This is a genomic window from Leifsonia sp. YAF41, from assembly GCF_052113185.1.
Lineage (GTDB): Bacteria > Actinomycetota > Actinomycetes > Actinomycetales > Microbacteriaceae > Cryobacterium.
On sequence record NZ_JBFRCS010000009.1, the window covers coordinates 57106 to 169740 of the forward strand.

Consider the following 112635-nt stretch of genomic DNA (forward strand, 5'->3'; position numbering starts at 1 on the left):
CTTCGAGAGTTGCCATGATCATTCGATCCTGCCCTATTTGGCCGCGCTTCTCCCGCCGACCCCCGAAAACCGGTCGGTTACGATTGACAGAGGCGACGCGTATGCTGCGTCGCATCGGTCAGAATCTGGCCGGCACCTAGTCACCTCGGCGTCGACTCGGCTCACAGCTCGCCGGACTCACGTCAGAACTACCGAGAGGAACCTGATGATTTACGGATTCCTCATCATCGACATCCTGCTGATTCTTGTGCTCATCGCAGCGTTCTTCAGCGGCTACCGCAACGGCCTGCTCCGCAGCATCAGCGGACTCATCGGCCTCGTGCTCGGCGCCTTCGCCGCCTATCTCGTCGTGCCCTGGGTGGGCTTGTGGGTGCCCGCCGTCGAATGGCGTGCTGCGGCCACGCTCGCCGCCGCCATCCTGCTCGTGTTCGGCGGCTTGTCACTCGGGCTCTCGATCGGCCGCCGCATCGGCGGGCGCGCCCGACGCACCGTGCTCGGCTGGCTCGATCGCTTGCTCGGCGCGGCGTTCACCGTAGTGGCGACGGCACTCGCGATATCGATGCTGGCGTTCAGCCTCGGAACCCTCGGCATCCCCGGCCTCTCGACAACACTCGCCTCCTCCGGCGTCGTGCGCGCAATCAACGCGATCACTCCCGACCCGGTTCAGACCTGGCTCGCCCAGTTGCGGTCGGTGGCGGTGGCCGAGGGCCTGCCTTTGATCACGGATGTCTTCGACGGCCCGGCGCCCGTGCTGCCCGACCAGGCGATCGACAACCCGGCCATCGAAACGGCGGTGCAATCGGTGGTGCGCATCACCGGCAACGCCTTCGACTGCGGCCAGAACCAGTCGGGCAGCGGATTCGTCGCCTCGCCCGGACGAGTCGTCACCAATGCGCATGTCGTGTCGGGAGTCACCGAGCCGGTCGTCGAGTCGCCGAGCGGTGACGTCGTGCAGGGAACCGTCGTCTACTTCGACCCCACCATCGACTTGGCCGTCATCTCGGTGCCTGGCCTCGACACACCCGCGCTGCAGCTGGGCGACAACCTGAAGCCGGGCGGGGTCGGTGTGGCCGCCGGCTATCCCTTCGGCGGGCCGTTCGTCGCCGACCCGGCCACCGTGATCGCACGCGGCCCGCTGATGTTGCAGGAGACGACGGCACAGTCGCTCAGCACACGCGAGGTCTACACGCTGGCTTCGGACATCCAGCAGGGCGAGTCGGGTGGCCCGCTGCTCTCCGACACCGGACACGTGGTCGGGGTCGTCTTCGCGAAATCGGCGCACACCGCCAACGTCGGCTACGCCCTCGGGATGCAGGAGGTCTCCTCGGTCGTCGACCGGGCTCCCGGGTTGAGCGTCCCGGTGTCGACCGGCGCCTGCGTGCGCGGCTGATCGCGTCCGCTGAAGCAGACGACTGCGGGCGCAGACAACTGCCAGACTTGAGGTGACCCTGCACCGGGGTCACAAGTGAGAGGTTCGCATGACAATCACCGCTGCCGCCGACGGTTCGGCTCTTGGCAACCCCGGTCCGGCCGGGTGGGCTTGGTACGTCGATGATTCCTGCTGGGCTGCGGGCGGCTGGAAGCACGCCACGAACAATCAGGGCGAGCTCAAGGCTGTGCTCGAGCTGTTTCGCGCAACCGCCCACCTCGACGACGACCTCCTGGTGCTCTGCGACAGCCAGTACGTGATCAACTCGGTGACCAAGTGGATGCCCGGGTGGAAGAAGAAGGGCTGGCGCAAGGCCGACGGAAAACCGGTCATGAATCTCGAACTCCTGCAGGAGATCGATGAGGCCTTGGTCGGGCGCAAATACCGTTTCGAGTGGGTCAAGGGGCACGCCAACCACCCGCTCAATGAGGCAGCCGACTCCCGCGCGCGCGCCGTGTCGGAGGCGTTCCAGCGGAACGCCCCGATTCCGGAAGGCCCGGGTTGGACGAAGGGCGGCACTCCGGCGAATCGCCCCGCCGCGTCGGGTTCCGCTGCGTCGGGTTCTGCTGCGTCGGGTTCTGCTGCTCGGCCAGCCGTGAAGGCGGCGACGAAGCCGGCGGCTGCCGCGTCACAGCCCACCGCGTCACATCCCGGCTTGTTCGACTTCGACGACCTGGGTTCCGCTGAATCACAAGCGCCGGAGCACACTCTCACACTGAAACTCAACGCCGACGAGTTCACCGCATTGACTCGAAAGGCTGCCGCGCGTGGCCTGACCAGCGAAGACTTTCTGCGTGGCCTGATCTAGGTCTACACCGTGCGCGCGCAGCGAAAGCCGATGTGCGTGGTCGAGGTGTCTTCGGCCTGCGGTGACCGCGCAGCCGGCCGGTAGCGCAGGCAATATTCGGGCGCGCAGAGGTGGGAGCCACCCTTCAACACCCGGCGCGGAATGGTCGACCCCGGCTCGGCACTGGCCGCCGCGGCTGCGCGCGAGTTGGAATCGGATGGCCCGCAGGCGCAGCTGGGTCCGCATCCGCCGGCGTTGGCCGGGTCGCCGGAGCCCTCGGACTCAGTTGCCGGCTTGGCCGAAGAATCGGCCAACAGATTCAGTCCAACCGGCGCCGTCAGGCCAGTAGCGACAGCCGGTGCCACCGGCCGGTGACTCGGCGTGTAGAAGTCACTCGTCCATTCCCAGGTGTTGCCGCACATGTCGACCAGGCCGAAGCCGTTGGGCTCGAATGTTCCGACCGGCGAGGTCCCCACCCAGCCACGGGCGCCGGTGTTGCGGAACGGAAAGTCTCCTTGCCAGGAGTTGGCCCGGAGATTCAGTGGGTCCTGCGGCTCATCGCCCCAACTGTAGGTGCGGCCCTCCAGGCCGCCGCGCGCGGCATACTCCCACTCCGTCTCGGTCGGCAGGCGCTTGCCGGCCCACGCCGCGTACGTCGTCGCATCCTCGTAGGCGATCTGCACGACCGGGTGATCGTCTTTGTCCGTGATCGAACTAGCGCCCCCATACGGATGCCGCCAGGTCGCGCCCGGCACCCAGTCCCACCACTGACGCCAATCCCCCAGGTTCACCGGGCCGGGCGTTCCCGCGAACACCAGTGCGCCGGGCACGAGGTCGGCCGGGTTCGCGCCGGGATAGTCGGCGGGGTCCGGCATCCGCTCGGCGACCGTGATGTAGCCCGTGTCGGCGACGAATCGAGAGAACTGACGGTTGGAGACCGGGGCGCGATCCAGTTCGAACGGAGCGACCTCGACCAGCATCACCGGCCCTTCTTCGGGATAGAACTCGGTGGACCCGCGCTGATAGCTCCCACCGGGTAACGCGATCATCCCGGTCGGGACGGTGGGTCGTGCTTCGGCGGTTGAGTCAGTCATCGATTCCAGGTCCCGTCGTCAGGTGCTCACATTCGATCTCGATCTCAATCTAGATCGTGCGTGCGATCACAGCCGGATTCCGCCCCACAAAAAGAGTGTCGCCAATACGCCAAGCAAGAGGGTCGAGGCCGCCATCGCGGCAATCGGCCATGCACTGACCGAATGCAACGCATCCGCCGGCGTCGGCTTCTGGGCCATCGGCGCCTGGGTCGTCGGTTCCTGGGCTGTCGGCGCCTGGTTCGTCGGCGTTTGCGCGGCCTGAGTCAGCGCCAGGTGCGTACGCCGGTACCTAAAGCGCGCGCCGACGTACGCGGCGAGCGCGAGCCCCATGCCGCCGATGCCGGCGACGACCGCCACCGCGCCGAAATGCGGAGCGGTGAACCGAACGGCAACCGCGCAGGAGACACCGAGCGCGAGCACGGTGCGCTGCCAAGCGAGAAATGTGCGTTCAGGTTGAAGCCCCTGATCGAACACCTTCTCGGTGTTTGGCGGGCTCATCCGAGAAGCATTCCCACCGCGATCAGCAGGGCCGCGACCACAATGCCGACGGCCAGGATGCCCGACAGAGCCGGGGCGGGCAACGGTCGGCTCTCACGCATGGCGCGTTCGGTGCGCATCCAGCTGAACCACGCATGGACGGGTGCGGCCAGGCCGAGAAGGATGAAGATCCCGGCCGAGTAGAGACGAAAGTCCTCCCGGATCGGGAGCTGCAGCGCCTCCAGCGCGACACCGGCGGCGATCAAGGCCAGTGAGGTGCGAATCCAGGCGAGAAAGGTGCGCTCATTGGCGAGACTGAACCGGGGGTCGGGTTCCTCTCCGTGCCGGTAGACAGCCTGGGGAAAGCGCCGAAGGGTCATCTCGTCCTCTCCGAGCCCGCGGACGCCTGTGCCCGCGGATGTCTGTGCCCGCGAACCCAGATTACGCGGTCGGGCTGTCTGCGGTCGGTAGCGGCCTACCGACCACTACGCTCGTGCCATGGCTCCCCTCGGTTTCGCTTCTGATCTGTTGCGGCCGCAGCGCGGCAACGATGCGCACCGGGTCACCTTCATTGAGCTGTTCTTCGACCTGGTTTTCGTGTTCGCCGTCACGCAGGTGTCGCATGTCTTGCTCACCCATCAGAGCGTCATCGATCTCGTGCAGACGGTCATCATGGCGGCCGTGGTCTGGTTTGCCTGGATCAACACAACGTGGACGACGAACTGGCTGAATCCCGAGCGCGGTTGGGTGCGCGGGATGCTGATCACTCTCATGCTGGTCGGGATGCTGATGGCGAGCGCCATCCCGGAGGCGTTCACCGACAAGGCACTCCTCTTCGCCATCGCGCTCGTCACGATGCAGCTGGGACGCAGCGTGTTCACGGCCCTCGCCTTCGCCCGATCCCGACCTGCCCACGCCATGAACTTCGTGCGCATCGGCATCTGGGAGGCAGCGACTGCCGTGCTCTGGATTGGCGGCGCCCTGGCGCCGGAGGAGGCACGTCTCTGGATCTGGCTGGCCGCTGTGCTCATCGACTTCTCGGGCCCGCGCGCCCGATTCTGGGTTCCGGGACTCGGCAGGTCGGGGCTTCACACCTGGAACATCACCGGAGAGCATATGTCGGAACGGGTGAGCCTGTTCTTCATTATCGTGCTGGGCGAATCAATCATCGTCACCGGGTCGACCTTCGCTGCCGCTCCGCTCGAGGGGCCGTACCTGCTCGCATTCCTCTCGGCGTTCGTCGGCACGGTGCTTCTCTGGTTGCTGTACTTCAACCACGGACAGCAGGGCGGCAGCGAATTCATCAGCCACGCCAATGAGAAGGAACGCGGGCTGATCGCCCAGGTGGCCTATACCTACATTCCGCTGCTCATGGTGCTCGGCATCGTGCTCACCGCCGTCGGCGACGGCCTGGTTCTGCGTGAGCCGGACGAGCCGACCGATCCCTGGGCCGCCGGCCTGCTCTGTGGGGCTGCAGCACTGTACCTGCTCGGAAACGCCTTCTTCCGCCGCGCCGTCGGCGGGCCCTGGCTGGTCGGGCATCTCGTCGGCGCGATCGTTCTCGCCGGCCTTTTAGCGCTCTACCCGCTGCTTCCGTCGCTTGCCCTGGCCTGGCTGGTCAACCTGGTCTTGCTGCTGGTCGTGATCGCCGACGAATGGGTGTGGCGTCGCCTCGTGGCTCGCGACGGTCGCGACCCCCGACGGAGAGGCTCGGCATCGCCGCTGCTCTAATCGGATGAGTCTCGACCGCGATGCTTCTCAGAGTGGATGCTGCGCAGAACGGATGCTGCGCGCATCGCGTGCACGCAGCATCCCACCGTCAGTGTGCCGTACCCCTGCCTGAGCGACGCACGGCAGCAACACCCGCGCCCGCCATCAATAAGAGCGCGGCCAGAGCGGCGAGTCGAGCGGCGTCGACGCCGGTCAGCGTCAGCGCCGATCCGAACAACGCGGGCGACCGCGGCTCCGACCCGCTTCCCGGAAGTCCGCCGGTTCCCGACCCGTCAGGGTCAACGCCCGGCGTGACAACGGGGGGAACGACCGCGGGCACCCCGATGCTGACTGCGGCAAAGTCGACGCTGGTCAGAAACACGTCCCCGGCCCCCGAGTTCTTGGCGCCTGCGACCTGTCCTGCCGTCAGGCCTTGAATCCAGGTTGATCCGTTTCCGCCTGAGAGGTAGAGGTTCGCCTCGTCGTACTCGTCGGCGCCGTCACGCTCGACAGAGCCGAACTGCGAACGATCAATAACGGTTCCCGCCGGGTCGATGGTCAGTGTGAAGACGTCGACGCCACCGGCACCGGCGCTGATGCGCCCGTTGGTGTGGCCGCCGACCAGGATCCGGCCCGCCGCATCCGTGGCAATCGCAGCCCCGCGATCATCACCAGCTGAACCCGTCTGCGTCGTCCACTGCGTTGAACCGTCGGCGCCCAACGCGATGATGAACGCGTCATTTTCTCCGGCTGCGGCCGCGCCGAGCGTGCCACGGGTGAATCCAGTAGCCACCACGCCGGATGCCGTTGCGACAAGCGCAGAGACCTGGTCGCTGGCTGCCGTGCCGACCGGGGTCAGCCATTCGCGCGTGCCATCGGCGGTGAACTTCGCGATCCAACCGTCGGATCCCCCCGCCGCAGTCGTGCCGGGCATCGCGCCGCCACCCACCCCGCCCACGTACACGCCGCCGTCGGCACTCGCAGCAACCGCGAATCCCTTGTCTTCACCGGTGCTTCCGAACTGAGTCGCGAAAAGCACAGTCCCCGCCGCATCGACGTGGGCGACGATCGCATCCTTGTCGCCGGCGCTCGTGCCGCCCGGGAGTGTGCCCGATGTGTATCCGGTGAGAAAGGCTCCGCCCTTCGTGTCGGAGGCGACACCGTAGACGCGGTCGGCCGCCGATTCGGAACCGAACGTTGTGCGCCAGAGTTCAGTTCCGTCAGCATCGAGCTTGACGGTCAACGCGTCGTCATTTGATCCGCCGTTGTGGTTCTGTCTCATGAACCCCGCGATGATTGCCGACCCGTTTCCGCCGTCGACGACCCCGTAGGAGCGTTCGTTCAGGGCGGTCGCGATGGGGGTGACCCAAACTTGTTTCCCTGTCGAATCGAGCTTCTGCACCACAACGTCGAAGCCGCCCAGGGCGTTCTGTCCGAGCAGCGAGTCAGCGGCGTTCACCGCGTGGATAACGCTGCCGTCGGCCAGACCGAGCACTCCACCCGCCCTGTCGTCGCCGACCGAACCGAACTGTGCGCCGGTGAACGGAGCGGCAGGCTCGCTCTGCAGGTATCCGGCGAGGTCGACAATTCCCTCTCGAAACCCCGCGTCCCAGACTCCCCATTCGTGGCCTCCGTCGTAGACGCGCAACTCGGCGCTCACTCCGGGCACCCGCTTGGCCTGGTTGTACAGGGTTGCCGCTTCGTAGTCGAGGTCGTGAATTGCGTCTTCCGGCTTCGGGTTTGCGTATTCGTCGTCACCGACACCGATGAACAGGTGCACAGGAAGTGCCGGGTTCAGCGCAGCGAATGAAGCCGGGTAATTGAGCGCCTGATACCGGGCTTCGTCGTAGAGTGCGCTGCCGACACCATAGGCGCCGAACTCGCGCGTCGACGAGTCAACCGGAGTCGATGGGGCGTAGACGGCAGGGCTCAACACGAGTCCGGCCGAGAAGAGATCCTGATGCACCGTCGCGTAGCGGAGCGCCCCTGCACCACCCATCGAGTAGCCGCCGACGGCCCGAGCCGCCCGGTCGGCGAGTGTGCGATAGTTCGCATCGATGTAGCCGACAAGGTCGGTGGTGAATGCCGTCTCGACTTTCACCCCCGGCGTCGTGCCCGAGCCGGTGCCCGTGTACTCGGAGTCAACGTAGTAGCTGCCGCCGTTGCTCCACGGGGCGTCGGGCATCACCACGATCATCGGCGGGATGGCACCGGATGCGATGAGCTCGTCGAGCGCGCCGGCCTCCTGCTGCCAGGCAGCCTGCGTATCGCCGCGACCGTGAAGGAGGTAGAGCGACGGATAGGTTGTCGCCGCGTTCGCGTCGTAGCCGGCAGGGAGATACACGGTGAAGTCGACGGCGCCGCCGACGGCACTGCTCGGCGCGCTGTCGGCAACCAGCTGGCTGCCGGCAGCGTAGGCGGGATCCGCACCGATGACGGTTGAGGTCGCGAAAAGTCCGAGCGACAGTGTCACTCCGATGGTCTTTATCCACATCATTGTGGTTCCCTTTCTCGGGGTTACGTCAGGTCGAGCTGGTTGTGGGGTGGTCAGTTGAGGGTGGGCGAGCTCGGGCTCGGCGAGGCGTCGAACCGAGTCGCGAGCCCGAGGATCGAGCGGGCCCGGCCGAGCATGGCCGGGTCGACCATCTCCCCGCTGGCCAGGGTCGAGACTCCGCCGGCCTGAATCGAAGCCACGACCGCCGTCGCCCAGGCCACGGCGTCACTGCCCGGGCGAAAGACGTCGGCGATCACCGCCAATTGGGTCGGGTGCACGGCGGTTCGGCCGACCCAGCCGAGCGCACGCCCGCGCTCGGTATCGGCGCGCAGCGCCTCGACATTGCGGATGTCGGTGAACGCGGAGAGCATCGGGGCCGGCAACTCTGCAGCCCGCGCCGCAAACAAGACCCGAACCCGGGCATAGTCCATGGCCGCAGGGTCCGCCGTTCCGAGATCACTCGCCAGATCGGATTCCCCGAGCGCCAACCGAACGACGGACTTGTGTTGCGCGATGAGCAGGGCGTTCTCGACGCCGCGCGCGGTCTCGATCAGTGCGGCAAGGGGGCGGCCGGGAGCGAGCGCGACGACAGCATCGAGGTCTTCGGCAGTCTCGACCTTGGAAACGCGCAGTTCGAACGAGGCCCGCACCGGGGCAAGCGCGGTCAGGTCGGCTCGAAAATCGGCACCGTGATCGTCGCCGTTGTGTGCGTTGATCCGCACCTGAATCACCGGTCCGGTCGTACTCTGGCCGCGCGCGCTCAGCCACCGCACCACGGCGACACGGGCGGTCGCCTTCTGATCGGGGGCGACGGCATCCTCAAGATCGAGAATCACGAGATCGGCGCCCGTCGCGACGGCCTTGTCGAAGCGGTCGGGCCGGTCCCCTGGCACATACAGCCCGGTCACGAGCGTCGAACCATCTGGCCCGCTCGGTTCGGTCGTCGCGGCCGCAGTGAATCCCTGCTCGGTCATACGATCCCCCGTTCACGCAGTGCCTCAAGTTGGGCCTGACTCACGCCGATCTCGTCGAGTACGGCAGCGGTGTCGTGGCCGTGCCGACGGCCCGCCCAGCGGATACCTCCCGGCGTGCCGGAGAGGCGGAACAGCACATTCTGCATTTTCAGCGGTCCCAACTCGTCATCCTCCACACTCTGCACAGTGCCCAGGGCGGCATACTGCGGGTCGGTCAGGATTCCGCGCACGTCGTACACGGGCGCAACGGCGGCCTGGGCTTGCTCAAATGCCTCAAGAACCTCCGTCGTCGGGCGCTTCCGAATCCATGAGGAGACGGCGTCGTCGAGGATGTCGGAGTGCAGCGCGCGCTCATGCCCCGACGCGAACCAGGGTTCGGCCACAAGTTCGGGGCGCCCCACCAGGTGCATGACACGTTCGGCGATCGACTGGGAGCTTGTCGACACGGCAACCCACTCGTCGTCGGCGGTGAGGTAGACGTTGCGCGGTGCGTTGTTGACCGACCGGTTCCCGGTTCGTTGCTGCACCGTCCCGAGCTGATCGAAGGCCGTGATCTGGCCACCGAGCAGCATCAGAATAGGTTCGATGATGGCCATGTCGACGACCTGGCCAATGCCGGTTCCTTGCTCGACGCCGCGCAGCGCGACCATGATCGCATAGCTCGTGGCCAAGGCCGCGATTCCGTCGGCGAGGCCGAACGGCGGCAGAGTGGGCGGGCCGTCTGGCTCACCGGTCAGCGCCGCAAATCCGCTCATGGCTTCTGCCAGGCTCCCGAATCCCGGGCGGGCGGAGTACGGGCCGAACTGACCGAACGCGGTCACCCTGGCGATCACCAGACGCGGATTCACCGCGTGCAACGCGGCCGGGCTGAGTCCCCAACGCTCCAGCGTGCCTGGCCGAAAGTTCTCGACGAGTACATCGGCATCCGCGACAAGTTTGAGCAGCAGTGCTGCACCGTCCGGCGCACCGAGGTTGATCGTGACGGTGCGTTTGTTGCGCCCCAATGTCTTCCACCACAGGTTCACGCCGTCTTTGGCGGGGCCGTGCCCCCGGGCCGCGTCGGGTTTGGCCGGGTGCTCGACCTTGATGACATCGGCACCGAAATCGCCGAGGAACGTCGCCGCCAACGGGCCGGCGAAGAGCGTCGAAACGTCAAGGACACGGATGCCGGTCAGCGGGCCGCCCGATGCCACTGGTTCAGTCATCGGTCGCCTCAGCTCCCGCCGGCGCCTGGTCCCACGCCAGCCGGAAACCGATGTTGGAGGATCGTTCGATGCCGAGACCGGCGACCAGCAGCTTGAGGCTGAAGTCCGCGGATTTCGGCCCGCCATCGACATACCAATCGGAGCCGAGCGACTGGTGGTCACTCCCGCCCTTGAGCATGACGAACCGGGTCACTCCGTCGCTGTGTTCGCTCTCGGTCAGGTTCCACACGACCGGACTCGAACGGTGGAATCCGGGGTCGGCCGCAGCGACCTGCCATTCGAACTCGGTGGGCAGGCGGGCGCCGGCCCAGGCGGCGTAGGCACGGGCATCGGCCAAGTTGACACGGGTCGCCGGCGCGTCGACCGACGACGCGGCATCCGCGGTGAAGAACCGGTTCGCACTGACCGGGGTGTAGCCGCTGTCAACCAGGAACGCGATGAACTGACCAACGGTCACTTCGTGGCTGGCCACGGCGACGTCGCCGAGGGTGGCCTCGACCGTGTCGAGGCGCGCATCGTGCAGGCGGGGCGGAAGCGGCTTCCACTCCTCCTGATAGGGAGCCCCCTGGTACATGCCGGATTCGCGCCGGCGATGGGCAACGGGCAACACGCGGGTGCCCGCGGCGACGCCGACGGCATCGGCGGGCGGGGTCGCGCTCTCGCTCGGCACGACGTCGACCCGGTGTGCAAACCGGGCGGGGAACGTCGTATCCGCATGCGCGGCACCGGTCAGCGCAGGGTCGGCCAGGTCGGCCGCGGCGGCAGCGAGCAGGTCGGCCAGCCAGTCGGGCCGCTCGCCCCGAACCGCCAGGATTCCAGCGACGCCCCTGGCGGGAACCGTGGTGGCCCCATCGGGCAGCGGCTGCCCCGTCGTCACGTCGATGAGGAGGCCATGAATGGCGTTCTGCTGCAGCACCGCCCCGACGTAGTCGGTTGTTTCGCGGTTGATGATCGTCCAGAGTGTGAGGTCGCCGAGCTCGAACCGCGACGCATAGACGCCGGCGGCCAGTGCCTCGGGCCTGGCGTCGGTGAGCGGGGTCCACTCGCCCTCGACCAAGACCGGGTTCAACGCCCGCTGCACGCGCAACATCCGTCGCAACGTGCCCTTGTCACGTGCGTTCCAGCCGACCCAGACGCCGAAGACGGCGTCCCAGACCAGCATCCCCGTGCCATTCATCCAGGCCGACTGCAGCTCGGCGCTGTGGTCGTGGTTCCACCGTCGGGTGGAGTGCATCATGTGCCGGCGCTCGTACCAATGTGCACGCATCACACCGGGTGCGTCGCTGTCGGCAAACCACTGGGCCCAGCTCAGCTGATGGTCTTCGATGCGCTGATTGGGAACCCGCGACTCTCCCTCAAGCACCTGCGGGGGCTCGGCGTTCAGGAGGGCAGCGATGAGACCCGCGTCCCCCTCTTTCATGGTGTCGAGAAAGACACCGTCTACGCCGAGTTCACCCACGATCAGGGCCAATTCCGCCGGGTCGTCATGCGCCGCTCGGCGGGTGCCCGTGTCCCACGGGTTGTAGTCAATGAAGACTTTGAGGCCGCGGTTCTGAAACTCGGCGATCAGGTCGGCGAGGCCGGGCACATCGCGATAGAAATCGAACTGGTTGCGGTCGTCGATGCCGATAATCGGGTAGGCGTGCCAGAGCACGATGCCATCGAATCCACCGTGATCGCCGGTCGACTCCAGGTAGGCGTCAACGGTGAATCGTTGACTGGCGTGATCGAAGAGACGCTCGTCGAACAGCCAGGTCAATGCGACGCTGTAGCAGGCTCTGGTCCACCGGGAGTGATCGAGTTCGTAGATCGCCCCGCTGTAGTCGAGGCGTTCCCGCGCCGAGTCGCGCCAGGCCTGCATCGCTGCACGCCAGGCCGGCCAGTCGGCCGGGTTTGCGGGYGCGGCAAAGATCTTGGCGATGTCACCGACGGCCGGATCGAGAAGACCATCGGCCGGCAAAACGGTGGGCAGGTCGATCGACCGGGGCACCAACGGGTTGATCTCGTTGGTGTTCGTTTCGTCGGGGTCGCTGTGGTGCAGCAGCGTGCTCATCGGGTCTCCCCCAGGGCGAGGACGACGGTGCGCTCGGCCAGCTCGTCGAAGGGCGACTCGTTGAATCCCGGAATGCTCGAGGTGAGCGTATTGTGCAAGGGGTCAATCCAGGTCGGCGGCAGAGCGGATGCCCCGGCCAACGCCCCACAGATCGAGCCGACTGTTGCACCGGTCGAGTCGGTGTCCCACCCACCCGTCACGGCGAGCGTAATGGCTGTGGCAAAATCGCCACCGCTGCGGGTGAGTGCGAAGGCGAGCAGTGCCGAGTTGTTGAGCACGTGCACCCAGTGCAGCCGACCGTATTCGGCGTAGATCGCATCGAGCGCGGCCTCGGTGTCAAGCGTCGACTCGGCGACGGTGACGCCGAAACGGATGGCTGCGGCATAGCGGCTTTCGGCCGGTACGACGCTCAATCCCGCTTCGATCACCTCACCGATGCTGCCGGCGACGAGGGCTGCAGAGCAGGCGGCGGCAGCGAACAGTGCGCCGTAGAGGCCGCTCCGTGCGTGGCTGAGTCTGGCGTCGGTGAAGGCCATCGCCGCGGCGCGCCGGGCGTCGCCCGGCGAGACCCAGCCGTAGACATCCGTGCGAATCTGGGCGCCGATCCAGTCCCGGAACGGGTTCTGCACGGCTCCGGCATCGGCCGGCTCATAGCCGTCGAGCAGGTTGCGGTAGACGATCCGTTCGGCGGTAAAGACGCGTCCGCCGGGAAGATTGGCGAGCCAGGATTGCGCGACATCGTCGGTGGTGAACTCGGTGCCGAGCCGTTCGAGCAGATCGAGCGCGATCAGCGGAAAGTTGAGGTCGTCGTCTTCGGGCATGCCATCGATGTTCTCGACCAGGCTGGTCGGGCGGCTGCGACGATTCCACGGGTAGGCCGCGGCGACGTCCGGGTCGAGACCGACCTCAGTGAAATACGAGGCGACCGGCCAGTTGCCGGTCGATTCGGCGATGGCCCGGATGCCCTCTCGCGAGATCTTCTCCACGGGTTTGCCGAGCAGACAGCCCGAAGCGCGGCCCAACCAGGCGCCGAGCACGCGGTCGGACAGTTCGTCGGCCGAGACCGCCGGAAAAGTGGGAGACGCCGGCGCCAGTGCCAGAATCTCGGCCAACTGCTCTGGTTCGCGAACGCGCAACGCCCGGGGAACCGCGAGCTCGTCAATCTCGCGCAGCAGTGTGCGGGCCAGAGACCGGAGCAGCGGGGCGGCGGGGACCGGTGTCGCGCCGTTGACCGCGGCGACGTCGGTTCCCCCGGCGCTGACCCAGCGCCGGCGGATCTCGCCGACCTCGACCCCGTCGAGGTCGGCGGCGACGAGCGCGTGTGGCAGCAGGTCTTCGGGTTGGGTCCAGCTGAGGCGCAGCACTACTTGGCGCCCGCTGCGACTGCGATGCCGGCCGGTACGGCGGCGGATGCGGCCAGCGCGCCCATCGCGCCGGCGCGGCTATCGAATCGTCGCTGGTCGGCCGCCCAGACATCGCGGGCCACGGCGGCCATGGTCGGGCCTGTCGCGAAGATGTCCATCCGGCTTCCCTCGTTGACGCCGTCGACCCATTCGCGCGGAAGGCTGGCCGTGCCGCCGAGTGCACCGGCGATCGAGCCCGCCATCACGGCGATGGAATCGGAGTCACGCCCGTAGTTGATTGAGCCGAGAACTGATTCCGAATAGTCTCCGCGAGCGGCGACGAGCATGCCGAGCGCGATCGGAAGTTCTTCGATCGACTTGGTGCGGCTCGGAATCCGCGCGTCACGGGCGGGAGCCCGGTAGTTGGGGCCGACCGTGTCGAACGGTTCGACGGCCTTGCGCAGGGTGGCCAGACCACTTCGCCAGTCGGTGACGGATACGGCGGCCTCAACGACTGCTTCGATTGCGTCGCGGGTGCCGTCTTTGGCGAGGCGCAGGGCGACAGCGATGACCTGGTCTACCGACGAGTCGACACGCAAGGCTTCGGCCACTGCCGCGGCATAGACCCCGGCCGCTTCGCGTCCGTAGCTCGATTGATGTGCGCCGGCGACGTCGATCGCTTCGGCGTACGCGCCATCCGGCGATCCGGCGTTGACGATTCCGATCGGGGCGACGTACATCGTCGCGCCGCAGTTGACGATGTTTCCGACGCCGGCCTCGCGGGGATCGATGTGGCCGTACTGAAGCCGGGTGACCAGCCATTTCTCAGCCAGGAAGATGCGGTGCAAGAGTAGCGATTCGGTCTCGAGCTCCGGAATCCAGCGCTTCTCGCTCGAGAGCAGGGGAACCAGGTGTGCGGCGATGTCGAAGGCGTCGAGGTGATCGCGCACGGTGTCGTAGACCTCGACGAGAACGTTGGTCATCAGGGTGTCGTCGGTGATGTGCCCATCGCCCTTGTGGTACGGCGAGATTGGGCGAGCATTCTTCCAATCCGAGAGGAACGGCGGCACGATTCCCGTGATGAATCCGTCGTAGCGTTCCTGGATCGCCTCCGGAGTGTTGCCTTCCGCCGCACCTCCGAGCGCATCGCCAATGGCCGCACCGGCGAGTGCTCCGGTTGCCTTGTCCTCGAGCAGGTCCATCAGATTTCTCCTTGATGCTGTGATGATCGGGTGGTGATGTGTGTGTTGCGGTGATGCAGTCACGCGATGGTGCGGTGACTCTCGAAGCTGGAGTCCGAACCGGGCGACACTCTCGTCTCGCCCGATTCGACATCCTGCTTCGATGGTTCTGATCCGGCTATCCGCCGATCGAGGTCCAGCCGTCGGTGAGCTGCTTGGCCAGGTCCTCGCTTGAAATGGAGTTCGCGAAGTACTGCTGCAGCCCGGGGGTCGCGTACTGGTCCTTCCACTGCGGGTAGTTCGTGGTCTTCTGGAAGGGGGCGCCGGCGAGGTTCTCACCCGTGGCCAGCATCTCTTTCCATCCGGTCTGACCGGCGGTGGCGGCTTCGAGCTCGGCACGTGCCTCACTCGACGACGGAATCAACCAGTCACCTTCGCCGAGCTTGGCCTGGTTCGAGGCGCCCATGAAGTAGTTGATGAACTTCGCGGACTGCTCGACGTGCTTGCTCTCCGCGGCGACCGACATGGTCTGCGGGTTGGCGGCCTGCACGGTTCCGGCGCTGCCGGCCAGCGCGGGAAGCACCGTCCAGTTGAAGCCGTCCGGTGCCGATTCGGTGATCTGCTGCGCGAGGTAGTTGCCGCCGATGTACATGGCGTACTTTCCGCCCAGGAAGCCGGGAAGAACATCCGACCCGCTCTGCGTCAGGGTGACCGGGTCCATCGAACCGTCGTCGTATGCCATCGAGTGAATGCGGTTGGGCACCTCGAGCTCATTGGCGCCGACCGTGATCTTCGCAGTGTCGCCGGTGCCGGTGAAGAAGGTGCCATCGAAGCCGAGTGCGGTGTTCATCACGGCGGCGGTGGGCTGCTTGAGCCCCCAGCCGACGCCGTACTTGCCGTCGGCGGTGAGGCCCTTGGCGGCGGCGGCCAGGTTGTCCCAGGTCAGTTCGTCGCCGGTCGGAACCTCGACGCCCGCTGCAGCGAAAGCATCGGTGTTCGCGAAGACCACATAGGTCTGCAACAGCGTCGGAGCCGCAATGATCTTGTCGTCGTCGGTGGTCACGGTCGACCAGACGTCGTCAGAGACACTCTTCTTGACGTCATCGCTCAGGTACGGGCTCAGGTCGGCGAGATACCCCTGGTTGGCGAACCCGAGGATGTCCGAAGACTCGTCATGAATGACGTCGGGTGCGGTGCCGCCCTGGAACTGGGTGACCAGCTGGTCGTGAACGTTGTCCCAGCTGCCCTGGGTCAGTTTGACCTGGATGTCGGGGTTGTCAGCGTTCCAGGCGTCGACGATGTCCTTCGTCGCGGCAACGGTTGAATCCTGGTAGGCCAGGCTCTGGAAGGTGATCGTCACCGGTCCTTCGGAGGAGCCTCCGGCGGAGCTTCCTCCACCGCTTCCGAATGCGCAACCGGTCAAGACTCCGGCGACCACGATGGCGCCGGTGGCTAGTGCAGCCCGTCTTTTCATTGTCTGTACTCCTTTGTGTATATGCACTGCGTTGTGTGTATTCACTGCGTGTGACTGCGTTGAGGGTGTCGTGCGCTAACCCTTGACTGCCCCGCTCATCAGGCCGGAGGTGAGCCGGCGTTGAATGAGGGCGAAGAAGACAAGACTGGGGATGGTGGCCAGCAATGCTGCTGCCGCCAATTGGCCGAGCTGAACCTGCCCCTCTGCCCCGACGAATCGGGCGAGCGTGAGCGGCAAAGTCTGCAACTCCGGGTCTTGGATCAGCACGAGAGCGAAGAAGAATTCGTTCCAGCTCGAGATGAAGGTGAACAGGCTGGTGGCGACGAGTCCCGGCGCCAGCAGCGGCAGCACGATCGTGCGGAGGATAAGCAGCCGGGAGCCGCCGTCCATGGCTCCGGCCTCTTCGAGTTCGACCGGGATTCCGGCCACATAGCCCTGCAGCATCCACAGCGCGAACGGCAACGACCAGACCGTGTAGACCAGGATCAGCCCGAGCAGGTTGTTGACCAGGCCGATCTGCTTGAGCACCAGGAACAACGGGATGATGATCAGGATGAAGGGGAAGACCTGACTGAGCAAAATCCAGCCGGTGGCGATCCCCCGCATCTTGGTGCGGAACCGCGCCAGGGCGTAGGCCGCCGGCAGCGAGATGATGGTGACGATGATGGTGGTCGTCACGGCAACGATGAGACTGTTGCCGGCCGCCTGCACCAGGTTCGCCTTCTCGATGGCCGCGAAGAAGTTGTCGAAATTGAGACTGTTCGGCAAGAACGTCGGGTTCGGAGACTGCAATTCCTGCGGCGTTTTGAACGCCGTCGAAAGCAGGAAGAGCAGCGGGAAGCCCAAGAAGATGATGTAGGCGACGAGGGCCACGTATTGCAGCGGGCGGCCGATGCGACGGCCTGCCGCACTGGAGGGCATTCTGGTTGGTTTCGTAGACACGGCCTGGGTCATGACAGACGACTCCTTGCCTGGCTGCGGAGATAGACGAAGAGGAAGACAGCGATCACGATGACCATGACGTTGCCCATTGCCGCCGCGTAGCCGAAGTTGCCGTAGCGGAACGCCTCGTTGTAGGCGAACAGCATCGGCAGCATGGTTTGCCCACCGGGACCGCCCGCGGTCAAGACGAAGACGAGTGCGAACGAGTTGAAGTTCCAAATCAGGTCGAGCGTGGTGATCGCCACGATGATGGGCCGGAGCGCGGGAAGGGTGACATGCCAGAAGCGCTGCCAGACACCGGCCCCGTCGATCGACGCTGCTTCATGCAGTTCGGCCGGCACGTTTTGCAGTCCGGCCAGCAGAGTGATCGTCGTCTGCGGCATTCCAGCCCAGACACCGACAATGATGACGGCGGGAAGGGCGGTCGAGAAGTCGCCCAGCCAGTTGGTGTCGCCCGGAAGCCCGAGCGCACGGAGTGTTTCGTTGATGGGACCCGAGTTCGGGTTGAGCATGAGCCGCCACATGATCGCAATGACGACAGGGGGCATCGCCCACGGAACCAACGCCAGGGTGCGGGCCAACCAGCGCAGCTTCAGGTCGAGGTTGAGCAGCAGCGCGAGTCCGAGCGAGGCGAGAAACTGCAAGATGGTGACGCCGAATGCCCAGATCAGCCCGATCCGGAACGAGTTCCAGAACAGTTCGTTGCCGGCCAAACGCACGTAGTTGTCGATCCCGTTGAACGAGGTGACGACGCCGAGGCCGGCTTTGGCATCGGTGAACCCGAGAAGGATGCCCTGCACCAGCGGGTAGACGCTGAACAAGACGACCGGGATCATTGCGGGAAGCACAAGCAGCCACGCTTCACGACCACCCTGGCCCGGTGCGCCGCTCGCGCGCTTACGCTTCGGCTTCTCGGTGAGGGCGATCGGCCGGGAATCCACCGGCCGCGGCGGCGAAGTCAGTGTCGACGTCATGCGTCAACACCTCCCTCTCTGCCGGGGCCGGTCGGTGATGCGGTACCGGAAGCCACGACGGAGGACTCGCGGATGGTGAGCTTGGGTTCGATGACGATCTGTTTGATCGGGGCGTCGGGCTCGGTGAGGCGCCTGATCAGCAGCTTGGCCGCTGTGCGCGCACGCTTGACCGAGCCCAGGTTGACACTCGTGATCGACGGGGTGGTGAGTTCCGCGATGTCGGTGTCATCCATGCCGACAAGCGCCACGTCAGCGGGGACAGAGAATCCCCGACGCGTCAGCACCTTGAGTGCCGCCACGGCGAGCAGGTCATTTGCGCAGACAATTGCGTCGGGGGTCGCCTGGTCGAGAAGTGTTTCGGTGGCGACGAGGCCGGCCTTGAAGGTGAAGTCATCGGCATTGACCTGGAGGTCTCCGTGCATCGCGACGCCCCGCTTCGTCATCGCGATGGTGTAGCCGCTGAGTCGCGCGGCTCCCGGCACCGTGTCGACGGGGCCGTTGATGAAGGCGATGCGCTGGCGACCCTGCTTGGCCAGATGCTTGATCGCCAGGCCCATGCCGGCTGCCGAGTCGGCGCGCACACTGTCGAGTTCGACGCCGTCGGGAAGCGAACCGATCACGACGATGGGCAGGCGGCTTGAACGCAGGTGGCTGATCAGCGCCTCGGTGACACGGAGCGGGCTGAGAATGAGACCGTCGGCGAATCCGCGGTTCAGACTCGTCAGCAGTGTGATTTGGTCGTCGGGATCGCTGCCGGTCGAGGACACGACGAGTCGGTAGCCGGCGTCGGCGACCACCCGGGAGACTTCGTGCATCATCGCCACATAGACCGGGTTTCCGACGTCAGCGACAGCCAACGCGATCTGCTCGGTCTTGCCGACCTTGAGCGAACGCGCCGTCGCATCCGGCACGTAGCCCAGCTCATCGGCAGCCTGCCGCACACGGTCGGTGACGGCGGCGGATGCAGGCAGCCCGTTCAGAACTCGAGAGACAGAGGCGATCGACACCCCCGCACGCTCGGCCACGAGTACGAGCGTGGACTTCCTTGTCTCGGCCATCTGGCTCCCATGCAACGGTGAAGGGGGGTGTGTCATGTCTGTAAACGTTTACGAGAACGTTTACAGCGACTATAGGGTGCGCACGTGCGTCAGTGCAACTCGCAGCGGAACGTCACTCGAGAACGCACCGATCTAGCGCGCGTTGCGGTGGAGGCGTAGCGTCGAAGAAAGCATCGCCACGGGCATCCGTCAATGGAGAGGGGTTCCGACATGCAATACCTCGACGATCCAGACCAACTTCCGGCCCTTCCGGACCCCGGCCCGCGCGACGGGCGACACGGGGTCGATCGCGACGACGAGTACGACCCCTTTCCGGTGAACTCGGGATTGCACGGCGCAGCCACTGCATTGGTGATTCCGATCGACGAAGCGAAACGACATGTCTCGGTACTGATCGCACGCGCCGAATCAGGCCAGGAGGTCGTTGTGACGCGGCACGGGATTGCGATCGCCCGGATGGTGCCGCCTCGGCGCCGCGGCTCTCGTACGCGCCGGCCGGCGACACCGCTGACCGAAGACCTCGCGTGGCGGAACACACTGCTGCAACCGGGCGCGACCCTGTCGAAGCCTGCCTCCGCACCGAGAATCGCCTCGGTCACCCGCGTCGAGAGCCTCGCCATCGCCGAAGGCGCCGTCGTGGTCGGCGAGATCGTCGTCGATGCCAACGGCACATTGCGCGCCCTCGTTCTCGATGATCTCGATCAACTGCCTGCCCTGCCCGACCCCGGGCCGCGTGACGGCCGGCACGGTGTCGACCGTGAAACTGAAGCGAGTGAAACCTTGCGGCGCCCTCCCCGTCGGCCATCGAAGAGATCAACTCCGAGCAGCACCGGCTGACCTCACACCCGTCGCGAGCACCACCCCCGGGTGCGCGGAGCATCTACAGTTGCACAGTGCCCCAACACCCCGGCAAATCGCATGCCTCCCCCACCGTTCGTGCCACGCTGCGTAACCCGAAGCTGCTCAGCGTCGAAGTTCTCGCCGGAGTTGTCACCACGCTGGCGCTGATTCCCGAGGTGATCTCGTTCTCGGTGATCGCCGGCGTCGACCCCAAGGTCAGCCTGATCGCATCCGTTGTCTTGGCGATCTCAATGTCGATTCTCGGCGGCCGGCCCGCCATGATTACCGCGGCGGCCGGTGCGGTCGCCCTGGTCGTCGCGCCGCTGGTGAAGGAGCAGGGCGTCGAGTACCTCCTGCCGGCCGTGGTGCTGGCGGGTCTGGTGCAGATTCTGTTCGGAGTGACCGGCCTCGCGCGGCTGATGCGATTCGTCCCCCGGTCGGTGATGATCGGCTTCGTCAACGCTCTCGGCATTCTGATCTTCGTCGCTCAGGTGCCGCATCTGCTCGGTGTGCCCTGGTTGGTCTATCCGCTCTTCGTCGTGACCGTCGTGATCGTGCTCTTTCTGCCGCGCCTGACAACGGCGGTGCCCGCTCCGCTCGTCGCCATCGTCGTCGTCACGGCGATCACGATGGTCGCCCACCTGTCGGTGCCGACGGTCAGCGATCAGGGAGATGTCTCCGGCGGCTTGCCCGGCATCACGCCGCTGCTGGTTCCGCTGAACCTCGAGACGCTCGGCATCATCTGGCCGACCGCCCTGAGCGTCGCCTTTGTCGGCCTCATCGAAACCCTGCTCACGGCAAAACTCGTGGACGGGCTGACCAACACCACCTCGCCGAAGAGCCGGGAGTCCTGGGCGCTCGGTATCGCGAACATTCTCGCCGGGATGTATGGCGGAATCGCCGGCTGCGCCATGATTGGCCAAACACTCGTCAACGTGAAACTCGGGCGGGCCCGCACCCGCGTGTCGACATTCGTCGCCGGAGCCTTCCTCCTGCTGCTGGTCACCGCGCTCAGCGAGGTGATGGGAAAGATCCCGATGGTAGCCCTGGCCGCTGTCATGATGATCGTCGCGCTCACCACCATCAACTGGCACAGCATCGCGCCGTCCACTCTGAAACGGATGCCGCTGTCCGAGACGATCGTCATGCTCACGACTGTCGCCGTGGTCGTTGTCAGCCACAACCTTGCCCTGGGCGTGGCGGCGGGTGCGGTGCTCGCAATGGTGCTCTTCGCCCGACGTGTGTCGCATGTGGTGACGGTGGAGCGCACCCTTGCCGCCGACGAGCGTTCGGTGGCGTACGTCGTCACCGGGCCGCTCTTCTTCGGCAGCAGCAACGACCTCGTTGAGCAGTTCGACTACGCCGACGACCCGGCATCCGTCGTCGTCGATCTGAGCCGGGCACAGATCTGGGATGCGTCGACCGTCGCCGTGATGGACTCGGTCGAAACCACCTACCGCGGGCGTGGCGCCACCGTTACGTTCACGGGTCTCGACGAGCGCAGCACGGCGTTTCACCGCAAGTTGACCGGAAAACTCTAGGCCGCGAGCGGCACCACGGCCCGGCGAGCAGCCCGGCTACGCCCCCGCGAAGAAGGCTTTGATCGCCGCCGAGAGCGCAACCGGGTCGTTGACGTGGCAGAGTTCCCGCGCCGAGTGCATCGAGAGCAGCGGCACCCCGACGTCCAGTGTGCGGATACCGAGACGGGTTGCCGTCAGCGGACCGATCGTGCTCCCGCACGGCACCGTGTTGTTCGACACAAACTCCTGCGACGCCACGCCGGCCTGCTCGCAGGCGCGGGTCCACAGGGCCGAGCCGACGGCATCCGTCGCATAGCGCTGATTCGCGTTGATCTTCAGCAGCGGCCCTCCCCCGGCAACCGGCTGGTTGGCCGGGTCGTGGCGCTCGGAATAGTTCGGGTGCACGGAGTGCCCGGCATCGGCCGAGAGACACCACGATGAGGCATACGCCTGCAGCTGTTCCGACGGGGTCGCGCCGAGAGCGCCGCTGATGCGGGTGAGGATGTCGGCCAGCAGCGGTCCGCTGGCTCCCGAGCGCGACTCAGAGCCGAGTTCCTCATGGTCGAACGCGGCGAGCACGCTGATCTGTCGGCCCGCCGGCGCGTTGGGGGCGCCTTCCTCGCGCGCGGCCTCGGCCAGCAGCGCCACCATCCCGGCGTGCACGCTCGTCAGATTGTCCATACGCCCAGCGGCGAACAACGCGTTGTCCCGACCGAACCGTGTCGGCAGTGCGGTGTCGGCGGTCAGGATGTCGTACCCCGCGACATCCTCCGCGGCCACCCCGGCGAGCGCCGCCAGATGTCCGACGAGATCGGCGGCGGTGCCTCCGCCCACCCCGAACACCGGCGTCAGGTGCCGCTGCCGGTCGAGTTTCAGACCGTCATTGACTTCGCGGTCCAGGTGGATGGCCAACTGCGGGATGCGCAGATACGGCCCGGTGCGCACCAGGTGCGATTCACCGTCGCGGGTGACGAGACGCCCGGCGAGCTCGAGTTCGCGGTCGAGCCACGAGTTCAGCAGGGGCCCGCCGTAGACCTCGACGCCGGCCTGCAGCCAACCGTGGCTTTCGATCGTCGGCTTCGGCTTGAGTTTGAAGCCGGGCGAGTCGGTGTGTGCGCCCAGGATTCGAAACGGTGTCGTCGCCGTGCTTCCGTTCGGCTGAATCCAGGCGATGATTGCTCCGTCGCGCACGACGTAGCGGCGACCGGCGCCGGCTTGCCAGGCTGCTGATTCATCGAGACGGGTGAAGCCGGCGTCATCGAGTCGCCGCGCCACCTCCTCCGCTGCGTGATACGACGACGGCGATGCCGTGATGAATGCGGCGAGGTCGTCGATGTATCGATCGACCCGGTCAGCGGCCGGCGCAGCCGTGGTGGCGGCAGAGTGGGCGGTAAGGTCGGCAGCGCGGTCAGTCGAGGCATCCATGCCCTCAATCCAACCACTCGGCGCGGAGGGCGGTGCGCACGCGGGTTCACACCCGCCAGTAAGTGCACCCGGTCGGTGTGCTCAGTAGGTGGGCGCGGAAGGCAGTTCGAAGAATTCCTCGAGGGTCGACACTCCGGTGGAGTGAAGCTCGGTGCTCAGGTCGGTACCGAGGTAACGAAAGTGCCACGGTTCGAATTCATACCCCGTGACGGCCACTTTGTCGGCCGGGTAGCGCAGCAGATACCCGAAGCGCCAGGCGTTGGCGGCCAACCACTGCCCCTCAGCGGTGTCGGCGAAGCAGACGTTGAAACGGCAGGCGCCGTTCTCCGCACCGATGTCGATCGTCAAGCCGGTCTGGTGTTCGCTGGTCCCCGGTCGTGCCGTGCTGAGATCTGCGGCTGCGACTCCCGCCGACTTGACCTCGCTGGTGTACACCTCGACCTGGGAGGCGTACGACCGGAATGCACTGTTCGACTCCAGGCTGAGTCCCGCTTCGCTGGTCGCCGCGGCGAACATCGCCTCGACCGCGGTTGCGGCGTCGGCCCGCAGTAGGGGCGCCCAGGTGTGCGGCACTTTCACGGCGACGAGATCAGGCGGAGTGAAGTCGACCGGAACGATGGGGCGCTGCTTGTTGACCACGACCCACGGGCTTTCCGGGTCGTCGAGTGAGTGGGCGGCGCGGTCGAAACCGTTCACCGGATGCGCCGTGGCCGTGGGTTCGACAATCGCACCGGGGCCCGGGGCGGGCGTCGAGCCGTCGCCGGCGACGAGGAGATTGCCGATGACGACGCCCAGCACCACGACAACAATCAGAGCGAGCGACGCCCCGACGATGATGCGGTTGCGTCGCACCCGTGCCGAGAGTGTCGGCTCAGCTCGGATGCCGGCCCCGGGAACCGGAATCGCCGGGTCAGGCTCCTCAGCCTCCGAGAACAGAGCCTCGGCCCCGGAGAACTCGGAGTCAGCGACGTCAGCATCAGCGATCGTGGAGTCGGCGAATTCAGAGTCAGCGATCGCAAATTCCGACGACTCCCGCTCAGCACGAACCGCGTCAGTCGCGGGAGACTCGAGGGTCTCAGACTCAGAGTTCTCGCCGTTCTCAAAGCGAGAAATCTCCATGCGAGGAATCTCGGGGCGAGTCGGCGAAGTCATCGGTTCGAGCCTACCGACGCGCGGCGCCGATTCCGGCTTTGAGGCGGTCACACCCACTTGGGTGTCGCGCGGTTCGACCGTACGATGAAGCCATGCCAACGATGATCTTCGTGAACCTTCCGGTTCAGAGCCTCAAGCGGTCGACCGATTTCTGGAAGGCCCTGGGCTTCTCGTTCAACCCCCAGTTCACCGATGAGAATGCGACCTGCCTCGTCATCGACGAGGATCACATCTACGCGATGCTGCTCGTCCCCGAGTTCTTCCAGACGTTCACCGACCGTCAGATTGTCGACACGTCGACATCGATTGAATCGATGATCGCGCTGAGCGCCGAGAGTCGCGACGCAGTCGACGAGATGGCGGATGCCGCGCTGGCGAACGGCGGGAGCCCGGCCGGCGACGCGCAGGACTTCGGCTACATGTACGGCCGCAGTTTTCTCGACCCAGACGGCCACCACTGGGATGTGACGTGGATGGACCTGAGCGCGGCACCTGCCGGCTGAACGCACTGTCACCGGCACCTGCCAAGCTAAGAGGATGACCGACACACGCGCATCCGCCCTCGCCGTCTTGCGCACGTTGGTCGGTCGTCCTGATGCCGATTTTCATGAGGGTCAGTTCGAGGCCATCGAGACCCTCGTCGATGAGCGCCGCCGGGCCCTGGTCGTGCAGCGCACCGGTTGGGGAAAGTCGGCGGTCTACTTCGTCGCCACACTGCTTTTGCGTCAGCGCGGCGCCGGGCCCACGATTCTCGTGTCGCCGCTGCTCGCCCTGATGCGCGATCAGGTCGCGGCCGCCGCCCGCGCCGGCGTGCGTGCCGTGTCGATCAACTCCTCGAACGCGCACGAATGGGGCGAGGTGCTGCAGGCCCTGGCCAACGACGAGGTCGACGTGCTGCTGGTCTCCCCCGAACGTCTGAACAACCCGAGTTTTCGCGACAACCAACTCCCGGCGTTGATCAGCCGGGTCGGGCTGCTGGTCGTCGATGAAGCCCATTGCATCTCCGATTGGGGCCACGACTTTCGGCCGGACTACCGCCGCCTGCGCGACCTCATCGCCGAGATGCCGGCCGGGGTTCCGGTGTTGGCCACGACGGCGACCGCGAACAGCCGAGTGGTGCAGGATGTCGCCGAACAGCTCAACAGCGCCGCCCACGGCAGCGCCACGCACGCCACGGAGCAGCCGGGCACCGAGGTCGTCACGATTCGCGGTCCGCTCGCCCGGGCTTCGCTGCGCCTGGGCGTGCTGCGCCTTCCCGACGCGAAGGCTCGACTCGCCTGGCTGCTCACGCATCTCGACGAGCTTCCCGGCAGCGGAATCATCTACACCCTCACCGTCTCAGCGGCCGAAGACACCGCCCGCCTGCTGCGTGACGCCGGTCACGCCGTGCGTGCGTACACCGGACAGACCGACACGGCCGAGCGCGAAGAGTCCGAGCGCATGTTGAAGAACAACGAGGTGAAGGCCCTCGTCGCCACGAGTGCCCTCGGAATGGGTTTCGACAAGCCGGACCTCGGCTTCGTGCTGCACCTCGGCGCCCCCTCTTCCCCTGTCGCCTACTACCAGCAGGTGGGACGCGCCGGTCGCGCCACCGACAACGCGGATGTGCTGTTGTTGCCCGGTCCGGAAGACGAGGCGATCTGGCAGTACTTCGCCACCGCGTCGATGCCGAACCAGGTGAAGGCCAAGGCGGTGATCGATGCGTTGCTGGCCAACGGCGACACTCCCCTGTCGACGCCCGCACTCGAGGCGCGGGTCGACCTGCGCCGCACGCCACTGGAATTGCTGCTCAAGGTGCTCGACGTCGACGGTGCGGTGCGACGCGTGACCGGAGGCTGGGTCGCCACCGGCACACCCTGGATCTACGACCGCGATCGATACGAGCGCATCAGCGCGGCCCGGGTGGCCGAACAGAGGTCGATGATCGACTACGAGCAGACTTCGGGATGCCGGATGGAGTTCTTGCAGCGCGCTCTTGACGACGAAACCGCCGTCGCCTGTGGACGCTGCGACAACTGTCAAGCCCCCTGGTATCCGGCAGGGCTCAGCGCCGAGGCTGCCGCTGCGGCAGCACAATCGCTCGACCGGGTCGGCGTGCAGATTGAACCGCGCGCCCAATGGCCGACCGGAGTGGCGAGCCTCGGCGTCAACGTGCGCGGCAACATCCCACCCGGCGAACGGCTGGCACCGGGGCGCGCGCTGGCCCGGCTGACCGACCTAGGGTGGGGCGGCGCGCTGCGCAGTCTCTTCAGCCCGCCGGCGACCGGCGACGTTCAGGGCACCGCCGGCGGCACGGCCGGGCCGAGCCCTGCCGATGCCCCGGCGAGTCCGGCGATGCTTGCTGCGTGCATCCGCGTTCTCGCCGACTGGAACTGGGACGAGCGCCCCGCTGCGATTGTCACGGTGCCAAGCCGGAGGCATCCGCAACTGATCGAGTCAGTTGCCCGCACGTTCTCCGACGCCGGTCGGTTGCCGTGGCTGGGTTCGCTCGACCACGCAGGCGGTGGGCCGACCGGTGCGTCGGGCGGAAACAGCGCCTACCGGCTCGCCAACGTCTGGGACCGTTTTGTTGTCGGTCCCGAGCTGGCCGCGGCGCTTGAAGCCTCTGCGGGTCGTCCGATTCTTCTCGTCGATGACATTGCCGACAGCCGCTGGACGCTGACCGTCACCGGGCGAGCGCTTCGTCGAAGCGGCGCATCCGCTGTGCTGCCTTTCACTCTGGCAGTGCGCTCGTAGGCCCGTCGTCGCGCGTGTTCTGAGCGGGCGCGATCTGAGCGACCGGTGCGGGATCGCCGTCGGTGTGCCGCGGGAGGGTCCGGCCGCGGAAGTAGTCGGATTTGACCACCCACCAGATGACCATGATGACGACGCCGAGAAGCAATGCCCCGATGCCGACCACCGCGACGGCGCCGATTCCGAAGATCGTGACGTTGTCACCGTTCTCGTCGACCAGCCAGTCGGCGAGTGCATATTGCTGCAAACCGTAGATGAACACGGCGGTGAGGCTCAGCCCGCCGAGCAACGGGAAGAGACCGCGCATGATCACGTTGCGAAATGACGACCACATTGTTTTGCGGTAGTACCAGACGCAGGCGAAGCCGGTCAGACCGTAATAGAAGGCGATCATCAATCCGATCGACCCGATCAGCGCGCCCAGCAGTTGAATGCTGATCAGCGTGAAAAGCACGTAGAAGCCGATGGAGACAGCACCCATCGCAATGGTTGACCAGGTCGGGGTGAGAAAGCGCGGGTGGATGCGTGCGAACTTCTCGGGGAGCGCTCTGAAGACGGCCATCGACAGGGTCGTCCGCGCCGTCGGAAGGATCGTGGTCTGGGTTGATGCCGCAGCCGAGGTGAGAATCGACACCGCGAGCAGCAGCGCCGCAGCATGGCCGAGCACGCTGCTCCCGAACAACGCCGGCCCAATTGCTGAGAAGACATCGGCGGCGTTGGTCTCGTTGCCGAGTCCGATTCCGCTGGTGCCGACACCGGCGAACGCGACCGCCGCGACGGTGACGAGAGCGTACGTGCCGAGCAGCAACAATGTGCTGATGATTGCGGCACGCCCCGGTGTCTTCGTGGGGTTCTCGGTCTCCTCATTGATCGAGACGACGGTGTCCCAGCCCCAGTAGATGAAGATGGCCGTCAGTATGGCCGGTGCAATCACCGTGCTGAAATCAAGCGTGAAGGGGTTGAACCAGTCGAGGCTCGGGATGAGTGAATAGGATTCGGCGGTGCCGGTGTAGACGCGCACGAGGGCGAAGATCGAGAAAAGCACCAGCACGAGTATCTCGATGCTGAGCAGCACATACTGGATGCGCGCCGACAACTCGATGCCGCGGTAACAGATGTAGGTCATCACGGCGATCCAGATCACGCCGGCAACCGTGGACCAGAACGGATCGTTGGCGAGATCGGCGACCCCGCTGAGACCCAGATCACCGGCGAAAATGAACGAGTAGGAGCCGGCCACCTGGGCCAGGTTCGCCATCACAATCACATCCGCGGCGACGATTCCCCAACCGCCCAGCCAGCCGGTGATCGGGCCGAATGCCCGCGCGCTCCAGGTGAACGTGGTTCCGCAGTCGGGTTCGGCCTTGTTTAACTCCTGGTAGGCGACGGCGATCAGATACATCGGAATGAAGGCGAGAATGACGATGCCCGGCGCTTTGACACCCGCGAGTAATGCGCCACCACTGGCGACGATGAATCCGAGGCTTGCGGCCAGGCTGTATGCCGGCGCGGTGGAGGCCACGCCGATGACGACACTGGAGAGAAGGCTGAGTGCGCCCCCTTTCAAGCCTTTGCTGTCGACTTGCTCAGGCTGAGGGGGAAGAGTGGTTGTCATCGGGATCTCCCAACGCCGCGGCAGCTTGAGGCCGTGGAACCGAGGCCAAAACGGTCGTTCGGGTGAGCGATCTGGCTAGTGACCGGTTTACCCCTGTTCGACGTGTTGCGCACCTGCAAACACACACAGACAGCGTGCCCCGACGACGACGCTAGACGACGATTCGGCTGTCGCCGCGCTCGCTGACGACGATCGCAAGCTTCGCCGGGATCTGTTCCTTCATCGAATCGACGTGGCTGATCAGGCCGATGGTGCGCCCGCGCGTGCGGAGACTGTCGAGGGTGCTCATCGCCGTCTCCAACGTTTCTGCATCGAGCGAGCCGAACCCTTCATCGACGAAGAGAGTATCGAGAGCGATGCCCCCGGCCTGCTCCGACACCACCTCGGCGAGTCCGAGCGCGAGCGCCAGCGATGCGAGAAACGTCTCGCCGCCCGACAACGAGTGCGTGGGTCTGGCCCGCCCGGTATGCGCATCACGAATGGCCAGGCCCAGTCCCGACTGGGCACCTCGAAATTGCAGCGAGTCGTCATGCTCGAGCAGGTAGCGTCCGCCGGTCATCGTGCGGAGTCGCTGGTTGGCGGCCGCGATGATCTCTTCAAGCTGCGCCGCAAGCACATACGTTTCAAGTCGCATCCGTTTGGTGTTCGGCTCGTCGCCATGCACTACGGCCGCGAGTTCGCGCACCTGGGTTTGGGTGGCGAACAGACTGTTTGACTCCTCGAACTGCAGGATCGCGTCGGCAACCAAGGCCCCAATCTGACGCGCCCGTTCGACGAGTGTGCTCTCGACGGAACGGGCCAGGTCGCGCTCTGCGACAGCCCTGTCGGTCGCCTCCTGCGCCGCGTGCAGATCAATGAGTTCGGCGGGAAGATCGGCCATTCCCGGTTCGTCGAAAAGCGCTTGCACGACAGCGAATTCGTCGTCGTAGCGTCRCAGTGCCTCGTGGTGCGCGGCGATGACAGCATCGGCGATCCGGGCCGCGAGCGCGGCCTGCTGATCGACAAAGCCCTCGGCGAGTAGTTGCGTCTGCACCTCCGCAACAGCAAGAGCGAGCGAGACCTGACGCTGCGTGCTGATCGCAGCGGCGTCACCGATGCGTCGCGCCGCCTCGAGTTCGCTCTGCAGCCGTGCCGCTCGATCCGTGACGGTGGCGAACTCGCCGCGGTGTTCGGCGGCACGCGCGAGAATCGACGAGCGCCTGCTGCGCAATTCTGTGGTGAGAGCGGATGCCGTGTCACGGGCCGCTTGCGCATCAGTCTGCTCGGCGTGAGCCAGAGCCAGTTCGTCACGCAGCGCGACCAGCTGCTGCTCCAGCCGACTGACGTCGTCACGGGCCGTCAGCGCACGGTCGAGTGTGGAGTGAGCGACGGCCCGTTCGGCCTCGAGCTGGTCCGGCTTTTTGTCGTTGGCTCGCGTGCGCGCTTCGGCCAATGCCAACGCCGCGGATTGAACCTTCTGCTGGGCGGCTTCGAGGCCCCGGTAGGCCGCGGCCTGGGCGCTGCGGGCCAGCTCGACGTCATGCTCGTTCACAGGCACGGCCGTGCGGGTCGCCGGAGCCGGGTGCTCCGCCGAACCGCACACCGCACAGGGCTGACCGTCGACCAATTCTGCGGCCAATTCTGCGGCGTGACCGGCCAGGCGCCGCTCCAGAAGGTCATCGTAGGACGTCGCCGCGGCACGGTTCGCCGCAGCGGCTGTTTTCTCGAGCTGTTCCGCTCTGATGAGTTCAGGTTCGAGGCGCTGCACCGCATCGATTGCCTCCGCCTCCCGCTCCAGTCGCGAGAGTTCAGCCCGAGCCTCGACCTCCCGCGCTGCCCGGAGCGCGGCGTCAGCGCGCTGTTCCGCTGCAGCGTCAATGCGCCCAGGGAGCACTGAGATGAGGGCCTGCACTCGGGACAGTGCTTCGGAAGACTCGGCCAGACTCGTCTCCGCGACATCGAGGTCACGGTCGAGGCCCGGCACCAGCTGTTCGGACGTGACGATCTCGTGYAGCGAGCCTTGAATCCCCAGAATCTCATCGATCGTGGTTTGGAGCGTCGTGGCCTCGACACGGAGGGCCGATTCTCCGAGTTCAGACCACAACTCCCGCGCGGCAGCCTCGTCGGCGAGAGCCAGAGCGCGGGCGCCCTCGGCGTCGGCCAGCGCGCGAATCTGCGGGACGACCCGGGCCGCGCGCTCGGCCGCGGCCACCGTTCTGCGCAGGGCATCGATCTCGTCCCGGCGACCTTCGAGGGCATCGCGAGTGATCCCGGCGGCGTCCCGGCGCTCCTGCCGCCCCCTGAGCGCGCTCTGGCGCTGAAGTTCCTCCGTCGTCGCCGACACGGCGCCATCCGCCGCCGCCGCAGTGGCTGCAGCCACGGCGCACTCGGCGGCAAGCTCGGCCTGCGCCGTCTCGAACCATTCGCGCGACGGTGACGCAGGCGGGGCATCCAGTTCAAGCTGGTGCGCGATCGTGGCGGCGAATCCGCCGATCTGCTGCTGGAGAACGCCGAGCTGCTCGCCCAACACCTTGCGCCGGGCGAGCAACTCCGACTCGAAACGTTCGAACCGCGCGGTACCGAACAGTGTGCGGAGCACGGCCCGGCGATCGTCGGTCTTAGCCAGTAGAAACTTTTGGAAACGGTTCTGAGCGAGCAGAATCACCTGCAAGAACTGGTCTTGTTTCAGCGGCAGGATGCGGCTGAGTTCGAGACCGACATCGACAGGGCGTGCGGCGACGCCTCGCCATCCGTCGCCGCTCGGCGCGGCGGTCGTCAGAGCGTCGCTGCTCGACGCGGGGTCGGTGTCGTCGCGCACGTCGAGTCGAGCGTCGGGCTGCGAGGTCGTCGTTCCGCCGCCTCGCTTCTTCGGCCGGTCGAAGCGTGGGGTGCGGTAGATGCGGTAGTCGGTGTCGCCCATTGCGAACTCAAGCTCGACGAAGGTCGGGTCATCGGGTTCGCAATGGTCGCTGCGCAACTGAGACTCGGTGCCGTCATAGCGGGGAACACTCGCATAGAGCGCAAAACAGACGGCGTCGAGGATGCTGCTCTTGCCTGCACCGGTCTTGCCGGTGATCAAGAAAATGCCATCGTCGTCGAAACGCTCGAAGTCGATGAGTTGCTCGTCTTTGTACGGCCCGAACCCGGCGATGCGCAGTTTCTTGATTTTCATTCGACACCCTCTGAGCTCGGCACCTGCACGGAGGCGAGAACCTCGGCGACGAGAGTGCGTTCGAACTCCGTCGGTCCGACTCCGTTGCGCACCAGCTCGAGAAAACTTGCGACGATGTCGGGGTCAGTCTGAGATTTGATGCGCTCGGAATAGCTCGTCGAGCGGTCGTCGACGACGATTGCCGGGCGGTGATCGAGGGCAACGCAGTAGGGAAAGCGCGTCTGGAGCTTGCGCATGGCGTCAAGCGGGCGCACCTGATCGGTCAGAATCGCCGACACCCAGTTCTGTTCGACAGCCGCATGGGCCTCGTCGGTGAGAATCTGGTCAAGCTCGCCGGTGAGCACCGACAGGGAGCGCGGGATCGGCAAGTCGATCCAGTCAACGCTCGCGAGGCCGTTGGCATCGAGCTCGACCAGCCAGCCGCCGCGGGGTTTGCCGGCCTCGGAGAACGAGTAGTGAAGCGGGGCACCCGAGTAACGCACCCGTTCGCTCAACGTGGAGCGACCGTGAATGTGCCCCAGTGCCACGTAATCGGGGCCATCGAACACACTCGCTGGCACCAGGTCGAGCCCACCCGCGCTGATGTCCCGTTCCACATCGCTGGCGCTGACGCCTGCGGCGAAACAATGTGAGAGCACGACTGAACGGTCGCCATGCGCAGAGATGTCGGCCCGGATCTGCTGCATGGCGAAGCCGAGAACCTGCTCGTGGGTGCGCAGCTCGACATCGGGATGGTGGTGCCGAATCAGCGCGGGCTCGAGGTAGGGGATGCCGTAAAACCGAACAGGGCCATGCTCATCCGTCACGACGATTGGCTCGCGATATTGATCGTGCCTGGTGACCACGTGGATGCCGGCCAGGCCGGCCCACTCAGACTGAAAGCCGAGACGAGCGGCCGAGTCATGGTTGCCGCTGGTCATCACGACACTCGCACCGGCGTCACGCAGCGCACGCAGCGCACCGGACAGCACCGTATAGCTCTCGGCCGACGGCACCGCGGAATCGAACACATCGCCGGCCACCGCAACAACGTCGATCTGCCGGGTGCGCACCACGTCGACAAGTCCATCAAGCACCATTCGCAGGTGACCGACGGTCGAGTGCGTGTGAAAGGTACGACCGATGTGCCAATCAGACGTGTGAAGGATCTTCATGCTTCTCACGCTAGCGTCGACCTCTGACAGAACTGTCGCCGACAGACCCACCATCAGCGTTTGCGCGGGTGCGCTACTTGCGGGTGGTCTTCTCCACACTCATCACCAAGATGACGCGATCGGCTTTGTCGGCCGGCGCCGGTGTCTGCGCGTCGCCATAGCGCTGCCCGAGGTGCACATAAAAGGCCCCCTCCGGGTCGGCAATCACGTCAACCAGACGGCCACGCACCTCCAGGTAGCGGAACGGGTTGGCCGGATCCAGGACCATGACCGTCATCGCCGGGTTCAGCTGCAGGTTGCGAAACTTTGCACGCTTCGACGTGTGCGTGAATCTGATCGTCTCACCGTCGAACTCGAACCACATCGGGTTGACCTGCACGGCGCCATCCGGCCGGATTGTGCCCAGACTCGCGAAATGCGGCTCGGTGAGCAGGTCAAGCAGGTCGGCGGGGATCTTGGTTGTCATGCTCAGATACAACCAGCCGCTCGGCTATTTCTTCCGCGCGACTCTCGAACTAATTGAGCACGTCTTCCAAGGTGCGCGGTTCGTGCCCAGTCAGCCGGCGCACATCGTCGGTGATGTGGGCGAGCTCGCCGTCGGCGATTGCCGTGTAGGTGCTCACCCAGGCCTCCACCTGCCAGTCCGGCGCGCCATAGTGAGCTCGCGACGCATACGCTTCGTCGAGTGTTTCGTTGATGAACGTGAACCGGCGACCGGTGGTCACGGATGCCCGGCGCGCGATGTCGCCGAGGGTCAATGCTTCGCCTCCGGTCAACTCATAGATCGTGTCGTGGTGCTGCTCGGGGTGTTCGAGCACCGCCACGGCGGCATCCGCGACATCGGCGCGAGCGACGGCCGCAGTCACACCGTTTCCGGACGGACCCCGGATCACCCCGTTCTCATCGGCGAAGTGCGGAAGCAGATCGAGGTAGAAGTTGTCGCGCAGAAAGGTGTAGCCCAGGCCGGAGTCCCGAATGGCGTCTTCGGTGGCACCATGATCGCGCGCGAGCGTGAAGCCGGCCGCGTGACCGGCGCCGACGAACGAGGTGTAGACGATGTGGCGCACCCCCGCGCGAGTCGCCGCCGCGACGAAGCTCAGGTGTTCGCTGACTCGCTCGGCGGATTCGTGGGCAGACACCATGAACGCCACGTCCACCCCGGCGAGTGCCTTCTCCACTGCGTCTCCGTCACCGTACGTGGCAACGGCGATTTCGGCACCCGGAAGCTGCGGCGCACGGGCTGCATCCCGCACGATCAGCCGTAGCGAATGCCCCCGGTGCGCAAGTTCGGAAGCAACCCGTCCCCCGATATGCCCCGTCGCTCCGGTCACTGCGATTCGTGTCATGCTGCCGTCTCCTTCATCTCGCGCTCGTGTCGATCTCAGTTGATGGTGCTCTCCGCCCCCGCAATGGGGTTGGCGTCCCCGCAATGAGTCGGGCACGCTCGAAGTAGACGCGGCACGACGGGGGAACACATCATGACAGAACAACCCGGATTCGTCGCGCCAGCCGGCTGGTACGTCGATCCGACGACTTCGATTCTTTTGCGCTGGTGGAGCGGCCTCGCCTGGACGGAGCACGTCGCCCCGATTCCCGAGGTCTCGACGACCCCCGACGACTACCGAACGGCCGCCCCCACCAAGTCCCCCGTGCCTGCAGTGGACCTCGAGTCAGCACACGCCGGGGCCGCCGACGACAACGTTCCGCTCCCCCCTCCGCCGATCTCCCGGCTCGCTCCGGTGTCGGCGTACGGCTGGGCGCGCGAGGAAAGCAAGACCGAGATCGCCCCGCGTTGGACCCTTCCGGTCGGACACAGCCTGGAGTTCACTGCGATTCCAAGCCGCTGGGGCTCTGTGTCGGTCTGGGTGATTGCGTTCGCCCCCTGGATGTCGGTCGCCGCGTTCTTCGTCATGCTTCTGCTGGAGGGAATCGGTGCGCAACTCTGGCTGCAGTACGCCGCCGTCTCGCTGCCCTGGCTGATCACCCTGGCAGCCGCTCAGCGGGACGTGAAGCGGCTCAGCGGCTGGGGCCATCGAACGGTCGCCCCCTGGGCCTGGGCGCTTCTCGGTGCTCCCGCCTACCTCATCGCCCGCACCGTCGTGCTTCGACGCACTGCCGGTCTCGGCTCTGCCCCGCTCTGGGTGTGGATCGCCAACTTTCTGCTGGTGGTCGGGCTCGGTGTGTTCATCGTCGTTGTTTTCGCGGCGGTTCTCGCGTCACTCTCTGGCTCGGGGTTTGACGGCACCCAGCTGAGCAGTCTGCCGACGGCGATCGGGCTCGCACGCCTGGTCTGACCGTCGTCGTCCGCTCCCAGGCTGGGCACCGGCCGTACCGGTATCTTTGAACCCACCGGCTCAAGCAACGAAATTGGGCAGGGCATTGCTGGTGAATTCACCGACTGAAGGAGCGAAATTATGGGCTGGCTCGATCGAATCTTCGGCCGCGAGGAGACAACACCCTCCCGTCCGACGGCGAACCGCCCGGCGCGCTCCGACGATGACATCGCCATCGAGCGATACCGCTACCTGCTACGCACAGCGCCGCCGGAGACGATCGAAGCGGTGCACCAGGAGGCGTTTTCAAAGCTGACCCCGGCTCAGCGCGACCTCCTCTTTGAGCAGCTCCAAGCCGACGCCGCGGCCGGCGAACGCCCGACGACGAACGACCCGGCCAGCCTGGCGCAGGCGGCGACGCGCTCTGAGCTGCGTAATCCTGGGTCGATGGAGCACACGCTCGGCGCGGCCGGCCAGCGGGGCGGCGGCCTGGGCTTCGGCGGCACTTTCGCAAGCTCGCTCATGGGAACCGTGACCGGATTCGTCATCGGCTCCGCAATCGCATCGGCTTTTCTTCCGGATGCCGGTGGCTCGGTCGACGCCGCAGGTGCCGACGGCGATTCGTCCGGCGACGGCAACGCCGATGGCGGTGGCGATTCCGGGGGCGACTTCGGCGGCGGCGGTTTCGACGATGGCGGCTTCGGCGGTGGCGACTTCGGCGGAGGCGGCGACTTCGGCTTCTAGCCGCAGAATCCCCGACCTAGAGGTCGGCCGAAAGCACCTCGTAGCTGGCCTGTGTGAAGCCGGCACCCAGTTCGCGCGTCGCGGTGAGCCTCAGATGGACCCGCTCGTCGAGTGGCCCGAACAATGACACTCCGGACCCGAGCAAGACGGGCGCCTGCGTCAGCGTCATCTCGCTGATCAACCCTCTGCGCAGGAACGCCTGAATCGTCTGCCCACCATCCACATAGACCCGTTTCACTCCCTCGCGCTCGAGCGTCGCCACGACGTCGTCGAGATCCGTGTGCACGGTCGTGTCGGGAGCGGCGGGAGTACCCGGTGCGCCCGGAGCGCCATCGGCGCCGAGCGTGCGGCTGAGCACCAGCACGCGTTTTCCGGCATACGGCCACTCGCCGAAGCCGAGCACCGTGTCGAACGTCTTGCGTCCGATCACGAGCGCATCGACCGAGGCGAAAAACTCGTCGTACCCGGTCTCACCGAGTGTGTCGTTCTCGTCGGTCAGCCAGTCAAGTTCGCCGTTCTCGCCGGCGATGAAGCCGTCCAGACTCGTTGCGATGAAAACGGCTGCCACAAAGCTCTCTGTCATGACTCTCACGCTACCGGGGGCCGCCGACACCATCACGGCCGATGCCGTCTGCGCGAATGAGCAGCGCGTCAATCGAATCGATTGTTGACGACTGCAACCTGCCCGGGCTCATCGACTGATATGTTATCGCTCGGCGTCTGCCAGGCCCGCGGGATCACTTCTTTCCCGAGTGGCCAGCGAGGGGGGCAGATCGCGTCATTCAATGGGCCGAAATCCACCCCGTCATCCCGTGTCGTTCGAGGCTGAGTTAGCCAGGCACTCACCAACGAGGAGTATCCAAGCATGACCACTACACCTGAATTCACCAGCGGCTTCGGTGCCACCATCACCTCTGGCATGAAGTGGTTCGCCAAGCAGGGGCAAGTCGTGATCGAAGAAGGACACCTCGGTCTCCTGCGCGACAACGGTGACCTCATCGACAGTGCACCGATCTCGGATGTTCAGATCAAGAAGGCGATGCTCTATTCCATGATGCCCAGCATCCAGATCGCACTGAACGGCACGAAGTACAAGGTGAACCTCTCCTACACGGCAAACGACGCCACCCTCGGAGCCGACCGTGCGAAAGAGATTCAGGAAAAAGACAACGAGGCGCTCTTCGAGGTCGTTCGCCGACTCGGCGGCCAGGTCGGCAAAGCCTAGACATGCGCAGTCGTCGCCACTCTCACCATCGCGCCTCTGTGGCGAAGGCGATGGCTGACGAGGGCGGTTACGACTACCGTCCGCAGGTGGTCAACCCGCCTGTGTCCGGCCTCCTGTTCGCCAACACCAATCACGTCGTCATGAGCGACGTCGTCGACGCCACTGCCACTGCGACCCCGTTTGTGTTCGGGACGCTTTCGGCCAGGGGCGGACGAGTACGGGACGCGAAGCTCGTGATGATCGTGTTGCCGAGGCCGGTGCCGAACATGGTGTTGCTCAGCACGGGTGAAGCCGTGCTGAGCAAGGCCGGGGTCGCGCTGGACGAGGGCCAGCGCCTTGCCCTGGAGGGCGACTTCGATACAACATTTACGCTGTACTGCCCCCGCGAATACGAGACCGACGCGCTCTACATCTTCACACCCGACCTGATGGCTCGCCTGGTGGATTCTGCGGCAGGATGCGACATCGAGTTCGTCGACAATCGAGTCCTCATCTACGCACCACCAGCCGCGTTCGCGACGAAAGCCGCTCTGTCGGTCGTGCCAGAGTTAGTGCGTTTCCTTGAGAGCAAACTGCGCCGACAGACACACCGCTACCAGGACGACCGACGCGACAATGCATCGGTCAGCGACCCATTTCGCCGAGCCCAGATCACCGCCCTCGGCGGTACCGACACGCACTTCCGGGTTGGGTTGCGCGGACGCCGCCTCCGTCGTCGCACAACGTTCTGGCAGAAGGTCGGAATCGGTCTCGCGGCACTTCTTGCAGCGACGGCAGCCGTCTACTGGATTGCGGCTGTCCTCAGTGCGTTCATGCCCTAGAGCCCCCACCCGGCTGGCGGCGTTGACAGTTAGAACTCGAACAGTTAGAGTTCTAACCATGGATGCACAGGGACCTCAGCTCACCAGCACACTCGACCTCGTACGCTGGTTGGGCTGGGCTCAGCGCAAGGCCGGCGAGGACTGGATCCGGGCGCGGGAGCTCAGTCACGAACAAGCCTTTGTGCTCGGCTATCTAGTTCAGAATCCGGGAGCAATCCAGCGCGACATCGCGGAGGTGAGCCGCACGAGCGCGGCAAGTGTCTCCAGCCTCCTGCAGGGGCTCGAGCGTCGCGGTCTCGTCGAACGTCGCACAGACGAAGGCAATGAGCGCAGCAAACGTGTCTATGCCACACCGGTCGGCAGCGAACTCATCGCCGGGTTTGACACTGCGATGGCGGAGACCAACGACGTGATCCTGGCTCCCTTGAGCCAAACGGAGCGGGCCACCCTGCATGCTCTGCTCACCAAGGTCACCGCCGAACTGCCACGACCGTCGCGGTAACAACCGCACCCCTGCACGAGCCGCCGTAGCCCGGCCGCGCACCCAGAATTTTCCTCCGCCGCGCCGGCGTCCGTCGGCGCGCGCTCGAGCCTGCCCGGAAAGGAGCAGTCATGAGCACTATGAATCTTGAATCCCCCACGAAGGCCGACGCCGTCGGTACCAACCGCTGGTACCTCTCCTCCGCGCCGATTGTGCGCGCCCTCCTCCATCTCTGCATCCCGATGGCGGCCGCGATGGTCGTCGGTGCGATCTACAACGTCATCAATGCCGGCTTTGTCGGTTCGCTCCACGACACTTCATTGCTCGCCGCGATCACATTCGGAATGCCGCTGCTTAGCCTCGTCATGGCGGTCGGCGGCATGTTCGGAGTCGGTGGCGGCGCGCTCGTCTCACGCCTACTCGGCGCCGCAGAACACGAGCCGGCACAGGCCGACAGCATTAAGAGTGTCTCGTCGTTCGCCGTCTGGGGTTCGGTCATCGTCGGTGCCGTGGTCGGCGGCGCTGGGCTGCTCCTACTGCACCCGCTGGTGTCAGTGTTGGGTGCGGATGCCGCCGCTGCGCCCGCCACGAGCGCCTACGTCTCCGTCATGCTCGCCTTCGTCCCGGTGCTCGCCGCGGCCTTCTGTCTCGAGCAGCTCGTGCGAGCGGAGGGCGCCGCGCGCCAAGTGATGATCGGACTGATCGCATCTGTGGTCGCGAACCTCGTGTTCGATGTGCTGTTCGTCCTTGTTCTGCATTGGGGCGTCGCCGGTGTGGCGCTGTCCGTCGGGCTCTCGAACCTTGTCATCGTCGCCTACTTTGCCACCTGGCTCATGCGGCACAGCGAACATATGAGCCTCGCGCCGCGCTGGTTCACTCTGTCGCCGACCGTCGTGAAGCCGGTGCTCGGCGTCGGCGTCGGCACCCTGCTCCAGTCTGCATTTCTCATTCTCACGTCGCTGGTGCTCAATAACCTTGCCGCTGCATACGGCGATGGCCCGCTTGCCGCGATGGGCATCGCGGTGCGCATTGCCCAGGTGCCGGAGTTTCTGGTGATGGGCATCACGATCGGGGTGCTGCCGCTGCTTGCCTACGCGTATGGAAAAGGAGATCGCAGCCGCCTCGATTCGGCGATGCGGGCATCCGCGATCGCGGTCGGAGGCATCGTCCTGATCTTCTCGACGTCAGTGTTCTTCTTTCGGGAACAGATCTTCTCCAGCTTCGTGTCCGACGGTTCACTCCTCTCGATCGGCGTTGCGATCCTCGCGGCGCAGCTTGTCGCGATGATCGCGAATGGGTTCGCCGGCCTCCTGACGTCGCTTTTTCAGGCCACCGGGCGGGCAGCCGCCGCGACCGTGATGTCGGTGACGCAGGGTGTTCTGTTCATTCCGGTCGTGTTGCTCGGCAATCTCTGGTTCGGGCTGCCCGGCATCATCTGGGCGCTGACGGTGAGCGAGGGTGCCGTGCTCGTCGTGGGCGTCGTGTTCTGGCTCGCCTCTCGTCGCACGATCGACCGCGGACTCGCTGAGGGCAGCCCGGAACGGGCTGAACTGGCGCTGAGTCAGGCCGAGGCCTGATCGCCACAACGACGGCGCTCCGCACCAGAAACCTCAGCCCCAGCCTGCTCATTCCCACGATGGTCAGTCCGACACCACTCAGTCCCAGAAACCGAGATGCGGCGCCGTCGCTTCCTCACGGAGCGCGGGCCCGACAACGGTAGTGGCCCTCTGTCCTGCGGCGAAGACCGTGCGGCAGGGCAGGCTCATCGTCGGGTTCTCAGGGTTCGAACCGGTGATCGCCAGCAGGTCGCGCTCGCCCAGCGCGTAGACGACGCGGCCGACGCCGGCCCAGTAGATCGCGCCGGAGCACATCGCGCAGGGTTCACAACTCGTGTAGAGCGTGAAGTCGCGTAGTTCGGTGGGTGTGTAGCGGTGCGATGCCATCCGGATGAGCGCCGTCTCCGCATGCGCCGTGCAATCGACGTCGGTGGTGACCGAGTTCTCGGCCTGCAGCACGACGGTGCCGTCGGCATCCGTCAGCACCGCCCCGAACGGATGGTTGCCGTGAGCGACCGCGCTGCCGGCAAGGGCGATCGCGTCTCGCAACCGCGCCAGGTCGCGTTCAGTCGGCTGCGCCGAGGAATCAGACAAGCGCTGCGCCGGTCTCGACCGGGTGTCCCTCGGCCTGCCAGGCCGAGATTCCGCCGGCGACGTTGATCGCATCGAAGCCCTGCTGCTCGAGGTAAGCCGTGACCTGGGCGCTGCGGCCCCCGGCGTGGCAGAGCACATACAGTGTGTCTTCACGCGGAACCTCGGCCAAGCGGTTGACAAACTCGCTCATCGGAATGTGCGTCGAGCCGGCCAGGTGCGCCTCGGCATACTCGCCGTCTTCGCGCACATCGAGCACGACTGCGGTGCTCCCGAGTGCCGCAAGTTCCGAAGCTGTGATTTCCTGCATGGTCATGCCCTTTCTCCAAGCTGCTGAGGGATGCCGGTCGTCACTGCGCGACAACGACAGCGAACCGGTCCCCACGTCTGATGCTAGCTGGCCGGGCTTCGAGTGGGCTTGCAGTTCCGCGATGACTCAGGCGAGCCCGACGGATAGGCTGAAGACTCACTCTTGGAGGAAACATCATGGCACTCACCAGCGAAGCAACGACGGTCTGGAACGGACCGCTTGCGACAGGTTCCGGAAACGTCACACTCGATTCGTCGCACGCCGCCGAATTCCCCGTCAATTGGAAGGCGCGCTCTGAAGGCGCCCCGAACACGACCAACCCAGAGGAACTCCTCGGCGCGGCCCACTCCGCCTGCTTCTCAATGGCGCTGTCCCTCGCTCTCGCTGAGGCGGGCCACACGCCCGAATCCATCCAGACCACCGCTGCGGTCACTTTCCAGCCCGGCGTCGGCGTCGTCGGCAGTCACCTGCTGGTGAACGCCCGTGTTCCCGGCCTGACTGCCGAAGAGTTCGAGGTCATCGCCGAAGACGCCAAGGTCAACTGCCCGATTTCGAAGGCCCTGACCGGCATCCCGATCACCCTCGAAGCAGAACTCGCCTAACCGACTCACCCCAGCGGAGACCGACATGCGAATTCTCGTCAGCGGTTCCTCCGGCCTGATCGGCACCGCGTTCTCCCGGGCGGCCACAGCAGCCGGACACACCGTGTTCCGGCTCGTTCGTCGGCCGCCCGGCGCGCGCAATGAGATTTCTTGGAATCCCCCGGATCTCTTCATCGAGCAGACCGCGCTCGACGGCTTCGACGCCGTCGTGAATTTCGCGGGGGCGTCGTTGGCCCGCCTGCCCTGGACACCCAGGTATCGCACCGAGGTTCTGCGCTCCCGCGTTCAAGCCACGCGCACCCTGACCGACGCGATGCACCGGGCCGCGCGGCCTCCTCGCCTGTTGCTGAACGCCTCGGCCACCGGAATCTACGGCGATCGCCCCGGTGAGATTCTGACCGAGGACGCCGAGCCGGCCGACGACTTTCTGGCCGGCGTCGTCGCCACTTGGGAAGCCGAAGCGCACCGCGCCCCCGAGTCGACGCGGGTGGTCACCTTTCGCACCGGTCTCGTGCTCGCCCGGCATGGCGCCCTGGCGCCGCTGATCCCGGTGACCCGCCTCGGGCTTGCCGGCCCGCTCGGTCGTGGCACTCAGGTGTGGCCGTGGATCAGTCTCCTCGACGAGGCAGCGGCCCTGGTTCATCTGCTCAGTTCAGACCTGTCCGGACCGGTCAACCTCACCGCTCCACACCCCGCCAGCGCCAACGACGTGATGCGCGCCCTGGCGCACGCGCTGCACCGGCCGTTCCTCCTGCCCGTGCCCGAGAAAGTGCTCACCCTCGCACTCCAGGATGCAGCGCGGCAGCTGCTCCTAGCCGATCAGCAGGTCAGCAGCCAGAAACTGCAGGACGATGGTTTTCAGTTCACCCACCGCACGCCGACAGCGGCGATCGACTGGATGCTGCGTCAGAGCTAGTCGAGCGTTGCGAAAGCGATCAGGCGGTCGTGTGCTCCGCACGTTCGAGCGTGATTGCCGTGCGGATCGCCCGGCGTGCCCGACGGCGGTCCCCCGACGCGTCATAGGCGAGTCCCAGCCGGAACCAGGCCTGCCAGCTTTCCGGTGCCGCGTCTACCTCGGCCTGGTAGCGCGGGAACTCGGCATCCGCCGCGTCACGCACCGGTCGCCCGCTCGCCCGCACCGGCAGATGCTCCATCGGCAGTGCGCCCTGCTCCTCGAGCAATTTCACGAGGCGTTCCGACCGCGTGCCGAACTGAATTTCACGCACCAGCGCCCAGATCCCGATCAGCGGGAGCACGAGAAGTGCGATGCCGATCACGATGCCGACGCTGTCACCGCTGCCCAGGAACAGCACCGCTCGCCAGCCGATGACCACGATGTAGAAAACAAGAAGTGCCGCCATCACGAGGGCGGCGATCCGGCCCTTCACGCGGAGATCTCCGAAGACTCGGGAGCCGGCACGCCGGTCGCCGGCACGGGAGCTGTCTCGTCCGCCCGGCCCAGCCCGAGGTCGAGCAGCGCATCGAGCCCGACGGTCACCCCGCGCACCGACCGGGTTGCCGCCAGGGCGATCAGGATCCCGCGCTCATACGACGCGGCCGAGAGCGTGTTGTGGCTGATCGTGAGGGTTTCACCGGTTCCGCCGAGCAAGACTTCCTGGCGGGCGAGCAGCCCATCCATCCGGATGCTGTGCACCGGAACGCTGGCGATCTGCTGGCCGCGCGCGCGCTGATCGGTGTGCGGCGCCGAGACCGGCCCGAGCGCCGCTCGTGCGCGCCCGATCAGCTCGGCGGTGCGCACCGCGGTGCCAGAAGGCGAATCGACCTTGCCGGCGTGGTGGGCTTCGACGATCTCGATGGAGTCGAAGAACCGGGCCGCCTGAGCGGCGAATCCGCTGGCAAGCACGGAGCCGATTGAGAAGTTGGGAATGATGATGACGCCGGTCTCGTCGTTGCCGTCGATGCGGCTGGCGAGCGCAGTGATGCGGTCTTCCGACCAACCGGATGTCCCGACCAAGACCCGCAGGCCGTTGGCGGTGGCAAAGTCGACGACATCCTGGCTGACGCCCGGAACCGTGAGGTCGACCGCCACATCCGCACCGAGCATGTCGGAGAGCGGGCTGCGGGAGTTCAACTGGGCGACGAGTTCGTAGCCCTCGGCATCCTCAACGAGTTGGCAGACCAGGCGGCCCATTTTTCCTGTCGCGCCGATGACGGCAACCCGTGTAGTCATGGGTCTAATCTACCGTTCGCCTAGAACATCAGCGGGTCAGGCAACCCCGTGCGCAACTCAACCGGCAGGTGGCCGAGGTCGTTGTGGGTGACCAGCGTCCACGGGCGACCGGGCTTCTGCTGCAACACCGTGAGACCACAATTGGCTTGGTTGATGCTGATCCAGCGCCAATCGGGCGCGCCCAGAACCTCGCGCACAAACCAGGCGATCACAAAATTGTGGGTGATCAGCAGGTCGTGACGCTCGCCGGGTCGTGCCTGCAAGAACTCGGCAGTCGCATCCTCCATCTGAGCCCGGCCTGCCTCGATCTCCGCCTCGGTGACCGCGCCGAAGAACGGCGCGTAGGCCGACGGCATTTCCGGCGCTTTACCGGAGGGGATGCAGTCGAACAGCAGCGGGGACGGCTCAGAGACCAGCGACGGCAACCGTTCGGCGATGATCTCAGCCGTTGCGGCAGCTCGCTGCAGCGGTGAATGCCAGGCTCCGGTGAACGGAACCCCGCCGAGACGCTCAGCGATCAAATGTGCTTGACGACGCCCCCGCGCCGAGAGTGGGCCATCAGGAAGACCGTGCTCTGCATCCTGTTGCTCGCCGTGGCGCACCAAGTAGATGTAGTGGGTCATCGTTGTCCATTTCGTTGTACCGCTTGTCTTGCTGGCAGGCGGTGCACGAGCGTGCACTGCCGAGGAGGAAGAAGCGCCGGAGTCACCCAAGGCGGGGCGCCGGCCGGCGGCTAAGGTCGAACGCCCGCGGGAATGATCGAGTCGAACGTGTTGTCGTCGAGCGCACCGACGGCGGCGACCGAAATCGGGCCGGACACGAGCTCGGCGGCGAGGCTCTGCACGTCATCGGCGGTCACCCGGTCGAGGCGACGCAATGCCTCATCAAGGTCGGCGAACTCGCCGAGGGTGATCTCTGAGCGGCCGAGGCGCGACATCCGAGTGTCTGAATCTTCGAGCGCCAGGGCGGATGCGCCGGCCAGCTGACCTGCTGCGCGCTTCATCTCGTTGGCGGTGACACCGTGTTCGGCGAGACGGTGAAGCTCGCTCATCAGGATGTCGGCGACCTGGCCGGCCTTGGCCGGAGTGCAGCCCGCATACATGCCGAACAGTCCGGCGTCGGAATAACCGGGGGCGAAGGAATACACCGAGTAGGCCAGACCGCGCTTCTCGCGCACTTCCTGGAACAATCGCGACGACATGCCGCCGCCGAAGATCGAGTTGAGCACGCTCATCGTGACTCGACGGTTGTCAGAGGCGACCAGGCCGGGCATGCCGATCAGCATGTTCGCCTGTTCCAGCGGACGCCGGACGATGGTGACGGGGTCGCCCTGGCTGATGACAGCCGCATGATCGGTGCGTCGACCGACCGGTGTCGCGGCGACGTCGAGGTCCCAGCCGGCACGCAGGAGCCCGGCGGTGACCAGGGTGACCAGCAGATCGTGGTCGACGGCACCGGCAACGGTGACGACGAGGTCTTGCGGCCGATAGTTCGCGAGATAGTGCTCGTGAACGGCGTCGCGGGTGGCCGCGAGAATAGTTTCGGGGCTGCCGCCGATCGGGCGACCGAGCGGGTGCTTACCGAGCACGGCTTCGAAGAAGCGCTCGTTGGCGACATCCGCCGGGTCGTCGTCGGCCATGGCCAGCTCTTCGAGGATGACACCGCGTTCGTTCTCGAACTCAACAGGGTCGAGCAGCGAAGAGGTGAGCATGTCGGTGAGCACCTCGACCGCCATGCTGAGGTCGCGATCTTGCACCTTGGCGTAGTAGCAGGTGTACTCCTTGGCGGTCATCGCATTGTGCTCGCCGCCGACCGAGTCGAAAGCCACTGCGATGTCGAGCGCTGAACGCTCGCGTGTTCCCTTGAAGAGAAGGTGCTCAAGAAAGTGAGTCGAGCCGAAGTGGCCTGGCGTCTCATCGCGTGAGCCGACGGCAACCCAGAGGCCGATCGTCAGGCTGCGGCTGCCCGGAACCTGCTCGCTCAAGATGCGAACGCCGCTTGTCAATACACTCCGTCGAACGCGCGAATCACCTGCCGCCTGAAAAGAGAGTTCGGGCAGGTCTAGGGGAAATTCAACTGCACCGTTCATGTCCCCACAACCTTACGACACCACTCCGATATGCGGGCCGCCACACCGGTAATGCCCCCCTAGACTGGTCTGTCTCCAACTGTGCTACTGTCTGGATGTTGAACGCCGACGACCACCCCAAAACGTCGGTTTTYGCGTGGGTTTCACTGGTCTCCTGCACAGCGAGGCTCGACCGTCGCAGTCGACGGTTTCTACGAATCCGGGTGCCCTAGCACTCGCAGAACACCGCTGGGAAGCAATTCCCGCAAAGGAGTCGGACCGGATGGCCGAGTTGACCGATTTGGCCGTCCGACCGACGACTCACGCCAAGGTGCGCATCCTCGCCACCGCCGACGAGCTGTTCTACAGCGAGGGCATACACACCGTCGGTGTCGACCGCATCATCGGTGAGTCCCGCGTGACGAAGGCGACCTTCTACAAGTACTTCCGTTCGAAAGACGGCCTGATCGTCGCGTACATCGAGGGCCGCGACAAGCGTGCCCGCGAGCAGCTGAACGCGGTCGCCGAACGTCACGAATCACCGGCTCGCCGCCTTCACGACATCGCGTACACGCTGGCCGCCGAGGTGCGCACCGATAGTTTTCACGGCTGCCCGTTCATCAACGCCGCGGCGCAGTTCGCCGATCCGATGCACCCGGTGCGACAAGCGGTGAGCATTCACCGTGAGTGGTACATCTCGAGCATCGAGGACCTGTTTCGGGGAATGGGACACCCGCGTCCCGGCGATGCGGCCGACGACTTCTTCCTCGCCAGGGACGGCGCATTCTCCGGCGCCAACCTCGGCGACCCGATCGCGGCGCAGGCCGCCCTGATGCGCGCCGTTCAGCGAGTGATCGAGGAAGCGGCCGCCGAGGCGGCTCAGGCCGGCTAGGCCCCAGACGGCAGTCCCGGCGTCGGGCAGTCAGGGAGACCGGGCGGCTCGGGCAGCTCTAGGTTCAGGGCAGGTCGCTCAGTTTCTCCGAAGCTCGATCGAGCTCGTGCATTTCGCTGCGGAACAACCGGATCTCCGCCGCGGCCATGATCGCATCCAGCTGTTCCGGCCGGCTGACGCTGGCAACCGGCGCGAACATCCCCTTGGCCGACAACCAGGCCAGGGCGATCGTGGTCGAAGCGACCCCGCGTGCTTCGGCGACCCGGCGCAGCGCAGCAAGCGCCCGCAGCGAAGACCGGTTGAGGTACGGCGCGATCAGGTGTCCGCGCACGTCGCCAGAGACATCCGCCTTGGCATGATATTTGCCGGTGAGAAAGCCGTGGGCCAGAGCGAAATAGGGCATCACCGCGAGACCTTGCGCGCGGGTGACCACCGACAGGTTTGACTCGAAATCGACCCGGTGCACCAGGTTGTAGTGGGTCTGCAGGGCGACGAACCGGGGCAATCCGTTTGCCGCGAGCACCCGAGCCTCCATCAGCCTTTCCGCGCTGTAATTGGATGCCGCGAGGTTCTTCACCAACCCGGCGCGCATGAGTGCGTCAATCGCGCCGAGGCTCTCTTCGAGGGGCACTTTCTTGTCGTCAAGGTGCAGGTAGAGCAGGTCGATGGAGTCGGTGCCGAGCCGTTCCAGTGAGGCATGCACCGCGCCGATGATGTTGTCGGGGCTGAGACCGGGAAAGTCACGGTTGCGCCCGATCTTCGTGGCGACGACTGTCGTGTCTCTGGTTCGCCTGCTCCGCATCCAGGCTCCGAGCAACACCTCGCTGCGCCCTGACGCGTAGCTGTCAGCGGTGTCGAGAAAGTTGCCCCCGAGGTCACGGTGACGGTCGAGGATGCGCATGCTGGTGTCGCCGTCGGCGGTCCAGCCGAACACGCTGCAGCCCAGCGCGAACGGGTACACGGAGAGTTCCGTGTCGGGCAACCGCCGCCGGAACGCCGGAACGGAGGTTGCTCCGGATTCGGTTGTCACGATCGGTCCGGTGTGCTGAACCTCGATCGGCTCCGAGCGCGTCTGAAGCTTCACATCGACGGGGCCGACATGTGGTGCGGGGATCGTGCTGGGCGGAGTCGTTTTGGGTACCGAGGTTGCGGCCGGACTGTGAGAGGAAACAGCGGATTCAGAACGCTGGGTTCTGATGCCGGCGGTGATGGTGTCAACCAAGCGGCCCATCCGCTCCCCTCCCTCTCAAACCTGACAGTAGACCCGGCCTCCGACGTTGCTGTGAATGACGCGTAAACCGTTACCGAATATTCATCGCCAGCTAACTCCTCGGCAAATCTTCGGTCAACGTGCAGACAAAAACTGCACCGGAGAGTTAATCTGGTGCAATGTCTGAATCCGCGCTGTACGACATCCCCCTCACCCTCATCGACGGTACGGAAACCACGTTCGGCCAATTCGCCGGAAAAACGGTTCTCGTGGTCAACGTGGCGTCGAAGTGCGGATTCACTCCGCAGTATGCGGGCTTGGAATCGCTGTACACGAAGTTCGCCGACGATGGCCTCGTGGTTCTCGGGCTCCCCTGCAACCAGTTCATGGGTCAAGAGCCCGGAACTGAAGAAGACATCGCTGAGTTCTGCGACCTCAACTATGGGGTGACGTTTCCGTTGACCGCGAAGGTCGATGTGCGCGGCAAGCACCAGCATCCGCTCTATGCCGAACTGACGCAGTTCAAGAACGGCATGCTCCCCGGGCTGATCAAGTGGAACTTCGAGAAGTTTCTGATCAATTCCAAGGGCGAAGTGATCGACCGTTTTGGTTCGGCCGTCGAACCGGAATCCGACGCCATCGTCAGCGCGGTCGAGTCGGCACTCGCGGACGAACGCGCCGCGTAACGACTTACGCCGCTTCGCGACTTACGCGGCCTCGCTCCTCACGCCGCCTCCGAGCTCAGTCGCCCGGAAGCGGAATCCCTGCCCGCTGCAACACCGCTTCAGCGTGCCGCAGAAGCGGTGCATCGACCATCTGCGCATGGTGTTGAAAGACCCCTGGTTGGGATTGCGCTACGCGGAGGATGTCGGTGGCCGCGGTGATCTGCGCCTCGGTCGGCCGGTAGCCGCCCCGGATCGGCTCAACCTGACTCGGGTGGATGCAGGCCGTGGCGCCAAACCCGCTCGCTGCGGCATCCTCCGCCTCACGAGCGACGCCGGCGAGATCGGCGATGTCGAGGTGCACCGTGTCGATTGCCACTTTGCCGTGCGCCCCCGCGGCCAGCAGAACCTGGGATCTGGCGTGCCGGGCCACATCGCGGTAGGAACCATCGGGTCGACGGCTTGAGGTTCCGCCGAGCGAGGCGATGAGGTCTTCGGCGCCCCACATCAGCGCCACAACGGTGTCGACGGCGGCGATCTCAGCGGCGGCAATCACACCGGCCGCGCTCTCGCACAGGGCAATGATCTGAAAGCCGCGCTGCGCGGCAAGGGCGGCTGCGCTCTCGGCCTTCGGCACCATGATCGTTCGGTAGCCGGTCGATTGCAGCGCCAACAGGTCGAGCTCATGATCAGGCGTTCCGAGTGCGTTCACCCGCACAATCGTGCGCGCCGGATCCTGCGGATGCGCGATCAACGCCTCCCGCGCGGCCGTGCGGTTCGCCGGAGCGACCGCGTCTTCAAGGTCGATGATGACCGCATCGGCCCGTTCCACCGCGCGCCCGTAGCGGTCTGGCCGGTCGGCCGGACAGAACAACAATGCCGGGCCCAGCGCGAACGGTGCGGGCACCAAGCCGTTCGACGGCGAGCCGCTCGGCTCCCGGCCGTTCGACGGCGAGCCGATCACTCCGACACCGGCCGCTCGGCGGCATCCAGACACCAGACCAGCGTCGTACGCCGAGCCGTGGCAACGACCTCGCCGTGCTGGTTGCGTGCCGTGTGCTCCAGGGTGACGATTCCCTGGCCGGGACGCGAGGCCGACAAGCGCTTGTCGGTCACGATCGACTCCGAGTAGAGCGTGTCCCCGTGATACAGCGGATGTGGGAAGGTCACCTCGGAGAAACCGAGGTTCGCGACGATCGTGCCCTGGGTCAGCTGCGCGACCGAGCTGCCGACCAGGGTCGACAGGGTGAACATCGAGTTCACCAAGCGCTCTCCGAACGGCTGGGTCGCCGCCCACGCCGCGTCGAGGTGCAACGACTGGGTGTTCATGGTCAGGGTCGTGAAGAGAACGTTGTCCGCCTCGGTCACGGTACGGCCCGGGCGGTGCAGGTAACGCACCGACAGATCGAATTCCTCAAAATAGAGCCCGCGCTGCACCAGGTCGGTTCGTGCATCGCTCATCCGGTCGTTGTCGTTCATGTGCCGGCTCCATTCGTTGACTGCACGGCGTCATCGATGTGCAGGTCGGCGCCGGTGGCCGCAATCACCTCATCGAGACTGACGCCCGGGGCCAGTTCCCGAAGCACGAACCCGTCGGGCGTGACGTCGATCACCGCCAGATCGGTGATGATCCGGTCGACGCAGCCGCGCCCGGTCAAGGGAAGTGAGCACCGCTTCACCAGCTTCGGGTTCCCGGCGCGGTCGGTGTGCTCCATCATCACGATGAGTCGGCGCGCTCCGAACACGAGATCCATCGCGCCGCCCATCCCTTTGACCATCTTGCCTGGAATCATCCAATTGGCCAGGTCGCCGTTCTCGGCCACCTCCATGGCCCCGAGCACTGCCACGTCAACGTGGCCGCCGCGCACCATGCCGAAGGATGTCGCCGAGTCGAAGAACGCCGCACCCTGGTTCACCGTCACGGTTTCCTTGCCTGCATTGATCAGGTCAGGATCGAGTTGGGCCTCGGTCGGGTAGGGTCCGACCCCCAATATGCCGTTCTCGGAATGCAGAACCACCTCGATGTCGGCGGAAATGTAGTTCGGAATGAGTGTCGGCATTCCGATGCCGAGATTGACATATTGGCCGTTTTCGAGCTCCGCGGCCACTCGGGCGGCGAGTTCGGTGCGGGTGAGACTCATGCCCGTGCCTCCGGTTCGGTGAGGGTGCGTCGTTCGATCCGCTTCTCGACCGGCCCGACCACGACGACGCGTTGCACGTAGATTCCCGGTGTGTGAATCTGTTCGGGGTCGAGATCCCCCGGCTCGACCAGCTCTTCGACCTGGGCGATGGTGATGCGCCCGGCCATCGCGGCGAGCGGGTTGAAGTTGGCGGCTGCCGCGTGAAAGACCAGGTTGCCGTAGCGGTCACCTTTCTGAGCGTGCACCAGGGCGAAATCGGGGGTGACCGAGCGTTCGAGCACGTAGTCGCGATCATCGAACCGGCGCACCTCCTTGGCCTCGGAGGCCACAGCGACGCTGCCATCGGCGTTGTAGCGTTGCGGCAGTCCCCCCTCGCTCACCTGCGTTCCGACTCCGGCCGGCGTGTAGAAGGCGGGGATCCCTGCCCCTCCGGCGCGCAGTTTCTCGGCCAGGGTGCCCTGCGGAGTCAGTTCGACTTCGAGTTCACCGGCTAGGAACTGCCGCGCGAACTCTTTGTTCTCGCCGACGTAGGAGCTGACCGTGCGCCGAATCCGGTGGTCGGCAAGCAGGATGCCGAGTCCCCAATCGTCGACGCCGCAATTGTTGCTGATCGTCTCAAGTTCGCGTGTGCCACGGTCGTGCAGCGCTTGGATCAGTGCCGTGGGAATTCCGCAGAGCCCGAACCCGCCGACCGCGAGCGACGCGCCATCCGGAATATCGGCGACGGCCAGTGCCGCGCTGCCGACCACTTTGTCGATCATGATCTGTTCCCTTCGCTGGTCGAACCTGTCGGACCCCGCAACCTCACAATGTGTCGAAGCCGAGTTCGCGCGAGATGATCATCAGCTGCACTTCAGTCGTACCCTCGCCGATCTCGAGAATCTTTGAGTCGCGGTAGTGCCGGGCGACCGGGTTCTCATTCATGAATCCATAGCCGCCGAAAATCTGCGTTGCATCACGAGCGTTGTCCATGGCGGCTTCGCTCCCGATCAGTTTGGCAAGACTTGCCTCCATCTTGAAAGGGCGACCGGCGACGAGTTTGCGCGCTGCGTCGTAGTAGGCGAGCCGGGCGGCATGCACGCGAGCCTGCATCCGGGCAATCTTGAATGCGATGTGCTGGTTCGATCCGATGTTGCGCCCGAAGACATTGCGGCTGTTGGCGTACCTGATTGACTCCTCAAGGCAGCCCTGTGCGGCCCCCGTGCAGAGGGCGGCGAAGGCGACACGGCCCTCGTCGAGCGTCTGAATGAAGTTGGCGAAGCCCCGTCCGCGCTCGCCCAGCAGATTCGCCTCTGGGACCCGCACGTCGGTGAGGGTGAGCGGATGCGTGTCGGAGGTGTGCCAGCCGACCTTGTCGTAGCTCGGTTCGACCACGAAGCCCGGGGTGCGGCTCGGCACCAGAATCGCGGTGAGCTCTTTCTTGATCGAGCCGTCTGCCCGCGTCGATTCGCCGGTGACCGCGGTGATCGTCACGAGTTTGGTGATCTCGGTCCCCGAGTTGGTGATGAATTGTTTGGTGCCGTTGATCACCCACTCGCCGTTCACGAGTTCTGCGGTCGTTTTCGTTCCGGCGGCGTCCGAGCCTGCGTCAGCCTCGGTCAGGCCGAATCCGGCCAGTGCCTGCCCGCGCGCCAGCATCGGCAGCCACTCCTGCTTCTGGGCTTCGGTGCCGCTTCGAAAGATCGGCATCGCACCGAGTCCAACGCCGGCTTCCAAGGTGACGCCGATGCTCTGGTCGACCCGGCCGAGTTGTTCGACGGCCAAGCAGAGCGAGAAGTAGTCCTTGCCCTGTCCGCCGTATTCGACCGGGAATGGCAGCCCGAACAGGCCCATCTCCCCCATCGTCTTGATGATGTCGTAGGGAAGTTCGCGCTTCGTGTCGTACTCGTAGGCGGCGGGCGCGACGACGGTGTCGGCGAACTCCTTCACCTCGTTGCTCAGCCGGCGTTCGGCGTCGCTCAGGTCGGAGTAGCCAGAGGTCGATGTGGTGGTCTGGTTCAGGGTGCTGCTCTGTTGCGCGTTCATGCTTTACCTTCCGAATCTGCCGGGCCGGGTGAGCCCTCGTGCGCGGCCGGGTCTGGCCGCCTGATTGTGGCCACGATCTGGCCAAGACTGACAAGATCTCCGACGGAGACCGCCACCGTGGCGAGACCGTCGAGCGCTGCGGTGAGACGGTGCTCCATTTTCATCGCCTCAACCACGAGCAGTGTGTCCCCCGTCACAACGGAAGATCCGTCGGCGACGTTCACCGAAATCACGGTCCCCGGCATGGGCGAGCGCACCGCCGGGTCGACGATCCCGGCCGACGGCGCCGCCGCCGCGAGCCGGGCGGCGAGCTGATCCTGCCGGCTCAATTCGACAAGTCGAAAAGTAGCGCCGGCCGAGCCGAGCCACACGTCGGTGCCGTTTCTCACGATGTCAAACGTCTCGATCTGTCCGTCGAGCTCGACGCTGTACGAGTGCGTTCGTCCCGGCACCGGCGCGATGCGGGCCGCGAGCGTCGCGCGGTCACCGATCGTGACGAGGGACGCATCCGGAGTGCCCAGAACCTGAATCGTCACCGGTTCCGCCGTGCCCGCCTGCAGCGTGTACGGGGTCGGCCGGTGCGGCCCGACGCGCCAGCCTGTGGGCGAGGCCCACAGCGGATTGGCCGTTGTGCGTGCGTTCGAGAGGCCCGGGTTCGCGGGTCGCACCGCCCCGTGGTCCCGCAGATAGAGTGCGGCGGCGACCATCACGTGGTCGTCGACGGTTCGAAAGGCGAGGCGCGGAAGCGTGCGCTCGATGAGTTCGGTGTCGAGTCGGCCGTCCCGCACTTCGGGGGTCTCCAGCAGCAGCCGGAGGTATTCGATGTTCGTCGGCACACCGAGCAGCACGGTCTCGGCAAGTGCCACGTCGAGCCGGCTGCGCGCTTGCTCCCTGTCTGCTCCCCAGGCGATCACTTTGGCGAGCATCGGGTCATAGTCGGCGCCGAGCACGAGGCCGGGGGCCAGCGAGCTGTCGACACGAATGCCGTCGCCGCGGGCCTCCACCAGGGTCAGCACACTGCCGGTCGCCGGCAGAAAACCGGCGGCCGGGCTCTCGGCGTAGACGCGCGCCTCGATCGCGTGCCCGGTGGGATGAACGTCATCCTGGCTGAGGGCGAGCTGCTCCCCGGCCGCAATGCGCACCTGCCATTCGACGAGGTCGAGTCCGGTGATCAGTTCGGTGACCGGATGCTCCACCTGCAGCCGGGTGTTCATCTCCATGAAGTAGAACGCGTCGGGTTCGGCATCGGAGACGAGAAATTCGACGGTGCCCGCCCCTCGGTAGTCGACGCTGCGCGCCGCGGCGCAGGCGGCGGCGCCGATGCGTTGCCGCGTCGGCTCGTCGAGCAGCGGCGATGGCGCTTCTTCGATCACCTTCTGGTGGCGCCGTTGCAGCGAGCATTCGCGTTCACCGAGGTGAATGACATTGCCATGGTTGTCGGCGAGCACCTGCACTTCGATGTGGCGTGGGCTCGGGATCAGTCGCTCGAGAAAAAGAGTGTCGTCACCGAAGGCGCGTGCGGCGACGCGGCGTGCGGCATCGAGGGCGGCAGCCAGCTCCTCGGCCGAGTCGACGACATACATGCCCTTGCCGCCACCGCCGGCCGACGGCTTGATCAGCAACGGATATCCGACGCTCGCCGCTGCAGCGGTGAGTTGTGCGTTGTCGAGTCCGGGCTCCGCGATGCCCGGAGTTGTGGGCACTCCACTTTCGGCGACGTGATTTTTCGCGCGGATCTTGTCACCCATTACCCGCAGGGCGTGAACGCTCGGGCCGATGAAGGTGAGGCCGGCATCGGCTGTCGCCAGCGCGAACTCTTCGTTCTCGCTCAGAAAGCCATAGCCCGGATGAATCGCCTGAGCGCCGGTCTCGGCGGCAGCCCCCAGGATCGCTGCGATGTTGAGGTAGCTCGCCCGCGGCTCGGCCGGGCCGATACGCACGGCGATATCGGCGAGAGCGACATGCCGCGCATTCCGGTCGGCATCGCTGAACACCGCGACCGAGCGGATGCCGAGACGGCGGAGCGTCGTGATGACGCGGCAGGCGATCTCGCCCCGGTTGGCCACGAGCACGGTGGTGAACAACGCGGTGTCGGCGGTCTGCTGGATCATGAGCGGCATCACATCCGGAAGAGACCGAAGGCGGTCTCGGGAAGAGGTGTTCGTGAACAGACGTCAAGAGCGAGCCCGAGCACCGTGCGGGTGTCGGCCGGGTCGATGATGCCGTCGTCCCAGAGGCGTGCTGTGGAGTAGTAGGGGCTGCCTTGCACCTCATACTGCTGGGTGATCGGCGCCGTGAACTCCGCCTCGTCGGCGGCCGACCACTGGTCGCCGCGGCCTTCGATCTGGTCGCGTTTCACCGTGGCGAGCACCGACGACGCCTGGGTTCCGCCCATCACCGAGATGCGGCTGGCCGGCCACATCCAGAGAAAACGGGGCGAGTATGCCCTGCCGCACATGGAGTAGTTTCCGGCGCCGAATGAGCCGCCGATCACGACGGTGAGTTTCGGCACGCGGGCGGTGGCGACGGCGGTGACCATTTTCGCGCCGTTCTTGGCGATGCCGCCGGCTTCGGCATCGCGACCGACCATGAATCCTGAGATGTTCTGCAAGAAGAGCAGCGGCACTCCGCGCTGGTCGCAGAGCTCGATGAAGTGCGCGCCTTTCTCGGCCGACTCGGAGAACAGCACGCCGTTGTTGGCGATGATGCCGACCGGATGCCCGTGCAGATGAGCGAACCCGGTGACCAGCGTGGTGCCGTACTCACGCTTGAATTCGTGGAATTCGCTGCCGTCGACAAGGCGGGCGATCACCTCGTGCACGTCGTAGTGGCCGTGCACATCGGTCGGCACCGCCCCGTAAAGCTCGCTTTCTGCGACCGCCGGGTCGACGCTGTCGCGCACCTCCCAGACCCGGGCGGCCGGGGCCGGCAGGGTCGCGACGATGTCGCGGACAATCTGCAACGCGTGGCTGTCGTTCTCAGCGAGGTGATCGGTGACTCCCGAAGTGCGGGAGTGCAGTTCTCCTCCTCCCAGTTCTTCAGCCGAGACGATCTCGCCGATCGCCGCCTTCACGAGGGGCGGGCCACCGAGAAAGATCGTGCCTTGGCCGCGCACGATGACCGTCTCATCGCTCATCGCCGGCACATAGGCCCCGCCGGCAGTGCAGGATCCCATCACCGAGGCGATCTGCGCGATCTTTGCAGCGGACATCCGTGCCTGGTTGAAGAAGATGCGCCCGAAGTGGTCGCGGTCAGGAAAGACCTCGTCTTGCATCGGAAGGAAGGCGCCGCCCGAGTCGACCAAGTAGATGCATGGCAGCCGGTTTTCGAGCGCGATCTCTTGCGCGCGCAGATGCTTTTTGACGGTCATCGGGTAGTAGGTGCCGCCCTTGACCGTCGCGTCGTTCGAGATCACGAGCACCTGGCGACCGTGCACGAGGCCGATTCCGGCGATCAGTCCGGCGCCGGGGCTGTCGTCGTTGTAGAGCCCGAAAGCGGCGAGCGGCGCGATTTCGAGAAATGGGCTGCCCGGGTCGAGCAGTTCGTCAATGCGTTCGCGGGGAAGCAGTTTTCCGCGAGCCTGGTGCCGCTGGCGTGACGCTTCGGGCCCGCCAAGGGCGGCGACTGCCAGCCGACTGCGCAACGTCGTGACGAGAGCGCGCTGGGCCGCGTCGTTCTCGGCGAATGCCGGCCCGGTGGTGTCGAGCTGTGAAGTCAGTGTCTGCATTGACGGCTTCCGGTTGGTCGGGGAATCACGTACTGTGAGAGTATTCAGTTAATGATGACTAACTGAATTTCAGCGTAGCCATCCTTGCCCTGGATGTCTAGAGGTCCACTCCCGAAAGGTCGACACCGTGTCCGATCCTGTGTCAGATCCCCTGTCCGTCGCTCCGGCGATCGCTGGAACGCCGACCCTCCGCAGCCAGGCGAAGGCCGATCGGCGTGCTGCCCTGCTCGACGCTGCGGCCACGCTGTTCGCCCGGTCGGGCTTCAACGGTGTCGCCATGGAAGACTTGGGCTCGGCGGTCGGCGTGAGCGGGCCGGCGGTCTACCGGCACTTCAGCGGCAAACAAGATGTGCTCTCCGCATTGCTCGTCGGAGTCAGTGAGGGTCTGGCGTCAGGCGGCCAGGCTGTTGTCGACGCCGCAGACGACGATAAGGCGGCGCTGCGAGCCTTGGTGCACTTTCACGTGGATTTTGCACTCACTCACCCCGACGTCATCCGGGTGCAAGATCGCGATCTCGATACCCTGGCCGAGCCGGGCCGACACCGGGTGCGCGCACTGCAGCGCCGCTATGTCGAGTTGTGGGTGGCCGTGCTCCTTCGGCTCAACCCCCAGGTTTCGCCTCAGCTCGTGCGGGTGCGAGCTCAGGCGACATTCGGCCTGATCAACTCCACCCCGCACAGCGTGCCAACCGTGTCGATCGCGCTCGTGCGGCCACTCCTGGAAGAAATGGCTTGGGCGGCGCTGAACCCCTCCCCCGCACCGCACCGCTAGAAGTCGTCGACCTCGCCGCGTAGCCACGTGATGTACCGGGCCAGTGAACGGCGCACCACGTCACGAGCATCGGATTCGATGACCTGCCCGAACGAACCGTAGGCGCGATCGTAAGGCAGCGGCTCCAGCCGATCGAGAATCTGACCCACTGCGCCTTCGGGCAGCGGCAGCAGATTCGGATATGACCGCATCGCACTCACCGTGCGCCCATCGGGCCCGATGAAGACGGTGTCGCCGGTGAAGATCACTCCCCGGCCTTCCGCCCCGTCGGCCCAGTGCAACACGCTGCTTCCCGCAAAGTGGCCGCCGCATTGCACCAGACGGATGCCCGGCAACGGGTTCGCTTCGCCGCTCCAGTGCACGATGGCCGGGTCCGGTCGGCGGGTCCAGGCCCGGTCGGCGGCCGCGACATAAATCGGGGCGCCGCCGAACGCCTGGCTCCAGCTGACCATCGCGCCCATCAGGTGTGGATGACTCCCGGTGACGGCGGCGATCCCGCCCAGGTCGCGCACCAGGCGCACGCCGGCCTCGCTAATGAATCCCGGTGGCTCCCAGAGCAGGTTTCCCTCACTCGTCTGCACGAGCAGCGCGTGCTGGCCGATTCCCACCCGCGGCGTGACGGTCACCCGGCGAAGCCCCGGTTCGACCAGTTCCTCCCGCAGCACGCTGCCACTCGACTCGAGGCGCTCAGACGTCGTCCAGGTTTGCCCCGTCGGCGGCACAAATTGACGTTCTTCACTGCAGATCTCGCAAGCCGGCGGCGGTGCGGCGGTGTCGGCATGTTCGAGACCGCAGGCCAGGCAAATCCAGAGTGCCATGCCCACGCCGCCCTAATTGTCAGTCGTGCAGACGCACATCTCGTTGCCCTCGGCATCCGCCAGCACCCACCACTCCGGGGCATGCTCGTCGGTGAGCAGCACTCCTCCGGCTTCGATCACGGCATTCACCCGCGCCCTGGCGTGTGCGGTCGGCACGTACACATCGAGGTGGATGCGATTGCGTTGCGTGCGCGCGATCTCCATGTGCTGAAACCATACCCGCGGTCCTTGGCCACGCGGGTCGACAAGTTCGGTCCCGTCTTCGCCGACGACTTCACGGTAGTCCAGGCCGACCTTCCAGAACTGGATGATGGAATCCACGTCGGTGCAGTCGATCGCAACGTCGTACCGGGTCGGGTCGAGTCTCCGGGCGGTCGCCCCCGTGGCATCCGCGAGCTCTTGGATGCGCAGCGCCAACCGCACGTCGCGTTCGGTCACCCCGCCGACGTCGTGGGAGCTCAAGTGGAAGGTCACGGTCCCCCAGCCGAAGACCACGTCCGGATGATGATCCGATTCCTCGGCCACCACCCCGACTGCGTTGACCAAGGCCAGCGCCGACGCGAAATCCTTGGTGCGATAGTTGGCGTGGAGCCCGCCATCGAGGTGCATGAACGCGGTTCCTCTAAGAAGGGGCGCCGTGTCGGTCTGACTGAGATAGATGGGGGCGTTCATAGCCTCACTCTGCTCTGCCGCGCAGGCACGGTCAACCCTGCGTTCGCTCTCGGAACCCCGTTCTCGGCCGGCGTCAGACCATGGTCAGCACGATGCCGGGGTTTGCGAGAATTGCACCGACGTCACTCAGAAAACGGGCGCCCTGCTCGCCGTCGACGAGCCGATGGTCGAACGACAGGGCAAGGGTCATCACCTGCCGCAGCGCGATCTCGCCGCGATGCTCCCAGGGCTGGCGCCGGATGGCGCCCATCGCGAGAATCGCTGCCTCCCCCGGATTCAGAATCGGTGTGCCCGCATCCACGCCGAAGACACCGATGTTGGTGATGGTGATGGTTCCGCCGCGAAGGTCGGCGGGGGCCGTGGACCCCGCTCGTGCTGCCTCGGCAAGTGCAGCGAGCTCGTCGGCAAGTTGCGGCAGGGTGAGTCGATCGGCGTCGGAGATGACGGGCACGACGAGACCACGCGGCGTGGCAACGGCGATGCCGAGATTCACGTAGTGGAACTGCACGATCTCGCCTGCCGCCTCCTCCCAGCGTGTGTTCACCGCGGGCTGGCGACTGACCGCGAGACAGAGGGCCTTGGCGACAACAGCGAGGATTCCGAGGCGAGGCTGCGAATCCGTCCTCCGTTTGTTGAGGGTCTCGAGAAGTTCCATGCTCGGCGTCACGTCGACAGTGAGAAACTCGGTGACGTGCGGCGCGGTGAATGCGCTCTGCACCATCGCCGCAGCCGTAAGCTTGCGCAGGCTCCGAATGTGAGTGCGGGTCTCCCGTTCTCGCGCTCCCTCGTTCGGCTCCGCGGATGCGTCGGGCAGAATCCGCAGAGCGCCTCCCGCTGTGCCACGCTCGCTCGCCGCCTGCGCCTGCACGTCATCGCGGGTGATCAGGCCGTCGGGGCCGGTCCCGCTCACGGCGTGCAGGTCTACGCCGAGTTCCCGGGCAAGGGCGCGCACGGGTGGAGTGGAGCGGGGGCGACCGGTGGGACGAGCCGGTTGTCGAGCCTGCAGAGACACGACCACCGGAGCCTGCTCGACCGCCGACAGCTTTCGCGGTTTTCGCACCGGGCGACCGGCCCGGTCGGCAACGGCGCCGTAGCCGACGAGCACCGCGGTGCGTTCTTCTCCGGCAGTCGCCGCTGAATCAGCTGCGGCCGGTGCGGTCTCGGTCGGCCCACCCTCGCCGGCACCCCCCTCATCTGCGACCTCGAACGACAGCAACGGATCCCCGACCTGCATCACCACGCCCGCCTGCTGGTGAAGCGCGGTCACGGTTCCGGCGAACGGCGACGGAAGCTCAACGACGGCCTTCGCCGTCTCGATGTCGGCAATGTGCTGATTCAGGGCGACGACATCCCCCGGGGCCACGTACCAGGCCACAACCTCCGACTCGGTCAACCCCTCACCGAGGTCGGGCAACGCGAACACTGTGATCATGAGCGGCGTCCCATCGCGCGGTCGATCCCGTCGAGCATCCGGTCGAGGTCGGGCAGGTGATGGTTTTCAAGTTTCGCCACCGGATAGGGCACGTCGAACCCGGTCACCCGCACCGGCGCGGCCTCCAGAAACTCGAAGCAGCGTTCGGTGATCGTGGCGACGATCTCGCCGCCCAACCCGCCGGAACGAATCGCCTCATGGGTGATCACCAGACGACCGGTCTTCCTGACGGACGCCTCGATCGTCGGGTAGTCGACCGGGGCGAGCGAACGCAGGTCAATCACCTCCACCGAGACTCCGTCGTCGGCCGCGGCGAGAGCCGCATCCCGAGCCGTCGTCACGAGCCCCCCGTAGGTGACAAGGGTGACATCGCTGCCCTCGGTGACCAGCGTCGCGCTTTCCATCGGCGTGCCGAGCACCTCCTCCACCTCCCCCTTGACGTGATAGCGCCGCTTGGGCTCGAAGTAGAGCACTGGGTCGTCAGAGGCGATGGCCTGTCGCAGCAGGGCGTAGGCATCTTGCGGGTTCGACACCGCGATCACCCGCAGTCCGGCCGTGTGCGCGAAGTAGGCCTCCGGCGATTCGGAGTGGTGCTCGACCGAGCCGATTCCACCGCCGAACGGCACCCGAATCGTGATGGGCATCCGCACCTGGCCGTTGGTGCGGTAATGCATCTTGGCGACCTGGGCGACGATCTGGTCGAAACTCGGATAGATGAAGCCGTCGAACTGAATCTCACAGACCGGTCGGTAGCCGCGATACGCCAACCCGACCGCGGTGCCGATAATGCCGGACTCCGCAAGCGGGGTGTCGATCACCCGTCGATGGCCGAACTCGGCGAGCAACCCGTCGGTCACCCGAAAGACGCCACCGAGCAGGCCGATGTCTTCGCCGAGCAAGACGACCTTGTCGTCATCCTGCAGCGCCTGACGGAGTCCTGAGTTGATCGCTTTCGCCAGGGTCATCGTGGTCATGAGCGTTCTCCTGATTCGGATGCCACATCAAAGCTGTCGAGGTAGGCCGCGTAGTCGTCGCGTTGGCGTTGCAGCGTGGCGTGTGGCGTTGCATAAACGTTGTCGAACAGCGCGAGCGGTTCCGGATCCGGCATCGCCACACATCCGGCTCGGAGCTCTGCGGCCACCCGATCGGCTGTGGCCGCCACCTGCTGCTCAAACTCGGGGGTGAAGGCACCGGCCGCCTCGAGCATCCGTCGCAGTCGCAGGATCGGGTCGCGTTCCGCCCACTCAGCCAGCTCGACCGCGTCACGATAGCGCGTCGGGTCATCGGCGGTGGTGTGCGGACCCATCCGGTAGGTGACGGCCTCAATGAAGGTCGGACCGCCGCCCCTGCGCGCCCGATCGAGCGCGATGCGGGTCGCCGCCATGACCGCCAGCACGTCGTTGCCGTCGACGCGCAGGCTCGGGATCCCGAACCCCGGCGCACGGTCGGCGAGATGCCTCACCGTCTGCACGCCGACCGGTTCGGAGATCGCCCAGTGGTTGTTCTGGCAGAAGAAGATGACCGGAGCGTTGAAGCTGGCCGCGAAGACCATCGCCTCGTTGACGTCGCCTTCGCTCGTCGCCCCATCGCCGAAGTAGGCAACGGTCACCGAGTCGACGCCGTCGAATGTGCAGCCCAGGGCATAACCCGTTGCATGGAGTGTCTGGGCGCCGATGATGATCGCCGGAGTGGCCATCCCAATCTCAAACGGGTTCCAGCCCGATTGAGTGTTTCCGCGCCACACCCGCAGAATGTCGGTCAGCCCTACGCCGCGGCAGTACGCGACCCCGTTCTCACGGTAGCTCGAGAAGACGAAATCGTCGCTGCGCAGGGCGCGGGCCGATCCGATCTGGGCCGCTTCCTGACCGAGGAGCGGAGCCCAGAGGCCTAACTGTCCTTGGCGCTGCAGGGCAGTGGCTTCGGTGTCGATGCGACGCACCGCCACCATATCTTCGTAGAATCCGGCCAACTCGGGAGCGCCGATGTCGGCGACCCAGGCGTCGAGTTCCGCGTCGGGGCTGCGCACTCCCTCCGGTGTGAGCAGCTGTCGGAATTCTGAGTCCGTGGGCCCCGATCCCGAGGCATCCGCTGGATCCGTGGTGTTCGCCACATACGTGGCATTCACTGAATTCGGGTCAATCGTGAGATTCGTGTCGATCATGGGTCGCTCCCCGCGTCATTGCCGAGATAAGAGATGTGCCGAGATAAGAGATGTGCCGAGATAAAAGATGTGCCGAGATAAAAGATGTGCCGAGATAGTGGATTGCTGAAGTTAAAGCGAGCGTACGTCGATGCGACAGAGAGCACAATCGATCGCCATCTGTGTGAGCAATATGCTCTGTTTTGTGTGAGATCAGGGTGCTATTCTCGGCATCATGTACACCGTTGACGCCACCGACTCGCAACTGCTGCGGGCTCTCATCCACGACCCGCGCAGCACCTTCGTCGCCCTGGCCGCTCGACTCGGCTTGTCGCGCAACACGGTACAGGCCCGCATGACCCGACTTGAGGAATCCAACGCGTTCGTCTCGTTCGATCGCTGCATCAACCCGGTCGCCCTGGGATATCCGCTCACCGCGTTTATCGAAGTGCACGTGCAGCAGAAGCGTCTCGCTCAAATCGTTGACGAACTCGCCCAGATTCCCGAAATCGTGCAGGCGCACGGAATGAGCGGGCAGACCGACTTGCTGGTGCGGGTCGTCTGCACGGATGCCGACGATCTGTTTCGCATCGACGGCACAATTCTGGCCGTCGACGGCGTGGAGCGTACCGCGACCTCACTGGCGATGGGCGAGCTGATCCCCTATCGCGTCACACCACTCCTCGAGCGGGTGACCGAGTCCACTTCTCGGTGAACCTGCCAGCCGGCCCCGCCGACCTTGAGACTTGCGGTCAAGTTTGCGTGTTATGCCGGACAAACTCGACCGGAACGCACAAGCTCGGCGAGGGAGGTCCGGACGGACTCGACCACCGAGGTTAAAGCGAAAGGGCCCGTCTGCCGAAGCAGAACGGGCCCTCCGTCTCACCGGCAGCCTGGCGAGAGGCGAACCGGGAGATCTTTCTGACTAGCCTTCGGCCGGAGCCTCAGCGTGCTCAGCGGTGGCGCCACGACCTTCCGTGTCACCGCCCTCTTCGAGCACCGGGGCGAGCGACAGCTTGYCACGGTCATCAATCTTGGTGATCTCAACGAGAACCTTCTGGCCGACGCCGAGCACGTCTTCGACGTTCTCAACGCGCTTGCCACCGGCGAGCTTGCGCACCTCAGAGATGTGCAGCAGGCCGTCCTTGCCCGGGAGCAGCGAGACGAAGGCGCCGAAAGCGGCGATCTTCACGACAGTTCCGAGGAACTGCTCGCCAACCTCAGGGTTGGTCGGGTTCGCGATGGCGTTGACCTGCGCACGCGCAGCCTCAGCCGACGGTCCGTCGACGGCGCCGATGTACACGGTGCCGTCTTCTTCGATCGAGATGTCGGCGCCGGTCTCGTCCTGAATGGCGTTGATCGTCTTGCCCTTCGGGCCGATCAGCTCGCCAATCTTGTCGACGGGGATCTGCACGCTGATCACGCGGGGCGCGGTCGGTGCCATCTCGTCGGGCTGGTCGATTGCAGCGTTCAGCACGGCGAGGATCGTCGTGCGGGCATCCTTCGCCTGGTTCAGCGCGCCGGCCAGGACCGAGGCGGGGATGCCGTCGAGCTTGGTGTCGAGCTGAATCGCGGTGACGAATTCGCTGGTGCCGGCAACCTTGAAGTCCATGTCGCCGAGTGCGTCTTCGGCACCGAGGATGTCGGTCAGAGCCGCGTAGCGGGTCTTGCCGTCAACGGTGTCGGAGATGAGGCCCATGGCGATTCCGGCGACGGGCGCCTTCAGCGGCACACCGGCGTTCAGCAGGGCGAGGGTCGAAGCACACACGGAACCCATCGAGGTCGAGCCGTTGGAGCTGAGAGCCTCAGACACCTGACGGATCGCGTAGGGGAACTCCTCGCGCGTCGGCAGCACGGGAACCAGGGCACGCTCAGCGAGCGCTCCGTGGCCGATCTCGCGACGCTTCGGCGTTCCCACACGGCCGGTTTCACCGGTCGAGTAGGGCGGGAAGTTGTAGTTGTGCATGTAGCGCTTCTTGGTGACCGGGTTCAGCGAGTCGATCGTCTGCTCAAGCTTGAGCATGTTCAGCGTGGTGACACCCAGGATCTGGGTCTCGCCGCGCTGGAAGATCGCGGAGCCGTGAACGCGCGGGATGACCGCAACCTCGGCGTCGAGCGGGCGGATGTCGGCCAGGCCGCGTCCGTCCATACGAATGCCTTCGTTGAGCACGCGGGTGCGCACAACCTTCTTGGTGACCGACTTGTACGCGGCACCAACCTGGTTCAGGGCGGAAGCGGGAAGCGTTCCGGCCTCGACCTGAGCAGCGATGGCGTCCTTGACGCGCGCCTTGAGTGCGTCGTCAGCATCCTGACGCTCGACCTTGGCGGCGATCTGGTAGATGCCGGCGAGCTCAGCCTCGGCAAGAGCTGCGACAGCGTCGTAGGTCTCCTGCTCGTAGGGCGGGAAGAGCTTGTACTCGGCGGTCGGCTTGGCTGCTGTAGCCGCAACCTTCTGCTGAGCCTCGATGAGCTGCTTGATGAAGGGCTTCGATGCTTCGATTCCCTGCGCGATGACCTCTTCGTTCGGCTTGACAGCGCCGGCCTGAATCAGGTTCCACGCGTTGTCGGTCGCTTCAGCTTCGATCATCATGATCGCGACGTCGTTACCGTCGTCGATCAGGCGACCTGCAACGACCATGCTGAACACGGCGTCGGCAAGCTGCGAGTGCTTCGGGAAGGCAACCCACTGGCCGGAGCCGTTCTCATCGGGCATGAGAGCGACGCGAACGCCACCGATCGGGCCGGAGAAGGGCAGGCCGGCGAGCTGCGTCGACATGGATGCAGCGTTGATCGCGAGCACGTCGTACAGCTCGTCGGGCGCGATGGCCAGAACGGTGACGACAACCTGGATCTCGTTGCGGAGACCGTCGACGAACGACGGGCGCAGCGGCCGGTCGATCAAACGGCAGGTGAGGATGGCTTCGGTCGAGGGACGGCCCTCGCGACGGAAGAAGCTGCCCGGGATGCGACCCGCGGCGTACATACGCTCTTCAACGTCGATGGTCAGCGGGAAGAAGTCGAAGTTGTCCTTCGGCTGCTTGCTCGCACTGGTGGCGGAGAGAAGCATGGTCTCTTCGTCGATGTAAGCGGCGGCAGAACCCTGCGCCTGCTGAGCGAGACGCCCAGTTTCGAAACGGATGGTGCGCTTGCCGTACTTGCCGTTATCGATAACGGTTTCGGCGAACGTGATTTCTGGACCTTCCAAGAGGTCTATCTCCTTTGTTTAGACTCGTTTGCCCGTATGGCGCGCGAGTGGAACAACGAAGCGAGGAACAGGCAGAAACTCAGCCGCCGAGCGCATGATCGCGCCCGGCATTCGTGCTGGCCACCAGTAGAAATTCACCAACCGGCGATCGTGTGAGAATCGACTGCGTGTTGGGAAACCACCACCGAGGACCAGCTTCCTGCCAGCCTGCTCCGTACAGTGTTGAGTTACACCGTGCTCGGTCAATCCGCAGACTGACCTCGGGCAGTCTAACATCACGGCCCTTCGAAACACTGGTAGCCCCTGCTTCGCACGTGCTCGTGCTCCGAAGCGTAGATTGACGCGAGAAGCCAGATTCCTGACAGATCGAAGGGAAAAACAATGCCCAAATACGTTCTTCTTTACACCTCCCCGGTCAGTGCGGAGGAGCAAATGCAGATGTCGGACGACGATGTGAAGGCCGAACTGGATGCCTGGATGGCGTGGTCGGCCCGGCTCGGACCGGCGCTGATTGACTTCGGCGTCCCCCTGGGCAATGGCAAAGCTGTCACAAGCAGCGGCGCCACCGCGACATCCAGCGAAGTGAACGGCTATTCGATCATCGAAGCCGACAACGTCGAAACTGCTGTCGCACTCACCGACGGTCACCCGCACCTGCGGCAGGGAACGATCGAGGTCCTCGAGACGATGCCGGTTCCGGGGATGTGACGCGCCTCCGGGCCAGTCAATCACACGCAGACACCACGGATGCCCGCTCCCTCGTCGAGGAGGCGGGCATCCGTCTTGTCGGCGGGTAACCGGCTGGCTGCTCAGCTGGCCTGAAAACCACCGGTCGAATTAAACGACGGGTCGAGTGCGAACGGGTCGCGCACCAGACTCGACCGGTCGGAGAGCAGCATGAGCGCCGCCAGCTCGCCGGCCGCCCGGTCGATGCGGTTCGGCAGCGTCTTCACCGTGTCGGCGCCGCTCCCCCAGTCTTCCGACGCGGCGAAGACCGAGGTCGGCGCAACGACAGAGTGCAGATAGGTGAACATCGGGCGAATCGCATAGTCGAGCGCCAGCGAGTGCCGCGCGGTGCCGGCCGTCGCCCCGATCAGCACGGGCATGTCGGTGAGCGAGGTGTTGTCGAGAACGTCGAAGAAGGTCTTGAACAGTCCGCTGTAGCTGGTGGTGAAGATGGGCGTGACGGCAATCAGGCCGTCGGCGCCGGTGACCGATTCGATCACGGCGTCGAGTCGCGGGCTCGGAAACCCGGTCAGCATGTTGTTCATCACGTCGGTGGCCACATCGCGGAGTTCGACGGTGACGATCTTCACCTCGATGCCGTCTTCGGCCAGCCGGGCCGCGGTTGCGGCAGCCAGCTTGTCGGCCAGCATCCGTGTCGAGGACGGCTGGCTGAGGCCGGCCGAGACGACGGCGAGTGTGCGTGTCGTCATCTTAGGCACCTGCCGTGGTCGTGCTGCCGAGACCGAATGCGGCGCCGCGGGCGGACTTCACCTGGGCGAATTCTTCGGCGGACGCCTTCTCTGCCGCGGCCTTCAGCGAGGCGTGGGTCGGCGCTTCCGGCACCGACGCGGGTCGGTTGGTGGCGAATTCCTTGCGAAGCACAGGCACCACCTCTTCGCCGAGGATGTCGAGCTGCTCCAGCACGACCTTCAGCGGCAGTCCGGCGTGGTCCATCAAGAACAACTGACGCTGGTAGTCGCCGTAGTAGTCCCGCATCTTGGCGTAGCGGTCGATGATCTCCTGCGGGCTACCCACCGCGAGCGGGGTCTGGGCCGAGAACTCTTCGAGACTCGGGCCGTGCCCGTAGACCGGCGCGTTGTCGAAGTAGGGGCGGAACTCATTGATGGCGTCCTGCGAGTTCTTGCGCATGAAGACCTGACCGCCGAGGCCGACGATCGCCTGCTCGGCCGTGCCATGGCCGTAGTGCTCGAAGCGCTGGCGGTAGTAGCTGATGAGCTTCATGTAGTGCTCTTTGGGCCAGAAGATGTTGTTGGCGAAGAAGCCGTCACCGTAGTAGGCGGCCTGCTCGGCGATTTCGGGGCTGCGGATCGAGCCGTGCCAGACGAAGGGCGGCACGTCGTCAAGCGGGCGCGGCGTCGATTGGAAACCCTGCAGCGGAGTGCGGAACTCGCCCTGCCAGTCGACGAATTCTTCACGCCAGAGGCGGCGGAGCAATGCGTAGTTTTCGAGCGCCAGCGGGATGCCCTGGCGAATGTCCTTGCCGAACCACGGGTAGACCGGGCCGGTGTTTCCGCGGCCCAGGGTCAGGTCGACGCGGCCGTCTGCCACGTGCTGCAGCATCGCGTAGTCTTCGGCGATCTTGACCGGGTCGTTGGTCGTGATCAGGGTCGTCGCGGTCGAGAGGATGATCTTCTCGGTCTTGGCGGCGATGTAACCGAGCATGGTCGTCGGGCTCGAGGGCACGAACGGCGGGTTGTGGTGCTCGCCGGTCGCAAAGACATCCATCCCCACTTCTTCGACCTTCTGCGCGATCGTGAGCATGGCCTTGATGCGCTCGTTCTCAGTCGGCGTCTGGCCGGTGGTGGGGTCGGTGGTCAAGTCGCCGACGGTGAAGATTCCGAACTGCATGTCACCCTCTCAATTTCAATGCGTTTGCATGGATATTGGGTCCAACCGTACACCCTGCGTTCCTATTCCCGGCCAGGTGAACCTGGTTATTTTCCCTGTTCAGCTGCGAGGGCCTTCTCTTTCTGCCCGAGCACCGAGTGGCGCCGGCTATAGCCGAAGTAGACGATCATGCCGATGGCGAGCCAGACCAGAAACCGCACCCAGGTCAGCGTCGTGAGGTTGAGCATCAGCCAGACGCAGAGCGCAGCGGAGAGAATCGGCAGCACGGGCGACCACGGCACGCTGAATGCGCGCGGCAGGTCCGGGCGCTTCTTGCGCAGCACGACCACGCCGATGCTGACCAACACGAAGGCCGAGAGAGTGCCGATGTTGATCATCTCCTCAAGAACGTCGACGTTGGTCAGCCCGGCCAGCAGCGCCACGACGACGCCCACCAGAATCTGCACGTGCGCCGGCGTGTGCCGCGTGTCCGAGGTGCGGCTCATCCATCTCGGGAGCAGGCCGTCGCGGCTCATCGCGAACAGCACGCGGGCCAGGCCGAGCAGCAGCACCATGATCACCGTGGTGAGCCCGGCGAGAATTCCGATTGAGATCACCTGGGCGGCCCAGCCCGCCCCGACGGCGATGAAGGCCGTCGCGAGACTCGGCTCCGCCGCATCAGCCAGCACCGTATAGGGAACCATCCCGGTGAGCACCAAGCTCACACCGATGTAGAGCACGCTCACGATGGCGAGGCCGCCGAAGATGCCGCGTGGCAGGGTGCGCTGCGGGTTCTTGACCTCTTCGGCCGAGGTGGCGACGACATCGAAACCGATAAACGCGAAGAAGACGAGGGAGGCTCCGGCGAGCAGGCCGAACACGCCATATTGCGCGGGGGCGGCTCCGGTCATGAATGAGAACAGTGACTGGGTCCAGACGTCGCCTTCGCCCGGGGCCGAAGGCTGGGACGGCGGAATGAACGGGGTGTAATTGGCCGGGTTGATGAAGAACGCTCCCACCACGATCACGAAGAGCACGATGGCCACCTTGATGATGGTGAACACGGCGCCGACCCGGTTGGAGAGCTTCGTGCCCAGCACCAGCAGGGTGGTGAAGATCGCCACGATCAAGAACGGCCCCCAGCTCACGGTGAGGCCGAGCACATTGATCGTGGCCGGGACGTCCCAGTTCCACAGCTCGAACACGTTGCTGAGGTAGATGCCCCAATATTTGGCGATGACCGCGCCGGCGGTGAGCATCTCGAGGATGAGATCCCAGCCGATGATCCAGGCCAACAACTCGCCGAGMGTGGCGTAGGTATAGGTGTATGCCGAGCCGGCGACCGGAATCGTCGAGGCGAACTCGGCGTAACACATGATCGCCAGGGCGCAGGTGACAGCCGCCAGCACGAACGCGAGCGTGACCGATGGACCGGCATAGCTGCCGGCCGCCTTGGCGCCGACCGAGAAGATTCCGGCGCCCACCGCGACGGCCACCCCCATGATCATGAGGTCGAAGGTGCCGAGCGAGCGTTTCAAGCTGCGGTGCTCAAGGTGCGAGTCGGCCAGAGAATCTTCGATGCTTTTGGTGCGCCAGAGGCTCATCGTTTCGCCTTCCGTCGGTCTGGGTCGACGCCGTGCGGTGGCACTCACCACCGCGCGGTGCAGCTTGCCCGTTTGCCTAAGGTGTGCCGCGCGCAGCTCTGCGCGAGGTACTTCATGTTAAGACGCGGCGGCACGATCCGGGCGAAAATCCTCTGGAAAATCCGGGCGAGTGGTCTTCCGTCGTGCCTTCGATGCGGCAATGAAAGAGGCGAGAGCGGCTCCGATCCCCGCTCCAAGAGTGTTGGCGAGGATATCCCGCACATCGCTGACGCGCGTGGGGAGAAAGAGCTGTACGAATTCGATTCCGCAGCTCAATGCGAAACCGACCGCCAGCACCAGCCACCAGCGACGTCGACCGACAAGCTGAAGCAAAAGTGCGCCGAGCGGCACGAACAAGCCGATGTTTGCCGCGAACTCGATCAGCTCGTACGTGATCCACGCGGTCAGATCCGACTGGGCGAGCCAGGTGACCAGCGAGTGAACCCAGCCTTGATCAGAGCCGTCGACAGGCTGTGGGCCGAGTGTCACCACGCCGATGAAAGCCAGGTAGAGAACCGTGGCAGTCACAACGAGTGGACGCGAACGCAGCATTGCTCAATCATGCCGTGATCTGACTGTGAGGGGTCGTGTATCGACCTTCGTTTGCCGAAGGAAGGTCGATATGCGACCCCTCACGAACCGAGCGAGAGGAAATGGTCGCGGAGCGGCGCGCGCTAGTTCGTCGGCAGCAGCTGCTCGGCGAGCAACTCCAGCGTGCGCAGTCGCGCGGGCGATGCATCGATGGCTGCGTCAGCGTGTGCGGATCCGACCGGCTGAAGCATGACTTCGTCGACACCGAACTCGACGGCGAGAGCGCGGATGCGCGCAGCCGCGGCAACCGGCTCGTCCACGATCCAGTTGGCTGACATCCGCTCGATCATCTCGGTCTGTGCCGGGGTCATCACCGCGGCCGACGCCTCTTCGACGGTGGCGACCGGGCCGAGCCGTTGACCGGTGCGGAGCCTGGCCATCAGCTGCATCTGCGGGAGGGCGAGTGCACGGGCCTCCTCCTTCGTGGCGGCGACCGACGCATTGAGGGTGAGAAAGGTGCGCGGGGCAGCGAGATTCTCTGACGGTGTGAACTCACGGCGGTACACGTCGAGGGCGTGGGTAGTGCTGTCGCCGGAGAAGTGGTTGGCGAAGACATACGGCAGGCCCTGTGCCGCGGCGAGGTGTGCTGAGTATTCGCTCGAGCCGAGCAGCCAGAGCATCGGGATCCCGGTTGCGGCGGGGGTCGCGCGCAGTTCGTAGTTTCCGGTGGTCAATGTCACCGTCGCGCCGTCGGGGTGCAGCAGCGCGGTGATGTCGCCGATGTTGCGCGGGAACGCGTCGACGTCGCTGACGGCGCCGCTCGAACGGAGGAGCGAGGTGATGACGGGGTCGCTACCGGGTGCGCGACCGAGGCCGAGGTCGATGCGGCCGGGGAAGGCGGCCTCGAGCAGGCCGAACTGCTCGGCGACCACGAGGGGAGAGTGGTTCGGCAACATGACGCCACCCGAGCCGACCCGGATGCGCTGCGTGTTGGCTGCAAGAATGCCGATCAAAACCGGCGGGTTCGTCGATGCCACCGACGGCATGTTGTGGTGCTCGGCCACCCAGTAGCGCTCAAAGCCGAGAGCGTCGGCGCGTTGGGCGAGAGCGATTGAGGCGGTCAGCGCCTGGCTTGTGCTCTGGTTCTGGCGAACGGGAATGAGGTCGAGCACGGAGAGGCGCAGTGTTGTAGTCATCTCTGTGGCAAACGGTGGCTGCACTTCGGGTATTCCCGCAGGCACCGTGCACAGATGTGCATCTGCCCCGCCGGAAACACAAAACGGGCCGACACCCGAAGGTGACGGCCCGTTTCGAAGAAGTTCGCGGTATCTACGAAGATCTACTCGTTCGGAAGAACTAGCGACGCAGTCCGAGACGCTCGATGAGCGAGCGGTAGCGGGCGATGTCGACGTCCGACAGGTAGCCGAGCAGACGACGACGCTGACCAACCAGCAGCAGCAGTCCACGACGCGAGTGGTGGTCGTGCTTGTGCTCTTTGAGGTGCTCCGTCAGGTCCTTGATGCGCTGCGTGAGCATTGCAATCTGGACCTCGGGGGAACCGGTGTCACCTGGGTGGGTAGCGTACTCTTCGATGATCGCCTTCTTGGCGTTAGCTTCAAGTGCCATAGTGGGGATCCCCTTTCACTCACTGCGCGGTGCCCGGGGCCGAATGCCTGGGCTCTCTTTATCCGCGGCCGATTAGACGGCAACCTGAAGAGTTTAGCAGAGTTACGGATGGCCCAGCTCACCGCGTCGGGAACTCACGCCTTGCCGCTCTCCCGCGCCAGTTGCGCGACCTCGCGACGCAGTTGCCGCATCCGTTTCTCATGGCCCTGCCAGTAGTCGGCATCGGCTTCGGTGACCGCGAAGGTCGGCCAGTCACGATCGAGGCGGGCGGTGATCGCCTGCCCGATGTCGGCCCAGGCATCGTCGCGGGCCCGCTCGACGAGGCGTGCCACGTAGTCGTCGTCGTCACGCAGGGCGGCCAACCGGTCGGCGACGGCCAGGTTCACGTCTTCGCGGCGGCGCAAGTTTTCGGTGTCACTCGAGCGATAGTCATGCTGATGCTGGCCGACGCCGCCGCGGCCGGCGGCCACCGCGCGCTTCTGCTCAGCCAGCTGGGCAGAGCCCTCCGACTCCCGGATCACCTCGTTGAGCACGGCTCGCGCTGCCTCGGCATAGTAATCGGGGTGATAGGTCACCGATTCGGCCAACGCGCCGATGACGATCTGGTTCTTCAACGCCATGCGTGCGGCGAACTCGGCGAGCATCACACCTTCGGAAACCATGTCCTCAAGTGCGGCAGGCTCCGGCAGCGGAAGCGCCGAGAAATCGAATGGCGTCGCCGGCCGACGGTACTTGCGACGAAACCACATCTCTCGCTTGAGCCCCTCGTTCTGGCGCCACTGGATCAGCAGCGATCGATTCCCAGCCTATCGCGGCGGAGCCTCCCGCTACCGGGAGGCTCCCTTCGCATGATCAGGAATCATCACCGAACCGATGCCGACTCCAGCAGCTCATCGAGACGCTCGAACCCTTCGGTCATGCCTCGCTCCATGCCGCTGGCCACCATTCCGTCGCGGTCCTCCTGCGTTTGGTAGACCGAGTGCACCTCGATCCGGGTGCGCCCGCCCAGATCGATGAAAGTGACGGACTCCAGACTGATGTGCCCCGGGTAGCCGTCGAACTCGAAGGTCTGCACAATGCGGTCGGGAGCAACACTGTGAAAAACACCGCTGAATCCGTAGGGCGTGCCAGCAGGGTCGGTGTGGGTATATGCCCACTTTCCGCCGGCGCGCACGTCATACTCCAAGACATCCATGGCGAGGTCACGCGGACCGAGCCACTCTGCGACGAGGGCCGGCTCGGTGTAAGCGCGATAGACGTCGGCGACGGGAGCGTCGAATTCCCGCACCACGTCGACGTAGGGAACGCCGGGCGATGCGGTGACGGTGACGGGGTTGTGTGTAGTCATTTTCTCTCCTGCTTTCTTGTGGTCAACTTGCGATGTGTTTCACTCTGCGTTGTTGTGCAGTGATTCGAGCACGGCGTCGAGGCGGCGGAACTGCCGCTCGGCGACGAGCCGGTAGGTGTCGATCCATGCCGTGAGTGCTTCAAGCGCAGCCGCGTCGAGGTGGCAGGGCCGACGTTGCCCCTCTCGGGTGCGGGTGATCAGACCTGCCGCTTCCAGCACTTGAATATGTTTCGAAACTCCCTGTTTGGTCATTGCGAATGGCTCGGCGAGCTCATTGACCGTTGCGGGCCCCCGGGAGAGCCGGGCGATCAGTGCTCGTCGCACCGGATCGGCCAAGGCCAGAAATGCACGATTCAGCTGCGCGTCCTGGTCGGCTGAGCTGTCACCGACGGGGCCGTCGCCGACCGAGCCATGACCATCCGGGCCGTCACTCTGGAGCATTATCAACCTTCTTGTTGATCAACCAATTGGTTGATAATCCGAGAATAGGAGCGGATTCCGACGATGTCAAGGGGCAATTGAGGTGTGGACTGGATGGCGCGAGAAGGCATGACGATGCCCGTCGCCTGCGCCGGCGTGGCTCTCGGCGCGTTGACATCGTCACTCGGCCTGAGTCGCCGGAGCAGTACGCGCGGAGGGCGACCACGTCACGACGATGCAAATCAGGCGATGATGCAAGTCAGAGGGATGTCGGCGACCCGAACGTCGGCATCCCCTTTCATTAGACTCGCGCACCCATAAAGATGGCTGCGAATCTGCTGTGCCCGGTCACGAGAGTGGACATCCACATCACCCGTTCTTTAGAACGCTCGCCGGTGCGAAACAGTGGCGGTTCGCGCCGGGCGCATGTTTGACTGGCCGAGTGACCGAGACACAGCGGGACAGTACGATCGGCTCGGCTTTCGCGCGGGCGGATGCCGGCACCGCCGCCTGGCTTCTCGACCGGCACTGGGGTATCCAGGCGCGCTCACTCAGCCGCCTCGACACCGAGAACGACGACACGTTCCGGGTGGGCGTCCGAGCAGAGGCAGACGCCCGAACCGGTGCCCCCGACCCGACCGGTTACATCCTGAAACTGGCCAACCCGGCCGAGGACCCGGCCGACATCGAATTGCAGACGAGCGCGTTGCTTCACTCGAGCCGGCGCGATCCGAGCCTGCCGCTGCAACGAATCATCCCTTCGCTCGAGGGCGACCTTCTCCCCCGCATCACCCTGGAGAACGGCGACGTGCGCATCGTACGTGTGCTCACGTTTCTTCGCGGGACACTGCTCAACGACACCCCCTGCAGCCGGGCTCAGTTGAGGGCGACCGGACGCTCGATGGCGAAACTCGCGGCGGCCCTGCGCGACTTCACGCATCCGGCGGCGCGGCGCTCCCTGCCCTGGGATCTTCTGCAGCTCGGCACACTCGAGCCGAAACTCGGAGCGGTTGCCGACCCCGCGGTGCGTGCAGAGATGGCGACCGCGCTCACCGCGCTCGTTGGCGAGACACTGCCGCGTCTGAGGACGACGCGACGGCAAGTGATCCACAATGACTTCCATGGCGGAAATGTGATCGTCGACCCGACGGATCCCACCTTCGTCACCGGCATCCTCGACTTCGGTGACACGGTCGACAGCTTCCTGGTTGCCGATCTCGCCGTCGCCATGTCGTATGCCGGCGGCTATCCGAGCGCGAGCGGCGAGAATCACGGCCCCTGGGCCGCGGCCGATGCGCTGCGCGACGGTTACTCAGAGATCACTCCCCTGACCGAGCTCGAACGTGAGCTGTTGCATCCGCTTGCCGTCGGCCGCCTGGTGCAGCGCTACGTGCTCGGCAGCTGGCTCGCCGCCACCCACCCGGCGAATGCCGACTACACGGCCAAGAATCTTCGGCTCACTCTTGATCAGTTCACGAGCATGACCAGTTCAACCCGGTGAAGGGAACCCCATAGTGGCAGGACCGAGCAGCTATTTTCGCCCCGAGAACACGAACGAACTGTCCGGTGCCGAGCGCGACCTGGTCGCCCGCCGCGAGCGCCTGCTCGGGAAGGCCTACCGTCTGTTCTATGACCGACCGATCGAAATCGTGCGTGGTGCGGGCACCAAGCTCTACGACGCCGAGGGCGCCGAGTACCTCGACGTCTACAACAACGTGCCCTCTGCCGGCCATTCGCACCCGCGCGTTGTCGAGGCGATCAGTCGCCAAGCAGGCACGCTCAATACGCACACCCGCTATCTCGGCCGTGGCATCCTCGACTACTCTGACGATTTGCTGGCCACAATGCCGGCGGGCATCGACAACGTGATGTTCACCTGCACCGGTTCCGAAGCCAACGATCTTGCGCTGCGCCTGGCGAAGGGCATCACCGGGCACCAGGGAGTGATCGTCACCCGCAATGCCTATCATGGGGTCACCACCGAGATCGCTGCGATCTCCCCCTCGCTCGGCGGCGAGAGCACCGTCGCGCCCTGGGTTCGCATCGTCGATGCCCCGACCGGTGACGGCAGCGAGTTCGTGCGGCAGGTTGCCGCAGCGACGGATGCCCTCCGGCAGTCCACGCACGGGCTCGCCGCGGTCATCGTCGACACTGTCTTCGCGAGCGACGGCGTCGTTCCTGGCCTGAACGAGCCGGGCTCCCCCGGGTTTCTCGCCCCCGTCGTTGCGGCGACTCGCGCCGCCGGTGGGCTCTTCATCGCAGACGAGGTGCAGCCGGGATTCGGTCGGCTCGGCTCGTGGCCGGGCTCCGACAGCGCCGACAACCCGGGCGGCCGAGCGCGCTCCCCGTTCGACTTGACGGCCCCGGAATCTGGCCTGTGGGGCTTCGCCCGGCACGGAATCATTCCAGACATCGTCACGCTCGGCAAACCGATGGGAAACGGAATGCCGATCGCCGCAATGCTGGCCCGCCGCGACCTGGTCGAAACCTTCGGGGCCCAGATGCGCTACTTCAATACCTTCGGCGGCAATCCGGTGTCGATCGCCGCAGCACAGGCCACGCTCGACGTCGTGCGCGATGAGCGCCTGCCCGAGAACGCCAGAGTGGTCGGCGCCTACCTGGTCTCGGGGCTGAGCAGCCTGGCGAGCACAGCTCGCGAGATCGGCGGCATCCGCGGGGCCGGGCTGTTCATCGGCGTCGACCTCATCGACGCCGACGGGCAACCCGACGAAGGGTTAACGATCGCACTGCTCAACGAGCTGCGGCGACGGCACGTGCTGATCGGGGCATCCGGGCTCGCGAACAGCACCCTCAAGGTCCGCCCGCCCCTCCCGTTCAGCCTCACTGACGCAGACCGGTTTCTCGCCGAACTCGACGGGGCGCTGACGACGCTGCGCCGGTGACGGTCGGTGCCGCCCGAGACCGCGACCGCGGCAGCCGAGGTGGAAGCTGAAGCAACACGGCGGTAGCAAGCAGGATGGTGCCGACGACGGCGATCGCGAAGTTGAGACCGAACACCACGACGGTGAACGGAGGAAGAATCACGAGCGAGGCGGACAGGCTGACGCTCCAATCGCGCGCCCGAGTGCTGAATGCATTCGGTGAAATGGGTTGTTCGAATCGACGCAGCGCGACGGCGATGCCGGTCAACACGAGGATGGCGATCAGCAGAATGACCGGCCGGGTGAACCACCAGGCGGGGGTGCCCGGCTCCGGTGACGGCAGCGGGGAAAGCAGCAGCAGACCGACGATGAGGGCGATCACCGGCAGGTGCCAGAGGTAGATCGTCATCAACCGGCTGCCCACAGCGCTCACAATGCTTCTGATCACGGTGACCCGCATCATCCGATCAAGCAACGGGTGACAGAGCATCAGCAAGGAGAACTGGGCGATCCCCTGCAGGCACAGCGCAACGGTCGGCGGATTGAGGTTATTGAGCATGTCGACCGGGTACGCCCCGAGCACGGTGAGCACGGTGAGGGCGCCGAAACTTCCGACAACGAGCAGCGCCAGTGTCCACCGGGACCGCGCTGCAAACCAACCGTCGGCGGCCCACACACCGAGTTGCTGAATGAACAGCCAGACGAAGATCATGTTGAACAGACCGAGTTCCGGAATTCCGGATGCCCACCGCGTCACGTCAAGTGCGATCGCCGCAACGGCCAGACCGACCAGAGTGCTGATCGGGGCGCGTTCGTGCAGCGCCACCATTCCCGGCACGAATGCCTGGCTAAAGGTGTAGGCCGCGAGAAACCACAGCGGCGAGGCGACTCCGAACGTGATCTTTCCAACGGTTTCGGCATCAAGCCCGCTGAGCAGCATCACGAGAATGGCGGCCGCGAGAAACGCGAAGAACGGCACCGCCGGCCGTGCCAGGCGCAGTACGCGCCCGCGAATGAACTCGGCAGCTGTTCCACCGCGTGCCTCAGTTCTCCGCCAGGCCAAAGCGCCGACATAGCCCCCGATCACGAAGAGCAACGGCATGATCTGGGTGACCCAGGTGACGGGGGCGAACCACGCCTGAAGCTCGACCGTGCGCACCAGGATGAGGTCGTGGCGAGGGCTGAAGGAGGCGCCAAGCAAGAGCAAATGGCCCAGCACGACAAACACCAGGCAGCCGACCCGCGCGATGTCCATCACAGGGTCTCGCCCACTCCGCATGACAGCGGAATGGGGCTCATTCACCCGGTTCAATTGTTACCTCCGCACAGGCTGCAATTCTCTCCTGTGCTCAGTGTGGCACCGACATCCGTGCTTGAGCTAGCAGCAATCCTCCGAAAGAGATTCGAATCAGAAGATTCGAATCGCGACCTCGGCCGGCGCCGCGAGGAGCGCCTCGATTTCATCGTCGAGCTTGACAAGGGTGAGTGAGGCCCCAGCCATGTCCAGTGAGGTGCAGTATTCGCCGACGTAGCTCCGTCCGACGGTGATGCCGCGCTCGGCGAGCTGCGCGTGAGCGCGCCCGTACAAAATGTACAGCTCACTGATCGGTGTTCCGCCGAGGCCGTTGATCATCAGAGCGACCCGATCACCCGAGGCAAACGGGAGGTCGCTGACCACTGCTTCGAGCAACTCGTCGACAATCTCGTTCGCGCTGGCAAGCTTCGCCCGCCGACGCCCCGGCTCTCCATGGATGCCGACTCCCATCTCCATCTCGTCTTCGCCGAGTTCGAACAGTGGCGAGCCCTTGGCAGGAGGTGTGCACGAGGTGAGCGCCATTCCCATCGTGCGGGTGACGCTGTTCACTTTCTCGCCGATTCTCACGAGTTCATCGAGGTCGGCGCCGCTCTCGGCAGCGGCTCCGACCGCCTTCATCACAAAGAAGTTGCCGGCGACTCCGCGGCGGCCGACGGTGTAGGTGGAATCCTTCACCGAGACGTCATCGTCGATGAACAGTGTCTTCACCAGAATCCCGTCGGCCGCGCTCATCTCCTCGGCCATCTCGAAGGCCATCTTGTCGCCGGTGTAGTTGTTGACCAGCAGCAGCACTCCCTTTGGCGAGGCGACGAGCTTGGTCGTCTCGTAGACGTAATCCATCGGCGGGGCGGCGAATACGTCGCCGGGACAGGCCGCATCGAGCATGCCCTTGCCGACTACCATCACGTGTGCGGGTTCGTGCCCGGAGCCGGAGCCTTGAACGATCGACACCTTGTTCGGGTTCGGAGCATCGGTCCGCATGATCAGGTTGTAGGCGGGCACGTACTTCAGGGTGTCCGGATTCGCCAAGGCGATTCCAGTCAGCATTTCGGCGACATACTGCTGCGGATCATTGACGAATTTCTTCATGGCGCGCACTCCAGGTGTATTCGGGATGACCCGTACCGCCCCGGCACGGGAGCTTGATGATGAGCTCCGCGGCTATCGGGCCGCCCACTCTGTGCTGAGGCGCTCCAGGATCACTGCCACCGCAACGGCTCCGGGATCCGGGGACCCGATGCTGCGTTCCCCCGTGTAGCTGGCTCGCCCGCGCTTGGCGAGCATGCTGCTCGTCGCATCGGCGGTGACTCGCGCCACCTCAGCCATCCGGGCGATGGATGGACCCGCGTCGGATCCGGATGCGACTTCGACCTCGAGAACATCGGTCGCCGGCACGAGAGAGTCGAGAAGGGTCTTGTCACCGAGATCCGAGCTGCCCCTGGCTTTGATTCCCTCGATTGCCGCACGCAGCATGGCCACGACGTCGCTGCCGGCAAGCTCGTCCTGGCCGCGCACCGCGCCCGATGCCCGCAGGAATGCAGTGCCCCAGAGCGGGCCAGACGTGCCGCCGATTCGACCGGCGATGACCATCGCGACCTTTTGAATGAAGGCCGAGGGGCTGCTTCTGTCGAAATCGTCCCATTCGGCGAGCACGATCTCGAAGCCGCGGGCGAGGGAATACCCAAAGTCGCCGTCTCCGACCACCGCGTCGAGATCACCGAACTCCCGCTCGTTGTCGACCGCGGTCTGGGCGATGCTGCGCACCACGAACTCGGTGTCGGCGAGGCTGGAACCCGAACGGGAATCGGAGGCGGATTCGGAAGCAGATTCAGAATCGGTCGTCATTTCTCCCCATCTCTTTCTTCTCGTTCTTTTCGTTCTTCTCGTTCTTCTCGTTCTTCGTCGACGAGGCGAAGCAGCGCGCTCAGGTCGGCCAATTCAATCCACTGCCCCGGGTGGATCCCGAGCGGGTCGTCGAGCACGACCGCGGCCGGGCCGCTCGGGTCACCGAGCGAGCTCACCACCAGCGCGGCCCCGTCGAAATTCTCTTCCGCGGTGTAGCCGCTGACCGTGACCACGGTGAGCAGCCCCGCGGCGAGCGCCGCGCGCAGGCCGTTCTCGCTGTCTTCAATGACGAGCGCGTCGTCGGCGTCGACTCCGAGTTCTGCCAGGGCCAGCAGGTAGATGTCGGGGGCGGGTTTCTTCGCGGTCACCCGGTCACCCGCGAAGACGCTGAACCTGCTGGCGAGGTTCTCTCCGACGCTGTGGCTGAGCACGGCGCGCACCGAGGCCTCGGCCGACGTCGAGGCGACGGCCAGCGTCCAGCCTGCACCGGCCGCTTCTTGCACGATGCGACGGATGCCGGGTCGCGCCGGCAGCACCCCGGCGGCAACCATCTGGGTGTAGATCTCCGTCTTCCGCCGGTGCCACGCGGCAACGGTGTCTGACCACGACGACGGATCGTCTCCGAGCCCGAGTTCGGCGGCCAGCTCCGGCGTGAGGATGCTGGCCATCCGCTCTTTGCCACCACCGATCTTCACCTTCTCGGCGTAGTCGGCGTCGCTCCAGTGCACCGGAACGGCGAACTCGCGAAATGTCTGATTGAACGCGGGAAGGTGTCCATCCCGTTCGGTGTCGGCCAGCACCCCGTCGCAGTCGAAGATCAAGGTGGGCATCGCTCAGGCCTTGCCCGCGCTGCCGAACTGGTGGGCCAGGTCCCGGGTCATCGCCACGATGTCCGCGCGCACATGGGCGAAGAGCGACGGTGGATCCCATTTGTCGCGGGCCTCGGCATCCTTCAGAAAAGTCAGGTTCGACTTCATATAGGTGATCTTCAACGCCGTGGAAATATTGACTTTCGCGCAACCGCGCGCGATCAGGTCGTGGAATTGGGCATCGGTCAGACCGCTGCCGCCATGGAGGGCAATGGGCACCGGATGCGCCTCGACCAAGTCGGTCACCCGTTGAAAGTCGAGCACGGGCTCGCGCTTGTAGACGCCGTGCGCATTGCCGATCGCCGGGGCGAAGACATCCACCCCGGTCGCCTCGAGAAACCGTAGCGATACCTCAAGGGTCTGCCGGTTGGACTCCGCGTCGGAGCCGACGCCGTCTTCGACGCCGCGGATCGATTCGATCTCGCCCTCGACGTGTGCCCCATACCGGCGTGCCTCGGCGACGACCTCGATCGTCTGGCGCTGATTCTCTTCGACAGGCAGGGTCGACGCGTCGAACAAGACCGAGTTCCAGCCGCGTTGCAGGCATTCGGTGATGACCGCTCGCTCCGGACAGTGATCAAGGTGCAGGGCGACCGGGACGTCGATCCCCTGCGTCATCGACTCCCACATCGCGAAGAGCACGTCGGAGCCGATCGACTTCACCGTCTTCACCGACGTCTGCAGAATCACCGGCGAGCGTGCTTCGACGGCGCCGGCCAGGACCGCTTCCATGGTCAGGTCGTTGACGATATTGATGGCCGGAACACCGTAACGTTCGGCAAACGCCCGATCGACGATGTCTTTCAATGTCGAAACAGCCACCTGGTGCCTCCTCGCCCCTGTGCGGGCCATGGTAAGCCGGAACCTCATGGCCGACAATGGCTCGGCGAATGGCTCGACGCATGGCTCGGCAGCTGTCGAGAGGTGGGGCGAGCTACCTCTCGAACACCAGCAGAGTCGACGTGGCGCTCGCGTAGACGCGCCCCGACGCATCCACCAACTTCGCCTCGGCGAATGCCACGCGACGACCGATCGAGATCAGCGACGCCTCAGCGCGCATCGGCCCCGTATCGGTGGTGATTGCCTTGTGATACGACACCTTCAGCTCCAGCGTGGTGTAACCCTGCGTTGCGCTCAGCCGGGAGTGCACGGCGCAACCGCAGGCGCTGTCGAGCAGGGAGGCCGCATAGCCGCCGTGCACGGAACCGATCGGGTTGTAGGCGTGCGGCCCCGGTGTGCCGGCGAACACGGCACTCCCCTCGCCGACCTCGACGAGGTCGAAGTCAAGCGACTCGGCGATCCCGGGACGGCGCCCCGAGGCGATCAAGGCACGCAGCTGTTCAATGCCCGACAGTCCCGGGCCGATCTCTTCCATCAGCGTCTCAGCCATCAGCCGCGCAATCCGTCCAGTTTCTCGACGACTTCGCCGAGTACGTCTTCGGAGCCGGCGTAGATGCCGTCGGCCCGTGGCCAGTGGCTGATCACATCGGTGAAGCCGAGTTCGGCCGCGCGGCCGACGGCATCCTCGAAGGCGCCGACGCTCTCCAAAGAATAGGTACCGCCGCTGTCCAGCGACAGGTAGCGGTCGATGGTCTGCGGATCCCGGCCCGCGGCATCCGCAGCGTTCTCCAACCGGTCGACCATCTGGCCGACGCCGGCCCACCACTCGTCACCGACGACACCCTCGGCGCCAGTGGTCACCCAGCCTGACCCGAATTGCACAACGAGTCCCAGACCGCGCGGCCCGTTGGCGGCAATGACAAAGGGAACTCGCGGGCTCTGCACCGGGCGCCCGACCATGCGCGCGCCGACCGCCGTGAACCAGTCGCCCGAGAAGCTCACACCGTTGCTGCCCGGCTCTTCATGCCGGAGCAGCAAGTCGAGGCTGGTCACGAACTCAGCAAACCGGCCATGCCGCTCGGCCGGCGTGTACTCGGCCTGGCCCAACACGAAGGCATCGAAGCCGGTGCCGCCCGAGCCGACCCCGAGCAGAAATCGCCCGTCGGAAATGTCGTCGATTGTCGCCACCTCTTTGGCGAAGGTGACCGGATGACGAAAATTCGGCGACGCCACGAACGTGCCGAGCTTGATCTCGGTGGTCACCGCGGCCGCCGCGGCCAGCGTCGGCACCGTCGCCTGCCAGGGCTGATCGGCGAGGGTGCGCCACGAGAGGTGGTCGTAGGTCCAAGCATGGTCAAACCCGAAGTCCTCGGCCGCCTGCCATTTGCGGCGGGCATGACGCCAGGTGTCTTGCGGCAGAATCACTATTCCAAAGCGCATGGTGCGAGTCTACGGATACGCCGGGCGGATTCGGCGTGGGCGCCCCCGCGCATCCGGCAACTCCGAGACTCCACCCGGATCGAACTGAGGCTGTTGCGACAACGCCCGCGGGTGGCAGACTCAGCTCATGACCGGCACGACGCCAGCACTCGCGACGAACTGCCTCGCGCGTTGCACGATCGTTCCGCCCTACCTTCTCGTGCGGCTCGCCCGGCTCACCGATCCGCGCTTCGCCGGAGCGGCCGAAGCGGCGCGTCAGTCGCTGCTCCGCGACCAGCCGCTTCGTGAACTCCGGGTGCCGGGGCAGCCTCCGTCTCCTCTGGCCGGTCCGCCTCGCGCCGCTGTCGCCGCGCGGGCGGGGCGCCGACCAGGGTCGATCGATCGCACGGTGGCGGATGCCGGCGGCCGCGAACTGCTCCCCGGTCGCGTTGTGCGCAGAGAGGGTCAGCCTCCCGTCGCCGACACTGCAACGAACGAGGCCTATGACGGACTCGGCTCCACCCATCTGCTGTTCTGGACCCAATTCCAACGGGATTCCATCGACGGCGCCGGGCTGCCGCTCAACGCTTCGGTGCACTACGGCGAGCGCTACGACAACGCGTTCTGGAACGGCGAACGCATGGTGTTCGGCGACGGCGACGGCCAGGTCTTCAACCGGTTCACCCTGTCGCTCACGGTGATCGGGCATGAGCTCACCCACGGCGTCGTGCAACACACCGCGAATCTGAACTATCAGGGCCAATCCGGGGCGCTCAATGAGTCGATCGCCGACGTGTTCGGCTCGTTGGTCGAACAGTTCGCGTTCGGTCAGAGCACAAGCCAGGCGAGCTGGCTCATCGGGCAGGGGCTCTTCACCGACGAGGTCGAGGGCACGGCGCTTCGTTCTTTGAAGGCACCGGGCACCGCGTACAACGACGACGTGCTCGGAAAAGACCCCCAGCCATCAGAGATGGCCGGCTACGTCGACACCGAGCTCGACAACGGCGGTGTTCATCTGAACTCCGGCATCCCCAATCGCGCCTTCTATCTGGTGGCGGATGCCCTCGGCGGCAACGCCTGGGAGTCACCTGGTCAGATTTGGTACGACGCGCTGACCGGCGGAAGGCCGACGGTCAGCACATCGGACAGCACGCCGGCCAACCTCCCACCAGCCGGTAGCCCATTGCCGCCGGATGCTGATTTCGCCGCGTTCGCTCGGGCGACGGAGACCGCCGCCGTCGCCCGGTTCGGGGCGGATTCAGCCGAGCGGCAGGCCGTCGTGACCGCCTGGCGCACCGTCGGTGTGGCCCCCATCGAATCGAAGTAGCCGACATGAGAGTCATCGTGACGAGAAGCGGCGGGATCGCGGGCATCCAGCTCAGCTGGGAGGTTCTGGTCGACGACCAGCCCGATCCGGCCGACTGGCTCGCACTCATCAGCACGCTGCCGTGGAGTGACACCCCGCGAAGCGCACCGCAACCCGACCGATTCATTTACCGCATCCGGTGCAACGCTCACACGGTCGAGTTGGCCGAACCTGATCTGGACGGCCCGTGGCGCGAACTGGTCGAGCGAGTGCAACGAGCGCACCCGTCTCCGCCCGCGAAGTAACCCGGTGAGCGCACCGATCGTTATCGCACTGCCCTTCACCGGCCTCTGGCTGGCGCAGAACAGTCCGGCACGTCGGGTGCCGAGCCATGGCACCGATGTGTGGGGCGAGCGGTACGCCATCGACTTCGTCGGCGTCGACGCCCGTCGGCGCACTTCGCCGTTCCGCGACTGGCGCACCTTGTTGGCCACCGAACCACCTGAGCGGTTTTTCGCCTTCGGGCGCGCGATTCTTTCGCCGGTCGACGGCACCGTCGTCGAGGCCCACGATGGTGAAATCGATCATGAGGCGCGGCGATCTCAGCTCGCGCTGGTGCCCTACGCGCTAGGACAGGGCGCTCGGGTGCGACAGGGCGTTGAAGCAATCGCCGGCAACTTTCTGATCATCAAGACGTATGGCGACGCATTCGTCGCCCTCGTTCATCTGCGTGCCGGCTCCCTGAGCGTCGTACCCGGCGACACCGTGACGACCGGGCAACCGATCGGAGCGTGCGGGAATTCAGGCAACTCGACTCAGCCCCACCTGCACCTGCAGGTCATGGACAGCTCCGACCTTGCCCTCGCCAGCGGCCTGCCGATGCGATTCCGGCGCTATCGCGAATCGGCGCGTGGCGCCCGGCATTTCGAGATTCGGGAATCCGGAGTTCCTGCCGAGGGTGCCGTCGTTGAACCGCTGCCCGTCGCGGCTGCGGACAGTGGCGGATAGTCGTTTGGTCGGGGTAGACGGCCACCCCGGCGAAGGACACACTCTCCGGTAGGAAGCCCTTGCGAGGAGGAAGAAATGGACAACGCGACGACGGCACGAAGCCTCTACGACAACCTGAACGCCGGAGAGATCGACAAATTCGGTGAATTTATTGCCGACGATTTCATCGAGTACGAAGTGACACCAGGTTTTGAACCGACGAAAGCAGGAGTGAAGGATTTCTTTCGGATGCAACAGGCGGCATTCCCCGACATGAAGATCACTGTTGAAGATCTTGTGGAGAGCGGCGAGAAGGTGGTCGTGCGCGCGAGATTCTCGGGAACCAACCAGGGAGATTTCATGGGCATGGCGGCCTCGGGGAAGAGCGTCGATGTGCAACTCATCGACATCTTTCGCCTCGGAAGCGACGGACTCGTGCATGAGCATTGGGGGGTTTATGACGCCCTCGCGATGATGCAGCAGATCGGTGCCATTCCCGCGGGACCGCCCGCGTAGCTGCGTCGCTCAGTCGATAACKGCTGCGACGGCCTCGATCTCGACCAGCTGATCCTCGTAGCCGAGAACGGTGACACCCAGGAGTGTGCTCGGAACGTCGTGATCGCCGAATGCGTCGCGCACGACTTCCCAGGCTTCGCCTAAGTCGCTTCGCTCGGCCGATGCGACGAGAACCCGGGTGCTCAGAACGTTGCCCAGGTTGGCTCCTGCCGCAGCCAAAGCGATCACGAGGTTCTCCATGGCCTTGGCCGCCTGCGCGGCGTAGTCGCCGACGCCTGTCGTACTCCCGTCGATGTTCAGCGGGCAGGAACCGGCGAGAAAGATGAGTCGTGAGCCGGCGGGGGCTGTCGACGCATACGCATACTGAGCAACGTCCGACAGGGCGGCCGAGCGAATGAGGCTAACGGGATGAGACACACCGTCATTGTAATGGACAACCCGTCTTCGACGACTTTTCCCCTCGGCTGAACCCGCTGGCCCTAGTCTGATGAAGATGAGCGACGACATCGAGATCGGTCGAACTCCAGGCGGGCCGGCTGCCGCAGGGCCGCTCGGCGCGTGGGGAGTCAGCGGACTCGATTACCGTGCTCTCACTAGCCCGGTCGATCGGCCCGCGGTTCGCGACTACCGGCGGCAGTCTCGGCAGAGGCACGCCGCCTGGGCCGAGGGGCGAGCAGTGCGCGTTCTGGCCATCGTACTGATCGTGATCGTCGGGTTCGTGGTCTGTGCCATCGCGGCGGCCACCGTGAGCGTGATCGCCGACTTCTGGTCATCCGGCTCGAGACAGGGGGCTGTCGAGGGTAACAGTGGGTTCGAATGGTGGATGATGGTCGCCGCGCTCCTCGTCGTCGCCGTGCTCGTCGCGGTCTGGGCTGTGCGCTCCGGCCCACGCGGCAAATGGGCCAACTGGTACCGCCTCGACCGCTTCGCGCAGGCGAACCGACTCGTCGCCGAACCGCTCTCCCCCTCGCTCGACTATCCGGGTGCGATCTTCGGTCGCGGAAGTGCGCGCGCCGGTTTCGACCGCATCCACTCGAACGGTGGTCGCACGCTTGATCTCGGCAACTATCGGTACACGACGGGGTCCGGCGACGAGCGCACCACCCACAGTTGGGGATATCTGGCGTTGCAGCTTGATCGGCGGTTGCCACACATGCTGCTTGATTCCCGCTCGAACCACGGGTTGTTCGGCACCACGAACCTGCCGATCAGCGTCGCACGCAATCAACAGTTGCGTCTCGAAGGGGACTTCAACTCCTACTTCACGCTCTACTGCCCGCACGCGTACGAGCCGGATGCGCTGTATGTGTTCACGCCAGACCTGATGGCGTTGCTGATTGACAATGCCGGAGGCTTCGACGTCGAGATCATCGACGACTGGATGTTCATCTACCGCCGGACGCCCTTCACGATGACCGATCCGGCAACGCTCCAGCGCATGTTCACCATCGCCGGCACCGTCGGCACGAAGACGCTCAGCCGCACCGAACGCTACCGCGATGAACGGCTGACTGCGGCCGGGGCTCACGGAACGGACAATGCCCCTCCAGGCGCTGACGAGGTCGCGCCGGCCGGGCGTCGGCTGAAGCACAAGAACGGCTGGGTCGGCGTTGCAGCCTTCGTCGCCCTCGCACTGGCCGGGCTCTGGTTCGTGATCGGCCAGCGCTGATCAAGCGCCGCCTGGCTGCATCAGGCTGCGTCGGACGGCATCAGGCGAAACCCTCGCGCAACCGACTCGACGGTGAGACGATGACGCATGAGCACTTCATCCACTCCACACGTCGTACTGATCACCGGTACCTCCTCCGGCATCGGTTTGCACACGGCCCTGGCCGCCGCACAGGCCGGCCACACCGTGGTGGCCACGATGCGCAATCTGGACCGCTCGGATACTCTGCGCGACGCGGCCTCCGCGCTCGGCGTGCGCCTCGACATCCGCCGGCTCGACGTGACGGAGCCGCAGTGGGTATCGGATGTCGTCGGCGACGTCGTCGGCGACCACGGACGGCTCGACTCGCTGGTCAACAATGCGGGAGCCGGTCACATCGGCACGATCGAGCACGAGAACATCGACGATCTGCGCACGGTGATGGAACTGAACTTCTTCGGCACCGTCACCATGACCCGGGCCGCGCTCCCGCACCTGCGGGCGACCAAAGGTCGTCTGCTCTCGATCACGAGCGTGGGTGGAATCATCGGCCAGCCGTTCAACGAGGCGTACTGCGCCGCGAAGTTCGCCGTCGAAGGGTTCATGGAGAGCCTCGCCCCGGTTGCCGCGACGGCCGGCGTCACGGTCACGGTTGTCGAACCGGCCGCCGTGGCCTCGGCCTTCGTCGAGAACGTCGGCTTCGACCGAGAGCGCACCCACCCCGCCGATGATCCCTACGCCGACGCCCTGCGCGCGTACGTCGCGCGCACCGAAACGGCGTTCGACAACGCGCAATCGGCTGAGGATACCGGCCGTTTCATCGCGCAGCTACTGAGTGGAAGCACTCCACCGTTCCGAGTGCAGACCTCGGCTGCCGCACGCGCCTTCGTCGGAGTGAAACTCGCCGACCTCGACGGAAGCGCCGTGCAACGGATGACTGGGGCCTGGGTCAGCTGACGGCTGACTCGTCCTCGTCGTGGCCTTCGTCGCCGTGAGGAATCCCGCCAAGAACGCCGAGAATTGCCGCGCTATAGGCATCAGCCGGATCCGCCGCATCGCAGTCGACCCGCACTCCCCCGATGTCGATCACGACGCGGTACTCGTTCTCGCCCAAGCGATGAAGCGCGTGGAATCGGGGCCCGAGAAACTCACGCAGCTGATCTTCGCGGGGCAACCACAGGGCATCCTCGAGCGCCAGCGAATCGAGCGCCCACTCTGTCGTGCCGTTGAACCCGAGAATGGTGCCGGTGTCGAACTCGTGTGACTCGATCGCCATATCGCTGACCGTGAAAACATCCGTCTCGAACTCCGGCCGCTCAATGCGAAAGAAGTCACCGGATGCGGGATGCCAGGCCAAGCCGGCCTGACGCAGGGACCGAGCCGAATCGGAGGAGATCATGGCTCATTATCTGTGCGGGCCGCTCAGTGCGAAAGGGCACATGTGCAGATTGTTCACATGCTGCAACAGAAACGCGCGATGCCGTGCGTTTTTGCAACGCGAAACGGCGTGGCCCCCGGATGCCTCTGGCAACTCGGTGACCACGCCGCGCGTGTGTGGGGCTTCGGGTTAGCTGACGCCCAGCAGGTCGATCACGAAGATCAGCGTCTTGCCACCGAGACGGTGTCCCGAGCCGGCGGGTCCGTATGCCAGGTGGGGCGGAACAACGAGCTTGCGGCGTCCGCCGACCTTCATGCCGGGGATACCCTGCTGCCAACCGGCGATGAGCGACCCCAGTGGGAAGTTGATCGACTGGCCGCGACCCCAGGAGGAGTCGAATTCGTCGCCGGTGTCGAACTCGACACCGAGGTAGTGCACGTCAACCTTGGCGCCCGGCGTCGCTTCTGCGCCGTCGCCCACCACGATGTCAACAATTTCGAGAGCCTCGGGCGCGGGGCCTTCGGGGAAGTCGAGTTCAGGTTTTGAATTCAAATCAGTCATCCCACCATCCAAGCGGATTTGGCGACCTGACGCACACCGAAAAACAAATGCTTGCTTAATAGACCCCCGCGGGTGCACCCTTAAGTAAGAAAAACCCGCCGCCCCGGTTCGCTAGTCGGCATTGCCACTCGACCGGGCGGCGGGTTCTCTTTTGCCTCCTGCGCCGACCCGAATCCGCCTCGGATATCGCGCCATTTCTTTGCTCTCTCGCGCTATTTCTCCGCGGCGAACATGACGCCCGGGTTCAGGATGCCCTGCGGGTCGAACACCGCTTTCAGTTGGCGCTGCAACCCGAAACTCGTCTCGCCGAGCTCGTCGACCAGCCAGCGCTGTTTGAGCACGCCGACGCCATGCTCGCCGGTCAGCGTGCCGCCGAGCGCGAGGGCGGCACGGAACAGTTCGTCGGCGGCAGCCCAGATGTGCTCTGGCACGAGCGGGGCATCCGCTGGCTTCTCCGGGTCGAAGGGAATCACGAAATTGGGGTGCAGATTTCCGTCGCCGGCATGGGCGACGGTGGGGATGGTCACACCGGTTCGCTCACTGATCCGGGCAATCTCCTCAAACATCTCAGCCATCCGTGAGCGCGGCACCGAGACATCCTCGATCAGAACCTCGCCCTGTGCGGCCAGGGCCGGGTGCATGGCCCGGCGAATCGCGAGCAAGTTCTCCCCCGATTCCCGATCGGTCGAGAGTTCTGCGTCGCCTCCCGCGTCCCGCACAAGCTTCAGCGCCGCCTCTGCCTCGACGTGGGCGAGCGGCCCGTCGGTCTGCACCAGCAGAAAGGCGCCGTGCTCGAGCGGTAAGCCCGCCATCTTGTCGGTGCCGAGGTAGCCGGCGATCGCTCGAAGCGCCGACGGGTCGAGCAGTTCCATCACGGCCGGACGCAGACGTGCCGCAGTAATCGAAGCGGATGCTGCGGCGGCGGCGGCGACGTTGGCGAACACTGCGCCGATCGTCGCGACGTCCCCGGCGGGGCGCGCCGGCGTGCGCACCGTCGCCCCGACGATCACGCCGAGGGTTCCCTCGGAACCGGTGAACAGGGCGGTGAGGTCGTAGCCGGTGACGCCCTTGACACTGCGGTGCCCCATGTCGAGCAGACTGCCGTCAGCCAGAACCACGCGCAGCGCCAGCACGGCTTCCCTGGTCACTCCGTATTTGGCACAGAGCAGCCCGCCGGCGTTGGTGGCGATATTGCCGCCGACGGTCGAGATGGCTTTGCTGGCCGGGTCGGGGGCGAACCACAGACCGTGCGCGGCGAGCGCGTCGTTCAGGTCTTGGTTGATGACCCCCGGCTCGACGACGGCGAGCTCGTCTTCGGGTCTGATCTCGAGGATGCGATTCATACCGGCCAGGCTGAGCACGATCGAACCGTCGGTGCCGCAGGCTCCTCCGGCGAGACCGGTTCCTGCTCCCCGGGTGACGACAGGCACCCTGAATTCGCTGGCGATGCGCAGCGTGATCTGCACCTGCTCGACCGACGTCGCCGCAACCAGAGCCAGCGGCATCCCGGAGGCCTGCCAGCCCGACTTGTCGACGCGCGTGGCCTCGAGTTCGAGGGGATCGACGCTGACGATGGCGCCGAGCGCGGCCTGCAGGCGGTGGAGTGCGGTCATGCGCCTATTCTTTCGGAAAACCGGTGGTCGAGCTTGTCGAGACCGGCTCTTGAGGCCTCGACCTCGTGAATGCCGCGCATGATCTCGGCGAGACGCTCCTCCGTGTGCTCGAAGGTCCACGAGTCACGCGACGCGTTCTGCTGCATCTCGAGTGCCGAGGTGGCGACACCGCCGGCATTGGCTGCCTTGCCCGGCGCGAAGAGCACCGAAGCCTCGGCGAAAACGCGCACGGCATCCGGAGTACACGGCATGTTCGCGCCCTCGGCGACCGCGCGCACGCCGTTCGCGGCGAGAACCCGGGCGTCGTCTTCATGCAGTTCGTTCTGGGTGGCGCAGGGCAGCGCGACATCGATGCGGGTCTCGGCGGCCAGCGCCCAGATGTTTCCGCCGGCACGGTAGTCGGAGGCCGAGCCGCGCAGCGCCGCGTAGTCGGAGAGCCGACCGCGCTGGTTTTCTTTGACCTCGCGCAGCAGATCGAGGTCGATGCCGTCCTTGTCGTACACGACGCCGGCCGAGTCGGAGCAGGCCACGACGACGCCGCCGAGCTGGTGCACCTTTTCGATTGCGTAGATTGCGACGTTGCCGGAGCCGGAGACGAGCACGCGGGCGCCGTCGAAGCTTGCGCCGCGGGTGGCGAGCATCTGCTCAGTGAAGAAGACAGCGCCGTAGCCGGTGGCTTCGGTGCGGGCGCGGGATCCGCCCCAGCCCACACCCTTGCCGGTGAGAACGCCCGACTCGTAGCGGTTGGTGATGCGCTTGTACTGACCGAACAGGTAACCGATCTCACGTCCGCCGACGCCGATGTCGCCGGCGGGAACATCCGTGTACTCGCCGATGTGGCGGTAGAGCTCGGTCATGAACGACTGGCAGAAGCGCATGATCTCGAGCTCCGACTTACCCTTCGGGTCGAAGTCGCTGCCGCCCTTGCCGCCGCCGATGGGCATGCCGGTCAGGGCGTTCTTGAAGATCTGTTCGAAGCCGAGGAACTTGACGGTGCCGAGTGTCACCGAGGGGTGAAAGCGCAGGCCGCCCTTGTACGGGCCGAGTGCCGAGTTGAACTCAACTCGGAATCCACGGTTGATCTGCACGCGGTTCGAATCGTCGATCCACGGCACACGAAAAATGATCTGGCGTTCGGGCTCGCAAATGCGCTGCAGAATCGACGCATCGGCGTACTGCGGGTGTCGGAGCACAACGCGTCCGAGGGATTCGAAGACCTCACGTGTTGCCTGGTGAAACTCAACCTCACCGGCATTACGAAGCAGAACCTCATCAAAGACGTGCTGGATTGCTGGATCAATCGTGCTCATATTTCGCATCTTTCTCGCAGTTTCAGATTTCCAGAGTACCGGCTACTCTCGCGCGCGAATGACTCGACGGCGTGCCTCGGCACGGGGTCAAACTTGTACCTTTGGCACCAAGGGTTCGCCTTGTCTTTGCTCCTATTCCATAGGTTTGGCCTCAATTGGTGCTCTAGCCTGGATATGTGAAGTTTGCACATTTGAGAATTGAAGGCCAGTCTGTTCCCCGCCTCGCGGTCACCCACGGAGACGGAGCCCTCTTTCTCGACGAGGTGCTTGACGATGCACCGCGCGACCTGCAGGACCTCCTCGAAAAGGGTCAAGAGGAGATCGACCGGGTGCGTGCCCTCGTCGGCAATGCACTCGCCCATGGAACGAGCCTCACCCCGATCAGCGAGCTTCGACACTCGTCGGCCGTTCTGCGCCCGCCGCAGGTGCTCGCGATCGGCGCGAACTATGCGGCTCACTCCTCAGAGCTGAAGCTGCGCTCCGAGACGGCCGCCACCATCTTCTCGCTCTGGCCGAACTCGCTCACCGGGCACGAATCGACGATCAGCTGGCCGGCCGACCTGACCCAGGAGGTCGACTACGAGGCTGAGCTCGGTGTCATCATCGGCCGCCCGGCCCGCAATGTGTCGGTTGCCGACGCCCTCGACTACGTCTTCGGATACACCGTCGTCAACGACATCACCGCGCGCAACATTCAGTTCTCCGAAGCCCAGTGGTCGCGTTGCAAGTCATTCGACGGGTTCACTCCGACCGGCCCGGTCGTCGTCACGGCCGATGAGATCGGTGACCCGCAGGATGTCTGGCTGACCACCCACGTTGACGGGCGCATCCTGCAGGATGCCTCGAGCGGCGACATGGTGCGCACCGTTGCCGAGATCATCTCCTACCTCTCGAAGACCGCGACGCTGCTGCCCGGCACGCTGATCTCGACCGGCAGCCCGGGCGGAGCCGGCTACAGCCGCAAGCCGCAGGTGTTCTTGCGCGACGGGTCCACCGTCACGATCACAATCGACAAGATCGGCATGCTCACCACGCACTGCCGCGAGATCTAGGCGGTTTCACGCGTCGACCTCTGCCAGGCGTAGTATCCGATGAACTCGGCATGCGCGGCAGAAGGAAGGCGGGCGATGGTCACCATTTCGGTCGTGATTCCCTGCTTCAACGATGCGCAGTTTCTGAGGCAGGCACTTGCCGCGCTGGCGGCCCAGGAACGCCGGGCCGACGAGGTGATCGTGGTCGACAATGCGTCGACGGATGCCTCGGCGAGCGTGGCGCGCGCGGCGGGGGCGCGAGTGGTGTCCGAACCCCTGCGTGGAATCTGGCCGGCAGCGGCGGCCGGGTATGACGCGGCATCCGGCGATCTGATCGCGCGGATCGATGCGGATTCGGTTCCCCCTCCCAACTGGCTTGCCCAGATCGAGGACGAGTTTCGGCGCTCCCCCGAGATCGAAGTGTTGACGGGACCCGGCCGGTTCTACGACTGCGGCCCGGTCGTCGCGGCGCTCGGCGAGCACCTCTACATCGGTGCCTATTTCTGGTTCATGGGATGGTGGCTGACCGCGCCGCCGATCTTCGGATCGAACTTTGTGATGCGTCAACGGCTGTGGCAGGACGTGCGAGACCAGGTGCACCGCGGGGTGCCGAACGTGCACGACGACCTCGATCTCAGCTATCACCTCGACGTTTCGACGGTCGTGGCCTACCGGGCATCGTTGAGGGTGGGGATCTCGGCGCGGCCGTTCGACAGTTTCACCGGCTTCTTCCGTCGCATCCGTTGGGCGTTTCGCACCATGAAGCTGCACTGGTCCGATCAATCGCCGATGCATCGCCGGCAAGCGCGGCGTCAGGTTCGACGCGCAGCTCGGGCCTGACTCACCCGCCGGATGCTCGGCGGTACAACGCGACGAGGTCGCGGGCCAGCTGATGCGGAGTGGTCTCGCACGGGCTGTGCCCGGTGGGGTATTCGCGAAAGTCGGCACGGATGAACTCGGCAAGCTCCCGTTGCATCTGCACCGGCCAGAGATCGTGGCTTCCCACGGCGACGAGCATCGGCAGGCCGCTGGCCGCCAGTTCCGGGCGCAAATCCGGGGCGCTTTTCATCAGCCCGATGATGTCGTCGACACTCGCTCGCACGGTGTCGTCAAATCGTTCACGCACGAGCGGCAATCGGCCGGGCGCCGCCCGATTGAGGTTCCACTTGACCCCCCAGATGAGCAACCCGGCAATCGCGTGCGGTGTGATGACATAGCTCAGCGGGCCGATCCAGCTCACACCGCGAAAACTCTGACCGGGCTGCGGCGGCATCCCGAGAAATGCAAGCGACAAGAACATCTCGGGCTGGCGCAGATAGGCCAACTGGGCGACGAACCCGGCGAAGGAATAGCCGAGCACATGCGCCGGCGCCTGTCCGGCGTTCAAAAACGCCAAGAGATCGTCGACGAAGAGGTCGTAGTCGAACTTCTCCCCGGTCGGCGGTCCGGCTCCAGCCGATTCGTACTGCCCGGCCAGGTCGTAGCTCTCAACGTGGTACCCGGCGGCGGCAAGCAGCGGCGCGACCAGGATGAAGTCTTCCTTTGACCCCGTCGCCCCCGGAACGACCACCACGCGCTCATCGTCCGGGTCACCGAACGAGACTGCTGCCAGTGCACCGCTCGGCGCGTCGAACTGAAACGACCGAGCGCCGGGAGGAAGAATTCGCCAGTCGATGTCGGGTTCTGTCCGATCGCGAACCGCAGCCGAGTCACCCTCGTCGCCAGTCGTCCCACGAGTGCGTCGTCGCTCCCAGATCGTCACAAAGCCAGGCTACGCCTGACGTGGCATCTTCCGTGCGGCGAGGACCGCGGCCGTTCTGAAGATCAGAGTGGTGAAAGGAGCCACGGGCTCTTTCTGTCTGACATCGCATCCGTGGCGATGCCGATGATTCCGTCGAGGGCGACGCTCCGGCCACCCTTTGCCGCGCGACCCAGCACATAGCTACGCGCGAAGACCGGCCACGACGAGAAGTGCGTCGTGAGTTGGGCATCGGCGACAATGAGCCGATCATGCCGCTCCTTCGCGTCAATGAGGCCATGGTCGCAGCATAAGCGGGCGAGGGTCACCAGCCGGCCGATGTCCCAGGCCAGGATGCCCGCTCTGTAGTGTTCGGCACGGTACTCGCCGTTGATGGGATCCTTCAGAGTTCGGTACGTCTCGTCAATGCACGCGAGCATTCGAACCCCTGTTGCGAGATCGTCTTGGATCGCGTCCTCGGTCTCGTACCGCCCCGTGTTCCAGAGCGACTCTGCAATTGTGCGTACACGGTCATCGCCCGGCGTCTCGTCGTACGCACGGAAGACAATGTCGAAGATGTACCGGTCGCCCGTGTTCACGAGCCAATCGAGCGTCTCCAACGCATCGTCGCGCGAAGCGATCGACCATGCGGTCGTGAGACCGTGAGCGATGCGGCCAGAAGGGAGTCCGGTTTCGAGGCTGTCCGCAAATGCCATGATCTGCTCCGAGTTGACGAGCCCGGCGGCAAGCGCTCGTCGTTCGGCCGTCGCCAATTCCTGCTTCTGTGGCGCTCGTCGGTACTTCTTACCGGAAAGCGCCTCACGGGCAGTGCGAAGCCAGTGGGCTCCCACTATGCCTGGATCTCTTTTGCCGTGAACGACGCGTTGTCCGCTTTGTGCTTCAGCACGTCGATGAGAGTGTGGAAGTCCGCGGTGCTCGTCATGTTGTCCGCGTCGAAGGTCACCTTGGCCGGGCGCGCCGAGGGAGTGACGAGCTTCACGACATTATCGTCACCAGTGGTGACGGCAACCTTGCGGATGTCGGCGTAGGGAATGGTCGCGAGTACGCCTGTGTAGCCCCGAACCTGCGTATAGGTCAGCGCGGTCTCGTCAAGGACAATGGCCGCGCCATGTGCGCGCGCAGCTCGCTTGACGAGCAGGTTGTGGACAGTCATGAGAGTCACCAGCACACCCACGGCGGTAAGAACCGCATTCGCGACACCGTCGGGCACGTTGAGCCAGAGGGTACCGATTTTCATGTCGGGGATGGGGACGACCAGTGAGATCACAATGATGGCCGGACCGATGAGCCCGAAAATGATTTCAAGGGCAGAGAATGCAGGTTTGTAAGAGATCGATCTCATGGTGTGGTTCCCCCCGGATGTTGAGTTCGTCGTGAGATCCGCCGTCCCCGGGCGGAACTGCTGTCAGCAATGGATGCCGATCTGAGCTACCACGGAGATCTCGGATATCTCGGATATCGGAAATGATGGTTTTCCAGGTTGAAAGGCCTGGCCGTCTGTAAGCGTAGCGGACGTCGCATTGCCTCTTTCAACACCCGCAGTCTTCAGCGGACGCTTCAGCCAACGAACCGGGAAATCCACCGGTCGGGCGACGGCGTCATTGACGCCGTCGCCCGTGTGCGCGTGGTGTTGCTCAGCGAGCGTGGGCTATTCGATGATAGGAATCGTGCTGGTCTGCGTGTCGGTGACCATGCCGGACAAACGGGCCGGCTCCAGCTCCCGCATCACGTCTTCGCGGGTCATCAGCTTCGACTCGACGACGAGGTCGGCCACGTTGCGACCGGTCAGCAGCGCGGTCTTCGCCAGAGCTGCTGCAGCCGAGTATCCGATGTGCGGAATCAGCGCGGTGATCACGCCGACGCTCGATCCGACCATGGATTGCAGGCGGTCTTCGTTGGCGGTGATGCCGTCGATGCAGTTCACACGCAGCGTCCACATTGCCTGCGTCATCCAGGCCAGGCTCTGCAGCAGCGAGTGCGCGATGACGGGCTCAAAGGCGTTCAACTGCAGCTGGCCGCCTTCTGCGGCCATCGTCACCGTGACATCCGCCCCGGCCACGGCGAACGCGACCTGGTTGACGACCTCGGGAATGACCGGGTTGACCTTGCCCGGCATGATGCTCGAGCCGGCCTGCTTGGGCGGCAGGTTGATCTCACCGAATCCGGCCTGCGGTCCCGACGAGAGCAGACGCAGGTCGTTGCAAATCTTCGACAGTTTGATCGCGCTGCGCTTGAGGTTGGCGCTGAACGACATGAAACCGCCGGCGTCACTCGTCGACTCGATCAGGTCGGGCGCGGTGACGAGGTCGAGTCCCGTGATCGTGTTGAGGTGACGGATGGCGGCTGCCGCGTAACCGGGGTCGGCGGTGATGCCGGTGCCGATCGCGGTCGCGCCGAGGTTGATCTCGGCCAGCAGCCAGATCGTCTCGGTGAGGCGGTCGTAATCTTCACCGAGCGTCGTCGCGTAGCCGTGGAACTCCTGGCCGAGCGTCATCGGCACGGCATCCTGCATCTGAGTGCGGCCGACCTTCAGGATGTGGTTGAACTCGACGGCCTTGGCCGAGAAAGAGCCCTGCAGCAGCTTGAGTTCGCGCAGCAGGTGCTGCAGCGAGAAGTTGAGCGCAATCTTGATCGCGGTCGGGTAGGTGTCGTTCGTCGACTGGCTGCGGTTGACGTGGTCGATCGGGCTGAGGATGTCGTAGCGCCCCTTGGCGTACCCGGCACGTTCGAGCGCGAGGTTGCAGATGACCTCGTTGGCGTTCATGTTCGTCGAGGTTCCGGCGCCACCCTGGATGACACCGACGACGAACTCGTCGTGGTACTTGCCATCGATGATGTCCTGGCAGGCCGCGTCGATCCAGCCGGCCTTCTCGGGGCTCAGCGCGCCGATCTCCTTGTTGGCACGGGCGCAGGCTTGCTTGACCGAAGCGAGGGCAACGATGAAGTCGGGGTAGACCGAGATCGGCCGCTTGGCGATCGGAAAGTTATCCATCGCTCGCTTGGTGTGCACACCCCAATAGGCGTTCTCGGGAACCTCAAGTGCTCCGAGCGAATCCCGTTCGAGCCGGAACCCGGGTCGGGCCACGTCGGCATCGACTGCCGGTGGGGTAGTTGAATCGATGATGATCTCCGACTGCGCTGACGGGTTTTCGGACACGCGAGTTGACACTATGGCTCCATTGCCGATGGGGGGCGAGCTTGTGGCTCCTGACTCATCAACCCTATCGCGGGCACCTGACCGTTGCCGAAGCCGAGGCGTGCCTGTAGAGCGTGGTTGACGCACAAAAACGCCGCCAGACGCACACATCGTGTGCGGCTGGCGGCGGAATCCGACAGAGTGACCGTCGATCGAGCGAAGACGAGCGCTACAGAACGAACGCGAACGGCACCAGGGCCAGGCCGAGGCCGACGAAGAGCAAACCGAGGAGAACCCACCCGGCGATCATCACGGCGTTCAACACGATGCCCCAGATGGCCATGGTGCGGTTGGCGGGCTCACGGCTGAGGGCCATGATTCCGGTGACCAGGCCGGCGACCGGGGCGAAGAAGGTCCAGCCGGCGAAGATCGACACCAGCCCGAGCACGAGGCTCGAGAGGCCGAGTGCGCGTCCTTCTGTCACCGGCGCGGGGCCGGGGGTCGGGTTCCAGGCCTGACCCGGTGCGTGCCCGAACTCGGCGGCCGGTGCCTGACCGGATTCCGGTGCGGGTGCCTGCGCGGGAGCGGGGTAGGCGGCTGTGGTTGACATGAGAGTGTTCTCCTGAATCGTTGTTGAGTTGCTTGTGCAACGTGTGATCAACGTTACGGATGCCGAGGCCGTGTCGGCATGGGGCTATCCCCCGAATGCGAGCGCTGCTTCTCCCCCGCATCCGAGCGGTGATTCTCCCCCCGGTTTCCGCTCTCCTCGCTCACGCGTGCGCTCACATCGTCGCTGTCCCGACGGAGAGCCGACGATATGAGCGCACGCGCCACTGGCGCAGGCGCGCGTAACGAGAAGCGGGCTAGAAGCCGAGCGTCGCCTCGATCGGACCACGCACGAAGTAGATCAGGAAGCCGGCTGCGACAACCCAGAGCAACGGGCTGATCTCCTTGGCCTTGCCCGAGAGCGAACGCACCAGCACATAGCTGATGAAGCCGGCGCCGATACCGTTGGCAATCGAGTAGGTGAGCGGCATCACGGTGATCGTGAGGAACACCGGCAGCACGACCGAGAACTCGCTGAAGTCGATGAAGCGAATCTGCGACACCATCATCGCACCGACGATCACCAGCGCGGCACTGGCCACCTCGAGCGGGACGATCTGGGTCAGCGGCGTGAAGAACATCGCGGCGAGGAACAGCACACCCGTGACGATGTTCGCGAACCCGGTGCGCGCACCTTCGCCGATGCCGGCGCCGGACTCCACGAAGACGGTGTTCGACGAGGCGGATGCCGCGCCACCGGCGACAGCACCGATGCCTTCCACGATCAGGGCCGACTTCAGGCGCGGGAAGTTGCCGTTCTTGTCGGCGAGCCCCGACTCGTTGGCGAGCCCGGTCATGGTGCCCATGGCGTCGAAGAAGTTGGTGAAGACCAGGGTGAAGATGAGCATCACGGCGGCGAGCATGCCGATGCGCTCGAACGCGCCGAAGCTGAACTGGCCGACCAGGCTGAGGTCGGGAACCGAGACGATGCTGGTCGGCAGCACGGGAGCGTTCAGGTTCCACCCGGCCGGGTTGGTGCCGAGCGACGGGCCGACCTTGAAGATGGCCTCCAGGATGATGGCGAGAACCGTCGTGGCGACGATGCCGATCAGCAGCGCGGCCTTCACCTTCCGGGCGACCAGAATGCCGATGAGGATGAGTCCGATGACGAATGTTGCCGTCGGAAGCGTGGTGACGGATCCGTTGTCGCCCAACTGAACCGGAGGACCGGCGGGGCTGGCACGCACGAAACCGGAGTTGACCAATCCGATGAAGGCGATGAACATACCGATACCGACGGTGATCGCGATCTTCAGCTGCTGGGGAACGGCGTTGAAGATCAGCGAGCGCAGACCGGTCGACGCCAGCAGCACGATGATCAGACCGTTGATGATGACGAGGCCCATGGCTTCCGGCCAGGTCACCTGTCCGACCACGCTGACGGCGAGGAACGAGTTGATGCCGAGGCCGGCTGCGAAACCGTAGGGCAAACGAGCGATGAGACCGAAGAGGATCGTCATCACACCGGCGGTCAGCGCGGTGACCGCGGCGACCTGCGAGTTGGGCAGCCAGTTGCCGAGCACGTCGAGCGGTGCCTGGTCGGCGCTGAAGCCACCGAGGATCAGCGGATTCAGGATGACGATGTAGGCCATCGTGACGAAGGTCACCAGGCCGCCGCGCACTTCCTTGCCCCAGGTTGACCCGCGTGAGCTGATCTCGAAGTAGTTGTCGATCCGGGCCTTCATGCCCGTTTTCGGCACTGCCGGGGACGTGGGGGTTTGTGTACTGGTAATGATCTTCTCCTGGGCCAGTTCGGCGGATTCTCAGGGAATAAGTCTAAACGCCCTGGCGCGTCCACCCCGCCACGGTGTATCTTTCCGCATTTCAACCCGGCTGGCGCCCACTACGATCGGCAAGGATCTAAATCGAATTGGAACGAGGAACTATGGCGCTGCCCTGGAAACTGCACGGCGACGGTAAGACTGTCGGAGTATCGGATGTTGTCGCACCCGACGAAAGAATGACCTGGCCGCGCACGATCGGGATCGGAGCCCAGCACGTCGTCGCGATGTTCGGCGCCACCTTCCTCGTTCCGATTCTCACCGGGTTTCCCCCGTCGACGACCTTGCTGTTCTCCGGTATCGGCACGCTGCTCTTTCTGCTGATCACCCGCAATAAGCTGCCCAGCTATTTGGGCTCCTCGTTTGCGTTCATTGCCCCGATCACCGCGGCGACCGCAACGGCCGGCATGGGCAGCGCCCTGTTCGGCATCGTCGTCGTCGGCGCGCTGCTGGCCATCGTCGGCGTGATCGTTCAGCTCACCGGCACCGGCTGGATCGACGCACTGATGCCTCCCGTCGTCGCCGGCGCCATTGTGGCGCTGATCGGCTTCAACCTGGCACCCGCCGCTCGCGATAACTTCGACAAGGCACCGCTCACCGCGCTGATCACCCTTCTCGCCGTCATCCTCTGCACCGTCATCTTCCGTGGCATTCTCGGTCGCCTCTCGATCTTCCTCGGCGTGATCGTCGGCTACATCGCCGCCGTTCTCTTCGGCCAGGTCGACTTCAGCAGCGTCGCGGATGCCGCCTGGTTCGGACTCCCCGAGTTCAACTCGCCGGACAACCCGTTCACGAACCCGGCAGTGCTCGGCGTTCTGCCCGCTTTCCTGCCCGTCGTGCTCGTGCTGATCGCCGAGAACGTCGGACACATCAAGGGGGTTGCCCAGATGACCGACCCGAGCGTTAACAAGCAGACGGGCCGGGCTCTGATGGCCGACGGCCTGGCCACCGTTCTCGCCGGATTCGGCGGCGGTTCGGCCACCACGACCTACGGCGAGAACATCGGCGTGATGGCGGCCACCCGCATCTACTCCACGGCCGCCTACTGGGTTGCCGGCATCGTCGCGATCGCCCTCGGCCTCTCCCCCAAGGTCGGCGCCGTCATCAACACGATTCCGCCGGGAGTCCTCGGCGGCGTCACGACGGCTTTGTACGGCCTGATCGGCATCATCGGTGTGAAGATCTGGCTCGACAACAAGGTGGACTTCTCGCGCCCGGTGAACCAGTTCACCGCTGCGACGGCGCTGATCATCGGTATCGCCAACTTCACGTTCAGCATCGGAACGCTGACTTTCAACGGCATCGCACTCGGCACGATCGCGGCCATCGTGATCTACCACCTGATGAACTGGGTCGGCCGCCTGCGCGGAACCCTGTAGTCACGCAGCCGGGGCCTGGCAGCAGCGCCCCGGCAGACGAAACGGCCCGCACCCCAGAAGGGATGCGGGCCGTTTCGCGTACGGGGAGCTATGAACCGTGCAACGCCGGCACGATCAAGTAGATGCCGTAGAGCACCGCGGCGCCACAGACCGCGAAACAGAGGTATGCACCGATGACGGCCACACGCTTCTGAGAATCGGTGAGCGGGTTCGCCGCGGCGGCCTTGCGGGCACGCTTGGCTTCTTTCGCCGCCCGAGCCGGCGTCAGAATTGTGATGGCACCGGTGAACTCGGCCGGCTCGACCATCGGGATGCGACCCGCGGTGGTCAGCAGACGCAGCCCGAGGGCGAAGAAGAAGACGAGCACACAGGCGGAGACCAGTGTGACTACGGCGACCTGAATGAAGGCGATCCACTCGTTCACTGTGCGACCTTCTTTCGTTCGCTCCGCGACGGCTTGCGGGGGGTCTTCTTGATCGACACAACCTGACCGGCATCATCGATGTCGTTCACGTTGACCGCGTTGTGGTGCGAGATGCTTTCCTTGCGCGACCAGAGGAAAATACCGCCGATCACGATGGTGCCGAGCACCACGTCAATCAGAATTCCGATCGGTCCGAGCAAGGCCAGGCCGGCCGCGAATGCGCCCATGATGGCCGAAGCCGGAAGGGTGAGCACCCAGCCGAGCGCGATCTTGCCGGCCATGCCCCAGCGCACCGTCGAACCGCGACGGCCGAGGCCGGAACCGATGACCGAACCCGAGGCGACCTGCGTGGTCGAGAGGGCGAAGCCCAAGTGGCTGGACGCGAGAATCGCGGCAGCGGTGCTGGTCTCGGCGGCGAAGCCCTGAGCCGGCTTGACCTCGGTCAGGCCGCTTCCCATGGTGCGGATGATGCGCCATCCGCCGGAGTAGGTGCCGATCGCAATCGCGAGAGCACAGGCCGCGATGACCCAGAACGGCGGCGGGCTGCCTGCAGCCAGGAACCCGCCGGAGATCAAGGTGAGCGTGATCACACCCATCGTCTTCTGCGCATCGTTGGTTCCGTGCGCCAAAGCGACGAGCGACGACGAGAAGATCTGTGCGTAGCGGAAGCCGCCGCGACCATCGGGCTTGCCGATGTCGCGACGCGTGACCGCATAGGCGATCTTGGTCGCAGCGAAGGCGGCGAGGCCGGCGATCAACGGTGCGATCAGGGCCGGCAGGATGACCTTGGCCACCACGACGTCGAAGTTCACCGCGCCGATCCCGGCACCGATGATTGCCGCACCGATCAAACCACCGAACAAGGCGTGGCTCGAGCTCGACGGCAACCCGCGAAGCCAGGTGATCAGGTTCCAGACGATCGCGCCGATCAGACCGGCGAAGATGAGTTCCGGGGTGATAGCGACCCCGCCCTCGCCCTCATTGATCAGCCCGTTCGAAATTGTCGTAGCGACAGCTGTCGAGAGGAAGGCACCAATCAGGTTGAGGATTGCTGCGACGGTAACTGCAACCTTCGGTCGCATGGCGCCGGTGGCGATGGGCGTAGCCATCGCATTCGCGGTGTCATGAAATCCGTTGGTGAAGTCAAATACAAGTGCCAGTACGATGACCAGCACGACGATGAGAGTGAAGTCCACCGGCGTCTTTCTCTGCGTTTATGAACCGTTGTGATCGACTACGAGAGCCGGGGATTCAGACGTATTACGGGAGCCGCGATTCGGACCCGTATGATCCTGACACTCACGGCCAGGCTGGTCAACTTGAGCGGAGTGTTCTACGACAGTTGCCAGGTCCGCTCCGAACGTGAAATCGGCAACTATCGGTATTCCAGCAAGAACTCCGGGGAGCCAATGCTTCGCGTCGTCCCACATTTCTGCGAGCGGAATCGCGTCGAGGTCGAACCATTCCGGGTTCAACTCGTCGGATTCCGTGGGCGTTCCCGACCAGGTCGAGCAGACGAAAACGCTTGACTCCTGGCTCCATGCCAAACGATGCGGGAACCAGTAGCTCAGGCGCCCCATCGGCACGAGATCTGACGCACGTACTGTGAGACCCGATTCCTCGTGGATCTCGCGCACTGCGGCATCCACCGGGGTCTCCCCCGGTTCGAGCTTGCCGCCGAGTCCGACGAAGTTTCCGAGACCGAGGCCCTTCTTCTTGCGTCCCAGCAAGACCTGGGTGCGTCCATCGCCCGTCTGGCGGAGCAGGTAGCTCACGCAAACCTGAGGCAACGTCATGGTTCCAGCGTAGCGGGCCACCCCCGGGCGAACCTGGCTTATTCCAGAGTGCGCCCTGTGCGGCCGCCACAGTTCCCCACACAGAACGCGAACCTGGCTTATTCCAGAGTGCGCCCTGTGCGGCCGCCACAGTTCCCCGCACAGAAGGCTGCCACGCGGACTCAGTTAGGCTCTGCACATGGACTTTGTGCCCGAATCAGGAACCATCACCATGTTCACCACGAGCTGGTGCGGCTATTGCAGCCGCTTGAAAACCCAACTCGACAAGGTCGGCATCGGCTACAGCGAGGTCAACATCGAAGACGTCGACGGTACCGCCGAACTCGTGATGAGCCTGAATGGCGGCAACCAGACGGTGCCGACCGTGCTGTTTCCGGATGGTTCGGCCGCGACCAACCCGTCGCTAGCGCAGGTTCAGGCCAAACTCGCCTGAACCCCCGCCGCGCGGCAGTCGACCTCCACGTGGTCGGGAGACCGATAGTCGGTCGGTCGCTTCTTAACCGAAGAGAACTGCCGCCTCGTCGTAGCGATCCTGCGGAACCGTCTTCAGGCCGCCGGTGGCTTCCTTGATGCTGACGATCTCGATCTCAGTGCCCTTGAGCGAGACCATCGAGCCCCACTGCTTGGCCTGGATGGCGTCGATGGCGGCCATGCCCAGACGAGTGGCGAGCACGCGGTCATAGGCCGACGGAGCGCCTCCACGCTGGGTGTGACCGAGAACCGTTGCACGGGATTCGATTCCGGTGCGCTCTTCGATCATCGGGGCGATCAATTCGCTGATCCCGCCGAGACGCGGACGGTTGAAGGCGTCGAGCCCCTTGTGCGAGTGGGCCTCTTCCATTCCGGCGAGCAAGAAGCCCTCTGACACGACGATGACCGGCGCACGGCCGCGGTCGCGCACGTGCTCGACCCATTCGCAAATCTGCTCGATGGTCTGCGGCTGCTCGGGAATCAGAATGGCGTGAGCGCCGCCGGCCATACCGGAGTGCAGGGCGATCCAGCCGACGTGGCGTCCCATGACCTCGATGACCATGCAGCGACCGTGCGATTCGGCGGTGGTGCGCAGGCGGTCGATGGCTTCGGTTGCGATCTCGACGGCCGTGTCGAATCCGAACGAGTAGTCGGTGGCGGCCAGGTCGTTGTCGATGGTCTTCGGCACGCCGACGATCTTGATTCCGGCATCCGTCAGACGCTGGGCAGCGGCGAGCGTTCCTTCGCCGCCGATCGCGATGATCGCGTCGATGCCCTGAGCGTCGAGACGCTTCTGGATGTTCTCCGGCCCGCCGTGCTCGCCCTCGAACGGGTTGGTGCGGGAGCTGCCCAGAATCGTGCCGCCCTGCTTCGAGAGGCCACGCACGCTGTGACGGTCGAGAGGCATGAAGTCGCCCTCGACGAGGCCGCGCCAGCCGTTGCGGATGCCGACGAACTCGTCGTCGTGAATGCGCACGCCCTTCAAAACGGCACCGCGGATAACAGCGTTCAAGCCGGGGCAGTCTCCACCGCTGGTGAGGATACCGATTTTCATAGTGGCCGCTCTTTCATGGAACAGGAGGGAATCGAAAAACGGCGCCATTACCGTCTACACATCATGGTGGGCCGAGCCCCGAACGATCAAATCAGGGGCTCGGCCGCCGGCTACAGCGTTCCGTCGAGCGCCTGCGTGAGCAAGTAAATCAGCGCGCTGGCCTGGATCGAGTCTGACGACGTGTCGGCCTCCTCCGAGCCATCGAGCGCACGGGCCGCGAGACCCTGCTTGCTCCCGATGAGATCGGCGATGCGTGCGTCGATGGTGTGCGCTGCGATGATTCGCCACGCGGTGACCGGCTCGTCCTGACCAATTCGGTGCACGCGGTCGATCGCCTGAGTCTGTTCGGCTGCAGTCCAGCTGAGCTCGGCCAGCACGACGTTCGAGGATGCCTGCAGGTTGACTCCGACGCCGGCCGCGGTGAGCGAGCAGACCGCGACAGCGACCTCTGGGTCATTGTTGAAGGCGTCGATGGCGGCCTGGCGGGCCAGAGCGGTCTGGTCGCCGCGGAGCGACACGGTGCGGAGGCCTCGCTTGGCGAAGGTGTCTTCTGCGGCATCCATCACGTCGATGTGCTTCGCGAAGAACACGACCTTGCCCACCGAGCGTGCCAGCTGGGCAGCGTAGTCGGCGGCGAGGCCGGCCTTCGCCTGACCGATCTTGCGCACCATAGTGAAGACGTTCTCGCCGGTTGTTGCGCCCTTCGACTCTTCGAGTTCGGCGTGGGCGACCGCGCGGATGAACTGTTCACGCTGCTCGGCATCGGGCACCAGCTTGGTTTTGCCGGTGCTGCGGGCGGTGACCAGTGCGTTGTAACGGGCGACGAGGCGGGCGCCGAGCTCACGCTCAGCCTGCCTGATCGACCGGCCCAGGTCGTCGTCGAGCTCGACCGGCAGGTCGGCGATGCGCTTGGCCGGCAGGTCGGCGGCGACGTCAACCTTGCGACGGCGCACGATGCCCATGTCGATGACCGCGGCACGTGCCTCGGCGTAGAAACCGACGTCGGCCGGGGTGAGACCCGTCGCTTCGAGCTTCGCCATCAGCGCCGGAGTCGGCTTGTCGCCGTCGATCCAGCCGAGGAACTGCCAGATCGCCCGGAAGTCATCGACATCGTTGATCAGCGGGGTACCGGTGAGTGCCATGAGCAACGGGTTTCCGCCCGGCGTGCGACGGCGAATCTGGTCGGCGAGCGAGAGAACGTGCTTGGAACGCTGCGACTGCTGGTTCTTGATGAAGTGCGCTTCGTCGACGACCATGCCTTTGAACCCGAGGGTTCCGAGCCAGGCCAAGTGACGGTCGAGCACGTCGTAGTTGACGACAACCACGTCGGCGAAGGCGTCGAGAGTGTCACCGTCACCGTGAATGACAGTGGCGCGACGATTCGGCGTCCACAGCTCGACCTCGCGGGCCCAGTTCATCTTGACGACGTTCGGCACGATCGCGAGCAGCGGGTAGGCGTTGGCGACGGATGCCGCGAGCAAGCTCTGCGCCGTCTTGCCGAGGCCCGGCTCATCGGCCAACAGGTAGCTGCGGTGGCCGAGGCGCGCGCTTTCGATGAAGCGGGCCTGGTGCCGCATCAGCTCCATGCCGGGAGGGGAAAGCCGGTCGAGCCTCGGAGCCTCGGGAAGGCTCATCGTCGCAGCCTGACCGCCGGAGCCGTATTCGAACGACTTGAACAGCGGACCGAGAAGCTCCCAGTTCGCTAGTCGGCGCGCCGAGACGACGGGCTTGGCCTGCGCGGCGCTGAAGTCGGGGGCGAGGAACGGGTTGGCCAGCTGGCGGGCCTTCACCGACTGCGGGATGACCTGGTTCTCGGGCAGCTCAGGCTTGGCTTCCGGTTCCCGCGTGATGATGAGTTCGTCGGGGCTCAGCTCGGCGCCAGACTCGAGCAGCCAGTCGCGACGGAATCGCTGGGCGACCGTCGACACCGAGGCGTCCGGTTCGAGCAGGGTGATCAGGCTGGTGTCGCGTGCAGCGGTCTTCGCCAAAATCTGGGCGATGCCGTCGAGACGTTTGAGCAGTTCGGCGCGATTCGCATCCGTCGTCTCCTGGTCGGCCTTGACTCTGGCTCGTTCTTCGCGCATCAACAGCGCGATGACCTGGTATTTGATGCGGTTGGTCGGGCCCAGTTTGCCGCCGGCTTGCGCCTTCGCCTCGACCTCGCGCACCTTGCGGGCGAGAATCGGGATGATGGGCGCGTCGTCGTCACGGGAGCGCGCGCGCTGCCGGCTACGGCTGCTGTCGGCGCGGGGTCCGCGGCTGCTTGAGCCTGACGACTGCTGGCGGGTGTATGGCATTCTTCTCCACTTCACGGATGCCAGCTCGGGCGCTGCGCCCGAGTGGCGCTGCTTCCCGACGGGCCCCACAAGGAACCAATCTCGAAGGGCACCGGCATCCGCGGATGCCGGCTCGATCGATACGCCGAACCCTGAATCGAGCATCGCGTCGGTTGCTTATCATGTTGCTGACAAACAATCGCACGGTCGAGACGGTGACCGGGTTCTCAGGCGCGATACCCAGTGTACGCCCGCGAATTACTCGTGGCGCACAGGGACTTTCGTTCTCACGCCGACAATGATGAAGACGAGAGCCGCGATGAACTGGGCCGAGACCCAGCCCTGCCCGTGAAGTTCGATCACGAAGACCGGATTCCAGAGAATCGCGATCGGCACGAGCCCGATCAGCCACCACCATGACTTGGCCTGGATCACGAAGACGCACATGATGACCGCGAGAATGCTGACCACATAGCGGATGACGATGTAGCCGTCGGAATCGAGCAACGCGAGTCCGGCGAGCAGCGCGATGGCGCCCAGCAGGCCCGGCGCGAGCGCCGACCGGGAGAACGTCGGTTCGGCGGGTGTTCCCAGGGGACGTCGGTCTGCGCGCATCCCTCAAGACTATCGAGCGAGAGCACGCGAGCCGACCGTGCCCGGCGTGACAGCGCGAGTGCGAGCGCGGCGGTTACACGCCCCCGCCGCCGCCGCCTCCCCCGCCCCCGCCGACCGAGGCGCCGCCGCCGAAGCCTGAACTCGACGAACTCGAGGCGGTGCCGGCCCACGAGGTGGTGGTCGCCGTGGAAAACGAGGCGATCGCCGCACCGAAGTATGCGGCGTTGAACGCACCGGAGCCGGAGTACCAATCAGGCTCTGCACCACTTCTGGCGTAGTAGTCGCCGAGCACGGCCGACCACTCCTTCTCAAGTCCGAACAGCGCTGCATAGGGAAGGAGTCGCTCCGACAGCTTCAGCACGTCGAGCTGGCGCGAGGGGTCCGGCAGCGGATCGGTGGAGCCGTCGGGCCGGTACGGCGAGCGCAGTGCGCCCTCCGGACTCTGCAGCACCCGAATCCGGTCGGCTTCGGCCAGTTTGATGTAGAGCTTCAGCCCGGCGAGGTAATCGCGCAATTCCGCCCCGGCGGCGGTCAACGGTCGCACGACGGATGCCAGCACCAGCGCGGCCGCGGCGGACCCGAGACCGACGACCAGCGTGACCACCGGCCAGAAGCCCCCGATCTGGTCGGACAGCCCCATGATGCTGCCGAAGAACGCAAACGGCACCGACGCGATCGCCAACGCCATCGCCCAGACCCGCAGTGCCCCGCCGCGTTTCACACGCAGCCCGGCGGCAATGCTCTGCTGCGGCGCTGCGGCGAGCTTCTTCTGGAGCGCGGCGGACAATTTCGCGTCCCGTTTGGCGAGTGTGCGCCGGGTTCCCGGTGCAAGGCCCGGGAAGAGATCAGCCAGGATGGCGTGTTCCGACGGGTCGAGGCCGCCGTCGTGCACCAACTCGAGGGTGTACTTCTTGTTTTTCTCGGCGAGCACACGCAGGTTGCCGCGCACCGCGAAGTTGAGGATGAGGGCGGGAATGAGCTTGGTCGCGGTGCCGGTGACGTTGGCGGAGTGCAGAAGACTGACTCCCTTCGGCGGAAGATACTCGGCGATGATCGTCGGCCGCCCCGGCGCATTCCGCCAGCGACCGGCGCGTCCGATCACGGCCAAGACCAGACCGGCGAGCGCGGCCAGCGCACCGGCGAGGCCGATGCTCGGGGACGGGCCTGCCAGAAATGAGTCGTCGCGAGGCACGAAGGTTGCCGGTTCGAACCCGACGACCAGCGCCAGCCCTTCGTGAGCGGCCAGCGGCCCGGTCGATGCCTCGATGCGCCAGGCGTCGCCATCCGCCTCGCTGGTCAGATGCGCGCAGTCGGTTCCAGCCGACGCGGCGCCCTGCAGGCATCGCACCTGTCCGGTGAGTTTGCCTGCGATCGCCGGATCGACGATCAGGGTCGCCGAGACGTCGCCGAACGGCTGATCCCAACCGGTGCCGTTCACCTCCCAGAAGAACTGATCGTCGTTCGAATCATCGGGAACAAAAGTGACGTTGGTCTGCCGATAGGTGATCCGATACGTGTGGACACCGTGCACGAAATCGTCGGAGGCGATGGTGAGTTCCAGATAATCACCCGAGTCATCGGAGGTCGACTCGGTGTCGTAGCTCAGGGGCACACCGTTCTCGTCGGTGACGCTTTCGATTTCGAGTTCGGTCGGATGCCCGCGGTAGCTCGTCGGGATGGCACGCCTGATGCCGTGGTTCTGATCGAACTCGGGAAATCTCGCGACGATCGTCTCGGTGGTGGTGAGCTCGGAGTGCCCCTCGGCGGTCAGCCCGAGGCGCAGATCTGAATGCCAGGAATCGAAGCTGAAGTCGTTGGCATCTGCGGCAAGCACCGTCGGCATCACAGCGGGAGAGGCGACGGCGGGGGCCGCACTGGCAAGTCCGGCCAGCGCGAGTGTCGCGCAGGCGGTGAGAACAACGAAACGGAGCAGGCGGCGCATAGGCCCAGCCTATCGAGCAGCTTGACCTATACCCCTAGGGGGTATAGCGTGGCAGGCATGAGCGAACCGCGACACGATCATGATCACGACTCAGCCCCCACGATGGATCACAGCATGATGGACCACGCCGCCAGGGAACACGGCGCGATGGACCACCAGGCGATGGATCACGGCGCCATGGATCACGGCGGCATGGACCACTCCGGTCACGGCGGGCACGGCGACCACGTCGGCCAGTTCCGCCGCCTGTTCTGGATCATGCTCGTTCTCGCGATCCCCGTTGTGCTGTTCAGCGGCATGTTCGCGTCGATCATCGGCTACTCGCTGCCCGATTCCGCGTTCTTCACCTGGATCTCCCCCGTGCTCGGCACCGTCATGTATTTCTGGGGCGGCCGCCCGTTCCTGACCGGAGCCGTCTCCGAGTTGAAGGCCCTCAAGCCCGGCATGATGCTGCTGATCGCCCTCGCGATCACGGTCGCATTTCTCGCCTCCTGGGGCGCCAGTCTCGGCATTCTCGACCACGAACTCGACTTCTGGTGGGAGCTCGCGCTGCTGATCGTGATCATGCTGCTCGGGCACTGGATCGAAATGCGCTCACTCGCCCAGACATCCACCGCGCTTGAATCACTGGCTGCCCTGCTGCCTGACGAGGCGGAGCGCATCGAGGGCGACTCCGTCGTGATCGTGCCGCCTTCGTCGCTCGAACTCGGCGACGTGGTGATCGTCCGGCCCGGCGCCCGGGTTCCCGCCGACGGCGAGGTGATCGAGGGCACGGCGGATGTCGACGAGTCGATGATCACCGGAGAGTCGCGCCCCGTGCAACGCGGCCCCGGTTCTCACGTCGTTGCCGGCACCGTGGCCACCGACACCGCGATCCGCGTGCGGATCACCGCGGTCGGCGACGACACCGCACTCGCGGGAATCGCCCGGCTCGTCGAGCAGGCGCAGAACTCCTCGTCGCGCGCTCAACGCCTCGCCGACACGGCAGCCGGCTGGCTGTTCTGGTTCGCTCTCGGCGCCGGCGTGCTCACCGCCATCGTCTGGACGATGCTCGGCTACCCCGATGACGCCGTGATTCGCACCATCACCGTCTTGGTGATCGCCTGCCCGCACGCCCTCGGCCTCGCGATTCCCCTCGTCGTCTCGATCGCTACAGAGCGCGCAGCGAAGGGCGGCGTGCTGATCAAGGATCGGCTGGCCCTGGAGAGCATGCGCACCGTCACGTCGGTCTTGTTCGACAAGACCGGCACCCTGACCAGGGGCGAACCGGCACTCACCCACCTCTCGGTCACGGCCGGGCACACCGACGACGAGGTTCTCGCGCTGGCGGCGGCGGTCGAAGCCGACAGCGAGCATCCGTTGGCTCAGGCGATCATGCAGGCAGCCGCACTTCGGGGTCTCACGGTGCCGACGGCCACCGACTTCGTGGCGCAGGCTGCGGTCGGAGTGACGGGAACCATCGACGGCCGCCAGGTGAGCGTCGGCGGCCCGCACCTGCTCACCAGTCACGGCGCGACGGCGCTCGCAGCCAGCGAGCCGTGGACGCGGGACGGCGCGATCATCCTGCACGTGCTGCAGGACGGGGTTCCGATCGGTGCGATCGGACTGGCCGACGAGGTGCGCGAGGAGTCACGGCAGGCCGTCGACGCGCTGCGCGTGCGGGGCATCCAGGTCGTGATGATCACCGGTGACGCGCAAGCCGTCGCCGATTCGGTGGCCGCCGAGCTCGGCATCGACCGCGTCTTCGCCGGCGTCAAGCCCGAAGACAAGGCGGCAAAGGTGGCCGAGCTGCAGGCCGAAGGACGCACCGTCGCGATGGTTGGCGACGGCGTCAACGACGCCCCAGCGCTGGCTCAGGCGGATGTCGGCATCGCGATCGGCGCCGGAACCGACGTGGCCATCGCTTCGGCAGGCGTCATCCTGGCCAGCGACGACCCGCGTTCGGTGCTCTCGGTGATCGATCTCTCGAGCGCGACCTACCGCAAGATGAAACAGAACCTCTGGTGGGCGGCCGGCTACAACCTGATCTCGGTCCCCTTGGCCGCGGGCGTATTGGCCCCAATCGGGTTCGTGTTGCCGATGGCCGTGGGCGCGATCCTGATGTCGATCTCGACGATCGTCGTGGCGCTGAATGCGCAGCTGCTTCGCCGACTCGATTTGCGGCCGGAGGTCAGTGCACGCGTAGCAGGAGCCGCCGTTTGATGTCAGCATGAGATCGGTCGCAGCATCCACGTGGGCCGACATACGCCCGCCGCGGGTGTCGCTGCGAGAAGATGCGAACCGAAGGCCGATGCCGATGCCGATGCCAACGCCCCACGACGCGTCATGAGTCCGCGGCGGAAAGTTGCCCAGCTGATTCCGATGCTGGTTTGGATGCGCAGCTATGACCGA

Annotated in this window: 110 protein-coding genes (2 of these 110 cut by a window edge); 34 read left to right on the forward strand and 76 right to left on the reverse strand. The window is 65.3% G+C overall.

What is annotated here, in order from left to right; all coding sequences use genetic code 11:
• Window positions 1–22, reverse strand: the beginning of a protein-coding gene (locus AB4Y63_RS10810; RefSeq protein ID WP_441791046.1) for a DEAD/DEAH box helicase. The gene continues 2516 nt to the left of window position 1, outside the view; only the first 22 of its 2538 coding nucleotides appear in the window; it begins with the start codon at window positions 20–22; its stop codon lies off the left edge, out of view.
• A 183-nt stretch (window positions 23–205) separates the two neighbouring features.
• On the opposite strand from AB4Y63_RS10810, the gene AB4Y63_RS10815 reads away from it, so the two are divergent.
• Both AB4Y63_RS10815 and AB4Y63_RS10820 read left to right on the forward strand, forming a co-directional pair.
• Window positions 206–1390: a MarP family serine protease gene (locus tag AB4Y63_RS10815; protein ID WP_441791047.1), complete on the forward strand. Its 1185-nt coding sequence runs from the start codon at window positions 206–208 to the stop codon at window positions 1388–1390.
• An 88-nt stretch (window positions 1391–1478) separates the two neighbouring features.
• Window positions 1479–2237 carry an RNase H family protein gene (locus AB4Y63_RS10820; protein WP_441791048.1) on the forward strand — a complete coding sequence of 253 codons (759 nt, stop codon included), beginning with the start codon at window positions 1479–1481 and terminating at the stop codon, window positions 2235–2237.
• 2 nt (window positions 2238–2239) lie between these two features.
• Here the strand turns inward: AB4Y63_RS10820 and AB4Y63_RS10825 are convergent, their stop codons facing one another.
• From AB4Y63_RS10825 to AB4Y63_RS10835, 3 genes are all read right to left on the reverse strand, one after another.
• Window positions 2240–3310: a formylglycine-generating enzyme family protein gene (locus tag AB4Y63_RS10825; protein WP_441791049.1), complete on the reverse strand. Its 1071-nt coding sequence runs from the start codon at window positions 3308–3310 to the stop codon at window positions 2240–2242.
• Window positions 3311–3376: 66 nt separating this feature from the next.
• A complete protein-coding gene (locus tag AB4Y63_RS10830) occupies window positions 3377–3808 on the reverse strand; it encodes a DUF202 domain-containing protein (RefSeq protein WP_441791050.1) in 432 nt (143 codons plus the stop codon).
• Window positions 3805–4167 carry a YidH family protein gene (locus tag AB4Y63_RS10835; protein ID WP_441791051.1) on the reverse strand — a complete coding sequence of 121 codons (363 nt, stop codon included), beginning with the start codon at window positions 4165–4167 and terminating at the stop codon, window positions 3805–3807. Before AB4Y63_RS10835 ends, AB4Y63_RS10830 begins: the two co-directional genes overlap by 4 nt.
• Before the next feature lie 118 nt (window positions 4168–4285).
• On the opposite strand from AB4Y63_RS10835, the gene AB4Y63_RS10840 reads away from it, so the two are divergent.
• A complete protein-coding gene (locus AB4Y63_RS10840) occupies window positions 4286–5518 on the forward strand; it encodes a low temperature requirement protein A (RefSeq protein WP_441791052.1) in 1233 nt (410 codons plus the stop codon).
• 88 nt (window positions 5519–5606) lie between these two features.
• On the opposite strand, the gene AB4Y63_RS10845 is transcribed toward AB4Y63_RS10840, so the two are convergent.
• From AB4Y63_RS10845 to AB4Y63_RS10890, 10 genes are all read right to left on the reverse strand, one after another.
• Complete coding sequence (locus tag AB4Y63_RS10845) at window positions 5607–7994, reverse strand: alpha/beta hydrolase-fold protein (protein WP_441791053.1); 2388 nt, start codon at window positions 7992–7994, stop codon at window positions 5607–5609.
• Window positions 7995–8044: 50 nt separating this feature from the next.
• Window positions 8045–8965 (reverse strand): HpcH/HpaI aldolase/citrate lyase family protein, encoded by a 921-nt coding sequence (locus AB4Y63_RS10850; protein ID WP_441791054.1) that lies wholly within the window; start codon window positions 8963–8965, stop codon window positions 8045–8047.
• Entirely contained in the window at window positions 8962–10170 is a 1209-nt protein-coding gene (locus tag AB4Y63_RS10855) for a CaiB/BaiF CoA transferase family protein (protein ID WP_441791055.1), read from the reverse strand. Before AB4Y63_RS10855 ends, AB4Y63_RS10850 begins: the two co-directional genes overlap by 4 nt.
• Window positions 10163–12223, reverse strand: a complete 2061-nt coding sequence (locus AB4Y63_RS10860) for an SUMF1/EgtB/PvdO family nonheme iron enzyme (protein WP_441791056.1) — start codon at window positions 12221–12223, stop codon at window positions 10163–10165. The genes AB4Y63_RS10855 and AB4Y63_RS10860 overlap by 8 nt, the downstream gene beginning before the upstream one ends.
• Complete coding sequence (locus AB4Y63_RS10865; RefSeq protein WP_441791057.1) at window positions 12220–13587, reverse strand: ADP-ribosylglycohydrolase family protein; 1368 nt, start codon at window positions 13585–13587, stop codon at window positions 12220–12222. Before AB4Y63_RS10865 ends, AB4Y63_RS10860 begins: the two co-directional genes overlap by 4 nt.
• Window positions 13587–14768 (reverse strand): ADP-ribosylglycohydrolase family protein, encoded by a 1182-nt coding sequence (locus tag AB4Y63_RS10870; RefSeq protein WP_441791058.1) that lies wholly within the window; start codon window positions 14766–14768, stop codon window positions 13587–13589. The genes AB4Y63_RS10865 and AB4Y63_RS10870 overlap by 1 nt, the downstream gene beginning before the upstream one ends.
• Window positions 14769–14925: 157 nt before the next feature.
• Window positions 14926–16221 carry an ABC transporter substrate-binding protein gene (locus AB4Y63_RS10875; RefSeq protein WP_441791059.1) on the reverse strand — a complete coding sequence of 432 codons (1296 nt, stop codon included), beginning with the start codon at window positions 16219–16221 and terminating at the stop codon, window positions 14926–14928.
• A 75-nt stretch (window positions 16222–16296) separates the two neighbouring features.
• Complete coding sequence (locus AB4Y63_RS10880) at window positions 16297–17142, reverse strand: carbohydrate ABC transporter permease (RefSeq protein WP_441791060.1); 846 nt, start codon at window positions 17140–17142, stop codon at window positions 16297–16299.
• A 29-nt stretch (window positions 17143–17171) separates the two neighbouring features.
• Complete coding sequence (locus AB4Y63_RS10885; RefSeq protein ID WP_441791061.1) at window positions 17172–18137, reverse strand: carbohydrate ABC transporter permease; 966 nt, start codon at window positions 18135–18137, stop codon at window positions 17172–17174.
• Entirely contained in the window at window positions 18134–19195 is a 1062-nt protein-coding gene (locus AB4Y63_RS10890) for a LacI family DNA-binding transcriptional regulator (protein WP_441791062.1), read from the reverse strand. The genes AB4Y63_RS10885 and AB4Y63_RS10890 overlap by 4 nt, the downstream gene beginning before the upstream one ends.
• A gap of 210 nt (window positions 19196–19405) precedes the next feature.
• On the opposite strand from AB4Y63_RS10890, the gene AB4Y63_RS10895 reads away from it, so the two are divergent.
• Both AB4Y63_RS10895 and AB4Y63_RS10900 read left to right on the forward strand, forming a co-directional pair.
• Complete coding sequence (locus AB4Y63_RS10895; protein ID WP_441791063.1) at window positions 19406–20032, forward strand: type II toxin-antitoxin system Phd/YefM family antitoxin; 627 nt, start codon at window positions 19406–19408, stop codon at window positions 20030–20032.
• A gap of 56 nt (window positions 20033–20088) precedes the next feature.
• Window positions 20089–21576: a SulP family inorganic anion transporter gene (locus tag AB4Y63_RS10900; RefSeq protein ID WP_441791064.1), complete on the forward strand. Its 1488-nt coding sequence runs from the start codon at window positions 20089–20091 to the stop codon at window positions 21574–21576.
• 36 nt (window positions 21577–21612) lie between these two features.
• Here the strand turns inward: AB4Y63_RS10900 and AB4Y63_RS10905 are convergent, their stop codons facing one another.
• Together AB4Y63_RS10905 and AB4Y63_RS10910 are read right to left on the reverse strand one after the other, a co-directional pair.
• Complete coding sequence (locus tag AB4Y63_RS10905) at window positions 21613–22980, reverse strand: M18 family aminopeptidase (protein ID WP_441791065.1); 1368 nt, start codon at window positions 22978–22980, stop codon at window positions 21613–21615.
• Window positions 22981–23061: 81 nt separating this feature from the next.
• Window positions 23062–24132: a M15 family metallopeptidase gene (locus tag AB4Y63_RS10910; RefSeq protein ID WP_441791066.1), complete on the reverse strand. Its 1071-nt coding sequence runs from the start codon at window positions 24130–24132 to the stop codon at window positions 23062–23064.
• 92 nt (window positions 24133–24224) lie between these two features.
• Here AB4Y63_RS10910 and AB4Y63_RS10915 point away from each other — a divergent pair, with 92 nt between their 5' ends.
• Both AB4Y63_RS10915 and AB4Y63_RS10920 read left to right on the forward strand, forming a co-directional pair.
• On the forward strand, window positions 24225–24635 hold the full coding sequence (locus AB4Y63_RS10915; protein WP_441791067.1) for a VOC family protein: 411 nt from the start codon (window positions 24225–24227) through the stop codon (window positions 24633–24635).
• Window positions 24636–24669: 34 nt separating this feature from the next.
• Window positions 24670–26868, forward strand: a complete 2199-nt coding sequence (locus AB4Y63_RS10920; protein ID WP_441791068.1) for a DEAD/DEAH box helicase — start codon at window positions 24670–24672, stop codon at window positions 26866–26868.
• On the opposite strand, the gene AB4Y63_RS10925 is transcribed toward AB4Y63_RS10920, so the two are convergent.
• The 5 genes from AB4Y63_RS10925 to AB4Y63_RS10945 form a co-directional block, all read right to left on the reverse strand.
• Window positions 26846–28480 (reverse strand): APC family permease, encoded by a 1635-nt coding sequence (locus AB4Y63_RS10925; RefSeq protein WP_441791069.1) that lies wholly within the window; start codon window positions 28478–28480, stop codon window positions 26846–26848. The genes AB4Y63_RS10920 and AB4Y63_RS10925 overlap by 23 nt on opposite strands.
• A 151-nt stretch (window positions 28481–28631) precedes the next feature.
• Complete coding sequence (locus AB4Y63_RS10930) at window positions 28632–31631, reverse strand: AAA family ATPase (RefSeq protein WP_441791070.1); 3000 nt, start codon at window positions 31629–31631, stop codon at window positions 28632–28634.
• Window positions 31628–32785, reverse strand: coding sequence for an exonuclease SbcCD subunit D (locus AB4Y63_RS10935; RefSeq protein ID WP_441791071.1), 1158 nt, complete (start codon window positions 32783–32785; stop codon window positions 31628–31630). Before AB4Y63_RS10935 ends, AB4Y63_RS10930 begins: the two co-directional genes overlap by 4 nt.
• 73 nt (window positions 32786–32858) lie before the next feature.
• Window positions 32859–33251: a PPOX class F420-dependent oxidoreductase gene (locus AB4Y63_RS10940; RefSeq protein ID WP_441791072.1), complete on the reverse strand. Its 393-nt coding sequence runs from the start codon at window positions 33249–33251 to the stop codon at window positions 32859–32861.
• A 49-nt stretch (window positions 33252–33300) separates the two neighbouring features.
• Window positions 33301–34131, reverse strand: a complete 831-nt coding sequence (locus AB4Y63_RS10945) for an SDR family oxidoreductase (RefSeq protein WP_441791073.1) — start codon at window positions 34129–34131, stop codon at window positions 33301–33303.
• A 132-nt stretch (window positions 34132–34263) separates the two neighbouring features.
• Here AB4Y63_RS10945 and AB4Y63_RS10950 point away from each other — a divergent pair, with 132 nt between their 5' ends.
• Together AB4Y63_RS10950 and AB4Y63_RS10955 are read left to right on the forward strand one after the other, a co-directional pair.
• Entirely contained in the window at window positions 34264–35079 is an 816-nt protein-coding gene (locus AB4Y63_RS10950; protein ID WP_441791074.1) for a DUF2510 domain-containing protein, read from the forward strand.
• A 120-nt stretch (window positions 35080–35199) separates the two neighbouring features.
• On the forward strand, window positions 35200–35802 hold the full coding sequence (locus AB4Y63_RS10955) for a hypothetical protein (protein ID WP_441791075.1): 603 nt from the start codon (window positions 35200–35202) through the stop codon (window positions 35800–35802).
• A 16-nt stretch (window positions 35803–35818) separates the two neighbouring features.
• On the opposite strand, the gene AB4Y63_RS10960 is transcribed toward AB4Y63_RS10955, so the two are convergent.
• On the reverse strand, window positions 35819–36385 hold the full coding sequence (locus AB4Y63_RS10960) for a dihydrofolate reductase family protein (RefSeq protein ID WP_441791076.1): 567 nt from the start codon (window positions 36383–36385) through the stop codon (window positions 35819–35821).
• Window positions 36386–36667: 282 nt separating this feature from the next.
• On the opposite strand from AB4Y63_RS10960, the gene AB4Y63_RS10965 reads away from it, so the two are divergent.
• From AB4Y63_RS10965 to AB4Y63_RS10980, 4 genes are all read left to right on the forward strand, one after another.
• Window positions 36668–37027, forward strand: coding sequence for a hypothetical protein (locus AB4Y63_RS10965; RefSeq protein WP_441791077.1), 360 nt, complete (start codon window positions 36668–36670; stop codon window positions 37025–37027).
• Between the two features lie 50 nt (window positions 37028–37077).
• Window positions 37078–37848, forward strand: a complete 771-nt coding sequence (locus tag AB4Y63_RS10970; protein WP_441791078.1) for a hypothetical protein — start codon at window positions 37078–37080, stop codon at window positions 37846–37848.
• A gap of 58 nt (window positions 37849–37906) precedes the next feature.
• Complete coding sequence (locus AB4Y63_RS10975; RefSeq protein ID WP_441791079.1) at window positions 37907–38350, forward strand: MarR family winged helix-turn-helix transcriptional regulator; 444 nt, start codon at window positions 37907–37909, stop codon at window positions 38348–38350.
• 110 nt (window positions 38351–38460) lie between these two features.
• Window positions 38461–39906: an MATE family efflux transporter gene (locus AB4Y63_RS10980; protein ID WP_441791080.1), complete on the forward strand. Its 1446-nt coding sequence runs from the start codon at window positions 38461–38463 to the stop codon at window positions 39904–39906.
• Between the two features lie 78 nt (window positions 39907–39984).
• Here AB4Y63_RS10980 and AB4Y63_RS10985 read toward each other — a convergent pair whose 3' ends face one another.
• Together AB4Y63_RS10985 and AB4Y63_RS10990 are read right to left on the reverse strand one after the other, a co-directional pair.
• Window positions 39985–40479, reverse strand: a complete 495-nt coding sequence (locus AB4Y63_RS10985) for a nucleoside deaminase (RefSeq protein WP_441791081.1) — start codon at window positions 40477–40479, stop codon at window positions 39985–39987.
• Window positions 40472–40792: a rhodanese-like domain-containing protein gene (locus AB4Y63_RS10990; RefSeq protein ID WP_441791082.1), complete on the reverse strand. Its 321-nt coding sequence runs from the start codon at window positions 40790–40792 to the stop codon at window positions 40472–40474. Before AB4Y63_RS10990 ends, AB4Y63_RS10985 begins: the two co-directional genes overlap by 8 nt.
• 170 nt (window positions 40793–40962) lie before the next feature.
• Between AB4Y63_RS10990 and AB4Y63_RS10995 the strand changes: the two genes are divergently transcribed.
• Together AB4Y63_RS10995 and AB4Y63_RS11000 are read left to right on the forward strand one after the other, a co-directional pair.
• Window positions 40963–41388, forward strand: a complete 426-nt coding sequence (locus AB4Y63_RS10995) for an OsmC family protein (RefSeq protein ID WP_441791083.1) — start codon at window positions 40963–40965, stop codon at window positions 41386–41388.
• A 25-nt stretch (window positions 41389–41413) separates the two neighbouring features.
• Entirely contained in the window at window positions 41414–42304 is an 891-nt protein-coding gene (locus tag AB4Y63_RS11000) for a TIGR01777 family oxidoreductase (protein ID WP_441791084.1), read from the forward strand.
• A gap of 19 nt (window positions 42305–42323) precedes the next feature.
• Here the strand turns inward: AB4Y63_RS11000 and AB4Y63_RS11005 are convergent, their stop codons facing one another.
• The 4 genes from AB4Y63_RS11005 to AB4Y63_RS11020 all read right to left on the reverse strand — a co-directional run bounded on the left by AB4Y63_RS11005 (window position 42324) and on the right by AB4Y63_RS11020 (window position 45668).
• The gene (locus AB4Y63_RS11005; RefSeq protein WP_441791085.1) at window positions 42324–42776 is read right to left on the reverse strand and encodes a hypothetical protein; all 453 of its coding nucleotides are present in this window, start codon (window positions 42774–42776) and stop codon (window positions 42324–42326) included.
• On the reverse strand, window positions 42773–43579 hold the full coding sequence (dapB, locus tag AB4Y63_RS11010; RefSeq protein WP_441791086.1) for a 4-hydroxy-tetrahydrodipicolinate reductase: 807 nt from the start codon (window positions 43577–43579) through the stop codon (window positions 42773–42775). The genes AB4Y63_RS11005 and dapB overlap by 4 nt, the downstream gene beginning before the upstream one ends.
• A gap of 20 nt (window positions 43580–43599) precedes the next feature.
• Complete coding sequence (locus AB4Y63_RS11015; RefSeq protein WP_441791087.1) at window positions 43600–44202, reverse strand: histidine phosphatase family protein; 603 nt, start codon at window positions 44200–44202, stop codon at window positions 43600–43602.
• A gap of 110 nt (window positions 44203–44312) precedes the next feature.
• Window positions 44313–45668, reverse strand: a complete 1356-nt coding sequence (locus AB4Y63_RS11020) for a M16 family metallopeptidase (protein WP_441791088.1) — start codon at window positions 45666–45668, stop codon at window positions 44313–44315.
• Between the two features lie 262 nt (window positions 45669–45930).
• Between AB4Y63_RS11020 and AB4Y63_RS11025 the strand changes: the two genes are divergently transcribed.
• Window positions 45931–46539: a TetR/AcrR family transcriptional regulator gene (locus tag AB4Y63_RS11025; RefSeq protein WP_441791089.1), complete on the forward strand. Its 609-nt coding sequence runs from the start codon at window positions 45931–45933 to the stop codon at window positions 46537–46539.
• A gap of 64 nt (window positions 46540–46603) precedes the next feature.
• On the opposite strand, the gene AB4Y63_RS11030 is transcribed toward AB4Y63_RS11025, so the two are convergent.
• Window positions 46604–47770 carry an aldo/keto reductase gene (locus tag AB4Y63_RS11030; protein WP_441791090.1) on the reverse strand — a complete coding sequence of 389 codons (1167 nt, stop codon included), beginning with the start codon at window positions 47768–47770 and terminating at the stop codon, window positions 46604–46606.
• A 158-nt stretch (window positions 47771–47928) separates the two neighbouring features.
• On the opposite strand from AB4Y63_RS11030, the gene AB4Y63_RS11035 reads away from it, so the two are divergent.
• A complete protein-coding gene (locus AB4Y63_RS11035; RefSeq protein ID WP_441791091.1) occupies window positions 47929–48435 on the forward strand; it encodes a glutathione peroxidase in 507 nt (168 codons plus the stop codon).
• A 55-nt stretch (window positions 48436–48490) separates the two neighbouring features.
• On the opposite strand, the gene AB4Y63_RS11040 is transcribed toward AB4Y63_RS11035, so the two are convergent.
• From AB4Y63_RS11040 to AB4Y63_RS11070, 7 genes are read right to left on the reverse strand one after another with little or no spacing between them, the layout of a single operon-like run.
• Window positions 48491–49321: an HpcH/HpaI aldolase/citrate lyase family protein gene (locus tag AB4Y63_RS11040; protein ID WP_441791451.1), complete on the reverse strand. Its 831-nt coding sequence runs from the start codon at window positions 49319–49321 to the stop codon at window positions 48491–48493.
• Between the two features lie 50 nt (window positions 49322–49371).
• A complete protein-coding gene (locus AB4Y63_RS11045; protein WP_441791092.1) occupies window positions 49372–49890 on the reverse strand; it encodes a MaoC family dehydratase in 519 nt (172 codons plus the stop codon).
• On the reverse strand, window positions 49887–50552 hold the full coding sequence (locus AB4Y63_RS11050) for a CoA transferase subunit B (RefSeq protein WP_441791093.1): 666 nt from the start codon (window positions 50550–50552) through the stop codon (window positions 49887–49889). Before AB4Y63_RS11050 ends, AB4Y63_RS11045 begins: the two co-directional genes overlap by 4 nt.
• Window positions 50549–51313, reverse strand: coding sequence for a CoA transferase subunit A (locus AB4Y63_RS11055; RefSeq protein ID WP_441791094.1), 765 nt, complete (start codon window positions 51311–51313; stop codon window positions 50549–50551). The genes AB4Y63_RS11050 and AB4Y63_RS11055 overlap by 4 nt, the downstream gene beginning before the upstream one ends.
• Before the next feature lie 43 nt (window positions 51314–51356).
• The gene (locus AB4Y63_RS11060) at window positions 51357–52577 is read right to left on the reverse strand and encodes an acyl-CoA dehydrogenase family protein (RefSeq protein WP_441791095.1); all 1221 of its coding nucleotides are present in this window, start codon (window positions 52575–52577) and stop codon (window positions 51357–51359) included.
• A complete protein-coding gene (locus tag AB4Y63_RS11065) occupies window positions 52574–54688 on the reverse strand; it encodes an ATP-binding protein (RefSeq protein ID WP_441791096.1) in 2115 nt (704 codons plus the stop codon). The genes AB4Y63_RS11060 and AB4Y63_RS11065 overlap by 4 nt, the downstream gene beginning before the upstream one ends.
• Window positions 54689–54696: 8 nt before the next feature.
• Window positions 54697–56304: a carboxyl transferase domain-containing protein gene (locus AB4Y63_RS11070; RefSeq protein WP_441791097.1), complete on the reverse strand. Its 1608-nt coding sequence runs from the start codon at window positions 56302–56304 to the stop codon at window positions 54697–54699.
• A gap of 127 nt (window positions 56305–56431) precedes the next feature.
• Here AB4Y63_RS11070 and AB4Y63_RS11075 point away from each other — a divergent pair, with 127 nt between their 5' ends.
• On the forward strand, window positions 56432–57076 hold the full coding sequence (locus AB4Y63_RS11075) for a TetR/AcrR family transcriptional regulator (protein ID WP_441791098.1): 645 nt from the start codon (window positions 56432–56434) through the stop codon (window positions 57074–57076).
• On the opposite strand, the gene AB4Y63_RS11080 is transcribed toward AB4Y63_RS11075, so the two are convergent.
• From AB4Y63_RS11080 to pdhA, 5 genes are all read right to left on the reverse strand, one after another.
• Complete coding sequence (locus AB4Y63_RS11080) at window positions 57073–57894, reverse strand: MBL fold metallo-hydrolase (RefSeq protein WP_441791099.1); 822 nt, start codon at window positions 57892–57894, stop codon at window positions 57073–57075. The genes AB4Y63_RS11075 and AB4Y63_RS11080 overlap by 4 nt on opposite strands.
• A gap of 12 nt (window positions 57895–57906) precedes the next feature.
• On the reverse strand, window positions 57907–58566 hold the full coding sequence (locus AB4Y63_RS11085) for a VOC family protein (protein WP_441791100.1): 660 nt from the start codon (window positions 58564–58566) through the stop codon (window positions 57907–57909).
• Window positions 58567–58639: 73 nt separating this feature from the next.
• A complete protein-coding gene (locus tag AB4Y63_RS11090) occupies window positions 58640–59998 on the reverse strand; it encodes a dihydrolipoamide acetyltransferase family protein (RefSeq protein WP_441791101.1) in 1359 nt (452 codons plus the stop codon).
• Window positions 59995–60972, reverse strand: a complete 978-nt coding sequence (locus AB4Y63_RS11095; protein WP_441791102.1) for an alpha-ketoacid dehydrogenase subunit beta — start codon at window positions 60970–60972, stop codon at window positions 59995–59997. Before AB4Y63_RS11095 ends, AB4Y63_RS11090 begins: the two co-directional genes overlap by 4 nt.
• The gene (gene pdhA, locus AB4Y63_RS11100) at window positions 60969–62159 is read right to left on the reverse strand and encodes a pyruvate dehydrogenase (acetyl-transferring) E1 component subunit alpha (protein ID WP_441791103.1); all 1191 of its coding nucleotides are present in this window, start codon (window positions 62157–62159) and stop codon (window positions 60969–60971) included. The genes AB4Y63_RS11095 and pdhA overlap by 4 nt, the downstream gene beginning before the upstream one ends.
• Before the next feature lie 214 nt (window positions 62160–62373).
• Here pdhA and AB4Y63_RS11105 point away from each other — a divergent pair, with 214 nt between their 5' ends.
• The gene (locus AB4Y63_RS11105; RefSeq protein ID WP_441791104.1) at window positions 62374–62853 is read left to right on the forward strand and encodes an Lrp/AsnC family transcriptional regulator; all 480 of its coding nucleotides are present in this window, start codon (window positions 62374–62376) and stop codon (window positions 62851–62853) included.
• Between the two features lie 210 nt (window positions 62854–63063).
• Here the strand turns inward: AB4Y63_RS11105 and AB4Y63_RS11110 are convergent, their stop codons facing one another.
• Entirely contained in the window at window positions 63064–65343 is a 2280-nt protein-coding gene (locus AB4Y63_RS11110; RefSeq protein ID WP_441791105.1) for a polyribonucleotide nucleotidyltransferase, read from the reverse strand.
• 381 nt (window positions 65344–65724) lie between these two features.
• Here AB4Y63_RS11110 and AB4Y63_RS11115 point away from each other — a divergent pair, with 381 nt between their 5' ends.
• Entirely contained in the window at window positions 65725–66051 is a 327-nt protein-coding gene (locus AB4Y63_RS11115) for a YciI family protein (RefSeq protein ID WP_441791106.1), read from the forward strand.
• Window positions 66052–66152: 101 nt separating this feature from the next.
• Here AB4Y63_RS11115 and AB4Y63_RS11120 read toward each other — a convergent pair whose 3' ends face one another.
• From AB4Y63_RS11120 to AB4Y63_RS11160, 9 genes are all read right to left on the reverse strand, one after another.
• Complete coding sequence (locus AB4Y63_RS11120) at window positions 66153–66779, reverse strand: FMN reductase (RefSeq protein ID WP_441791107.1); 627 nt, start codon at window positions 66777–66779, stop codon at window positions 66153–66155.
• A gap of 1 nt (window position 66780) precedes the next feature.
• A complete protein-coding gene (locus AB4Y63_RS11125; RefSeq protein ID WP_441791108.1) occupies window positions 66781–67938 on the reverse strand; it encodes an LLM class flavin-dependent oxidoreductase in 1158 nt (385 codons plus the stop codon).
• A gap of 86 nt (window positions 67939–68024) precedes the next feature.
• Window positions 68025–69521, reverse strand: a complete 1497-nt coding sequence (locus AB4Y63_RS11130) for an amino acid permease (protein ID WP_441791109.1) — start codon at window positions 69519–69521, stop codon at window positions 68025–68027.
• 117 nt (window positions 69522–69638) lie between these two features.
• A complete protein-coding gene (locus AB4Y63_RS11135; RefSeq protein ID WP_441791110.1) occupies window positions 69639–70112 on the reverse strand; it encodes a VanZ family protein in 474 nt (157 codons plus the stop codon).
• A 122-nt stretch (window positions 70113–70234) separates the two neighbouring features.
• Window positions 70235–71287, reverse strand: coding sequence for an LLM class flavin-dependent oxidoreductase (locus AB4Y63_RS11140; RefSeq protein ID WP_441791111.1), 1053 nt, complete (start codon window positions 71285–71287; stop codon window positions 70235–70237).
• Between the two features lie 160 nt (window positions 71288–71447).
• Window positions 71448–71717: a 30S ribosomal protein S15 gene (rpsO, locus tag AB4Y63_RS11145; RefSeq protein ID WP_414804947.1), complete on the reverse strand. Its 270-nt coding sequence runs from the start codon at window positions 71715–71717 to the stop codon at window positions 71448–71450.
• Between the two features lie 134 nt (window positions 71718–71851).
• Window positions 71852–72466: a hypothetical protein gene (locus AB4Y63_RS11150; protein WP_441791112.1), complete on the reverse strand. Its 615-nt coding sequence runs from the start codon at window positions 72464–72466 to the stop codon at window positions 71852–71854.
• Window positions 72467–72579: 113 nt separating this feature from the next.
• Window positions 72580–73065, reverse strand: a complete 486-nt coding sequence (locus AB4Y63_RS11155; protein ID WP_441791113.1) for an SRPBCC family protein — start codon at window positions 73063–73065, stop codon at window positions 72580–72582.
• Window positions 73066–73104: 39 nt separating this feature from the next.
• Entirely contained in the window at window positions 73105–73506 is a 402-nt protein-coding gene (locus tag AB4Y63_RS11160) for an ArsR/SmtB family transcription factor (RefSeq protein WP_441791114.1), read from the reverse strand.
• Between the two features lie 421 nt (window positions 73507–73927).
• Between AB4Y63_RS11160 and AB4Y63_RS11165 the strand changes: the two genes are divergently transcribed.
• Both AB4Y63_RS11165 and AB4Y63_RS11170 read left to right on the forward strand, forming a co-directional pair.
• Window positions 73928–74986, forward strand: a complete 1059-nt coding sequence (locus tag AB4Y63_RS11165) for a phosphotransferase (RefSeq protein ID WP_441791115.1) — start codon at window positions 73928–73930, stop codon at window positions 74984–74986.
• Between the two features lie 13 nt (window positions 74987–74999).
• Window positions 75000–76388, forward strand: coding sequence for an aspartate aminotransferase family protein (locus tag AB4Y63_RS11170; protein WP_441791116.1), 1389 nt, complete (start codon window positions 75000–75002; stop codon window positions 76386–76388).
• Here the strand turns inward: AB4Y63_RS11170 and AB4Y63_RS11175 are convergent.
• The 7 genes from AB4Y63_RS11175 to AB4Y63_RS11205 form a co-directional block, all read right to left on the reverse strand.
• Window positions 76327–77670: an acyltransferase family protein gene (locus tag AB4Y63_RS11175; protein WP_441791117.1), complete on the reverse strand. Its 1344-nt coding sequence runs from the start codon at window positions 77668–77670 to the stop codon at window positions 76327–76329. The genes AB4Y63_RS11170 and AB4Y63_RS11175 overlap by 62 nt on opposite strands.
• Before the next feature lie 105 nt (window positions 77671–77775).
• Window positions 77776–78771, reverse strand: coding sequence for a dihydroxyacetone kinase subunit DhaK (gene dhaK, locus AB4Y63_RS11180; protein WP_441791118.1), 996 nt, complete (start codon window positions 78769–78771; stop codon window positions 77776–77778).
• A gap of 72 nt (window positions 78772–78843) precedes the next feature.
• Window positions 78844–79527 (reverse strand): dihydroxyacetone kinase subunit DhaL, encoded by a 684-nt coding sequence (dhaL, locus tag AB4Y63_RS11185; protein ID WP_441791119.1) that lies wholly within the window; start codon window positions 79525–79527, stop codon window positions 78844–78846.
• Window positions 79524–80357: an HAD-IA family hydrolase gene (locus AB4Y63_RS11190; protein ID WP_441791120.1), complete on the reverse strand. Its 834-nt coding sequence runs from the start codon at window positions 80355–80357 to the stop codon at window positions 79524–79526. Before AB4Y63_RS11190 ends, dhaL begins: the two co-directional genes overlap by 4 nt.
• A 3-nt stretch (window positions 80358–80360) precedes the next feature.
• Window positions 80361–81218 carry a class II fructose-bisphosphate aldolase gene (locus AB4Y63_RS11195; protein WP_441791121.1) on the reverse strand — a complete coding sequence of 286 codons (858 nt, stop codon included), beginning with the start codon at window positions 81216–81218 and terminating at the stop codon, window positions 80361–80363.
• 112 nt (window positions 81219–81330) lie between these two features.
• On the reverse strand, window positions 81331–81786 hold the full coding sequence (locus AB4Y63_RS11200) for a PaaI family thioesterase (RefSeq protein WP_441791122.1): 456 nt from the start codon (window positions 81784–81786) through the stop codon (window positions 81331–81333).
• Window positions 81786–82676: an LLM class flavin-dependent oxidoreductase gene (locus AB4Y63_RS11205; RefSeq protein ID WP_441791123.1), complete on the reverse strand. Its 891-nt coding sequence runs from the start codon at window positions 82674–82676 to the stop codon at window positions 81786–81788. Before AB4Y63_RS11205 ends, AB4Y63_RS11200 begins: the two co-directional genes overlap by 1 nt.
• 127 nt (window positions 82677–82803) lie before the next feature.
• Between AB4Y63_RS11205 and AB4Y63_RS11210 the strand changes: the two genes are divergently transcribed.
• The 4 genes from AB4Y63_RS11210 (at window position 82804) to AB4Y63_RS11225 (ending at window position 85464) form a co-directional block, all read left to right on the forward strand.
• Window positions 82804–83982 carry a M4 family metallopeptidase gene (locus AB4Y63_RS11210; protein WP_441791124.1) on the forward strand — a complete coding sequence of 393 codons (1179 nt, stop codon included), beginning with the start codon at window positions 82804–82806 and terminating at the stop codon, window positions 83980–83982.
• Window positions 83983–83987: 5 nt separating this feature from the next.
• Window positions 83988–84266 carry a protealysin inhibitor emfourin gene (locus tag AB4Y63_RS11215; RefSeq protein WP_441791125.1) on the forward strand — a complete coding sequence of 93 codons (279 nt, stop codon included), beginning with the start codon at window positions 83988–83990 and terminating at the stop codon, window positions 84264–84266.
• Between the two features lie 4 nt (window positions 84267–84270).
• On the forward strand, window positions 84271–84969 hold the full coding sequence (locus tag AB4Y63_RS11220) for a M23 family metallopeptidase (RefSeq protein ID WP_441791126.1): 699 nt from the start codon (window positions 84271–84273) through the stop codon (window positions 84967–84969).
• A 75-nt stretch (window positions 84970–85044) separates the two neighbouring features.
• Complete coding sequence (locus AB4Y63_RS11225; RefSeq protein WP_441791127.1) at window positions 85045–85464, forward strand: ester cyclase; 420 nt, start codon at window positions 85045–85047, stop codon at window positions 85462–85464.
• A gap of 9 nt (window positions 85465–85473) precedes the next feature.
• Here the strand turns inward: AB4Y63_RS11225 and AB4Y63_RS11230 are convergent, their stop codons facing one another.
• The gene (locus AB4Y63_RS11230) at window positions 85474–85881 is read right to left on the reverse strand and encodes a RidA family protein (protein ID WP_441791128.1); all 408 of its coding nucleotides are present in this window, start codon (window positions 85879–85881) and stop codon (window positions 85474–85476) included.
• A 76-nt stretch (window positions 85882–85957) separates the two neighbouring features.
• Between AB4Y63_RS11230 and AB4Y63_RS11235 the strand changes: the two genes are divergently transcribed.
• Window positions 85958–87133 (forward strand): hypothetical protein, encoded by a 1176-nt coding sequence (locus AB4Y63_RS11235; protein WP_441791129.1) that lies wholly within the window; start codon window positions 85958–85960, stop codon window positions 87131–87133.
• An 87-nt stretch (window positions 87134–87220) separates the two neighbouring features.
• Entirely contained in the window at window positions 87221–88069 is an 849-nt protein-coding gene (locus tag AB4Y63_RS11240; protein WP_441791130.1) for an SDR family NAD(P)-dependent oxidoreductase, read from the forward strand.
• Here the strand turns inward: AB4Y63_RS11240 and AB4Y63_RS11245 are convergent.
• From AB4Y63_RS11245 to gdhA, 4 genes are all read right to left on the reverse strand, one after another.
• The gene (locus tag AB4Y63_RS11245) at window positions 88062–88511 is read right to left on the reverse strand and encodes a hypothetical protein (protein WP_441791131.1); all 450 of its coding nucleotides are present in this window, start codon (window positions 88509–88511) and stop codon (window positions 88062–88064) included. The two genes, AB4Y63_RS11240 and AB4Y63_RS11245, sit on opposite strands and share 8 nt — an antisense overlap.
• Before the next feature lie 168 nt (window positions 88512–88679).
• Window positions 88680–89051 carry an FKBP-type peptidyl-prolyl cis-trans isomerase gene (locus tag AB4Y63_RS11250; RefSeq protein ID WP_441791132.1) on the reverse strand — a complete coding sequence of 124 codons (372 nt, stop codon included), beginning with the start codon at window positions 89049–89051 and terminating at the stop codon, window positions 88680–88682.
• Window positions 89052–89263: 212 nt separating this feature from the next.
• Window positions 89264–90664: an FAD-binding oxidoreductase gene (locus AB4Y63_RS11255; protein ID WP_441791133.1), complete on the reverse strand. Its 1401-nt coding sequence runs from the start codon at window positions 90662–90664 to the stop codon at window positions 89264–89266.
• Complete coding sequence (gene gdhA / locus AB4Y63_RS11260; protein WP_441791134.1) at window positions 90661–91974, reverse strand: NADP-specific glutamate dehydrogenase; 1314 nt, start codon at window positions 91972–91974, stop codon at window positions 90661–90663. Before gdhA ends, AB4Y63_RS11255 begins: the two co-directional genes overlap by 4 nt.
• 176 nt (window positions 91975–92150) lie before the next feature.
• Here gdhA and AB4Y63_RS11265 point away from each other — a divergent pair, with 176 nt between their 5' ends.
• Both AB4Y63_RS11265 and AB4Y63_RS11270 read left to right on the forward strand, forming a co-directional pair.
• Window positions 92151–93026: a fumarylacetoacetate hydrolase family protein gene (locus tag AB4Y63_RS11265; RefSeq protein ID WP_441791135.1), complete on the forward strand. Its 876-nt coding sequence runs from the start codon at window positions 92151–92153 to the stop codon at window positions 93024–93026.
• 75 nt (window positions 93027–93101) lie between these two features.
• Window positions 93102–93845 (forward strand): glycosyltransferase family 2 protein, encoded by a 744-nt coding sequence (locus AB4Y63_RS11270; protein WP_441791136.1) that lies wholly within the window; start codon window positions 93102–93104, stop codon window positions 93843–93845.
• A gap of 1 nt (window position 93846) precedes the next feature.
• On the opposite strand, the gene AB4Y63_RS11275 is transcribed toward AB4Y63_RS11270, so the two are convergent.
• From AB4Y63_RS11275 to AB4Y63_RS11300, 6 genes are all read right to left on the reverse strand, one after another.
• Window positions 93847–94767 carry an alpha/beta fold hydrolase gene (locus AB4Y63_RS11275; RefSeq protein ID WP_441791137.1) on the reverse strand — a complete coding sequence of 307 codons (921 nt, stop codon included), beginning with the start codon at window positions 94765–94767 and terminating at the stop codon, window positions 93847–93849.
• Between the two features lie 62 nt (window positions 94768–94829).
• Window positions 94830–95594: a DUF1266 domain-containing protein gene (locus tag AB4Y63_RS11280; RefSeq protein ID WP_441791138.1), complete on the reverse strand. Its 765-nt coding sequence runs from the start codon at window positions 95592–95594 to the stop codon at window positions 94830–94832.
• Window positions 95594–96106: a hypothetical protein gene (locus AB4Y63_RS11285; protein ID WP_441791139.1), complete on the reverse strand. Its 513-nt coding sequence runs from the start codon at window positions 96104–96106 to the stop codon at window positions 95594–95596. The genes AB4Y63_RS11280 and AB4Y63_RS11285 overlap by 1 nt, the downstream gene beginning before the upstream one ends.
• Window positions 96107–96412: 306 nt before the next feature.
• Window positions 96413–97885 (reverse strand): aspartate ammonia-lyase, encoded by a 1473-nt coding sequence (locus tag AB4Y63_RS11290; RefSeq protein WP_441791452.1) that lies wholly within the window; start codon window positions 97883–97885, stop codon window positions 96413–96415.
• 244 nt (window positions 97886–98129) lie between these two features.
• Window positions 98130–98510 (reverse strand): DUF4190 domain-containing protein, encoded by a 381-nt coding sequence (locus AB4Y63_RS11295; RefSeq protein WP_441791140.1) that lies wholly within the window; start codon window positions 98508–98510, stop codon window positions 98130–98132.
• A 253-nt stretch (window positions 98511–98763) separates the two neighbouring features.
• The gene (locus tag AB4Y63_RS11300) at window positions 98764–100191 is read right to left on the reverse strand and encodes an NCS2 family permease (protein WP_441791141.1); all 1428 of its coding nucleotides are present in this window, start codon (window positions 100189–100191) and stop codon (window positions 98764–98766) included.
• Window positions 100192–100391: 200 nt separating this feature from the next.
• On the opposite strand from AB4Y63_RS11300, the gene AB4Y63_RS11305 reads away from it, so the two are divergent.
• Window positions 100392–101666 carry a uracil-xanthine permease family protein gene (locus tag AB4Y63_RS11305; protein WP_441791453.1) on the forward strand — a complete coding sequence of 425 codons (1275 nt, stop codon included), beginning with the start codon at window positions 100392–100394 and terminating at the stop codon, window positions 101664–101666.
• 88 nt (window positions 101667–101754) lie between these two features.
• Here AB4Y63_RS11305 and AB4Y63_RS11310 read toward each other — a convergent pair whose 3' ends face one another.
• Genes AB4Y63_RS11310 through AB4Y63_RS11320 form a run of 3 tightly spaced genes read right to left on the reverse strand, consistent with a single transcriptional unit; the run spans window position 101755 to window position 103886 of the window.
• A complete protein-coding gene (locus AB4Y63_RS11310; protein ID WP_441791142.1) occupies window positions 101755–102090 on the reverse strand; it encodes a peptidase in 336 nt (111 codons plus the stop codon).
• Entirely contained in the window at window positions 102087–103286 is a 1200-nt protein-coding gene (locus AB4Y63_RS11315) for an anion permease (protein ID WP_441791143.1), read from the reverse strand. The genes AB4Y63_RS11310 and AB4Y63_RS11315 overlap by 4 nt, the downstream gene beginning before the upstream one ends.
• A gap of 18 nt (window positions 103287–103304) precedes the next feature.
• Window positions 103305–103886 (reverse strand): 8-oxo-dGTP diphosphatase, encoded by a 582-nt coding sequence (locus tag AB4Y63_RS11320; RefSeq protein WP_441791144.1) that lies wholly within the window; start codon window positions 103884–103886, stop codon window positions 103305–103307.
• Window positions 103887–104064: 178 nt separating this feature from the next.
• Here AB4Y63_RS11320 and AB4Y63_RS11325 point away from each other — a divergent pair, with 178 nt between their 5' ends.
• Complete coding sequence (locus AB4Y63_RS11325) at window positions 104065–104319, forward strand: mycoredoxin (protein ID WP_441791145.1); 255 nt, start codon at window positions 104065–104067, stop codon at window positions 104317–104319.
• Window positions 104320–104382: 63 nt separating this feature from the next.
• Here AB4Y63_RS11325 and AB4Y63_RS11330 read toward each other — a convergent pair whose 3' ends face one another.
• From AB4Y63_RS11330 to AB4Y63_RS11345, 4 genes are all read right to left on the reverse strand, one after another.
• Complete coding sequence (locus AB4Y63_RS11330) at window positions 104383–105411, reverse strand: 6-phosphofructokinase (RefSeq protein WP_441791146.1); 1029 nt, start codon at window positions 105409–105411, stop codon at window positions 104383–104385.
• A 110-nt stretch (window positions 105412–105521) separates the two neighbouring features.
• Window positions 105522–107708 carry a DEAD/DEAH box helicase gene (locus tag AB4Y63_RS11335; protein ID WP_441791147.1) on the reverse strand — a complete coding sequence of 729 codons (2187 nt, stop codon included), beginning with the start codon at window positions 107706–107708 and terminating at the stop codon, window positions 105522–105524.
• Between the two features lie 237 nt (window positions 107709–107945).
• Window positions 107946–108302, reverse strand: coding sequence for a DUF6804 family protein (locus AB4Y63_RS11340; RefSeq protein WP_441791148.1), 357 nt, complete (start codon window positions 108300–108302; stop codon window positions 107946–107948).
• A 73-nt stretch (window positions 108303–108375) separates the two neighbouring features.
• A complete protein-coding gene (locus AB4Y63_RS11345) occupies window positions 108376–110244 on the reverse strand; it encodes a DUF2207 family protein (RefSeq protein WP_441791149.1) in 1869 nt (622 codons plus the stop codon).
• 114 nt (window positions 110245–110358) lie between these two features.
• Between AB4Y63_RS11345 and AB4Y63_RS11350 the strand changes: the two genes are divergently transcribed.
• Both AB4Y63_RS11350 and AB4Y63_RS11355 read left to right on the forward strand, forming a co-directional pair.
• Window positions 110359–112446 carry a heavy metal translocating P-type ATPase gene (locus tag AB4Y63_RS11350; RefSeq protein ID WP_441791150.1) on the forward strand — a complete coding sequence of 696 codons (2088 nt, stop codon included), beginning with the start codon at window positions 110359–110361 and terminating at the stop codon, window positions 112444–112446.
• A gap of 159 nt (window positions 112447–112605) precedes the next feature.
• Window positions 112606–112635, forward strand: the 5' portion of a protein-coding gene (locus AB4Y63_RS11355) for a SulP family inorganic anion transporter (protein ID WP_441791151.1). Its footprint extends 1641 nt past the window's final position; only the first 30 of its 1671 coding nucleotides appear in the window; it begins with the start codon at window positions 112606–112608; its stop codon lies off the right edge, out of view.

Bases quoted from the DNA above. Each gene is read 5' to 3' on its own strand.
- AB4Y63_RS10815 (WP_441791047.1), top strand. From the start codon at position 206: ATGATTTACGGATTCCTCATCATCGACATCCTGCTGATTCTTGTGCTC.
- AB4Y63_RS10820 (WP_441791048.1), top strand. From the start codon at position 1,479: ATGACAATCACCGCTGCCGCCGACGGTTCGGCTCTTGGCAACCCCGGT.
- AB4Y63_RS10825 (WP_441791049.1), bottom strand. From the start codon at position 3,310: ATGACTGACTCAACCGCCGAAGCACGACCCACCGTCCCGACCGGGATG.
- AB4Y63_RS10830 (WP_441791050.1), bottom strand. From the start codon at position 3,808: ATGAGCCCGCCAAACACCGAGAAGGTGTTCGATCAGGGGCTTCAACCT.
- AB4Y63_RS10835 (WP_441791051.1), bottom strand. From the start codon at position 4,167: ATGACCCTTCGGCGCTTTCCCCAGGCTGTCTACCGGCACGGAGAGGAA.
- AB4Y63_RS10840 (WP_441791052.1), top strand. From the start codon at position 4,286: ATGGCTCCCCTCGGTTTCGCTTCTGATCTGTTGCGGCCGCAGCGCGGC.
- AB4Y63_RS10845 (WP_441791053.1), bottom strand. From the start codon at position 7,994: ATGATGTGGATAAAGACCATCGGAGTGACACTGTCGCTCGGACTTTTC.
- AB4Y63_RS10850 (WP_441791054.1), bottom strand. From the start codon at position 8,965: ATGACCGAGCAGGGATTCACTGCGGCCGCGACGACCGAACCGAGCGGG.
- AB4Y63_RS10855 (WP_441791055.1), bottom strand. From the start codon at position 10,170: ATGACTGAACCAGTGGCATCGGGCGGCCCGCTGACCGGCATCCGTGTC.
- AB4Y63_RS10870 (WP_441791058.1), bottom strand. From the start codon at position 14,768: ATGGACCTGCTCGAGGACAAGGCAACCGGAGCACTCGCCGGTGCGGCC.
- AB4Y63_RS10875 (WP_441791059.1), bottom strand. From the start codon at position 16,221: ATGAAAAGACGGGCTGCACTAGCCACCGGCGCCATCGTGGTCGCCGGA.
- AB4Y63_RS10880 (WP_441791060.1), bottom strand. From the start codon at position 17,142: ATGCCCTCCAGTGCGGCAGGCCGTCGCATCGGCCGCCCGCTGCAATAC.
- AB4Y63_RS10885 (WP_441791061.1), bottom strand. From the start codon at position 18,137: ATGACGTCGACACTGACTTCGCCGCCGCGGCCGGTGGATTCCCGGCCG.
- AB4Y63_RS10890 (WP_441791062.1), bottom strand. From the start codon at position 19,195: ATGGCCGAGACAAGGAAGTCCACGCTCGTACTCGTGGCCGAGCGTGCG.
- AB4Y63_RS10895 (WP_441791063.1), top strand. From the start codon at position 19,406: ATGCAATACCTCGACGATCCAGACCAACTTCCGGCCCTTCCGGACCCC.
- AB4Y63_RS10905 (WP_441791065.1), bottom strand. From the start codon at position 22,980: ATGGATGCCTCGACTGACCGCGCTGCCGACCTTACCGCCCACTCTGCC.
- AB4Y63_RS10910 (WP_441791066.1), bottom strand. From the start codon at position 24,132: ATGACTTCGCCGACTCGCCCCGAGATTCCTCGCATGGAGATTTCTCGC.
- AB4Y63_RS10915 (WP_441791067.1), top strand. From the start codon at position 24,225: ATGCCAACGATGATCTTCGTGAACCTTCCGGTTCAGAGCCTCAAGCGG.
- AB4Y63_RS10920 (WP_441791068.1), top strand. From the start codon at position 24,670: ATGACCGACACACGCGCATCCGCCCTCGCCGTCTTGCGCACGTTGGTC.
- AB4Y63_RS10925 (WP_441791069.1), bottom strand. From the start codon at position 28,480: ATGACAACCACTCTTCCCCCTCAGCCTGAGCAAGTCGACAGCAAAGGC.
- AB4Y63_RS10935 (WP_441791071.1), bottom strand. From the start codon at position 32,785: ATGAAGATCCTTCACACGTCTGATTGGCACATCGGTCGTACCTTTCAC.
- AB4Y63_RS10940 (WP_441791072.1), bottom strand. From the start codon at position 33,251: ATGACAACCAAGATCCCCGCCGACCTGCTTGACCTGCTCACCGAGCCG.
- AB4Y63_RS10945 (WP_441791073.1), bottom strand. From the start codon at position 34,131: ATGACACGAATCGCAGTGACCGGAGCGACGGGGCATATCGGGGGACGG.
- AB4Y63_RS10950 (WP_441791074.1), top strand. From the start codon at position 34,264: ATGACAGAACAACCCGGATTCGTCGCGCCAGCCGGCTGGTACGTCGAT.
- AB4Y63_RS10955 (WP_441791075.1), top strand. From the start codon at position 35,200: ATGGGCTGGCTCGATCGAATCTTCGGCCGCGAGGAGACAACACCCTCC.
- AB4Y63_RS10960 (WP_441791076.1), bottom strand. From the start codon at position 36,385: ATGACAGAGAGCTTTGTGGCAGCCGTTTTCATCGCAACGAGTCTGGAC.
- AB4Y63_RS10965 (WP_441791077.1), top strand. From the start codon at position 36,668: ATGACCACTACACCTGAATTCACCAGCGGCTTCGGTGCCACCATCACC.
- AB4Y63_RS10970 (WP_441791078.1), top strand. From the start codon at position 37,078: ATGGCTGACGAGGGCGGTTACGACTACCGTCCGCAGGTGGTCAACCCG.
- AB4Y63_RS10975 (WP_441791079.1), top strand. From the start codon at position 37,907: ATGGATGCACAGGGACCTCAGCTCACCAGCACACTCGACCTCGTACGC.
- AB4Y63_RS10980 (WP_441791080.1), top strand. From the start codon at position 38,461: ATGAGCACTATGAATCTTGAATCCCCCACGAAGGCCGACGCCGTCGGT.
- AB4Y63_RS10990 (WP_441791082.1), bottom strand. From the start codon at position 40,792: ATGACCATGCAGGAAATCACAGCTTCGGAACTTGCGGCACTCGGGAGC.
- AB4Y63_RS10995 (WP_441791083.1), top strand. From the start codon at position 40,963: ATGGCACTCACCAGCGAAGCAACGACGGTCTGGAACGGACCGCTTGCG.
- AB4Y63_RS11000 (WP_441791084.1), top strand. From the start codon at position 41,414: ATGCGAATTCTCGTCAGCGGTTCCTCCGGCCTGATCGGCACCGCGTTC.
- dapB (WP_441791086.1), bottom strand. From the start codon at position 43,579: ATGACTACACGGGTTGCCGTCATCGGCGCGACAGGAAAAATGGGCCGC.
- AB4Y63_RS11015 (WP_441791087.1), bottom strand. From the start codon at position 44,202: ATGACCCACTACATCTACTTGGTGCGCCACGGCGAGCAACAGGATGCA.
- AB4Y63_RS11020 (WP_441791088.1), bottom strand. From the start codon at position 45,668: ATGAACGGTGCAGTTGAATTTCCCCTAGACCTGCCCGAACTCTCTTTT.
- AB4Y63_RS11025 (WP_441791089.1), top strand. From the start codon at position 45,931: ATGGCCGAGTTGACCGATTTGGCCGTCCGACCGACGACTCACGCCAAG.
- AB4Y63_RS11030 (WP_441791090.1), bottom strand. From the start codon at position 47,770: ATGGGCCGCTTGGTTGACACCATCACCGCCGGCATCAGAACCCAGCGT.
- AB4Y63_RS11035 (WP_441791091.1), top strand. From the start codon at position 47,929: ATGTCTGAATCCGCGCTGTACGACATCCCCCTCACCCTCATCGACGGT.
- AB4Y63_RS11045 (WP_441791092.1), bottom strand. From the start codon at position 49,890: ATGAACGACAACGACCGGATGAGCGATGCACGAACCGACCTGGTGCAG.
- AB4Y63_RS11050 (WP_441791093.1), bottom strand. From the start codon at position 50,552: ATGAGTCTCACCCGCACCGAACTCGCCGCCCGAGTGGCCGCGGAGCTC.
- AB4Y63_RS11055 (WP_441791094.1), bottom strand. From the start codon at position 51,313: ATGATCGACAAAGTGGTCGGCAGCGCGGCACTGGCCGTCGCCGATATT.
- AB4Y63_RS11060 (WP_441791095.1), bottom strand. From the start codon at position 52,577: ATGAACGCGCAACAGAGCAGCACCCTGAACCAGACCACCACATCGACC.
- AB4Y63_RS11065 (WP_441791096.1), bottom strand. From the start codon at position 54,688: ATGATCCAGCAGACCGCCGACACCGCGTTGTTCACCACCGTGCTCGTG.
- AB4Y63_RS11070 (WP_441791097.1), bottom strand. From the start codon at position 56,304: ATGCAGACACTGACTTCACAGCTCGACACCACCGGGCCGGCATTCGCC.
- AB4Y63_RS11080 (WP_441791099.1), bottom strand. From the start codon at position 57,894: ATGGCACTCTGGATTTGCCTGGCCTGCGGTCTCGAACATGCCGACACC.
- AB4Y63_RS11085 (WP_441791100.1), bottom strand. From the start codon at position 58,566: ATGAACGCCCCCATCTATCTCAGTCAGACCGACACGGCGCCCCTTCTT.
- AB4Y63_RS11090 (WP_441791101.1), bottom strand. From the start codon at position 59,998: ATGATCACAGTGTTCGCGTTGCCCGACCTCGGTGAGGGGTTGACCGAG.
- AB4Y63_RS11095 (WP_441791102.1), bottom strand. From the start codon at position 60,972: ATGACCACGATGACCCTGGCGAAAGCGATCAACTCAGGACTCCGTCAG.
- pdhA (WP_441791103.1), bottom strand. From the start codon at position 62,159: ATGATCGACACGAATCTCACGATTGACCCGAATTCAGTGAATGCCACG.
- AB4Y63_RS11105 (WP_441791104.1), top strand. From the start codon at position 62,374: ATGTACACCGTTGACGCCACCGACTCGCAACTGCTGCGGGCTCTCATC.
- AB4Y63_RS11115 (WP_441791106.1), top strand. From the start codon at position 65,725: ATGCCCAAATACGTTCTTCTTTACACCTCCCCGGTCAGTGCGGAGGAG.
- AB4Y63_RS11120 (WP_441791107.1), bottom strand. From the start codon at position 66,779: ATGACGACACGCACACTCGCCGTCGTCTCGGCCGGCCTCAGCCAGCCG.
- AB4Y63_RS11125 (WP_441791108.1), bottom strand. From the start codon at position 67,938: ATGCAGTTCGGAATCTTCACCGTCGGCGACTTGACCACCGACCCCACC.
- AB4Y63_RS11135 (WP_441791110.1), bottom strand. From the start codon at position 70,112: ATGCTGCGTTCGCGTCCACTCGTTGTGACTGCCACGGTTCTCTACCTG.
- AB4Y63_RS11140 (WP_441791111.1), bottom strand. From the start codon at position 71,287: ATGACTACAACACTGCGCCTCTCCGTGCTCGACCTCATTCCCGTTCGC.
- rpsO (WP_414804947.1), bottom strand. From the start codon at position 71,717: ATGGCACTTGAAGCTAACGCCAAGAAGGCGATCATCGAAGAGTACGCT.
- AB4Y63_RS11150 (WP_441791112.1), bottom strand. From the start codon at position 72,466: ATGTGGTTTCGTCGCAAGTACCGTCGGCCGGCGACGCCATTCGATTTC.
- AB4Y63_RS11155 (WP_441791113.1), bottom strand. From the start codon at position 73,065: ATGACTACACACAACCCCGTCACCGTCACCGCATCGCCCGGCGTTCCC.
- AB4Y63_RS11160 (WP_441791114.1), bottom strand. From the start codon at position 73,506: ATGCTCCAGAGTGACGGCCCGGATGGTCATGGCTCGGTCGGCGACGGC.
- dhaK (WP_441791118.1), bottom strand. From the start codon at position 78,771: ATGAAGAAATTCGTCAATGATCCGCAGCAGTATGTCGCCGAAATGCTG.
- dhaL (WP_441791119.1), bottom strand. From the start codon at position 79,527: ATGACGACCGATTCTGAATCTGCTTCCGAATCCGCCTCCGATTCCCGT.
- AB4Y63_RS11190 (WP_441791120.1), bottom strand. From the start codon at position 80,357: ATGCCCACCTTGATCTTCGACTGCGACGGGGTGCTGGCCGACACCGAA.
- AB4Y63_RS11200 (WP_441791122.1), bottom strand. From the start codon at position 81,786: ATGGCTGAGACGCTGATGGAAGAGATCGGCCCGGGACTGTCGGGCATT.
- AB4Y63_RS11205 (WP_441791123.1), bottom strand. From the start codon at position 82,676: ATGCGCTTTGGAATAGTGATTCTGCCGCAAGACACCTGGCGTCATGCC.
- AB4Y63_RS11210 (WP_441791124.1), top strand. From the start codon at position 82,804: ATGACCGGCACGACGCCAGCACTCGCGACGAACTGCCTCGCGCGTTGC.
- AB4Y63_RS11215 (WP_441791125.1), top strand. From the start codon at position 83,988: ATGAGAGTCATCGTGACGAGAAGCGGCGGGATCGCGGGCATCCAGCTC.
- AB4Y63_RS11225 (WP_441791127.1), top strand. From the start codon at position 85,045: ATGGACAACGCGACGACGGCACGAAGCCTCTACGACAACCTGAACGCC.
- AB4Y63_RS11235 (WP_441791129.1), top strand. From the start codon at position 85,958: ATGAGCGACGACATCGAGATCGGTCGAACTCCAGGCGGGCCGGCTGCC.
- AB4Y63_RS11240 (WP_441791130.1), top strand. From the start codon at position 87,221: ATGAGCACTTCATCCACTCCACACGTCGTACTGATCACCGGTACCTCC.
- AB4Y63_RS11245 (WP_441791131.1), bottom strand. From the start codon at position 88,511: ATGATCTCCTCCGATTCGGCTCGGTCCCTGCGTCAGGCCGGCTTGGCC.
- AB4Y63_RS11250 (WP_441791132.1), bottom strand. From the start codon at position 89,051: ATGACTGATTTGAATTCAAAACCTGAACTCGACTTCCCCGAAGGCCCC.
- AB4Y63_RS11255 (WP_441791133.1), bottom strand. From the start codon at position 90,664: ATGACCGCACTCCACCGCCTGCAGGCCGCGCTCGGCGCCATCGTCAGC.
- gdhA (WP_441791134.1), bottom strand. From the start codon at position 91,974: ATGAGCACGATTGATCCAGCAATCCAGCACGTCTTTGATGAGGTTCTG.
- AB4Y63_RS11270 (WP_441791136.1), top strand. From the start codon at position 93,102: ATGGTCACCATTTCGGTCGTGATTCCCTGCTTCAACGATGCGCAGTTT.
- AB4Y63_RS11285 (WP_441791139.1), bottom strand. From the start codon at position 96,106: ATGAGATCGATCTCTTACAAACCTGCATTCTCTGCCCTTGAAATCATT.
- AB4Y63_RS11295 (WP_441791140.1), bottom strand. From the start codon at position 98,510: ATGTCAACCACAGCCGCCTACCCCGCTCCCGCGCAGGCACCCGCACCG.
- AB4Y63_RS11300 (WP_441791141.1), bottom strand. From the start codon at position 100,191: ATGAAGGCCCGGATCGACAACTACTTCGAGATCAGCTCACGCGGGTCA.
- AB4Y63_RS11305 (WP_441791453.1), top strand. From the start codon at position 100,392: ATGGCGCTGCCCTGGAAACTGCACGGCGACGGTAAGACTGTCGGAGTA.
- AB4Y63_RS11320 (WP_441791144.1), bottom strand. From the start codon at position 103,886: ATGACGTTGCCTCAGGTTTGCGTGAGCTACCTGCTCCGCCAGACGGGC.
- AB4Y63_RS11325 (WP_441791145.1), top strand. From the start codon at position 104,065: ATGGACTTTGTGCCCGAATCAGGAACCATCACCATGTTCACCACGAGC.
- AB4Y63_RS11330 (WP_441791146.1), bottom strand. From the start codon at position 105,411: ATGAAAATCGGTATCCTCACCAGCGGTGGAGACTGCCCCGGCTTGAAC.
- AB4Y63_RS11335 (WP_441791147.1), bottom strand. From the start codon at position 107,708: ATGCCATACACCCGCCAGCAGTCGTCAGGCTCAAGCAGCCGCGGACCC.
- AB4Y63_RS11340 (WP_441791148.1), bottom strand. From the start codon at position 108,302: ATGCGCGCAGACCGACGTCCCCTGGGAACACCCGCCGAACCGACGTTC.
- AB4Y63_RS11345 (WP_441791149.1), bottom strand. From the start codon at position 110,244: ATGCGCCGCCTGCTCCGTTTCGTTGTTCTCACCGCCTGCGCGACACTC.
- AB4Y63_RS11350 (WP_441791150.1), top strand. From the start codon at position 110,359: ATGATGGACCACGCCGCCAGGGAACACGGCGCGATGGACCACCAGGCG.